This window comes from Pseudomonas sp. ICMP 10191 (assembly GCF_001467335.1).
GTDB lineage: Bacteria > Pseudomonadota > Gammaproteobacteria > Pseudomonadales > Pseudomonadaceae > Aquipseudomonas > Aquipseudomonas cerasi.
In genome coordinates, this window is sequence record NZ_LKGW01000157.1 from 1 (window position 1) to 112,797 (window position 112,797).

At 58.5% G+C, this 112,797-nt stretch carries 114 protein-coding genes, 1 tRNA gene and 2 pseudogenes (1 of these 117 only partly in view); 65 read left to right on the top strand and 52 right to left on the bottom strand.

Annotated features, from left to right (window positions below):
• Nucleotides 1-151: 151 nt before the first annotated feature.
• The 11 genes from queD to AO388_RS23200 all read right to left on the bottom strand — a co-directional run bounded on the left by queD (nucleotide 152) and on the right by AO388_RS23200 (nucleotide 6,808).
• A complete protein-coding gene (queD, locus tag AO388_RS23155; RefSeq protein WP_003317991.1) occupies nucleotides 152-508 on the bottom strand; it encodes a 6-carboxytetrahydropterin synthase QueD in 357 nt (118 codons plus the stop codon).
• A gap of 75 nt (nucleotides 509-583) precedes the next feature.
• On the bottom strand, nucleotides 584-826 hold the full coding sequence (locus tag AO388_RS28060) for a helix-turn-helix transcriptional regulator (RefSeq protein ID WP_306424329.1): 243 nt from the start codon (nucleotides 824-826) through the stop codon (nucleotides 584-586).
• On the bottom strand, nucleotides 823-1,281 hold the full coding sequence (locus tag AO388_RS23160; protein ID WP_058417239.1) for a hypothetical protein: 459 nt from the start codon (nucleotides 1,279-1,281) through the stop codon (nucleotides 823-825). Before AO388_RS23160 ends, AO388_RS28060 begins: the two co-directional genes overlap by 4 nt.
• Nucleotides 1,278-3,332 carry a DNA cytosine methyltransferase gene (locus AO388_RS23165; RefSeq protein ID WP_058417240.1) on the bottom strand — a complete coding sequence of 685 codons (2,055 nt, stop codon included), beginning with the start codon at nucleotides 3,330-3,332 and terminating at the stop codon, nucleotides 1,278-1,280. Before AO388_RS23165 ends, AO388_RS23160 begins: the two co-directional genes overlap by 4 nt.
• Complete coding sequence (locus tag AO388_RS23170) at nucleotides 3,329-3,820, bottom strand: hypothetical protein (RefSeq protein WP_058417241.1); 492 nt, start codon at nucleotides 3,818-3,820, stop codon at nucleotides 3,329-3,331. Before AO388_RS23170 ends, AO388_RS23165 begins: the two co-directional genes overlap by 4 nt.
• A gap of 100 nt (nucleotides 3,821-3,920) precedes the next feature.
• Nucleotides 3,921-4,163 (bottom strand): pyocin activator PrtN family protein, encoded by a 243-nt coding sequence (locus tag AO388_RS23175; protein WP_024659826.1) that lies wholly within the window; start codon nucleotides 4,161-4,163, stop codon nucleotides 3,921-3,923.
• Nucleotides 4,160-4,534, bottom strand: a complete 375-nt coding sequence (locus tag AO388_RS29810; RefSeq protein ID WP_024659827.1) for a hypothetical protein — start codon at nucleotides 4,532-4,534, stop codon at nucleotides 4,160-4,162. Before AO388_RS29810 ends, AO388_RS23175 begins: the two co-directional genes overlap by 4 nt.
• Complete coding sequence (locus AO388_RS23185) at nucleotides 4,531-4,767, bottom strand: hypothetical protein (protein ID WP_054986243.1); 237 nt, start codon at nucleotides 4,765-4,767, stop codon at nucleotides 4,531-4,533. Before AO388_RS23185 ends, AO388_RS29810 begins: the two co-directional genes overlap by 4 nt.
• A 49-nt stretch (nucleotides 4,768-4,816) precedes the next feature.
• Nucleotides 4,817-5,389 carry a deoxynucleotide monophosphate kinase family protein gene (locus tag AO388_RS23190; RefSeq protein WP_058417242.1) on the bottom strand — a complete coding sequence of 191 codons (573 nt, stop codon included), beginning with the start codon at nucleotides 5,387-5,389 and terminating at the stop codon, nucleotides 4,817-4,819.
• A 267-nt stretch (nucleotides 5,390-5,656) separates the two neighbouring features.
• Nucleotides 5,657-5,950 carry a DUF1654 domain-containing protein gene (locus tag AO388_RS23195; RefSeq protein ID WP_058417243.1) on the bottom strand — a complete coding sequence of 98 codons (294 nt, stop codon included), beginning with the start codon at nucleotides 5,948-5,950 and terminating at the stop codon, nucleotides 5,657-5,659.
• Between the two features lie 141 nt (nucleotides 5,951-6,091).
• Complete coding sequence (locus tag AO388_RS23200; RefSeq protein ID WP_057431178.1) at nucleotides 6,092-6,808, bottom strand: XRE family transcriptional regulator; 717 nt, start codon at nucleotides 6,806-6,808, stop codon at nucleotides 6,092-6,094.
• A 100-nt stretch (nucleotides 6,809-6,908) separates the two neighbouring features.
• On the opposite strand from AO388_RS23200, the gene AO388_RS23205 reads away from it, so the two are divergent.
• The 38 genes from AO388_RS23205 to AO388_RS28075 all read left to right on the top strand — a co-directional run bounded on the left by AO388_RS23205 (nucleotide 6,909) and on the right by AO388_RS28075 (nucleotide 37,876).
• On the top strand, nucleotides 6,909-7,136 hold the full coding sequence (locus AO388_RS23205) for a transcriptional regulator (protein WP_010201612.1): 228 nt from the start codon (nucleotides 6,909-6,911) through the stop codon (nucleotides 7,134-7,136).
• A gap of 227 nt (nucleotides 7,137-7,363) precedes the next feature.
• On the top strand, nucleotides 7,364-7,852 hold the full coding sequence (locus AO388_RS23210; RefSeq protein ID WP_024659833.1) for a phage regulatory CII family protein: 489 nt from the start codon (nucleotides 7,364-7,366) through the stop codon (nucleotides 7,850-7,852).
• Nucleotides 7,845-8,051: a TraR/DksA C4-type zinc finger protein gene (locus AO388_RS23215; RefSeq protein WP_004407080.1), complete on the top strand. Its 207-nt coding sequence runs from the start codon at nucleotides 7,845-7,847 to the stop codon at nucleotides 8,049-8,051. The genes AO388_RS23210 and AO388_RS23215 overlap by 8 nt, the downstream gene beginning before the upstream one ends.
• The gene (locus tag AO388_RS23220) at nucleotides 8,048-10,741 is read left to right on the top strand and encodes a bifunctional DNA primase/polymerase (protein ID WP_058417244.1); all 2,694 of its coding nucleotides are present in this window, start codon (nucleotides 8,048-8,050) and stop codon (nucleotides 10,739-10,741) included. Before AO388_RS23215 ends, AO388_RS23220 begins: the two co-directional genes overlap by 4 nt.
• A 328-nt stretch (nucleotides 10,742-11,069) precedes the next feature.
• Complete coding sequence (locus AO388_RS23225; RefSeq protein ID WP_004663052.1) at nucleotides 11,070-11,552, top strand: hypothetical protein; 483 nt, start codon at nucleotides 11,070-11,072, stop codon at nucleotides 11,550-11,552.
• Between the two features lie 252 nt (nucleotides 11,553-11,804).
• Nucleotides 11,805-12,128, top strand: a complete 324-nt coding sequence (locus AO388_RS23230) for a phage holin, lambda family (RefSeq protein WP_003377395.1) — start codon at nucleotides 11,805-11,807, stop codon at nucleotides 12,126-12,128.
• Nucleotides 12,125-12,511 (top strand): hypothetical protein, encoded by a 387-nt coding sequence (locus AO388_RS23235; protein WP_024692781.1) that lies wholly within the window; start codon nucleotides 12,125-12,127, stop codon nucleotides 12,509-12,511. The genes AO388_RS23230 and AO388_RS23235 overlap by 4 nt, the downstream gene beginning before the upstream one ends.
• Nucleotides 12,468-12,659, top strand: coding sequence for a hypothetical protein (locus tag AO388_RS29445; protein WP_054089136.1), 192 nt, complete (start codon nucleotides 12,468-12,470; stop codon nucleotides 12,657-12,659). The genes AO388_RS23235 and AO388_RS29445 overlap by 44 nt, the downstream gene beginning before the upstream one ends.
• Nucleotides 12,660-12,815: 156 nt before the next feature.
• Entirely contained in the window at nucleotides 12,816-13,337 is a 522-nt protein-coding gene (locus AO388_RS23240; protein WP_004663046.1) for a terminase small subunit, read from the top strand.
• A gap of 43 nt (nucleotides 13,338-13,380) precedes the next feature.
• A complete protein-coding gene (locus tag AO388_RS23245) occupies nucleotides 13,381-15,270 on the top strand; it encodes a phage terminase large subunit family protein (protein ID WP_054984103.1) in 1,890 nt (629 codons plus the stop codon).
• Nucleotides 15,271-15,280: 10 nt separating this feature from the next.
• Entirely contained in the window at nucleotides 15,281-15,496 is a 216-nt protein-coding gene (locus AO388_RS23250; RefSeq protein WP_004663043.1) for a hypothetical protein, read from the top strand.
• Between the two features lie 2 nt (nucleotides 15,497-15,498).
• Complete coding sequence (locus AO388_RS23255) at nucleotides 15,499-17,100, top strand: phage portal protein (RefSeq protein WP_058417245.1); 1,602 nt, start codon at nucleotides 15,499-15,501, stop codon at nucleotides 17,098-17,100.
• A 2-nt stretch (nucleotides 17,101-17,102) separates the two neighbouring features.
• The gene (locus AO388_RS23260; RefSeq protein WP_058417246.1) at nucleotides 17,103-18,335 is read left to right on the top strand and encodes a S49 family peptidase; all 1,233 of its coding nucleotides are present in this window, start codon (nucleotides 17,103-17,105) and stop codon (nucleotides 18,333-18,335) included.
• Nucleotides 18,336-18,348: 13 nt separating this feature from the next.
• Entirely contained in the window at nucleotides 18,349-18,699 is a 351-nt protein-coding gene (locus AO388_RS23265; protein ID WP_004663038.1) for a head decoration protein, read from the top strand.
• 12 nt (nucleotides 18,700-18,711) lie between these two features.
• Nucleotides 18,712-19,740 carry a major capsid protein gene (locus AO388_RS23270; protein WP_058417247.1) on the top strand — a complete coding sequence of 343 codons (1,029 nt, stop codon included), beginning with the start codon at nucleotides 18,712-18,714 and terminating at the stop codon, nucleotides 19,738-19,740.
• A 1-nt stretch (nucleotide 19,741) separates the two neighbouring features.
• Complete coding sequence (locus AO388_RS23275; RefSeq protein ID WP_058417248.1) at nucleotides 19,742-19,963, top strand: hypothetical protein; 222 nt, start codon at nucleotides 19,742-19,744, stop codon at nucleotides 19,961-19,963.
• A 2-nt stretch (nucleotides 19,964-19,965) separates the two neighbouring features.
• Nucleotides 19,966-20,280, top strand: a complete 315-nt coding sequence (locus AO388_RS23280; protein WP_058417249.1) for a head-tail joining protein — start codon at nucleotides 19,966-19,968, stop codon at nucleotides 20,278-20,280.
• The gene (locus tag AO388_RS23285) at nucleotides 20,277-20,933 is read left to right on the top strand and encodes a hypothetical protein (protein ID WP_058417250.1); all 657 of its coding nucleotides are present in this window, start codon (nucleotides 20,277-20,279) and stop codon (nucleotides 20,931-20,933) included. Before AO388_RS23280 ends, AO388_RS23285 begins: the two co-directional genes overlap by 4 nt.
• Nucleotides 20,926-21,477, top strand: coding sequence for a hypothetical protein (locus AO388_RS23290; RefSeq protein ID WP_058417251.1), 552 nt, complete (start codon nucleotides 20,926-20,928; stop codon nucleotides 21,475-21,477). Before AO388_RS23285 ends, AO388_RS23290 begins: the two co-directional genes overlap by 8 nt.
• The gene (locus AO388_RS23295; protein ID WP_058417252.1) at nucleotides 21,452-22,015 is read left to right on the top strand and encodes a phage baseplate assembly protein V; all 564 of its coding nucleotides are present in this window, start codon (nucleotides 21,452-21,454) and stop codon (nucleotides 22,013-22,015) included. Before AO388_RS23290 ends, AO388_RS23295 begins: the two co-directional genes overlap by 26 nt.
• A gap of 55 nt (nucleotides 22,016-22,070) precedes the next feature.
• Nucleotides 22,071-22,316 carry a hypothetical protein gene (locus tag AO388_RS23300; protein WP_058417253.1) on the top strand — a complete coding sequence of 82 codons (246 nt, stop codon included), beginning with the start codon at nucleotides 22,071-22,073 and terminating at the stop codon, nucleotides 22,314-22,316.
• A 5-nt stretch (nucleotides 22,317-22,321) separates the two neighbouring features.
• Nucleotides 22,322-22,648, top strand: coding sequence for a GPW/gp25 family protein (locus tag AO388_RS23305; RefSeq protein WP_058417254.1), 327 nt, complete (start codon nucleotides 22,322-22,324; stop codon nucleotides 22,646-22,648).
• Nucleotides 22,645-23,526, top strand: coding sequence for a baseplate assembly protein (locus AO388_RS23310; RefSeq protein ID WP_058417255.1), 882 nt, complete (start codon nucleotides 22,645-22,647; stop codon nucleotides 23,524-23,526). Before AO388_RS23305 ends, AO388_RS23310 begins: the two co-directional genes overlap by 4 nt.
• A 1-nt stretch (nucleotide 23,527) precedes the next feature.
• Nucleotides 23,528-24,133 (top strand): phage tail protein I, encoded by a 606-nt coding sequence (locus AO388_RS23315; RefSeq protein ID WP_046235080.1) that lies wholly within the window; start codon nucleotides 23,528-23,530, stop codon nucleotides 24,131-24,133.
• Nucleotides 24,130-27,255 (top strand): phage tail-collar fiber domain-containing protein, encoded by a 3,126-nt coding sequence (locus AO388_RS30115; RefSeq protein ID WP_058417256.1) that lies wholly within the window; start codon nucleotides 24,130-24,132, stop codon nucleotides 27,253-27,255. Before AO388_RS23315 ends, AO388_RS30115 begins: the two co-directional genes overlap by 4 nt.
• 3 nt (nucleotides 27,256-27,258) lie before the next feature.
• Nucleotides 27,259-27,834 carry a DUF4376 domain-containing protein gene (locus tag AO388_RS23325; protein ID WP_058417257.1) on the top strand — a complete coding sequence of 192 codons (576 nt, stop codon included), beginning with the start codon at nucleotides 27,259-27,261 and terminating at the stop codon, nucleotides 27,832-27,834.
• A gap of 119 nt (nucleotides 27,835-27,953) precedes the next feature.
• Complete coding sequence (locus AO388_RS23330; RefSeq protein ID WP_058417258.1) at nucleotides 27,954-29,126, top strand: phage tail sheath subtilisin-like domain-containing protein; 1,173 nt, start codon at nucleotides 27,954-27,956, stop codon at nucleotides 29,124-29,126.
• 12 nt (nucleotides 29,127-29,138) lie between these two features.
• Entirely contained in the window at nucleotides 29,139-29,642 is a 504-nt protein-coding gene (locus AO388_RS23335) for a phage major tail tube protein (protein ID WP_004663012.1), read from the top strand.
• A gap of 9 nt (nucleotides 29,643-29,651) precedes the next feature.
• On the top strand, nucleotides 29,652-29,972 hold the full coding sequence (locus tag AO388_RS23340) for a phage tail assembly protein (RefSeq protein ID WP_058417259.1): 321 nt from the start codon (nucleotides 29,652-29,654) through the stop codon (nucleotides 29,970-29,972).
• A complete protein-coding gene (locus AO388_RS29950) occupies nucleotides 29,962-30,084 on the top strand; it encodes a hypothetical protein (RefSeq protein WP_269085767.1) in 123 nt (40 codons plus the stop codon). The genes AO388_RS23340 and AO388_RS29950 overlap by 11 nt, the downstream gene beginning before the upstream one ends.
• A 27-nt stretch (nucleotides 30,085-30,111) precedes the next feature.
• Nucleotides 30,112-33,102, top strand: coding sequence for a phage tail tape measure protein (locus AO388_RS23345; RefSeq protein WP_058417260.1), 2,991 nt, complete (start codon nucleotides 30,112-30,114; stop codon nucleotides 33,100-33,102).
• An 8-nt stretch (nucleotides 33,103-33,110) separates the two neighbouring features.
• Nucleotides 33,111-33,956, top strand: a complete 846-nt coding sequence (locus AO388_RS23350) for a phage tail protein (RefSeq protein WP_058417261.1) — start codon at nucleotides 33,111-33,113, stop codon at nucleotides 33,954-33,956.
• Nucleotides 33,931-34,137 carry a tail protein X gene (locus AO388_RS23355; protein ID WP_058417262.1) on the top strand — a complete coding sequence of 69 codons (207 nt, stop codon included), beginning with the start codon at nucleotides 33,931-33,933 and terminating at the stop codon, nucleotides 34,135-34,137. Before AO388_RS23350 ends, AO388_RS23355 begins: the two co-directional genes overlap by 26 nt.
• 76 nt (nucleotides 34,138-34,213) lie before the next feature.
• Complete coding sequence (locus AO388_RS23360) at nucleotides 34,214-35,254, top strand: phage late control D family protein (RefSeq protein WP_058417263.1); 1,041 nt, start codon at nucleotides 34,214-34,216, stop codon at nucleotides 35,252-35,254.
• 44 nt (nucleotides 35,255-35,298) lie between these two features.
• Nucleotides 35,299-35,844: a glycoside hydrolase family 19 protein gene (locus AO388_RS23365; RefSeq protein WP_058417264.1), complete on the top strand. Its 546-nt coding sequence runs from the start codon at nucleotides 35,299-35,301 to the stop codon at nucleotides 35,842-35,844.
• 180 nt (nucleotides 35,845-36,024) lie between these two features.
• Nucleotides 36,025-36,819 carry a DNA adenine methylase gene (locus tag AO388_RS23370; protein ID WP_058417265.1) on the top strand — a complete coding sequence of 265 codons (795 nt, stop codon included), beginning with the start codon at nucleotides 36,025-36,027 and terminating at the stop codon, nucleotides 36,817-36,819.
• 89 nt (nucleotides 36,820-36,908) lie between these two features.
• Nucleotides 36,909-37,553 carry a hypothetical protein gene (locus AO388_RS23375; protein WP_058417266.1) on the top strand — a complete coding sequence of 215 codons (645 nt, stop codon included), beginning with the start codon at nucleotides 36,909-36,911 and terminating at the stop codon, nucleotides 37,551-37,553.
• Nucleotides 37,553-37,876, top strand: a complete 324-nt coding sequence (locus tag AO388_RS28075; RefSeq protein ID WP_080484270.1) for a hypothetical protein — start codon at nucleotides 37,553-37,555, stop codon at nucleotides 37,874-37,876. The genes AO388_RS23375 and AO388_RS28075 overlap by 1 nt, the downstream gene beginning before the upstream one ends.
• Before the next feature lie 73 nt (nucleotides 37,877-37,949).
• Here the strand turns inward: AO388_RS28075 and AO388_RS23380 are convergent, their stop codons facing one another.
• Complete coding sequence (locus AO388_RS23380) at nucleotides 37,950-38,444, bottom strand: Hcp family type VI secretion system effector (protein ID WP_058417267.1); 495 nt, start codon at nucleotides 38,442-38,444, stop codon at nucleotides 37,950-37,952.
• Nucleotides 38,445-39,554: 1,110 nt separating this feature from the next.
• Here AO388_RS23380 and AO388_RS23385 point away from each other — a divergent pair.
• A complete protein-coding gene (locus AO388_RS23385; RefSeq protein WP_058417268.1) occupies nucleotides 39,555-42,422 on the top strand; it encodes a DNA methyltransferase in 2,868 nt (955 codons plus the stop codon).
• A 474-nt stretch (nucleotides 42,423-42,896) separates the two neighbouring features.
• Nucleotides 42,897-43,127: pseudogene (locus AO388_RS23390) on the top strand (Y-family DNA polymerase); the annotation flags it as partial.
• Between the two features lie 79 nt (nucleotides 43,128-43,206).
• Here the strand turns inward: AO388_RS23390 and AO388_RS23395 are convergent.
• The gene (locus AO388_RS23395; protein ID WP_058417270.1) at nucleotides 43,207-44,391 is read right to left on the bottom strand and encodes a tyrosine-type recombinase/integrase; all 1,185 of its coding nucleotides are present in this window, start codon (nucleotides 44,389-44,391) and stop codon (nucleotides 43,207-43,209) included.
• A gap of 383 nt (nucleotides 44,392-44,774) precedes the next feature.
• Here AO388_RS23395 and AO388_RS23400 point away from each other — a divergent pair, with 383 nt between their 5' ends.
• From AO388_RS23400 to AO388_RS23425, 7 genes and pseudogenes are all read left to right on the top strand, one after another.
• Nucleotides 44,775-45,083, top strand: coding sequence for a PepSY domain-containing protein (locus AO388_RS23400; protein WP_003371699.1), 309 nt, complete (start codon nucleotides 44,775-44,777; stop codon nucleotides 45,081-45,083).
• Nucleotides 45,083-45,391, top strand: coding sequence for a PepSY domain-containing protein (locus tag AO388_RS23405; protein WP_003371701.1), 309 nt, complete (start codon nucleotides 45,083-45,085; stop codon nucleotides 45,389-45,391). Before AO388_RS23400 ends, AO388_RS23405 begins: the two co-directional genes overlap by 1 nt.
• Nucleotides 45,391-46,059, top strand: a complete 669-nt coding sequence (locus AO388_RS23410; protein ID WP_003349419.1) for a response regulator transcription factor — start codon at nucleotides 45,391-45,393, stop codon at nucleotides 46,057-46,059. The genes AO388_RS23405 and AO388_RS23410 overlap by 1 nt, the downstream gene beginning before the upstream one ends.
• Nucleotides 46,056-47,375, top strand: coding sequence for a sensor histidine kinase (locus tag AO388_RS23415; protein WP_058417271.1), 1,320 nt, complete (start codon nucleotides 46,056-46,058; stop codon nucleotides 47,373-47,375). Before AO388_RS23410 ends, AO388_RS23415 begins: the two co-directional genes overlap by 4 nt.
• Nucleotides 47,376-47,590: 215 nt before the next feature.
• Nucleotides 47,591-48,322 (top strand): annotated as a pseudogene (locus tag AO388_RS30440) (cache domain-containing protein); the annotation flags it as partial.
• Between the two features lie 102 nt (nucleotides 48,323-48,424).
• A complete protein-coding gene (locus tag AO388_RS30445; RefSeq protein ID WP_432711340.1) occupies nucleotides 48,425-49,180 on the top strand; it encodes a methyl-accepting chemotaxis protein in 756 nt (251 codons plus the stop codon).
• A gap of 149 nt (nucleotides 49,181-49,329) precedes the next feature.
• Complete coding sequence (locus tag AO388_RS23425; protein ID WP_003371712.1) at nucleotides 49,330-50,400, top strand: AI-2E family transporter; 1,071 nt, start codon at nucleotides 49,330-49,332, stop codon at nucleotides 50,398-50,400.
• A gap of 94 nt (nucleotides 50,401-50,494) precedes the next feature.
• Here the strand turns inward: AO388_RS23425 and AO388_RS23430 are convergent, their stop codons facing one another.
• A complete protein-coding gene (locus AO388_RS23430; RefSeq protein WP_054081092.1) occupies nucleotides 50,495-51,418 on the bottom strand; it encodes an alpha/beta fold hydrolase in 924 nt (307 codons plus the stop codon).
• Nucleotides 51,419-51,538: 120 nt separating this feature from the next.
• Between AO388_RS23430 and AO388_RS23435 the strand changes: the two genes are divergently transcribed.
• Complete coding sequence (locus AO388_RS23435; RefSeq protein ID WP_058417273.1) at nucleotides 51,539-52,495, top strand: AraC family transcriptional regulator; 957 nt, start codon at nucleotides 51,539-51,541, stop codon at nucleotides 52,493-52,495.
• Between the two features lie 68 nt (nucleotides 52,496-52,563).
• On the opposite strand, the gene nuoN is transcribed toward AO388_RS23435, so the two are convergent.
• The 22 genes from nuoN to AO388_RS23545 all read right to left on the bottom strand — a co-directional run bounded on the left by nuoN (nucleotide 52,564) and on the right by AO388_RS23545 (nucleotide 77,111).
• On the bottom strand, nucleotides 52,564-54,033 hold the full coding sequence (gene nuoN / locus AO388_RS23440; protein ID WP_058417274.1) for an NADH-quinone oxidoreductase subunit NuoN: 1,470 nt from the start codon (nucleotides 54,031-54,033) through the stop codon (nucleotides 52,564-52,566).
• 7 nt (nucleotides 54,034-54,040) lie between these two features.
• On the bottom strand, nucleotides 54,041-55,573 hold the full coding sequence (gene nuoM / locus AO388_RS23445) for an NADH-quinone oxidoreductase subunit M (RefSeq protein ID WP_002554022.1): 1,533 nt from the start codon (nucleotides 55,571-55,573) through the stop codon (nucleotides 54,041-54,043).
• A gap of 39 nt (nucleotides 55,574-55,612) precedes the next feature.
• Nucleotides 55,613-57,466 carry an NADH-quinone oxidoreductase subunit L gene (gene nuoL / locus AO388_RS23450; protein ID WP_024663375.1) on the bottom strand — a complete coding sequence of 618 codons (1,854 nt, stop codon included), beginning with the start codon at nucleotides 57,464-57,466 and terminating at the stop codon, nucleotides 55,613-55,615.
• Nucleotides 57,463-57,771, bottom strand: coding sequence for an NADH-quinone oxidoreductase subunit NuoK (gene nuoK, locus AO388_RS23455; RefSeq protein ID WP_003317980.1), 309 nt, complete (start codon nucleotides 57,769-57,771; stop codon nucleotides 57,463-57,465). The genes nuoL and nuoK overlap by 4 nt, the downstream gene beginning before the upstream one ends.
• On the bottom strand, nucleotides 57,768-58,277 hold the full coding sequence (nuoJ, locus tag AO388_RS23460) for an NADH-quinone oxidoreductase subunit J (RefSeq protein ID WP_003317979.1): 510 nt from the start codon (nucleotides 58,275-58,277) through the stop codon (nucleotides 57,768-57,770). Before nuoJ ends, nuoK begins: the two co-directional genes overlap by 4 nt.
• A gap of 10 nt (nucleotides 58,278-58,287) precedes the next feature.
• Nucleotides 58,288-58,836, bottom strand: coding sequence for an NADH-quinone oxidoreductase subunit NuoI (gene nuoI, locus AO388_RS23465; RefSeq protein WP_002554018.1), 549 nt, complete (start codon nucleotides 58,834-58,836; stop codon nucleotides 58,288-58,290).
• 11 nt (nucleotides 58,837-58,847) lie between these two features.
• Nucleotides 58,848-59,855, bottom strand: a complete 1,008-nt coding sequence (nuoH, locus tag AO388_RS23470; RefSeq protein ID WP_003371726.1) for an NADH-quinone oxidoreductase subunit NuoH — start codon at nucleotides 59,853-59,855, stop codon at nucleotides 58,848-58,850.
• Nucleotides 59,852-62,569 carry an NADH-quinone oxidoreductase subunit NuoG gene (gene nuoG / locus AO388_RS23475; RefSeq protein WP_058417275.1) on the bottom strand — a complete coding sequence of 906 codons (2,718 nt, stop codon included), beginning with the start codon at nucleotides 62,567-62,569 and terminating at the stop codon, nucleotides 59,852-59,854. Before nuoG ends, nuoH begins: the two co-directional genes overlap by 4 nt.
• 136 nt (nucleotides 62,570-62,705) lie before the next feature.
• On the bottom strand, nucleotides 62,706-64,064 hold the full coding sequence (gene nuoF / locus AO388_RS23480; protein ID WP_003436020.1) for an NADH-quinone oxidoreductase subunit NuoF: 1,359 nt from the start codon (nucleotides 64,062-64,064) through the stop codon (nucleotides 62,706-62,708).
• On the bottom strand, nucleotides 64,061-64,558 hold the full coding sequence (nuoE, locus tag AO388_RS23485) for an NADH-quinone oxidoreductase subunit NuoE (RefSeq protein WP_002554014.1): 498 nt from the start codon (nucleotides 64,556-64,558) through the stop codon (nucleotides 64,061-64,063). The genes nuoF and nuoE overlap by 4 nt, the downstream gene beginning before the upstream one ends.
• A 2-nt stretch (nucleotides 64,559-64,560) precedes the next feature.
• Complete coding sequence (gene nuoC / locus AO388_RS23490) at nucleotides 64,561-66,342, bottom strand: NADH-quinone oxidoreductase subunit C/D (protein WP_058417276.1); 1,782 nt, start codon at nucleotides 66,340-66,342, stop codon at nucleotides 64,561-64,563.
• 74 nt (nucleotides 66,343-66,416) lie between these two features.
• Nucleotides 66,417-67,091, bottom strand: coding sequence for a NuoB/complex I 20 kDa subunit family protein (locus tag AO388_RS23495; protein ID WP_002554012.1), 675 nt, complete (start codon nucleotides 67,089-67,091; stop codon nucleotides 66,417-66,419).
• A gap of 10 nt (nucleotides 67,092-67,101) precedes the next feature.
• Nucleotides 67,102-67,515, bottom strand: coding sequence for an NADH-quinone oxidoreductase subunit A (locus tag AO388_RS23500; protein ID WP_002554011.1), 414 nt, complete (start codon nucleotides 67,513-67,515; stop codon nucleotides 67,102-67,104).
• A 463-nt stretch (nucleotides 67,516-67,978) separates the two neighbouring features.
• Nucleotides 67,979-69,304, bottom strand: coding sequence for an isocitrate lyase (gene aceA / locus AO388_RS23505; protein WP_058396340.1), 1,326 nt, complete (start codon nucleotides 69,302-69,304; stop codon nucleotides 67,979-67,981).
• Nucleotides 69,305-69,832: 528 nt separating this feature from the next.
• Complete coding sequence (locus tag AO388_RS23510; RefSeq protein ID WP_058396339.1) at nucleotides 69,833-70,576, bottom strand: secretin N-terminal domain-containing protein; 744 nt, start codon at nucleotides 70,574-70,576, stop codon at nucleotides 69,833-69,835.
• A 185-nt stretch (nucleotides 70,577-70,761) separates the two neighbouring features.
• Nucleotides 70,762-71,184 (bottom strand): GNAT family N-acetyltransferase, encoded by a 423-nt coding sequence (locus tag AO388_RS23515; RefSeq protein WP_003371737.1) that lies wholly within the window; start codon nucleotides 71,182-71,184, stop codon nucleotides 70,762-70,764.
• A complete protein-coding gene (locus tag AO388_RS23520; RefSeq protein ID WP_058417277.1) occupies nucleotides 71,177-72,343 on the bottom strand; it encodes a ribosomal protein uL16 3-hydroxylase in 1,167 nt (388 codons plus the stop codon). Before AO388_RS23520 ends, AO388_RS23515 begins: the two co-directional genes overlap by 8 nt.
• A 60-nt stretch (nucleotides 72,344-72,403) precedes the next feature.
• Entirely contained in the window at nucleotides 72,404-73,774 is a 1,371-nt protein-coding gene (purB, locus tag AO388_RS23525; protein WP_003371741.1) for an adenylosuccinate lyase, read from the bottom strand.
• Nucleotides 73,775-73,905: 131 nt separating this feature from the next.
• Entirely contained in the window at nucleotides 73,906-74,526 is a 621-nt protein-coding gene (hflD, locus tag AO388_RS23530) for a high frequency lysogenization protein HflD (protein ID WP_003405097.1), read from the bottom strand.
• Nucleotides 74,526-75,656 (bottom strand): tRNA 2-thiouridine(34) synthase MnmA, encoded by a 1,131-nt coding sequence (gene mnmA / locus AO388_RS23535; RefSeq protein ID WP_011168961.1) that lies wholly within the window; start codon nucleotides 75,654-75,656, stop codon nucleotides 74,526-74,528. Before mnmA ends, hflD begins: the two co-directional genes overlap by 1 nt.
• Before the next feature lie 60 nt (nucleotides 75,657-75,716).
• Complete coding sequence (locus AO388_RS23540) at nucleotides 75,717-76,163, bottom strand: NUDIX hydrolase (protein ID WP_003350322.1); 447 nt, start codon at nucleotides 76,161-76,163, stop codon at nucleotides 75,717-75,719.
• A 42-nt stretch (nucleotides 76,164-76,205) separates the two neighbouring features.
• Nucleotides 76,206-77,111 carry a LysR family transcriptional regulator gene (locus AO388_RS23545; RefSeq protein WP_024663379.1) on the bottom strand — a complete coding sequence of 302 codons (906 nt, stop codon included), beginning with the start codon at nucleotides 77,109-77,111 and terminating at the stop codon, nucleotides 76,206-76,208.
• A 303-nt stretch (nucleotides 77,112-77,414) separates the two neighbouring features.
• On the opposite strand from AO388_RS23545, the gene AO388_RS23550 reads away from it, so the two are divergent.
• Entirely contained in the window at nucleotides 77,415-78,296 is an 882-nt protein-coding gene (locus AO388_RS23550; RefSeq protein ID WP_054081085.1) for an alpha/beta fold hydrolase, read from the top strand.
• 151 nt (nucleotides 78,297-78,447) lie between these two features.
• Here AO388_RS23550 and AO388_RS23555 read toward each other — a convergent pair whose 3' ends face one another.
• Nucleotides 78,448-80,670, bottom strand: coding sequence for an NADP-dependent isocitrate dehydrogenase (locus tag AO388_RS23555; RefSeq protein WP_044308824.1), 2,223 nt, complete (start codon nucleotides 80,668-80,670; stop codon nucleotides 78,448-78,450).
• Nucleotides 80,671-81,287: 617 nt separating this feature from the next.
• Complete coding sequence (locus AO388_RS23560) at nucleotides 81,288-81,572, bottom strand: cold shock domain-containing protein (protein WP_032609879.1); 285 nt, start codon at nucleotides 81,570-81,572, stop codon at nucleotides 81,288-81,290.
• Nucleotides 81,573-81,790: 218 nt separating this feature from the next.
• Here AO388_RS23560 and clpS point away from each other — a divergent pair, with 218 nt between their 5' ends.
• Entirely contained in the window at nucleotides 81,791-82,153 is a 363-nt protein-coding gene (gene clpS, locus AO388_RS23565) for an ATP-dependent Clp protease adapter ClpS (protein WP_003405085.1), read from the top strand.
• A gap of 30 nt (nucleotides 82,154-82,183) precedes the next feature.
• Nucleotides 82,184-84,457: an ATP-dependent Clp protease ATP-binding subunit ClpA gene (gene clpA, locus AO388_RS23570; protein WP_003371759.1), complete on the top strand. Its 2,274-nt coding sequence runs from the start codon at nucleotides 82,184-82,186 to the stop codon at nucleotides 84,455-84,457.
• A 98-nt stretch (nucleotides 84,458-84,555) separates the two neighbouring features.
• On the opposite strand, the gene infA is transcribed toward clpA, so the two are convergent.
• From infA to aat, 3 genes are all read right to left on the bottom strand, one after another.
• Nucleotides 84,556-84,774, bottom strand: coding sequence for a translation initiation factor IF-1 (infA, locus tag AO388_RS23575; protein WP_002553999.1), 219 nt, complete (start codon nucleotides 84,772-84,774; stop codon nucleotides 84,556-84,558).
• Between the two features lie 101 nt (nucleotides 84,775-84,875).
• A complete protein-coding gene (locus AO388_RS23580) occupies nucleotides 84,876-85,583 on the bottom strand; it encodes an arginyltransferase (RefSeq protein ID WP_003371761.1) in 708 nt (235 codons plus the stop codon).
• A 48-nt stretch (nucleotides 85,584-85,631) separates the two neighbouring features.
• Nucleotides 85,632-86,321, bottom strand: a complete 690-nt coding sequence (aat, locus tag AO388_RS23585; RefSeq protein WP_003371763.1) for a leucyl/phenylalanyl-tRNA--protein transferase — start codon at nucleotides 86,319-86,321, stop codon at nucleotides 85,632-85,634.
• Between the two features lie 468 nt (nucleotides 86,322-86,789).
• Here aat and ftsK point away from each other — a divergent pair, with 468 nt between their 5' ends.
• From ftsK to cysG, 6 genes are all read left to right on the top strand, one after another.
• Nucleotides 86,790-89,195: a DNA translocase FtsK gene (ftsK, locus tag AO388_RS23590; RefSeq protein ID WP_058417278.1), complete on the top strand. Its 2,406-nt coding sequence runs from the start codon at nucleotides 86,790-86,792 to the stop codon at nucleotides 89,193-89,195.
• Between the two features lie 76 nt (nucleotides 89,196-89,271).
• Nucleotides 89,272-89,895: an outer membrane lipoprotein chaperone LolA gene (gene lolA / locus AO388_RS23595; RefSeq protein ID WP_003371767.1), complete on the top strand. Its 624-nt coding sequence runs from the start codon at nucleotides 89,272-89,274 to the stop codon at nucleotides 89,893-89,895.
• Nucleotides 89,896-89,913: 18 nt separating this feature from the next.
• Nucleotides 89,914-91,236 (top strand): replication-associated recombination protein A, encoded by a 1,323-nt coding sequence (locus AO388_RS23600; RefSeq protein WP_003405078.1) that lies wholly within the window; start codon nucleotides 89,914-89,916, stop codon nucleotides 91,234-91,236.
• Nucleotides 91,236-91,610, top strand: a complete 375-nt coding sequence (gene crcB / locus AO388_RS23605) for a fluoride efflux transporter CrcB (RefSeq protein ID WP_003317947.1) — start codon at nucleotides 91,236-91,238, stop codon at nucleotides 91,608-91,610. The genes AO388_RS23600 and crcB overlap by 1 nt, the downstream gene beginning before the upstream one ends.
• 16 nt (nucleotides 91,611-91,626) lie before the next feature.
• Complete coding sequence (gene serS, locus AO388_RS23610) at nucleotides 91,627-92,907, top strand: serine--tRNA ligase (RefSeq protein WP_003436002.1); 1,281 nt, start codon at nucleotides 91,627-91,629, stop codon at nucleotides 92,905-92,907.
• A complete protein-coding gene (gene cysG, locus AO388_RS23615) occupies nucleotides 92,908-94,302 on the top strand; it encodes a siroheme synthase CysG (protein WP_058417279.1) in 1,395 nt (464 codons plus the stop codon).
• A 50-nt stretch (nucleotides 94,303-94,352) separates the two neighbouring features.
• On the opposite strand, the gene AO388_RS23620 is transcribed toward cysG, so the two are convergent.
• The 6 genes from AO388_RS23620 to tusD form a co-directional block, all read right to left on the bottom strand.
• Nucleotides 94,353-95,351, bottom strand: coding sequence for a glutathione S-transferase family protein (locus AO388_RS23620; protein WP_058417280.1), 999 nt, complete (start codon nucleotides 95,349-95,351; stop codon nucleotides 94,353-94,355).
• 96 nt (nucleotides 95,352-95,447) lie between these two features.
• On the bottom strand, nucleotides 95,448-96,449 hold the full coding sequence (locus AO388_RS23625) for a glycosyl transferase family protein (RefSeq protein ID WP_058417281.1): 1,002 nt from the start codon (nucleotides 96,447-96,449) through the stop codon (nucleotides 95,448-95,450).
• Nucleotides 96,446-96,781 carry a TusE/DsrC/DsvC family sulfur relay protein gene (locus AO388_RS23630; protein ID WP_003317943.1) on the bottom strand — a complete coding sequence of 112 codons (336 nt, stop codon included), beginning with the start codon at nucleotides 96,779-96,781 and terminating at the stop codon, nucleotides 96,446-96,448. The genes AO388_RS23625 and AO388_RS23630 overlap by 4 nt, the downstream gene beginning before the upstream one ends.
• Nucleotides 96,778-97,077, bottom strand: a complete 300-nt coding sequence (gene tusB, locus AO388_RS23635) for a sulfurtransferase complex subunit TusB (RefSeq protein ID WP_058417282.1) — start codon at nucleotides 97,075-97,077, stop codon at nucleotides 96,778-96,780. The genes AO388_RS23630 and tusB overlap by 4 nt, the downstream gene beginning before the upstream one ends.
• Nucleotides 97,077-97,439, bottom strand: coding sequence for a sulfurtransferase complex subunit TusC (tusC, locus tag AO388_RS23640; RefSeq protein WP_058417283.1), 363 nt, complete (start codon nucleotides 97,437-97,439; stop codon nucleotides 97,077-97,079). Before tusC ends, tusB begins: the two co-directional genes overlap by 1 nt.
• 1 nt (nucleotide 97,440) lies before the next feature.
• Nucleotides 97,441-97,833, bottom strand: a complete 393-nt coding sequence (tusD, locus tag AO388_RS23645) for a sulfurtransferase complex subunit TusD (RefSeq protein WP_003371788.1) — start codon at nucleotides 97,831-97,833, stop codon at nucleotides 97,441-97,443.
• 234 nt (nucleotides 97,834-98,067) lie between these two features.
• Here tusD and AO388_RS23650 point away from each other — a divergent pair, with 234 nt between their 5' ends.
• Together AO388_RS23650 and AO388_RS23655 are read left to right on the top strand one after the other, a co-directional pair.
• Nucleotides 98,068-99,369 (top strand): MFS transporter, encoded by a 1,302-nt coding sequence (locus AO388_RS23650; protein WP_003435999.1) that lies wholly within the window; start codon nucleotides 98,068-98,070, stop codon nucleotides 99,367-99,369.
• A 15-nt stretch (nucleotides 99,370-99,384) separates the two neighbouring features.
• Nucleotides 99,385-100,164 (top strand): substrate-binding domain-containing protein, encoded by a 780-nt coding sequence (locus AO388_RS23655; RefSeq protein ID WP_003371792.1) that lies wholly within the window; start codon nucleotides 99,385-99,387, stop codon nucleotides 100,162-100,164.
• Here the strand turns inward: AO388_RS23655 and AO388_RS23660 are convergent.
• Together AO388_RS23660 and AO388_RS23665 are read right to left on the bottom strand one after the other, a co-directional pair.
• Nucleotides 100,150-101,058, bottom strand: coding sequence for a LysR family transcriptional regulator (locus AO388_RS23660; protein WP_044308814.1), 909 nt, complete (start codon nucleotides 101,056-101,058; stop codon nucleotides 100,150-100,152). The two genes, AO388_RS23655 and AO388_RS23660, sit on opposite strands and share 15 nt — an antisense overlap.
• A gap of 143 nt (nucleotides 101,059-101,201) precedes the next feature.
• Nucleotides 101,202-101,289: transfer RNA gene (locus AO388_RS23665), tRNA-Ser, on the bottom strand.
• Between the two features lie 121 nt (nucleotides 101,290-101,410).
• Here AO388_RS23665 and AO388_RS23670 point away from each other — a divergent pair.
• The 6 genes from AO388_RS23670 to AO388_RS23695 all read left to right on the top strand — a co-directional run bounded on the left by AO388_RS23670 (nucleotide 101,411) and on the right by AO388_RS23695 (nucleotide 109,005).
• Nucleotides 101,411-102,082 (top strand): Bax inhibitor-1/YccA family protein, encoded by a 672-nt coding sequence (locus AO388_RS23670; protein WP_003317937.1) that lies wholly within the window; start codon nucleotides 101,411-101,413, stop codon nucleotides 102,080-102,082.
• Between the two features lie 479 nt (nucleotides 102,083-102,561).
• Nucleotides 102,562-103,992 carry a serralysin family metalloprotease gene (locus AO388_RS23675; RefSeq protein WP_058417284.1) on the top strand — a complete coding sequence of 477 codons (1,431 nt, stop codon included), beginning with the start codon at nucleotides 102,562-102,564 and terminating at the stop codon, nucleotides 103,990-103,992.
• A 58-nt stretch (nucleotides 103,993-104,050) separates the two neighbouring features.
• The gene (locus tag AO388_RS23680; RefSeq protein ID WP_096136707.1) at nucleotides 104,051-104,434 is read left to right on the top strand and encodes a protease inhibitor Inh/omp19 family protein; all 384 of its coding nucleotides are present in this window, start codon (nucleotides 104,051-104,053) and stop codon (nucleotides 104,432-104,434) included.
• Nucleotides 104,435-104,523: 89 nt separating this feature from the next.
• Nucleotides 104,524-106,320 carry a type I secretion system permease/ATPase gene (locus tag AO388_RS23685; RefSeq protein WP_058417285.1) on the top strand — a complete coding sequence of 599 codons (1,797 nt, stop codon included), beginning with the start codon at nucleotides 104,524-104,526 and terminating at the stop codon, nucleotides 106,318-106,320.
• On the top strand, nucleotides 106,317-107,654 hold the full coding sequence (locus AO388_RS23690) for an HlyD family type I secretion periplasmic adaptor subunit (protein WP_003435991.1): 1,338 nt from the start codon (nucleotides 106,317-106,319) through the stop codon (nucleotides 107,652-107,654). Before AO388_RS23685 ends, AO388_RS23690 begins: the two co-directional genes overlap by 4 nt.
• Nucleotide 107,655: 1 nt before the next feature.
• Nucleotides 107,656-109,005 (top strand): TolC family outer membrane protein, encoded by a 1,350-nt coding sequence (locus AO388_RS23695; protein WP_054081080.1) that lies wholly within the window; start codon nucleotides 107,656-107,658, stop codon nucleotides 109,003-109,005.
• Here the strand turns inward: AO388_RS23695 and solA are convergent, their stop codons facing one another.
• The 3 genes from solA to AO388_RS23710 form a co-directional block, all read right to left on the bottom strand.
• Entirely contained in the window at nucleotides 109,006-110,181 is a 1,176-nt protein-coding gene (gene solA, locus AO388_RS23700) for an N-methyl-L-tryptophan oxidase (protein WP_003435989.1), read from the bottom strand.
• Nucleotides 110,182-110,609: 428 nt separating this feature from the next.
• Nucleotides 110,610-112,193, bottom strand: coding sequence for an aldehyde dehydrogenase (NADP(+)) (locus AO388_RS23705; protein WP_058417286.1), 1,584 nt, complete (start codon nucleotides 112,191-112,193; stop codon nucleotides 110,610-110,612).
• A 262-nt stretch (nucleotides 112,194-112,455) separates the two neighbouring features.
• Nucleotides 112,456-112,797 carry the 3' end of a LysR family transcriptional regulator gene (locus AO388_RS23710; protein ID WP_058417287.1) on the bottom strand. 549 nt of this gene lie beyond the right edge of the window, so only the last 342 of its 891 coding nucleotides appear in the window; its start codon lies off the right edge, out of view — the gene reads right to left on this strand; its stop codon occupies nucleotides 112,456-112,458.

Sequence of the window (112,797 nt, forward strand, 5' to 3'; positions counted from 1 at the left end):
AATTCCAGAAACCCTCTTCGCTTACGCGTTGAGGGTTTTTGTTTGTCTGGTGCCTGTAAAAACCAGCGTGAGAGCACGTTATTCAACATGTACTTCCGATCGACAGGCACAAAAAAACCACCGGCAAGGTGGTTTTTTATTTTCAGGGCAATCAATCCCCGCGGTATTCACATCCGCTGGTGCACGTCTCGTGAATACGGACGGCCGACAGTTCCGGCAGCAGAGGCTTCAACTCATTCCAGATCCATTTCGCCAGGTTTTCGCTGGTTGGATTCTCCAGGCCCGGGATGTCATTCAGGTAGTTATGATCAAGGCGTTCATACAGCGGTTTGAAAATCGCCTTGATTTCCGAAAAGTCCCGGATCCAGCCGGTATGCGGGTCAACCTTTCCGGCCAGATGAATGCCGACACGAAACGAATGGCCGTGCAGACGTCCACACTTGTGCCCCTCTGGAACGTGGGGGAGGCGGTGTGCTGACTCGAAGGTAAATTCTTTGAAGATTTCCAATTTATGACCTGCAATTCTTGAATTACGCGGCCTCTAGGCTAGGCCGCGTTTTTAATGTACTAATCAATGTACTGGTTAGTCGTTGCTGGGTGACAGATCTGTGATCCATCGAGCGATTTCTGACTGCCGCCAGGCAACTGAGTTAGGGCCTATTCTAACCTGTTTCGGAAAGGTGCCTTCCCTGATTCTGCGATAGACGGTGTTCCGACCGAGGCCCGTAGTGTGAAGCACCTCTTCAAGGCGCAGAAGGCGATCTATGTTCTGGGCTGCTGCCATGATTTTTTCCTCTGGCGTTGCTGGGATGCGTTGGAGAGTCATTGATCTGGGCTCCGCTGAATTGCGTTGTAAGCCAGGGTCAGCTCATTGGGATGGGCACCTCGTTGATGCAGCATCATTGCGAAGTTGGCGATATCTTCAAAGTTGCCAGGGTTACCCTTTGGCAAGTGCTTAACCAACTGCTCTGCGAGCTCCTCATCTTTCACCCATGGCTTACCCCAACCGTCCCGTCCTTTGGCGCGCCCCTCGGCAAGTTTGGTTTTCATCGCAGTAGCAAACCGGTCGACGGCTAGATTGTCGGGGTGCTGGTTAGGTTGTGTGGGCAACGGACAACTGCAAAATGATTCGATCATTGCCAAGCACTCGGCAGCATCTGCAGACCGCGACCGCTTGAGCACCACCCGCGATTTGCTCAGTAGTGAGACGGCCTGAGTCAATACAGCCAGCGTCTCGGTCAGCTGTCTGCGCGCTCTGTCACGCGCTCCTGTGCGGCTCATGCTGCCTCCCTGCAGAGTTCGGTCTGCCGCCAAGGGTCGTTTGCTTTGGCAAGTGCGGCCATCGGTGGAGGGCTGACGCTGTTGCCACACATGTGCACCTGCTGGGTCTTGGTGAACGGCTTGCCGTCGGCGCCGTGGGTGATGACGTAGTCGGCCGGGAAGCCCTGGGCCTTGTACAGCTCGGACGGTTTGAGCATTCGAAGGCAGATGTCTACGATCACGTAGGGCGCACCCTTGACCATCACGGTGACCAGTGCCAAGCGATCCTTGGTCGTGATGGTGGGCGCTGGTTCGCCCGCGCTGCTGACGTTCTCGGTTCCGTAATAGCTGATCAGGAACGCGGCGACGCGCAGTGCGCCTTCCTCATGCTCTGGGGAGAGTCTGAGCGATACGACAGAGCTTTTACCTCCGCCTCCGGCCGTAACTGTAGGCGCAGGCTCGTCAAGCGACTGGCCGACGCTGGCACCGAACTGCCGCTCCATGAACGCAGTGACCAAGCCGGGGTGCTGGCCGTCGGCGCTGATGGTGTGCAGAGGATCGTTCACGCTCCGTGCATCGCAGTTGCCGCGTAGATGTACCAAGTTTGCGGCCACCAGTTGCTGCTGGCTTCCGGTGTTGGTGACCGTCGACATTGGCTCGTCGACGCCCTTGGCGTGCGTGGTGTTAAAGCCGCCGTTCATCTGAGCCATGAACACCGTGGACACGCCCATAGCGTGGGCTGCACCTGCAGGCCGCCTATAGTTGCCTCCACTGGTAACCGTTGGCAAAGGCTCATCCAGCGCTTTGCCCGCATCATTGAATCGAAATTTGACCAAGTGCGCTGCTGCAAGCGCGTGTTTGACGCCGCCAGCAACAACTGTGCCCAGCGGCTGATCGATTCCTGGCACGCGGCGCTGTTGGCCTTCGCGCTCGCCGTAACCAGACTGGATCAGGGTCGGGCTGATCAGCGTCAGCTCGCCACGGTTGGCGCAGGTGATCGTCGGCAATGGCTCCAGCGGATCATTGATGCGGTCGCTGCCTTGGTGGGTCGCTGGTGCGATGACCGGGCTGACCACCGTGAATGCGCCGCCCTTTGGATATGACGTCACCGTGCGCAGCGGCTCGTTGGCCGATTGCACCGTCTCGCCCGACCAGTTCGCAATCGGTACGATGAAGGGCGTCGGATTGTCGATGACGAACTTTTTCATGCCCTTCGCTACTCGGCGCAGGGTGGCTGGAGCCAGGTCTTTCTTGCGTTCGAAGATGCTTTTGCCGAGGTCGGAAAAATCAATGCACTCGGCGGCGGTCTTCAAAGGTTTCTGGCCTTTAGTAGGGCGCTTGGCGTGTGTCGGCTTTGGCCATACGATTGCCTGGCCGTCGCACCGGGCAATCATGAACAAACGTTCCCGGCTGGTAGGCGCGCCGAAGTCGCACGCTCGGATCACACGCCACTCGACGGCATAGCCCAAGCGCTCCAGCTCGGCCACGAACACCGCCCATGTCTGGCCGCGCCGGGCAGGGTCTGGCACCAGAAACTGCTGCTCGACCGGCACAATCTCACCTGGCGCTGCAACGCCACCGGCCAGCTTCACCACCCGCCCGGTAGACTTGCAACGCTTGGCCACCAGTGGTCCCCATTGCAGGATCTGCTTCACGTTCTCCAGGCTGATGACGCGGGGTTGCTTCTTGCCTGCCCACTTCAAACCGATCCAAGACAAATTACGGATCTCGCGTTTGCGTGGCTGCCCGCCAGCGGCCTGGCTGTGATGGGTGCAGTCTGGGCTCATATGGAACCAGCCTACCGCCTTGCCGCCGCATTCCGTATCCGGATCGCCGTCAAACACATCGGTGGTGAAGTGCTTCGCGCCTGGGTGGTTGACTGTGTGCATGCTGATTGCTGCCGCGCTGTGGTTCTTGGCTACGCTGACTTTTCGGCCGAGACCCATTTCCAGCCCCGTACCAGCGCCGCCACCGCCGCAGAAGAAATCGACAACAATCTCGTCGTCTTGCGCGTTGAAGCCCAGGCTGTATTGGGTTTTGAAATCGAATGGTGGGCGATTGAGTGAGGTCATGCCGCTTCCCCCACGTCAATCGGGCTTTCAGTCGGTTTGTTGCTGTCGCGAATCTCGCCAAGGATTCGGAGCACTATGGCGTTCAACTGCTGAAGTTGGGTTGTTGCCCGAGTGCGCCATGGCTCTGTGCCTTTGACGTGCACCCACGTTTTATGGGCCAGCCCCAGAGTGATGGCTGTGTCTGACATGACCTGAAGGTCGGCTTTAGTGAGGGAGTTGGTGTTGCCCGAGCTCAACTGCTCTTTGAGATGCTTGATAGCGAGGTCTTTGAGTTCAATGCTGAGCAGAAGGTGCTCGCGGTCGCTTTCGAGCATTGCTATAGCTGCATTCAATGTATCAATTCGCGCGCTGCTGTCGGCGATACCTGCGGATTTTCCCGCCAAGTACGACCTCCTTATTGCCCGCTTGATTGCTCTCACGATGAAGACGGTGAGGAGCAGAAAGCAGACCCCTATGCCTACCAGAATGATGATGTGCTGTGCTTGCATGTGCTGTGTCCTTGGGAATAAGCCCGTCGCCGGATCGGTGGTGAGAGGACGGCGACGGGCTGGTGCGTTGTGTCACTGGAAGGCAGTGACCACCTTTGAATCAGGCCGCTTTCAACTTGGCCTGTGCATCGAGATAGGTCGCTAGGTCGTGCAGATACACCACCGGCTGGCCCTTATTCGATCCGCCCAGCCGAGTAACCTTGAGGTCGATACGGCCCGCGTTGATCTTGCGAAGCAGGTAGCGGTCACTCGATATGTGCGAGAAGTACCGTTCCCGCACAGTGCCCAAGGTGGGGCAGGGCGTGGCGAACTCTTCCCGGAGCTGACTTAAAGTCTCACTCACGCAGCGTCCTCCCCGTGCCCCTCCTTTTGGGGCACCAACTGAAGGCGAATCAGCTCCGCGAGACCCTCTTTCGATTTGCCGGTTGCAGTCGCGCAAAGCCGTCCCTTTGCGTCCGCCACCACTGCGCCATATGGTCGCTCGGGGCATCGCGTGGGGGTCACATAAGCGACTTGGCCCTCAAGCAGTACAGCGTCCACAGCTCGAAATACTTCCGCCAATTCGGCAGTAACAGGCGGCAAGCCGTCCAGCATGCTGAGGGCCTCTGACGTTGCGCCGATCAACGTCGAGCGACTTACGATGGTTGGGTGGTTCAGGTGCAAAGGAACCAGTTTCAGCGCGCATACGGCGTGAGTAATTGCGTTCAGAGTCATGCTGCGGCGTCCTTCTTCGTGGTCGTGATGCCAAGCTGGTCCGAAAGCCAGGTAACACCTGCCTCCTTGACCATCACCACTGCATAGTGGCTGTAGGCGTGAATGTTCTTGTTCCAGCGGCTGCGCGAATCTACGTACAGGTAGCCTTGGTCGCGGTGCTTGGGTGCGAGCTCGCCTGCTTGGGTCAGCACGCCGATTTCTCGCAACTTCGCTCGAAATGTCCGTGGCTTCATGCCCAGAATCGTTGCTGTAGCGTCGAGGGTTCTGTTCATGACGAGTGCCTCAGGCCACGGCCAGCAAACCGCGTGAGCGGATGGCGCGATAAAGCTCGTCCAATGCGCCATACAGCTCTTGAAGGCCGCTATCGTTGGTTAGTACCAAGTCGTCCGGGTGGACTGACACACCGGCTTCGCTGATGTGGGGATTAACTTCGGCTGCGTCTGGTCGGTAGAGGTGAATGACCGTCCCGCCCCGTTTGCGGATGAAGTCAGCCTCGTTTTCGAAGCGGACATCGCTCACGACAAAGCCCGGCACGCCGTCGAACACCGCACTGAGGCAATCAAGGTTTTGTTCGGCGAGGTCGACCCACAAGTTGGCGCTGATCATGTGACGGCCCCACTCGGTGCCGAGAAGTTGCATCAACTGGCGAGGTGAGCGGCCCAGCCAGTCGATGGGCTGTTCCTTTTTGTCGCCTTCGAAATCGTCGGGACTGAGGTTGAATATGGCCATGATGCCCTCGCGCAACGGGTCGGCGAATGCGTAGCACTCAAACCCGTGATCGTGGGCCAGGTGACTGGCTGCGGTTGTTTTGCCGGAGCGGGCAGGACCGGTGAGGCCGATCAGGATCTGCTTCATGCCGCATCACCTCCCCATGGACCGAAGTCATCGACTGCCGGTGCAGGTGCTGCTTTCGGATCTCTGCTTTTTGGCGGGATGATCAACAGCAGGCCAGTTTGGCGCTGGATGGTGGCTATAGATTCGCGGTTGGAAGCCGCTGCTGGGTGGAGATACACCGGGCAGCGGGTGTGACGCTGAGTGGTTTGCATGGCTCGTACTCTGTGGTGAGAGGGGTACGAGTCAAATTAGCAAAAGCTAAATATCTATGCAATAGCAGATGCTAAATTAATGATCGGTTTTGCTACTGGGTCTGCCGCACTCAGGACGACGTAGGGCTTCGGGCAGATACCACGATATTCGTGCGGACCCGTCAGATTGAATCTTTACGTGAACACCTTCCGTATCGTCTATCGCTGCGATGATCTGATCCCAGTGCCGTTGATCTTCATCTGGTTTTTTGTAGATCACCGCATACCGATCTCCCTGAGCGGACTGGGAGCGAATAATGGTTTGAAGTCGAGCTGCAAGTGTCTGTACGGGAGACATCGTTGCTGCCAGCTTGTGCGCTACGCTAGCCATGGGGTCCTCCTTGGCTTTTTATGTATATGCATACAGTATTTTGCGAAGATCTTTTTCGCAACCCCGAAAAGAGTACATCTGTACTCCTTTGCCTTCAGGCACAAAAAAAACCGCAATTGCGGGCTTGGATGGGCACGAGGTTTACAGTTTCTTGGCATTCCACACAAGGAGGACTCGGGCCTGAATATGGACCTTTGTAAGGTCCGCACCTTCGATAATTATCGCAGGGTACAAAGGGTTATCCGAGATCATGCGCAACGCCCCGCCAGTCATGCGCTGCAGTCTTTTGATGTAAAGGTCGCCATCCAATGTGAAGACGTAAACTGCATCGGTTCTGATCTCGGTAATCCCGCGATCAACAAGCAGGGAGTCGCCGTCGCGAAATGTCCCGTCCATGCTGTCGCCATCGCCGGTGATGATCGCTAAGTTCTCGATCCTCGAGAAGGCTAAACCTTGTGTCTTGAGCCAATCAAGGTGGACCGTAATGTCCTTGATCACTTCAATTTGAGAGTCGGGCGGAACATTGCCAGACCCCATCGACGCCGCCACGTCGAGGTGGGGGATAGTAATGAATCCGAGCGACTGCATCACCGTTCGACTGTCAACGGGTGCAACAGCGGGCACTATGATTTCAGCCGTATCGGAGCCACTCAATAGCTCAGGATTCACCAGGCTCCCAGGATGCAGGTTGATCTTCTCTTCGAGGGTTGCAGCTGCTTTCTCGCCGAGTTTTCGATGACCATTTAAAAGCTGGGACAAATACGATGCGTCCAACCCATGTTGGTTTGCAAAGTCTTTTTGGCTCAGCCCCGCCATCGCGGCGCGCAGAGCGCTGATTCGCTGCTTATAGATATCCATGCCCCAATGATCGCTTTCCGTTAGCAAACAGTAAATTACGGTTTGCTATTGCTGTATCGATTAGCAATTGCTAATCTGCGCATCCTGAACGGAGGTGCATATGACCCTGCACGAATATTTGAAGGCTTTGAATAAACCGGACCTTGACGCGTTTGCCCGCCGTTGCGGGACTTCTGCCGGACAGCTCAGACAAGTTGCTTACTGTAATCGCCGGGCCAGTGCCGCCCTTGCAGTGAACATTGAGAGAGAGTCGAAAGGCACGGTTGTATGCGAGGTGCTGCGCCCAGATATCGATTGGGCCTACCTTCGCGGCTCTGAAGCTGCATAAAAGTCGCAGGGCCGGGGACCTCTCACCACAAGATTCCCCCGACCCAGCAACGGCAGTGCAAAACACTGCCAACTCCGCCGATCAGGTCCTCTCACCACAAGATTCACCTGGTTGGCTCGAACGATGAACCGTGCCGCACAGCACGTTTAGCACAGCACATCGGTCGTGGTCGTAGGATAGGGGGTGCCCCTGCCTGTGGCTACACCGTAAACGGGGATTTTACGGTTATGAGTCGCATGGATCTTTTGCCTGACGCTGGTCAGGTGCTTTCGTTGCGTCAGGCGCTTTACCGCGCGGGCCGCGACTACAAGGGCGGAGTTACCGCTCTTGCCCATGACATGGTGTTGGAAAACGACGCTCTTCAAAAAAAGCTGAAACTCGACGAGGAGCGGCGCTGGCTTAATCCGGATGAGCTGGAGGATGTCATTCGTCTTACCGGCAGCCCGCTTTTGCTCGACGCCTTGATGCGGCCAGCAGCAGCTGTTTGGTACCAGCCGGAGCCTGTCGCTGCTACTCAGGATGCGCTCAAGTCGGTAGGCAAGCTTCTAACGGAAACGGGCGAATTCGTTTCAGGCATGCATAACGGTGCTGCCGACGGTGTATGGGAGCTGCACGAAGTCGCTCTGCTGGAGAAGCAGGGCAACGACATCATTCGTGCGGTGCTGGGCATCATGGCCGGCGCTCGTCTGGCGATGGAGGATCGTGCCAATGGCTGACGATATCGACCGCGCTACGGAACAGGCTCAGTACCTGTTGGACGTCGCTTTGTTTAAGCATCGCCGAATCCCGACCAGTTTGGTCAGCTCACAGTTCTGTGAAGACTGCGACGATCCGATCCCGGAGCCACGCCGTGCTGCCATTGTTGGCTGCGAGACGTGTATTCACTGTCAGTCGCTGCGGGAGCAGCGTAGATGAGTGATCGTCCGATCCCGCTTTCTGCTTGGGCACGTCGTTACTGTGAGACATTCAATTTTGCGTTAGTACCGATTCAACCGGGCGAAAAAGGCCCGAAGGGAAGGGGATGGAACCAGCCCGGCAAGTACATCGTTGATCCGGCCCAGGCCGAGGCGTTCTGGACGAAAAATCCCAACCATAACCTCGGCGTTGTGCTGGGGCCGAGTCGGGTGTGTTCGTTGGACGTCGACGATGTCCAGTGGACGCGGTTCGTCCTGTACGAACTGTTGGGCGTTGATCTGGATGCGCTTGCACTGGCTTTCCCGACTGTCGTTGGTAACCCTCTGCGGTTCCGGGTTCTGTTTCAGGTCCCGGAAGGGCTGGAACTGACGCGGCACTCCCTGTCTTGGCCCAATGAAAACGACCCGGACGGGTCAAAGCACAAGTCAATCATGCTGAAGGCAAACGCTGCTCGGGAGGCAGGCGATACGGCCAGAGAGGCCTTGTATCGAGCAGATGCCGAGCAGTACAAGCGGTTCACAGTGTTTGAATTGCGTGCAGGATTGGTGCAGGACGTACTGCCTCCCTCCATTCATCCAGGCACCGGCCAGCCATACACCTGGCGCACGCCGCCTGATGCTTCGGGGCTTCCGGTTCTGATCAGCGATCTGCTGAATGTCTGGAACAACTGGGACGTCTTCAAGCGGGGCGCGGAGGCTGCGTGCCCATGGCTGCCGAAGGACGCCAAGCCTTCCGGCAAACAAAAGCCGAAACCGAAGCCAGCCCCTGCAGGTGGCAAGCGGCCTTCTGTCATCGACGAATTCAACAACTGCCACGACGTCGAAGAGATTCTGCGCAGCCACGGATATACCAAGCGCGGGGGGAAATGGCTGTATCCGCAAAGTAGTACCGGGCTGCCGGGAATCACCGTGGCTGAAGGCAAGGTGTATTCGCACCATGCGGCTGATCCGCTGGCCAACGGTCACCAAAACGATGCATTCGAAGTGTTCTGCTTACTGGAGCATGGCGGTGATCAGTCCAGGGCGGTGAAGGAAGCGGCGCGGATGCTCGGCATGCAATCAACCCGACCCAGCGCAAGCGATCTTCCCCCGGCCCCAACTGAGGGTAGCGACACGCCACATCCAGCAGCACCGGACGCGCCAAGCGAGGCGGCTCCTGCACCTGACGGGGGGGCGGGGGAGGAGCTGACTATTGATCAGGTGCTGCGGCGTTTTGCGTTGGTAGAAGGCACCACACATGTCTGGGACTTCGATAAGTCCCGGGTCATGAAGAAGTCGGCTTTCGAGGCGCGAGTCGGCAAGCCCATCGCAAAGCTCTGGCTTGACGCGACTGACAAAAAACTGATCGCTGATGATCAGGTAAAGGACATTGAGCAGGCCCGGAAAATGGCGGGCAAGAAGGGCGGTGCGCTGGGTATGCGTCCCACGGAACGTTACGTCTATATCGACGGCACCAAAGACGTTTGGGATCGAGAGAAGAAACGCCGTATTGCCGAGGGGGCCGTCAAGATGGCCTTGGGCGACACCTATGCGCTCTGGTTGAACAGCAGCGAGCGGCGGGTGGTGGACGTCGAACACATTGTCTTCGACCCGACGATGACGAAGGACCCCAGCATTTACATCAACACCTTTGACGGCCTGCCATTGGAGCCGGTCAACGACGACGCGGCATGCGCCAACCTGCGCTGGCTGATCTCATTCCTCTGCAACCATGATGAGGCTGCTGCACTGTGGCTGACTCGGTGGCTTGCATATCCGTTGCAACACCTCGGGGCCAAGATGGATACCGCGGTTCTGATGCACTCCACCATGGAAGGCTCGGGCAAAAGCCTGTTGTTCGCCGACACCTTCGGCGCGCTTTACGGCCAGTACGCCGCGACAGTTGGCCAGACCCAGCTGGAGAGCAACTTCAACGCCTGGCAAAGCAGGAAGATGTGGGCCGTGTTCGAAGAGGTGGTCAGCCGTGACCAGCGCTACAACCAAGTCGGCAAGATCAAGCACTTGGTCACCGGCAAGACCGTGCGCATGGAGTCGAAGTTCATCAACGGCTGGGAGGAGGCCAACCACATGAACGCGGTCTTCCTCAGCAACGAGATCTTGCCGTGGCCGATCAGCGACAGTGACCGGCGCATGTTGGTCATGTGGCCAATGGAAACCTTGCCGGTCGCCCGACAGAAAGCCATCGGCCGCGAGTTGGAGAATGGCGGTGTCGCCGCGCTCTACGGCTGGCTGCTGCGTGTGGATCTGGGGGACTTCAATGAACGCACCCGCCCGCCCAGCACTGCGTCACGCGAGCGGCTTGTTGCGCTCAGTCGGGCCGGGTGGCAAACGTTTCTGTACCTTTGGCGGTATGGCGAACTGGGTCGCGGGCTCTGGGGCGTATGTCTTTCAACGGACCTCTACGCCTTGTTCCTTGAGTGGTGTCAGCGCAACAAAGAGCACGTGATGAGCCAGACGAAGTTCTCGCTGTTCATCAGCTCGGAGGTGGAGAAGACCCGGTCAATACCCTGGACTGAACGCAATGATCGGCGCTTCGGCGCTTTCTTTGTGCCCGATGATCCTGAGGCTTCCCTTCCCCCATCAATGAGAGCGCCGGACTTGGGCGTTGCCGTCGATGCCTGGCGGGCCAAGGCGCGCCTTGCGGGGTGGAACGTCGACAGCTGGGACCACGTGAAGGCGGTCGCAGCATGAGTACCTCTCAAAGTGTGTCGGGTGTGTTGGGTATGTTTTGGGTCGGTTTTGGCAACCCGACACAGATCAAACGCCCATCTTTCGCGGGGTGCAGACGTGTGTGTTGGGTGTGTTGGGTTTGGCTTCGCGTGCGCGCATGCGTGACGTTATTAATGCCGCTTAAAGCGCAGTTGTTTTTTCTCCATGCGAGGACAGACAAACCCGACAAACCCAACACACCTAACACACTCTTTATTAATTCATTGTTTTTAAAAGGTTTTAAGTGTGTTGGGTCTGTGTTGGGTAGGGCGTTTTGTGTGTTGGGTTCAGATTTCGAGAGGAAAGGGCAGTGATCAAGGAAATCGAAGCGTTGATGGTGCATTGGGGCGAGCAGATGCGCGAGCGCGGCCAAGGCGGCGGCTTGGGCAGCCAGATGGGGGCCATTATCGAATGGGGCGGCGCGCCGCCGCGTGGCACGCCGGGTTCGCGGGTGCTTGGTGGTGCTGGGGGCGGGATTGATCACATTGCCAGTGAGGTTCAGGCAGCGGTGGCAGAGCTGGAACGGTCAGGCCGCGCACCACTGGCACGGTTGGCACGAGAGCGTTATTGCGCCATGACGACGGTCCGGGAGCAGATGAAAGCGGTCGGTATTGCCGAAGGCGCTGATCGGACTTATCGCAACTGGTTGGATCGCCTGCATCAGCAGGTGCTGTTGATTCTCACACTGCGCAGCGGCTCGACACGTGGCTACCCGGTCGGCCCCCAAACCAACCGTCACCTCAAGGTCGCAAGCGGTTCCTTTCCAAGCTCTTCAATCCCTCGGGCGCGCTGACCGTTCGTCCGGGCCAGTTGTCGCATTGTGGTCGTATCCTTGCTGTATTGCGGCCACATTTGGTCCAACCGTTAAACAGCCCTTTTCGGTTTTTCCGAACGCCGGTACAACGTGGGCACGATCTGCGATTTGCGCCTGAATCACAGTCAGAGCACCCGCTGTGCATGCTTCACCCAGCCATCCCCAAGGCTGTCACCAACCCCGCTTCGGCGGGGTTTTTCATTTCAGCTCCCCCGGAAGGGTGGCAACCGGATGCGCACCATGCCCGACAAACCAGATACGTGGGCCAGGATCGTGGCGGCCATTTCAAATCCACTGTGGCAGGGCATGATCATGGCCATCGTCGTTTCTCTACTGCGCATCCTCTACGACGCCAAAGAAACCAGTAAGCGCCGGATTTTGTTCGAAGCGCTGATCTGCGGTTCGTTGAGTCTGGTCGCGTCCAGCCTGATTGAGTGGATGACCTGGCCGCCCAGCTTATCGGTAGCGGCAGGTGGAACGATTGGCTTTCTTGGCGTTACGGCCATTCGCGAATTGGTGGCCCGCTTCATTGGCCGGAAGGTGGATTCCCTATGAAGGCTTTAGCCGCCGCAATCATCATCGCGCTGGTGGGCGTACTGCTCGTCGGCATTCAGCAGTACCGGGTCGTCGCTATCACCGGTGCCATGCAACTTGAGACAAAGAGCAAGAACGAAGCCATCGCGGCCAACAAAGAGAGCGAGGCGACCATCACCACGCTACGGGCAGAAGCCAAGCGTAATGCCGACTATCAGGCTGATCTGAGCAAGCGGCTCAAGGCCAGTGAAGGCAAAGCCAAACAGGCGAGGAAAGAATTTGAAGACCTCAAGCGCAACAGCAAGCCGGTTCGTGATTGGGCTTCTCAGCCTTTGCCTGACGGCCTGCGCGGCAAAGCCGGTGGTAGTCACAAAAACGTCAGCGGTTCGACTCGAACCCCCTGAGTTGATTCCTTGCGAACGCATCAACGCCGATGAGGCGGATCTTCGTTCAAACGGCGACGTCTGGGAGCTGAAGGATCAGGCCATCAAGCTGCTCGACACCTGCGCCGATCAGGTCGACGCCCAGATCCTGCGCAGCCAGAGCAAGTAGTCGAGGTCACTGGGCTTCATGCCCCATCGGGGGGCACACCAACCCCCTGTTTTTTGGGTCCTCCCTGAGGGGGGCTCCCTACACGGGTACGTGGACTCGCGGTTCTTGTGCAGCTGAGTTTTTTGCAGGGATGTCCGTCTTTCTAAAGGGTTGTGTATGGGCAGGAAAGTCAGCAAGGCCGACTTGAGTGAGATCGTTGGCCGGGACGAACGCACCCTGACCCGGTGGCAACACGACGGCATGCCGGTGGTTGAGTTTGGTCTGGGTCGTGGCAACGAAAATCAGTACGACACCGAAGCGGTGGTCCAGTGGCTGATGCAGCAGGCCTCGCTCAACGGCAAGAAAGAATCGTCCCGTGACAGGCTTGACCGGGTCCGGGCAAATCGTGAAGAGCTGGCGCTGGCCAAAGAGCTTGGAGAGGTGGTGATCGCCTCCGACATGATCCAGCGCTTCGAGGCCATGATCATGTCGGCCAAGGTCGAACTGCTCAATACATTCCCAGATGTGCTCGCCGCTGAGCTTTCAGCCCGGTATGGCATAGAGGTGGACGATCTACTGATTCGTGAGCCCATCGAGGCCATCCTGAGAAGGCTATCGGACTATGACAATGATGCTGACTCAGTTGGAGATTCTGACGAATCGCCATACCCGGAGGGCCTTGAGGAAGACGGCGAGTGAGTCCCTGCACAAGGCCTGTTTGAAGTGGGCTCCACCGCCGCGCATGAGCATCATCGAATGGGCAGACAAGTATCGCTGGCTGTCCGCCGAAGAGGCGGCTCGGCCGGGTAAATACCGGTTCGATGTGACCCCGCACCTGGTCTGGCCAGGTGGTCCGCTTGAGGCACTGGACGATCCAAACGTTACCGAAATAGTAGGGCGCAAGTCCGCGCAGGTGGCCTGGACATCGGGCGTGCTGGGTAACGCCCTAGGCAAGTGGATCGACATCGATCCGTCTCCGATCCTGGTGCTGTTTCCCAAAGCAGAAGCGGCCAAACAGTATGTGGGCGAGAAGCTTGAGCCGATGATTGAGGCGACGCCCAGGCTTCGCAAGAAGGTCGATCTACGCAGTCGCAAGCTGCAGCAACGCCAGGACTTCAAGCGTTTTCCGGGCGGTTTTCTGAAAATGGTGGGCTCCAACAGTCCGGCGAGTGTGAAGTCCACGCCGGTTCCGAGAGTCGCTGTCGAGGAGCCTGACGACTGCAACCTCAACCTGCGGGGGCAGGGGGACAGCATCAAGCTGGCCAAGGAACGCTTGAAGACGTTTCGTCGCTCGAAAATCATCATCGGCGGCACCCCAACCATTAAGGGCCTGTCGGCCATTGACGCGGAGCTGGAGATCTCGGACAAGCGCGAAGGGCTTGTGCCTTGCCACGAATGCGGACAGTCGCATGCGTTGAGCTTCGACAATCTGTTCTGTGCGGACGACCCCGACTATCACCACGAAGTGTATGGCAAGAAGCGGCCGGAACATGCGTATTACGCCTGCCCGCACTGCGGCTGTTCGTGGGATGACAACCAGAAAAACGCAAACCTCAAGCACGGCCGCTGGGTCGCGACGGCCGAGTTTAGGGGGATTGCCGGTTACATTCTCAACGAGCTGTACGCCACCTTCTGGGGATCGCGTTTCCAGGCGCTGATGGAGAAAAAGCTTCAGGCCGAGCACGCCGCGTCCCACGGCAACATCGGGCCGATGATCGCCTTCGTCAACAGCTCCAAGGGGGAGAGTTACGAATACAAAAGCGATGCACCCAAAACCGATGAACTGGAAAAGCGGGCCGAGCCTTACGCAGAGCTGACGGCACCCAACGGGGTGCTGCTGATTACGGTGGGCGTCGACGTTCAGGGGGACCGGCTGGCGCTGGTCGTCATCGGCTGGGGCCGAGGTGAAGAGTCGTGGCGACTTTACTGGGGCGAGTTGTACGGCAATCCCATCGATCCGCATGACGCCGTTTGGCAGGAGCTGGATCGGCTGATCGCCAAGCCGGTGGCGACAGAGGGCGGCGCGCAGCTGGTCATTTCTGCCGTGAGCATCGACAGCTCGGACGGCAACACAAGCGACGCGGTCTACGGCTACGTCCGGGACCGGCAGCGCTACAACATCATGGCGATCAAAGGTGCATCGATTGACAGCCGTGATAAGGAAATCTTTACCCGGCCGTCCCCGTCGGTTGACTCTTCCCAGGACAACACCAAAGCGTCGAAATATGGCTTGCGCGTCTACATCGTCGGAACCCACAAGGCAAAGACGCTGATCGACGGACGTCTTCGACTCACCGGCGCAGGGCCGGGCCGGATGCATTGGTACAGCGAGATCCGCTCGGACTACTACGAGCAGCTCACCAATGAAGTACTGGCCCCGCACGCGCGCAACCCCAGCAAGATGGTGTGGCAGAAGAAAGCGGGCCGCCGTAACGAAGCGCTGGACTGCGAAGTGTATGCACTGCATGCGGCCAGAAGCTTGAAGACCCATCTGTTACGCGAACATGAGTGGGATCAGCTGGAGCAACAACTGCTGCAACCCACTCTTTTCAACACCGAGCAGGCCGTCACTCCTGTGCCACGTAAAGCGAATGCTCGCGGTCGTGGTACGCGCAGCCGTGCAGGCTACTAGAGGTTCAATCATGACTGACGCACAAATGCGCCTGGAGCAAGTACGGGCGGCGATCTCTGACGTCCTAAAAAAGGGTCAGCGTCTGAAGCGAGCGGATCGCGAGATCTATCGGGCCGAGCTCGACAGCCTGCGGTTGCTTGAACAGCAATACGCCAAAGAGGTCGCCCTGGAACAAGCATCGCTGCAGGGCAGGGGGCGTAATCGCATCTCCTACATGGTGATTTGATTATGGGATTTTTCCGTAAAGACCCTGCCGAGTTGTTGATGCGAGAGGCACTCAAGCTCGCCAAGTCTGTGTCTGAAGGGTCGCCTGCCAAAGCGCAGGGTGGCGGTGGCGGGGTTGAAACCCGCTGGCGCGGTGCATCGCGTGTGCTGCGTAGCATGGCAGGCTGGATTCCGGGATTGGGCAGTGCCAGGCGCGACCTGCACCACAGCGAGCGTCGCATGCTGGTAGCCCGGTCGCGTGATGCCATGCGCAACCATCTGATCGCTCGGGCGGCTATCACCCGTCTGCGCACCAATGTGGTCGGCACCGGCCTTGTGTGCCGTGCCCAGATCGATCATGTCGCTGTCGGCATCGACGAGCAGCAGGCCGAGCAACTGAACGCCCAGCTGGACAGGATCTGGTCGCTGTACGCCGATGACCCTCACGAGTGTGACGCCGAAGCCACCCTCAATCACTACCAACTGCAGGCGCTGGTGCTTATCTCGGCTATGGTCTGCGGCGACGTCCTGATCGCCAGTCCTGACGATGAACGTCCAGGCTGCATCTTCAGCACCCGATTGCAGTTGATCGAATCGGATCGTGTCTGCAACCCGGACGGGGGCATGGACCGCGCAGACATGGTTGAAGGTGTGGAGTTTGACCGGTTGGGAGCCCCCTTGGCGTATCACGTCTGCAACGGTTATCCCAATGAGTATCTGGCAGGCCAGAACCTGGCATGGGAGCGCCTGCCTGCGTTCGGTGATGTGACCGGCAGACGTCGGGTCATGCATGTCATGTCCGACAAGGAAAGGCCGGGCCAGAAGCGAGGTGCTCCCTACTTGGCTCCGGTGCTGGAACCGCTGCAGAAGCTGGAGCGCTACAGCAGTGCCGAGTTGATGGCAGCGGTTATCTCGGCGATGTTCACGGTGTTCATCAAAAAGAACAACGACTTCAACGTCTCGAACTTGCCCATGTCCGCCATGGGTAACGAGGGCGCGGGCGGGGATACCACCGATGATGGTGAGCTGGCGTTAGGAGAGGGTGCCATTGTCGACCTGGGTATGGGCGAGGAGCCGGTGGTTGCCAATCCGGCTCGACCCAATGCCCAGTTCGACCCCTTCTTCACTGCGGTCGTGAAAGAGATCGGTGCGGCGCTGGAGCAACCGATGGAGGAGTTGCTGCTGCATTACAGCAGCAGTTACAGCGCGGCTCGCGCTGCAATGCTCCAAGCCTGGCGGTTCTATAGCGTTCGGCGCTGGTGGCTGGCCTGTGACTTCTGTCAGCCCAGCCGTGAATTGATCATCGATGAGGCGGTGGCCAGAGGGCTGATCCACCTGCCGGGTTACGCGGACCCTGCAAAGCGTAAAGCTTACTGTCAGGGGATCTGGATCGGCCCGGCGCGAGGCGCTATCGATGAGCTCAAAGAGGCCAATGCAGCAGGTAAGCGAATCGAAATCGGGGTCAGCAACGAAACCCTCGAAACGGCCGCGATGACGGGCGAGCCCTGGCAGCAAGTCTACCGCCAGCGTGTTCGCGAAGTTGAGCAGCGACGCTCAGACAACCTGCACATGTTGCCCAAAGGCGGCGTCATCGCTGACCCACCCACACAACCCAACGAGGAATAACCATGCCCCGCGCATTGGAGCTGGCTGCATCGCAGCCTTGGCTGATGCTGCCTGACGCCCTGGATAACCTGTTGACCATTGCCGACCGCATGGGCGATCCGGGTGCGTTGGAGAGCAAAACCGGTATTCGGCTGGAGAACAGCCGCACGGTCAGCGTTCGCAACGGCGTCGCCATTATCCCGGTGGTCGGTCCGGTTTTTCGCTACGCCAATCTGTTTACCGAGATCAGTGGCGCGACCAGCACTCAGGTGCTGGCCACCGACCTGCAATCGGCACTGGATGACCCAAGCATCAAGTCCATCATCCTCAACATCGACAGCCCTGGCGGAGTGGCGGCGGGCATCAACGAGCTGGCTGACCAGATCCATGCGGGGCGTGCGCGTAAGCGCATTGTGGCCTACGTCGGTGGAACGGGGGCCAGCGCTGCTTACTGGCTGGCGTCTGCGGCCAGCGAGATTGTCATCGATGAGACGGCGTTGCTCGGCAGCATTGGCGTTGTGGTGGAAGCCGTGGTCGAGGGTGAGGCCAGCAGCGGCCGCAAGCGTTACCAGATCGTCAGTCGCAACGCCCCTAATAAGCGGTTGGACATGGCCACCGAAGAGGGGCGTGCCAAGGTCGGTGAAACCGTCGATGCAATGTGCGAGGTCTTTGTGGCCAAGGTCGCCCGCAACCTTGGCGTGGACTCTGACGATGTTCCCGCAATGGGGGATTTTGGCGGCTTGCGGGTAGGTGCCGCCGCCGTTGAATCGGGCCTTGCTCACCGCCTGGGCTCGCTGGAAGGACTAATTACCGAACTGGCCAAACCGGCCGCGACACAACCGAGGACATTCACTATGACCACCGTCAACTCCACCGCTCAGCTGCGCGAAGCACTGGCCGCTGGCACCGACCCAAACACCATCGAAATTACCCAGGCCAGCCAGTCCGAACTGGAGACTGCACGTACGCAAGCCAGCACGCAGGCGGTCACCGCTGAGCGGGAGCGCATCAAGGGCATCAACGGCCTGGCCAGTAAGGGCTTTGAGGCCGAGATCACGGCGGCCATCGATTCCGGGGCCTCGGTTGAGGCAACCGCCTTGCAGTTGTTCAAGGCTGCCCAGGACCGTGGCATTTCGTTGAGCGCCATAAAGGCCGACAGCACCCGTGCGTCGACCTCTACACCCGCCGATGGCAACGCTCAGGGTGAGCGCAAAGCCGTAGTCGGAGCCATTGTCGCGGGCGCTTCGCGTCGCTGATCAGGAGAACATCATGAGTAATCCAACCCGTCAGACCTACGTCCCCAGTCATCTCTCGGCAGGTGCATTCCCTGTGGTGATTGAGACCGGAATCATTGCGGCAGGCCAGAAGCTCAAGCGTGGCGCGGTGCTCGGTCAGGTCGACGCTTCGGGCGAGTACGTGCTCAGCGCCGCCGCTGCCGACAACGGCTCTCAGGCACCCAAGGCTGTGCTCGACCAAGACGTAGACACCACCGGCGGTGCTTATCCAGCATCGATCCTTCTCACCGGCGAGGTGCTGGGCTCTGAGCTCATGTTGGGCGAAGGCCTGTCACTCGCCAAAGCAAAAGCAGCCCTGCGGCCGCTGTGCCTGTTCATTCGTTAACCGGAGCTTCTAATGGATATTTTTGACACCCGTACCATGCTTGAAGCCGTCGAGCAGATGCCCACGGCGCGACGCTTTCTGCTGAACACGTTCTTCAATGGCGGCAGCCCCGTGACTTTTCCCACCAAAACGGTGGACATTGATATCGTCAAAGGCCAGCGCAAAATGGCGCCGTTTGTTCATCCTCGCCTGCCCGGCAGCATTTCGTTGCGTGACGGTTACCGGACTGACTCCTACGCGCCGCCTTACATCCAGCCCAAGCGAGAAACCACTGCGGAACTGGTCCTCAAACGCTCGGCAGGAGATAACCCTTTCTCCAGCCGGACGCCATTGGAGCGGGCAGGCCAGATGCTGGGCAAGGATCTGCGCGATCTGGATGACGAGATCATTCGTCGCGAGGAGTGGATGTGTGCCCAGGCACTGACCACCGGCAAGGTCCGCGTGCTGGGCGACGGCGTTGATGACACCATCGATTTTCTCATGGCGAACGATCACAAGATAACGCTGGGCACCGGCCAGTGGGGCACTGACAACTCTGATCCGATTGGCAACCTGCGCACCTGGAAACGCAAGATTGCCAAAGACTCCGGCCGCACTGCCAACACTGCTGCGCTGGGCGGAGAGGCGCTTGATGCATTCCAGTCCAACCTGACGGTCATCAAGCAGCTGAACACTCGCCGCGTCGACATGGGCCTCATCAAGCCGGAAGAGCTGCCGGACGGCGTCACGTATCTCGGCTACCTGAACGATCCTGGCGTCGACCTTTACGGCTATGACGAGTGGTATCTGGATGACGAAGGCGATGAGCAACCCATGATCCCAGCGGGCGGCCTGATTCTGGGCGCGACGTCCACGCGTAACGCCATGCTTTACGGTGCGATTCAGGATCTGGAAGCCATCGAGAGCGGGCTGGTCGAGGCGGCGCGCTTCCCCAAGAGCTGGACGACCCAGGAGCCGAGCGCTCGCTGGTTGAAGCTTCAGAGCGCGGCACTCGCCGGTTTGCTGGAGCCGGACGCATTCATCTACGCCAAGGTGGTGTGAGATGGCCAAGAAGCCCGGCTATATCGTGGTGGACGGCTGCATTCAGGAGGGGCGCAATGTCATCCTCAGAGGCAGCCCATATAACCCGGCCAGCAAAGAGATGGAGGATGCGCTGGTTGCAGAAGGGCGTATCGCCTTGAGCACGGACCCTCGTGCGCAAGAGGCTATCCAGTCCCAGGCAGCAAGCCGTGACGAAGCTGCTGACGAAACCGACGGTGACTGAACATGAGCTTTCGAGAACTGGCTGAGGACATGGACTCCCAGATCCTTGAATCTCTGGGCGATATCGCAACCGTCGACGGACGCGATATCGCGGGATTTCTTTCAATCCCGTGGCTGCAACCTAAGCTCGGACGCATCAACACCGGCATCAGGGAACCGCACTTCACGATACGCGTTCATGACGCCACTCCGGTTGCGATTGGTCAGATCGTCTCCATCGACCTGCCTGAGCAGGACGGTGGCGGTCGGTATGACCTGGTCGGCCTGGAACCAGACGGTACAGGCTGGGTGTCTCTTATCCTGAGGCTAAAGCGATGACCATAGGCAGTTTCTACAAGCAGTCGGCCAAGGACGGCATGATCACCCTGCAGCCTTCTGCGGGGGATCTTGATGCCTTCAAGGACTTTGCGGCAGCGGTTCCCAAAGCGGCGGCAGCGGCCCAGCGGCGTGCCATCAACAAGACGCTTCGTTGGTTGCGCACGCATATCGCCAGGGCCATCGGCCGACAAGAGCGAATCGCTGTGACCGCAGTGCGTCAGCGTCTGCGTGCTTACCCGGTCACCGCTGGCGCGATGCGCGGAAAACTCTGGATGGGTTTAGACGCGATGTCGGCCAGCCGAATCGGCCGGGCACGGCAGAACCGTGCCGGTGTAACGGTCGCGGGTCGCCGGTATCAAGGCGCGTTTCTGAAGACGGTGTATGGCGGCAGTCCTGACGTATGGATCCGCACGGCGAGCAAGCATTTTGATGCGAGCGAGTACGAACAAACCCGTCAGGGAAAACGCCGGTCGGGTTTCATTGAAGAGAATGGCAGCCGCTTCCCACTCGCCAAGGCCAAGGTCTCGCTCGAAGGTGCGCGGCCGCATTTTGATGAGTGGGTCAAACGTGCCGACGCGCGTTTGATTGAGATCCTCAAGCAGGAATTCAACTTCGAACTGCAGAAGTATCTGAGAGGAACAGCCCGTGTCTGACGAAGCTTTCAGCCTCGATCAGCTCTATGTAGCGATTGAGCACCATATCCGCGACGCAATTGGCGGGCTGGAGTATGTCGGCACCATGCCCGACATGCTGCAACAAATAGCCGTGCCAGCAGTGCTGTTGGAAGTATCGGAGTTTGAGCCCGGTATCGATCAAGGCACCGGCGAATCATCATTCATCGCACGGTTTGAAGGCCGTGTTATTGTCGGGTCAGAGCGTGAGGAGTGCCAGAAGCAAGCCGCATTTGCCGCGACCCAGCTGGCAGTCTTGTTGCGCGGACAGACGTGGGGCTTGCCTGTCAACGAAGCTGAGTTTGTCCGGGCCGCTCAGGACTGGTCCCGCCCCGAATTGGATGGCTACGCGGTCTGGCTGATCGAGTGGACGCAGGGCATTTATTTGGGCGAGCAGCAGTGGCCGTGGGCCGATCAGCCGCCTGGCAATTTGGTCTGGGGTTTCAGCCCTGACATCGGGCCAGGCAATGAAGAGTTCTATCGATCTGCGGAGGAGCTGAATGAGCTACGCGAGCGCAGCGCATGACCGAATGATTGCGAGTCTGATCATGAACGTCTACGTGGTGGCGGTTGATCTGACATCTTCCCCGCCGATGTGCCGTGTTTCAGATGGCGATTGGGTCAGCGCGTGGATTCGTTGGCATAGCCTGGCTGCCGGAAAAGCCAGGCACTGGCGGGCACCAACGCTTGGCGAGCAGGGAGCGATACTGAGTCCAAGCGGCGATCCTGCACAAGGCACATTTATTCCCGGACTCTATGGCAATGCAGGCGCGCCGCCCGATAACCGAGACCACGTCGAAGTCTGGCGTTTCGACGATGGCGGTTCATTGGTTTACGACTGGCAGGCCAAGAGCTACACCGTCAACCTGCCGACGGGCACCGTCACCGTGAAGGTGGGCGCTTCAACGGTGGTCGTGACGGATGATTCCGCGACAGTTCAATCGGCCTCGATCAACCTCACGGGCAACGTGAAAATCGACGGAGCGCTGCTGGTCACCGGCAACGTAACAGGTATGGGGACGATCCTCGACACCCTGGGCAACAGCAATCACCACAAGCATTGATCCCATCGTTTGACCATCCCCGCGCTATGCGGGTTTTTTGCGTCTGGAGAAAAGCATGAGCAAAACCAAAACGGAGACCGCGTCCACGGATCTCGTTATCACCGTCGCTCCGCGTGCGTCGTCGCCTGCACCGGAATCTGCACAGATCGGCTTCCGGGACACGGTATTCACTTCCCGAACGTTGGTGCTGCCCAACGGCAGCCTGGTCGACGTAGCACAGGGCGTTACCTCGGTGGATTCCTCCGATGCCGACGCGCTGGCCTACCTGAACGCGCATGAAGAGTTTGAGCCACTGGAGTAATCACGATGATCGGAATGGACCGCGAGACGGGCTTGCCCTTGTCGGGCCTCGATCACCTGCGTCAGTCCATTGCGGACATTCTGACCACGCCAGAAGGGAGTCGCAGAATGCGGCCCGAGTACGGCAGCAAACTGGCCCGGTTCGTTGATTTGCCGGTGACGGCCGGTTGGCGCAGCGCGGTGCAAGCCGAGGTCAGCCGGGCCATCGGGCGTTGGGAACCACGGGTAAAGCTCGAATCCGTGAGGGCTATCTCGGTGATCGACGGGCAGGTCACGTTCGCTTTGAAAGGCACATATCAGGGCGATAGCTTCACGTTGGAGGTCACAGCATGAGTGCGGTGGATCTGTCGGCGCTGCCTGCGCCGCAAGTGCTGGAACCGTTGGACGTTGAAACCACCTATGAGGAAGCACTGGGCATTTTCCGGGACTGGATGGGTAACAACTGGAATGCTGCGCTTGAGAGCGATCCCGTCACGAAACTGATTGAACTGGGTGCTTACAACAAGCTCGGGAATCGCGCCCGTGTCAACGATGGTTGCAAAGCGTTGCTGCTGGCTTACGCCCGTAAATCTGACTTGGATCAGCTGGCGTTCAACGTCAACCTCAAACGCCTGGTGATCCAGGCCGAAGACCTGACGACCTTTCCCCCAACGGCTGAGGTGAAGGAAGAGGACGACGCGCTGCGCGAGCGTATCCAGCTGGTATACGAGGGACTGACTACTGCAGGCCCGCGTAACAGTTACATCCTGCATGCCCGGAACTCGTCGGGACTGGTTGCTGATGCCACGGCCGAAAGTCCGTCACCCTCTACGGTGGTCGTCACGGTGCTGGCTTTGAGTGAAACCGGCATCGCCCCCCAGTCATTGCTTGACGAGGTGCGCGACTACCTGAGTGACGAGAACATTCGTCCGCTGGGTGATCGGTTGATTGTGCAGAGCGCTGAAATCCTGCCTTACACCATCAACGCGGTGGTGCATATGGTGGGTACTGGCTCGGAGAACGAGACCATTCTGGCGCAGTGCGAAGCGCGCTTGAAGGCCTGGATCAATCCTCGGCGTCGTTTGGGTGTTGAAGTGGCACGCTCGGCTATCGACGCCCAGCTGCACATCGCAGGCGTTCGTCGCGTGGACCTGGCCGACTGGCTCGACATTCTTCCCAGCAAGTCACAGGCCGCCTATTGCAAGGGCTTCACGCTGGTCAAGGGTGACTGACATGAAAAGTCTATTACCCAACAACAGTACGCAGCTTGAGCGTGCCATTGAGGCTGCGATAGTCGATGCCACGCCCGTGCCCCTGCGCACACTTTACAACCCGGACACCTGTCCGGTGGAGTTGCTGCCGCACCTGGCCTCCTCATGGTCCGTCGACCGCTGGGACGAGAAATGGTCGGAGCCGGTCAAGCGTAATGCCGTCAAGGCCTCGTTCTATGTCCACGCGCACAAGGGCACCATCGGCGCGTTGCGTCGGGTGGTCGAGCCTTTGGGGTATCTGATCGACATCGTGGAATGGTGGCAGCTCAACCCGCTGGGCGAGCCCGGCACGTTCCAGCTGAAAGTAGGCGTGCTGGATACCGGCATCACGGAACAGATGTACGAAGAGCTGACGGCGCTGATCGATGACGCCAAGCCGGTCTCCCGTCATCTGATCGGCCTTGCCATCAGCCTTGAAACCACTGGCAGCACCTACCTGAGCGCCTCTGTGCAAGAGGGCGACATCATCGACGTTTACCCACCGCAATCGCGAGACATCGTCGTCTCGGGTGTGATCGGCCGTGGCGGACGTGAAGAAACTATCGACACCCTGGATGTGTATTCATGATCGATCAAAACTCGCAGTTTTACGCCATCCTGACCAATATCGGCGTCGCCAAACAAGCCAATGCCGACGCCTTGGGCATCGGCTGGAAGATTACCCAGATGGGTGTCGGGGACGCCAACGAAACCGATCCGAAGCCGGATGCCACACAAAAAACGCTGATCAATGAGTGGCGTCGAGCACCCCTGAATCAGCTTACGCAAGACCCTGCCAACCCGGCGATCATCATCGCTGAGCAGGTCATCCCGGCCGAGGTCGGTGGCAAATGGATTCGCGAGATAGGCCTGTACGATTCGGATGGCGATCTTGTGGCCGTTGCAAACTGCGCGCCGTCGTTCAAGCCATTGCTGGCGCAGGGTTCGGGACGCACGCAGGTCGTGCGGATGAACCTGATCGTCAGCAACTCGGCCAGTGTCGAACTGAAAATTGACCCTAGCGTGGTGCTGGCGACACGCGAGTTTGTGACCAGTGAGCTGGCGCGGCAGGACTTCAAAAATTCGGTTCTGGTGGCCACCACGGCGAACATCGCCCTGAGCGGCCTGCAGACCGTTGATGGTGTGGCGGTGCCAGCGGGCCGTCGTGTGTTGGTCATCAAGCAGACGGCTGCGCGTGAGAACGGCATTTATGTAACGGCTGCCGGTGTCTGGGCTCGGGCAGCTGATGCTGACACCGACCTGCGCGTCACGCCGGGTTTGCTGGTGCAGGTCGAGCAGGGGAGTGTCAACGGTGACAGCGGCTGGCAGTTGGTCACGGACGGGCCTATCTCTTTAGGTGTTACGGCCCTGAGCTTTGAGATGGTGTGGGGCCGAACAGGCGTCGAGCCAGGTGCGTATCGCAGTGTCACCGTCGACAAATATGGTCGTGTGGTGGCGGCAACCAACCCGACGACCGTTGCAGGCTATGGCCTGACGGATGTCTACACCAAAACGCAAGTCGATAGTGCGCTGGCGACCAAGGCGAACTTGGCAAGCCCGGTGCTGACAGGGACCCCGAAAGCGCCCACTCCAGCCGCGTCGTCCAACAACGAGCAGCTGGCTACAACCGCGTTTGTTCAGCAGTTGTTTACGGTCCTCGTAGGCGCTGCGCCGGAGACGCTGAACCAGATCAACGAGATTGCGGCCGCGCTGGGCAACGATGCCAATTTCTCGACCACGATGATGAACGCCCTGGCGTTAAGGGCCCCCATTGCCAGCCCGGTGTTTACGGGTGATCCAAGGGCTCCTACTCCCGCGCTGACCGACAACGACACCAGTATTTCAACCACCGCTTTCAGTCGTGGTTTGCTGGCGTTGTTTGGCATCGGAACTGATTCTGCACCGCTCGTGCTGGATGCAAACGACGCCCCTTTAAGCGGGATGTTCCGCATGGCTTCCACCGGCTTAAACATCCCGGCCACTGCCAATGCGACCTTGATTTGCGCGCGTTACAACAACGGCGGCGCACTGCAGATTTTTGCGGCCTTGGCAGGAGCGGGCGGCTACCCAAATCTGTTCTGGCGCACGCAGGCGGCCGGTGGCTGGACCACTTGGCGCGAGTTTGCCCCGACAGATTCACCAGCGCTGACCGGAGCACCTACGGCCCCCACGCCGTCGGTGGTCGACAGCAGTAACAGAATCGCCACGATGTCGGCGCTGTGGAATGTCCTCGGCACCTACAACATCGGCACGCTCGCGCCCGTGGCGCTGGTGCTTGCGTCAAACAGCGATTGGGCCAAGCCGGGCGGCTGGAGCGGCTATATCAACGTCGGCGCAAGCAAGCTCAATGGCGTTACGGTCCCGCTGGATTCGGGTGGTGGGTCGCCGGGTTATGGCATGTGGTGCATTACGGGGCGTCGGGATAACTCCAACGGCTACAGCGGTATTTTCACCGATTTCTCTACCGGCAAAACCTGGACTGCATCCGCTGCGGTGGGTGGTAACGGGCCAGTGTTCACCGAGCTGTTAACGGCGGACTCGCCTGTTTTCAAAGGCACGCCGAAAGGTCCTACGCCGGAAACGAATACGGCGGGCAATCAGCTGGTAACGCAAGATTTTGTGCGCAGCTGGGCGCGGAAGTTTATCGGTGTGGGTGTTGGGGTGTCGGCTTCTACCTATTCGGTTAGCCCAGCGCAAAACGGATGCTGGTTCAACATCACGTCGCCCAATGCCAATATCGCGCTCCCAGCGGCGACCACTGTGCCGGATGGCACCACGTTCCTGTTCCGAAACAACGCCGGGAACGCATCTATCACGCTGACCGTTCCGTCTGGAAATATCCTCACGGGCGTAAGCGGTCTGACGTTGGTGCTCGCGCCGTTTGAAATGATCGAACTGGCGTCCAGCGGGACTTCGTACTGGGCAGTCAATCGCTGTTCCATGATGCAACTGGCCCGCGTCGACAGCCCGGCGCTTATCGGGACTCCGACCGCTCCCACACCTGCGCCGGGCGATGTGTCCAAACAGATCGTAAATGCCGAGTTTCTGCGTTCGGAAATGAGCCGACTGAAATCGATAGTTCGCTTTACCGCAAACGGCAGTTGGACCTGCCCGGACGGCGTCACGATGGTTTGGGTGTCTGCGAGCGCTGGCGGTGGTGGGGGTGGCAGCGGTGGCGGGCTATCGCAGCAGGGGGCGGGAGGCGGCGGTGGTGGAAACGCCGGTCAGTTTGTGATTGCGGAACCGATCACTGTTGTGCCGGGAACTGTCTACGCGATCACAATCGGCGGGGGCGGTGCGGCGGGAGCGACGGCGGGAAGCGGCACGGCCGGGAAAAATGGTGGGGCCGGAGGGGTAACGCGTTTCGGCACCTTGCTGGCGCTCGCGGCTGGTGGCGGAGGGGCAGGTGGCGACATTACCACCGGCGCTGGTGGTTCTGCGGCCAGCTTGGGGGCTGGCGGTGGCTCTGACGGAACCGATGCCCGTGGGCAGTACCTGGGGGGTGACGGCGGCCCTGGTGGTCCTGGCCCGTTTGGTACGGCCGGTGGTCGCGGTCGCGCCGGTGCGGGTGCTGGTGGTACCGGTCGTACCGGTAGTGGTTTTGGCGGCGGTGGCGGTGGCGGTGGCGCAGGGTATGGCTCCGCAGGCAGCACGGCTAACGGTGGCGCTGGGAGTCCCGGACTCCCTGGCGTTCTGATTCTGGAGTATTAATCAATGCGTTACGCCTACTTCGACCCGATCACCCGCGAGGTGATCGGCTGGTTTGACACCGAGGCTCTGGATTGCATCCTGCCTGACGCGGATCTGTTGGTAACGCTCTCTCAGGACGAGTGGGAAGCCAGCGCGCACCAACCACGCTGGGTGGATGAAAACCATGTGCTGAGCAGCACCCTGCCTGTTGTGCCGGTCAATCTTGACCAAATCAAGGCCAGCAAGCTGGTCGAGATTAGCAGCGCATGCGCTGCTGCCATCGTCGGCGGTTTTATCAGCAGTGCGCTGGGCGAGCCTCACACCTATCCATCGCAAGCGACTGATCAGTCCAATTTGATGGCGGCCGTGCTGTCCTCGCTGTCGGCCCCGGCCGAAAGCTGGGAAACACCAGTCTGGTGCGTCGACGCAAAGGGTGCAGGGGATTACCGCATGCACACGGCATCACAAGTGCAGGCGGTGGGCAATGATTCGTTGAGTGCGCGCAATGCCGCACTGACGCGCAAAGCAGCGCTTGAGGAGCGCATTCGACAGGCTGTGATCGTCGAGCAGGTCCAGTCATCGAGCTGGCCAACCAAATAGGAGTCGGCGCTGTATCGCTGTCCTTCCTGAGCGCCCCATAACCGGGGCGTTTTCGTTCCCGTTCTATTTTCCCTTTGGCCTCGCTACGCGGGGCTTTTCCATATCTGGAGATTGGCTCTATGAGTTTCTTTCACGGCATCACCATGACGACCGTTGATACCGGGGCGCGCACCATCGCGCTGCCGTCGTCCTCGATCATCGGTTTGTGCGACGTCTTCACCCCGAGTACCGCGCCTGATGTCGCCCAGTTGGCAGCCGTCAACGAGCTGAAAATGATCACCAGTGAGCGCGAGGCCATTGCGGCCTGGGGCGCAGACGCTCCGATCACCAAGGCCTGCCAAGCGATCTTTACGCGTGCCAAGGCCGTTATCGTTGGATGTGGCGTGGCGGCAGGTTCGACCGCTGCGGAACTGACCTCTGCCGTCATCGGCGGTGTGCTCGCGTCTGGCAAGCGTACCGGCCTTCAAGCGCTGATCGACGGCAAGAGTCTTTTCAATGCCCAGCCGCGACTGCTGATCGCACCGAAGCATTCGGCCACGCTGGCCGTGGCCACCGCGATGGATGGTCTGGCTGCCAAGCTGCGCGCCATTGCTATTGTCGACGGGCCAGGCACGACCGATGAGGCGGCGATAGCCTATGCCAAAAACTTCGGCAGCAAGCGCATCTTCATGCCAGATCCGGGCGTTCAGTATTGGGACACCATAGCCAGCAAGACTATCGATGCCCCTGCGTCGGCCTGGGTCGCCGGGCTCTTTGCCTGGACTGACGCCGAGTACGGTTTTTGGGCGTCGCCGTCGAACAAGGAGTTTGTCGGCATCACCGGTACCACGCGTCCAGTCGAGTACCTGGCCGGTGATGCGACGTGCCGGGCCAACCTGCTGAACAACGCCAATATCGCGACGATCATTCGCGACGACGGCTATCGCCTCTGGGGCAACCGCACGTTGTCCAGTGATGCGAAGTGGGCGTTCGTGACGCGGGTCCGCACGCTCGACATCGTCATGGACGCGATTCAGGCGGGGCACAAGTGGGCGGTCGACCGCGCGATTACCAAAACCTACGTCAAGGACGTGACAGACGGCCTGGAAGCCTTCATGCGCGACCTGAAAAACCAAGGGGCGATCATCAATTTCGAGGTCTACGCAGACACCGAATTGAACACTGCCAGCCAGCTGGAGCAGGGCAAGGTGTACTGGAACATTCGCTTCACCGACGTGCCGCCTGCCGAAAACCCGAATTTCCGCGTTGAAGTCACCAATCAGTGGCTGACCGAAGTCCTCGAAGCCGCTTAAGGAGCGCTCTACATGATTCCGCAAACCCTCTCCAACACGAACCTGTTCGTCGACGGTATCAACTTCAGTGGTGACGTGCCGGGGCTGACGCTTCCCAAGATGACCCTCAAGACCGAGGAGTACCGCGGCGGCGGCATGGCCGGTCCGGTCGAGGTCGACATGGGCCTGGAAAAGATGGAAGCCAGCTTCACGACCAATGGCGTGCGCCGCGAGTCGCTGAAATTTTTCGGCCTGTCTGATCAGACCGCCTTCAACGGCACATTCAGAGGCTCTTTCAAGGGCCTGAAAGGCGTTGTCACACCGGTGGTTGCTACTTTGCGCGGCATGTTGAAAGAAGTCGATCCGGGCGAGTGGAAGCCCGCCACCGTGGCGGAGATCAAGCACAGCCTCGCCGTCTCCTACTACAAGCTGGAAGTCGACGGTCGTGTTGTTTACGAGATCGACATGGTGAACATGGTGCGCGTGATCGACGGCGTGGACCAGCTCGCAGCAGAACGCGCCGCCCTCGGCCTTTAAGGAACGAACATGACTCGAGTAACTGGCAACAACGAAACCACTCCGCTGCCGTCGTGGATCGTCCTGACGGATTCAGGCGCGATCATCACGCTGAAGTACCCGGTGGAAATCAACACCGTGAAAGTCGACAAGGTAACAATGCGCGCACCTTGCGTCAGGGATACCCGCGCTGCAGCGGCCGCTGCCAATGGCAGCCCCGAGGCCCACGAACTCCACTTGTTCTGCAGCCTGATCGAGGCAGGCAAGGACGATCTGGACCGTATGACCCAGCGCGATTATCGGCGCCTGCAGGAAGGCTATTTTCGCCTGGTCGAAGAGGATGAACTGTAATCCCCAGACCATGAAAATGGCGGCGCGCAAGGTAGCAGCGGAGACGGGTTTTTCCGCTGCCGATATCCTGACCATGCCGTTCAACGAACTGCTGTGGTGGATCACGGATTGATCCCCCTTTGAACGCCTCGGGTGGTCTATGAGTGAAAGTTTAAAGCTGGGCCTTGTCATCGGTGGCGCGGTCAGCGCGACCGTGGGCAAGGCCTTCAAGGACGTTGAGAGCCGTATCAAGGCGCTGGACGACAAGGGGGCCAAGGCTCGCGTCCTGCAAAGTACGATTGGCGAAACCATCAAGCTGCGCGAGGAATGGCGTAAAGCCCATGCCACGGGCCAGGCCGGTGCGACCGCGTTACTGTCACGCTTGAATTCAAACCTCGACAGCCTGAAAGCGCAGGGCGTCGAGGTCGGGCGGCTGAGCAAGGCTTACAAGGACATGGGCCGCACGGCTCGTTCTGCCGAGCTGCAGGCCAAGGGTCGGCGGCAGATGAGCGAGGGACGGGAGACCGTCAAAAGCTCGGTCGGTCAAGCCGTTGTAGCGGCGGGTGCCTTGGCGATCCCGACGAAAATCAGCGCGGACTTCGGGGCGGTTGTTCGTGACATTGCGATCAAGGCAGGCATAGCCAACAAACCGCAAGAAGCGGAGATGTCGCGGACCATCATCACGACTGCCCGTGATACCGGGATGGAGCGCAATCAGGTCGCCGACGTGGTCAACCAGCTGGTCGGTGCCGGTATGGAGCTGAGCAAGGCGCTGGAATATGCGCCGGTTGCTGCCAAATTCGTGGTCGGTCAGGGTTCCGAAGGGACCGACACAGCGAAGATGATCAATGCCCTGGGGCAGAACGCCAAGATCACCGACGCCAAGGAAATGCAGCAGGCTCTGGAAGCCATCGCGTACCAAGGGCAGGCGGGCAGCTTCGAAGCCTCCGACATGGCCAAGTGGTTTCCCGAACTGCTGGCCAACATGGGCAGTATCGGTATCACCGGCATGGACGCGGTGACGCAGCTCGGCGCAATGCTGCAAGTCCAGATGAAGACGGCGGGCAGCTCTGACGAGGCGGCCAACAACCTGAAAAACTGGATGGGCAAAATCGGTGCTTCGGATACGGTCGATGCCTACAAAAAGGCCGGTATCGATTACGAAGGCTCGATGCAAACCGGGCTGCAGAAAGGTATGTCCACGCTGGAGTCGAGCATGGCATTGGCCCAGCAGTACATCCAGAAGACGGACCCGAAAAAAGCCGAGGCAATGGCGGCCGCCACGGCCAAAATCAGCAAGGAAACAGACCCGGCCAAAGCCAAGGCCATGATGGAATCACTGTCGCAGGCTTTGAAAACCGGCGACATTTTTGCTGACATGCAGGTCAAGGCGGCGCTTACCGCGTACCTCCAGAACAAGCAGCTGTACAACGATTTGAAATCGCAGTCCCGCAACGCGGCGGGCATTCTCGACAAGAACCTGGCCGAGCGCCGGGAAGGCTCGTCGCAGAAGTGGGCCGAGCTTTCACAGGCCGCCAACGATGCCATGCGCAGCGTGGGCGATGCGATCAGACCGGCAACCGATGCCGTGGCGCAAGGTTTGACGACCGTGGCCCAAGGCATCACGACTGTTAGCGACAAGATGCCGAACCTGGCTATGGGACTAACGGGAGCCATCGGGGCTCTGCTGGTTGCCAAGTCAGCCTTCGGTGCATTCAAAATCGGCAAGGGCCTGATGAATCTTGCCAGAGGATCGGTCGGCGGCGGATCGGGGAAGGTCCAGCAGGTTTTTGTGACCAACGCAAAAGCTGCAGGTGTTGGCAGCACCGCAGCGACCGCGCCTGGTGCCGCAGCCTCTGGGCGCAAAGCGCGTGTCGCTGCGCTGCTGGGCTTTGGCCTGACAGTAGCGTCCAAGGCAGGTGCGAAGCTGGTCGACAAGGACAAGCCGGATGAAGCCAAAGGTGATGATGCCAAGGACGAGGAAGCCAAAGGCTCTGATGCAGACGGTGAGACTAAAAGGCCCAAAGGGTTGCTCGGGGTTGGGTTCACGGCGTTGGAGGCTTACCGCGAAACGCTGGAGGCCGGTGGCGATTCAGATGGCGGCTCCAATGGTTCTGGCGACGGGGACGGGCTGCAGCGCGTGTTCGTGGTCAACGCCTCTGAGATAGGAACCTCATCAGGTGTTCCGGGCCAGCGCGATACGCCGCGCAGAGGGCGTCGGGCAGCCCGTGCACGTCGTCGCGCAGGCTCTGCGTCTCGGCCGCCCGTAGTGTCACCGCGTCCAGCTGGTGAACCGCGCATTCGGCCAGTGCCACCCCGTCCGGCCGACGCCCTTCGGATTCGTCCGGCCCCGCGTCTATATATCCCCGTGCCGCCACTTCCGCCGTCTGCTGAGCGAGGCATTATGCCTTTGCTGGGCAAGATGGCAGGTAAGGCCAAAGTCTTGCCAGGCGAAGCGGTGATCAGTGCTGGCCTGAAAGCCGTCGAGCTGTATCAGTCGGATGACCCTGTCGAGAAGAAACTGGAAGGGGCTACTGAGGTCGCGGGCTCTGCGTTGGGCGGCTGGGGCGGTGCTGCGGCCGGAGCGGCGATTGGCACCATGATTTTGCCGGTCGTGGGCACGGCGATAGGCGCGGCCATTGGCGGTGCCCTGGGGTCTTGGGGCGGCGGTGAGGTCGGCGGCTTGTTGGGCAAAGAGCTGTTTGGCACGCCGGAGAAAGAGAACAAGCCGGTGTCGTTGCTGGCTGCGCCGTCGGTTCCGGCCGCGTTGCCTGGTCCGGCAGTGCCCACGCTGGGCGCGACGGCGAGGGCTTTCGATAACGACCGCGTGCCGCTGATGGCTCGGGGTCCAGTTCCAGCGCTGGCCCCGAGTGGGCCGTTGATGGGGGATGTAGGCCGGGCCATGACGGAAAAACCGGCAGCAAGTCCTGCCGCGCCGATTGTCATCAAGCCCGACGCGCCCAAGATGCCGACACCCAAGTACGAACAGCAGGTTTCGATTCATGCACCTATCCAACTGACCGTTCAAGGTGATGTGAAAGATCCGCAGCAACTGATGCGCGATCTGGAGCCGATGATTCAGCGGGCTATGCGCGATTCTGCACAGCAGTCGCAACGGTCGAATCTGTTTGATGCTCCGCATGTCGAGTAGGGGGATATATGGCTTACATGGAACAACTGCAGTCGGGAATGAAGTACCTGGTGGCGGCAGGCGAATCAGGCCGTCGCGATCTGGACGGCATGCTCTCGCCGGTCAATGGTGCGATCAGCGAAATCAGCGGTGCAGCCGCCGAGATTGAGGGCCTGCCCGGCGTGGGGCCCGCAATCGGGGCCAAGCTTCAACGCGTGATGCGGGGTGTCAACGCGGCCCAGACAAAGGTCGGGGCTGTCGTGTCGACCTACAGTCGTGCATCAAGGGCGGCAACGCAGATTGACGAGCGCTTGGGAGTGCTCAAGGAGCAGGCAGCAAAAGCCGGGACGGCCATCAATAAAGTGGCAGGCAGTATCAGCCCCGCGTTGGCCAACGTGGTGCCTAGCTCGTCATTTGCCGCGCAGAAAACCCCGGCCGCCGAGGCGGTCAAACCGTTTGAACATCTGCTGATCTTGCAACCGCTGAGCGCGAAGGCCGAGCCGTACTACTTCAATCTGGACACCGCTGCGTTCGACGAACTGAGCCGTTCCAGTGAGTTCCGCTGGGCATCGCAAGAGCGTCTCACGCGTCGACCGGCACAGCAGAACATCGGTATGGGTGATGAGTCACTGACGCTCAAGGGGGCGGTGTTCCCCAACGTCAAAGGCGGGATCAAACAGCTCGACACCTTGCGTGGCATCGCAGGTCTGGGCGTGCCTCTGGCGCTGACCACAGGGTATGGGGCAGTGCTGGGTAACTGGTGCTTGAAGAAAATTCAGGAAGATCAGAGCGCTCTGATGCAAGGGGGTATCCCTCGCAAGCAGGCGTTCACGCTGGAGTTCACACGCTATGGCGACGATATGCAGAACGTCTGACGGGGATATCCTCGATACCCTTTGTTTCAACCATTACGGCCATTTGAACGGCTCTGTGGAGGCCGTGCTTGATGCCAATCAGGGCCTGGCCGATGAGGTTCAACCCTTTCGGGTGGGGCTGATTATCACTCTGCCGGACCTTCCCGCATCCTCCGATGACACTGTGATGCTCTGGGGCTGAACTCGGCGTTACGCGTAACGAACCTTTCCTTTTGCCCAGCCCCGCCGAGTGCGGGGCTTTCTTTTGGTGTCTGCGCATGAAACCAACTTTCCGGATCGTTGCCGACGGCACCGACATTACGGCGCTCATCAACGACCGATTGATCCAGCTGCGTACCACTGACAAGCCCGACATGGACTCAGACGAATTCGAGCTGCGCATTGATGATCGCGACGGTGCAGTGGTATTGCCATCGAGGGGGGCAGATGTTGAGGTTTATCTGGGCTATGACGGCCAGAAGCTGACCAAGATCGGCCTGTACACCATTGATGAGATCGAGGTGTCTGGCCCCCCTGACACAATGGTCATCAAAGGCAAGGCCAGCAGCATGCGTGGAAGTGGTAAGACCACGCGCAGCGGTAGCTGGGAGGATGTGCCGTTGTCCAAGATTGTCAGCGACATTGCCGCACGCAATGGCTGGGCCTCAGCCTGCAACGTAGCGACAAAGGTCCCACGGGCTGACCAGCTCAACGAGTCGGATTACCACTTCATCACACGGCTGGCAAAAAAGTACGACTGCACTGCCAAGGTCGCCGACGGCAAGTTGCTCGTCATGCCCAGGCAAGAGGGAGTCAGCGCATCCGGAAAAGCGTTTGGCGTTCTGTCCATCACGCGCCAGGACGTCAGTCGATGGCAGTTCAGACTGGGTGATCGTTCGACACACAAAGCCGTGTCGACGAAGCATCAGGACAAGAAGACCGGGAAGCTCCAGATCGTGACCCTCAATAACGACACGGCTCCGGACGGTCTCCCGCCTGTTCATACCGACCGGCATATCTACCCCAACAAATCTGCAGCAGAGCAGGCCGCGAAAGCGCGTCTTGCGGCTTTCAATCGCAGCACTGCAGGCATCCGTCTTGAAATGGTCGGGCGTACTGACCTTTTCGCGGAGCGCATGATCAGCGTGCAGGGGTTCAAGGAGGGGCTTGATGGCGAGTACCTGACCGATTCGGTCGAACAGGTATTTACCCAAGCTGGCTGGTCCACCATGGCCGAGTGCAATGGTGGCAACAAGGGCAAGGCAAAAGCCAAAGGCAAAAAGAAAGCGAAAAAACCAGTCAAGGTCGTGCAGCTCTGACCATCACCTCCATCACAAACCATCTTTATTCAGGAGATGTCTGAATGTCGATTACTGTGCAGCAGTTGCTGCAGATCCTCCCCAACGCCAGCTCCCGAGCTGGCGTTTTTGTTCCTGTCTTAAACGTTGCGATGAGCAAATACGCCATCGTTACGAAGCTGCGTATCACTGCCTTCCTGGCGCAGGTGGGCCATGAGTCTGGCCAGCTTCGCTACGTGCGGGAATTGGGCAGTGATGCCTACCTCGAAAAATACGATACCGGGCGGCTCGCCGAACGCCTGGGCAACACGCCAGAGGACGACGGCGACGGTCAGTTATATCGGGGCAGGGGGCTTATTCAAATTACCGGGCGGGCGAACTACGCGGAGTGCGGTGAGGCATTGGGCCTGGATCTGCTACAGCAACCTGAACTCCTCGAGCGTCCGGAGCATGCCGCCATGTCAGCTGCTTGGTTCTGGCACCGTGCTGGGCTCAATACCTTCGCAGATAGAAGCGACTTCCTGACAATTACCAAACGGATCAACGGTGGCACAAATGGCCTTGCCGACCGTCAGGCGCTTTACGAGCGGGCCATGAAGGTACTGGTCTGATTGAGCTGAAGAAATAACGCAGCAGATTGAAAAAGAGCGACCAGTCGAGATGCGCCAACATCGCGACTGGTCACTGTTCCCGCAGATTACCCCTGCAAGTCCAGCCAAGGCTCCCGCTTCGTGCACAAAGCGGAGCGAGCCTAGCACCTGTTTATATATACAGTAAAGGTCTTGCTATTTATGTCCACACCCATCGTCCCTTGGATGGGCGGCAAACGCCGCCTGGCCGACCGCCTCATCCCGCTTTTCCCACTCCATGAATGCTACGTCGAAGTGTTCGCTGGCGGTGCGGCCCTCTACTTCATGCGCCCCCAGGCCGCCCCCGTTGAAGTCCTAAACGACATCAACGGAGACTTAGTGACGCTGTATCGCGTCGTCCAAAACCATCTTGAAGAGTTCGTCCGCCAGTTCAAATGGGCACTCAGCTCGCGCCAGGTGTTTGAGTGGCAGAAGATGACCCGCCCCGAAACCCTCACCGACATCCAGCGCGCCGCCCGGTTCTTTTACCTGCAGCACCACGCCTTCGCAGGCAAGGTCAGCGGGCAGACGTTTGGCACTGCCACGACCGGCCCGGCCATCAACCTACTGCGGATCGAGGAAAACCTTTCTGCGGCTTGGCAGCGGTTGTCAGGTACGTACGTGGAGAATCTGCCGTGGCTCGAATGTGCCGAGCGCTACGACCGGCCTCACACGTTCCACTACATGGACCCGCCGTACTGGCAGACGGCTGGGTACGGTGTGGATTTTCCGTTTGAGAATTACGAGCGGATGGCTGACTTCATGCGGCGGTGCAAGGGGAAGGTGATGGTGAGCATCAACGATCACCCTGACATACGGCGGGTGTTTGAAGGCTTCCATTTTGAAACGGTCAACATTCGCTACAGCACGGCCAACCAGAGACAGGGAAAGGCTGATGTCAGTGGTGAGCTGATTATCATGAATTGGGAGCCTGCGGCGCTGGGGGGGTTATTCTGATTTTTGTCCGAGGTTGGCCACTAGTGACTGCACTTACGGCAAAGGTTAATGCTAGAGTATGGTTTTGCAAGCTGGTCATGGATGAACGTATGGACGAATTTTGCACGCCCGAATCAAACAACAGTCCCACTTGGACCCTGCTTGATGTAATCATTTGGAAGGGATGGCCGGAGCGGTGGGGCGGTGGTCCCGGCTACTTGCGAAGATTTAAAGATGCTTGGCTGGTTCATAACAAATTATATATAAAGGCGGCGGCAGCCAAGTATTCGCTTCCTATTGAGTTGCTGGCAGGAGTATGTTGGATCGAAGTAGGTGGGGATCCAAATATTGTGGATAGGATTGGCTTCGAAGTCAGAACTTTTGACCGCTTGGGCAATGTGTCAAGCGTGCTGACTAATCCCCCAGCCAAGACCAGTTTTGGTTGGGTCAGCATCCAGCTTCGAACGGCAGCCATTACGTTAGGGATGAATCCCGATGAGATGGATTCCAGTCAGTTCCGGAGCTTGGCTAACTGTATTGAGATTGATGTTTATAATATTGATATTGCAGCAAAGCACATACGTATGCTCGCTGATTATGATCACTTTTCTACCATTGGAATAGAGGAGGTACGAATCATCGGTGCTAGGTATAATCGAGGAACGAGTTGGTCCTTGGATGAGATAAAAAAAGATATGAGTTATGGCAATTTCATCGTCAATTCCTGGCGTCATCTCAATCAGCTTATGATGTGATAAATATGAAAGCTAAAAGCGTATTGCTACGAGTGTTTTTATACGGTATTTATTTTTTCTGTTTGCTAATGTATGTGCTTTTTCAGGGTTCTGAATATGATTGGATGGACCCTAGTATGCTTGCGCCATCACCCGATCTCGCGCCATCACCTGATAATTTATCCTTCCCCATCCAAGATGAGTCTAATGATAGAGCGGTTTTTCGGGGCGTGGTCGCAACTATAGCTGTCGTTGTGCAGTTGGCTATTTTCTTTTTGCTTTCTCGAAAAGAAGCAATAGTTACAGTTATTCTACTTGGTGCTACTTTGCTTTTGTTTAGGTGATTCTAAAGTCCGCCCAGTTTTTGGGCGGACCTTTATTTGTTAAGCAATGCCATTGAGTCGATAATGCTTTTGATTACGCAAATGGTTTGTTTGCGGTCCTATCCCATCCCCCTGAAACGATACCAGCATTCCCTCCGTCGGCACGCCTTTGCTGAGAATATTCGAATTTTATGCGGCCATAATTGAGTGTAATCATTTCTACAGGAAAGCCAGCATGCTCCGCGCCATTGCCGCTAACGGTTGATATCAAAACTTCTTCAAGAACGATATCTAAATATTTAAATTTTTCGGTGCCTGCACGGTGTACGCGAATAGTTACTTTGTTAATGTGCGAACCTCGGCAGCAAAGTTCAAATAGTTTCGGTGTTGCTCTGTCTATATATTTACTCACTCTAAAGTCGCCCAGGGTCACGCCCCCTGCAGTCGCGCCGCCGCTAGAAGAAGCAGTTGTACTGATCGACTGAACCGCGTCGTAGTGATAGGACAGCAGCTCTACCCAGCCCTTGTGGCCGTCATCAAGAGATTCGCCCTCTACACCGTCCACCTGCATAAATGCGTCAAAAGACATATCAGCTTCCTGCTTTAAAAAAATTGAGAGCTTAGCGTAGCTTACGGAGCCCACCGTTTGCCAGCATGGTTACACCTGCTCCCGGAGAGCTAGCTGCAAATACTCCGTTTCATTTAGGCCGCGTCGCTGTAGGGGCGGATAAGATCCTGCCCTTGATTCCGCACATTGCCCACAGCCTTACCAACCGTGTACCACTCAAACTCGTCAACTGGCGTGCAGCACTCCCGCGCAATTACAGCATGCGCCGTCATGGAAAAGCATGAGCCGGTATTCGCGCTGATTGACTGCAATGCTTCCGAGGCTTTACTAACAGTTATATACGATTTTTCTAGAGAATACAGGCGCTTAGGCTGAGTAACTTTTTCACATTTTTTTATTTTTGAGGTGGTGTCGACCACGTTAATCGGACTTTGCCCATCCGCTATCCATGTGGTTCCAAGGATCAGGCATGGAGGGGCGTGGCAGTACACCGCGCGGCAATCGAGTTTCTGGCTGGGTGGTTGCTCAGACTTGCCCGCCCGTTTGCATTCGACCTGACCAGTCCTTTGGGCCGGATTCGACCAGCACGTTTCTTGATCATGACCGGCAGAAGACGATCCATTGGAGCCCTTCGTGTCGAGGGCAGTCAGCTAGGTGATGATCCTTCGACCGGAGTGATACGGACCTCAACTTGATTGATCGCCTGCAGATGGAAGCGGTGATCAAAGTCTGTCAGCCTTCGAGAAGTCAGGTGAATGCTGGGCGCAACCTCTTCAAACATTCACGCCAGGCGAAGGAAAATCCCAATAATGTCGACCGAATCTTAAAATTTTTGGTTCGGGTTGGCCCGGGCAGCGGTTATCTCAGGCCATAGCTGAGTAGAGATTTAAGCCTTGCCGTACCTCTGTGATCCGATTGAAGGTGGCTTCCGACCAAGATGGTTTGATCCTTCTTAAGCCTACATGGCATAGGCTTCTTAACGTCTGAGGTGTATTTTGAAGGGCGCTTCTAATTTTCAGCGGACGTATGTGGCCATCCGAGCTAGAATGATGGCTATTTGCTTTGCCGCAGATGCTCGGGCATATGAAGAGTAGTTTTATGTCACAACATCCATTACAGGACGTTATTGTTATGCAACAAAAAGAAATGCTATTAAAAAATTTTGTAGAGTGGTGCTCAAAGCACATCAAAGGGGATGAGAAAGGCGAGGCTCAAATATTTCTTGACCAGCTTTTCAGGGCGTTTGGACACGATGGCTTCAAGGAAGCAGGCGCTACATGCGAAATGCGAGTAAAAAACGAGAATAAAGGCACGAGCTTTGCTGACCTCGTTTGGAAGCCCGTAGTTCTGGTTGAAATGAAAAAACGTGGTGAGGACCTATCAAAGCATTACGCGCAGGCATTTACATATTGGACAAGGCTCGTTCCGAACCGACCGACGTATGTAGTGTTATGTAATTTTGATGAGTTTTGGGTTTATGATTTTAATTCTCAAATGGATAGCCCTGTAGATAAGGTGTATCTCACAGATCTTTCTGAAAGGTTTAGTCCTCTTGCCTTTCTATTTAAGAAGGAAGAGATTCCTTTATTCGGAAATCACCAGGAAACGGTTACTCGTGAAGCGGCGGACAAGCTAGTACAGCTGTTTCGTTCTTTAATTAAAGACAATGTCCCTCGACCGTTGGCTCAGCGCTTTACGCTACAAGTACTTATGGCGCTTTTTGCAGAGGATATTGGGCTTCTTGAAAAATACTTTTTTGCCCGACTCCTTGACGACTGCACCACGCCTGCGAAAGCACATGACTACATCGGCCAGCTGTTTACCGAAATGAATACCCCAGGGATTACAGCGGCAGGCCGATATAAGGGGGTGCCATATTTTAATGGTGGCTTATTTGCCATTCCAACAAGAATTGAGCTCTCAGAAGAGCAGGTCCTACTGCTTAGAGAGGCTGCTAAATTTAATTGGTCGCGGGTTCGCCCGGAGATTTTTGGGGCTATCTTCGAGCACAGTATGGATGCCGACGAACGTAGGGCATTCGGTGCGCATTATACTAGCCCTGCTGATATCATGAAGGTCGTCGGGCCTACTATTGTTGAACCTTGGCGAGCAAAAATCGAAACGGCGAAAACACTTAAAGAGCTTGACGTTCTTCTGAGAGATATTGAAAATTTCAAGGTTCTAGATCCAGCATGCGGTTCGGGAAACTTCTTGTATACCGCCTATAGAGAAATAAAAAGGCTTGAGGCGAGAATCTATGAGCGAATGGGGGAGTACAAGAGCATAGACGCTTCTCAGCGTACCCTAGGGTTTGTGACAAGTAGAAATTTCTTTGGTTTAGATATAAATCCTTTTGCGATCGAGTTGGCTAAAGTAACTATGATGCTTGCTCACAAGCTCGCAATCGACGAACTGCACGTCCATGAACAAGCTCTTCCATTGGATAACTTAGACTCGAATTTCTTGGCTGTAGATGCTTTGTTGACCGAGGATGACGAGCGAACTACTTGGCCTGAGGTTGATGTAATTATCGGAAACCCGCCATTTCTTGGGGCAAAACTGTTAAAGCCTAAACAAGGGAGTGCCTACGTTAAGAGATTGCGTAAGGCCTATCCGGAAATCCCCGGGATGGCTGATTTCTGTGTTTATTGGTTTAGTCGGTCTGAAGCGCACCTGACCAATTGTGAACGAAATAATTGGTATTCTGGTCGTGCAGGATTGGTCGGAACTCAAAATATCCGGAGTAATGCTAGTCGAGAGGGCGGTTTGGATGTTATCTGCTCCAGCGGTACAATTATTGAGGCTGTAGATAATCAACCATGGTCTGGAGAAGCAAATGTTAGCGTTTCGATTGCAAACTGGATCAAAACTCATGATACGTCGCTTATTCCTACCAAAAAGCGGCTTTGGTACAAATTAAAATCTAGCGGTTCAAAAACAAAAAAAGCTCGCGGAACAGGGCATGCAAGTAAAGACTTCGAGCTAGGCATTAAGGAGGTCGACTTTATCAACGCCTCACTTTCCGACAAGGTTGATTTAGGCGGCGCGCTGAAGCTTATATGCAATGATGATGTAGTTGTTTGCCAAGGTATCACTCCGGGGCATAAAGGGTTTCTCATGCGCGAAGCTCAAAGACAAAGCATACCAGCAGACGAACAACACTTATTAAGTCCCTATGTGATTGGGGATGATTTGCTCGCCGGGCGATCCGTGTACAGACATATTATCGACTTCGGAGATGCAGATATCACAACTGCGGCGAAATCAAAAAAACTATTTGGCCATTTGAAAGATACTGTACTTCCCGACATCCTTGGGAAAGCAGAGGATTCAGAGCGTTCCACATCAATAGACTACTGGTGGAGACACTGGCGTGCTCGAAAAGAGTTATTAACAAGCATCGCAGGAATCCCGAGATACTTAGCGTGTTCCCGTGTTACCAAACGCCCATTGTTCTTTTTTGTTAGCTCTGACCTACGCCCTGGCGACGCCTTGCAGGTGTTCGCACTAGCTGATGATTATAGCTTTGGCATTTTGCAATCAAGTGCGCATGCAGAGTGGTTTGTGGCGAAATGCTCTAATCTTACCGAGAGACTCCGTTACACTGCTGAATCTGTTTTTGAAACGTTTCCATGGCCCCAAGAGCCGAGTGCCAAAGATGTAGAAGCAGTGGCATCCGCCGGACGCGCCTTACGTGAAGTTCAACATAAGGCAGTTAACGGAGTGACTGGCGGGTTAAGGAAACTCTATAAAACTCTCGACCTTCCTGGTAAGAATCCGCTGAAGATAGCGCAGGAAGCTTTAGATGCCGCCGTTATTAAAGCTTACGGGTTCAAGTCGGGCGGGAATACTCTCGCTAACCTGTACGATTTGAATTTGGATGTATCACATCGGATCAGCTTGAGCCAAAACGTCACTGGGCCAGGCATCCCTAATAAGTACGTTAACCCTGAAAAATTGCTATCGGGGGATGCCTACGGTCTTGACGGCTTTGCCTAGGGAACCTGCGAACAAGTTTTTTTGCTCGATGAGCCAGCTGGAATCCCCCCTAAATTACAAGGGGCAGCGCACCTCAATATGACTTGTTCGGGGGGCCCTTCGCCGCGCTCAAACTTAACCCTGTTTAAGCACAGCGGCTTGTGGTGCAGATGATGCCGAATGTCCACTGCTGGCCGACTTTTCCGAGTGGGAAAGTCGGCTGTGGGCTGAGTTCTGATCAAGCCTTACCATTCAAAGGGTGCGGTTGTTAGTCCTAAGCATAGTTGTGCCTAATCGTGAGTTCCAATAAAGGTTGCTAGTGCACTGTCTGCGAAATAATTTACCCATGAGCTGCAGCCTAAGTTATTGATAAAATTTGAATTTTGCGTTAGGCAGTAGCTGGTTTTTTTCGAAAACAGTACACTAGTTGGGGAAATTCAAATGCAGATCCTGCGGTAACTGGGGTGTGAGGTTGATTTTCTATTCCACATAAATAGCGACATGAGCGAGCGCGTGATGTCGATCATCGAGTCCATGGTTATCGACGAAGCGTTCGCGGACTTGACCGGTGTCCCAGGGGATCTCAAAGCATTCGGTCGTCGCATACGGGCTTCCGTCCTCAAGTGTACGGGCATACCTGTCGGGGTCGAAATCGCTCCGACCAAAACCTCGGCTAAGCTTGCGAATCACACAGCCAAGCGTCTCCTGGCTCAGACAGGTGGTGTCGACGTCAGGGGTGTGGCATGATCCTGACCGCTTCTTTGTAGTTGTGTTCGTCAGCACTATGCAAAAAAGCAGAGACTGGTTACGTCCTGACAACATCATGAGTAAGCAAGTTGGCCCAATCCTGCATCATCTCCCTTCGCTGCTCTATATAGGTGGCATGGTTGTAGGTGTCTCGGATGGGGCTTGTATCTGCATGTGCTAGCTGCCGTTCTATCCAGTCACGGTTGTATCCACGCCCATTCATCTCCGTAGAGAACAGATGCCTAAATCCGTGGGGGGACTGAATTCCGGTCAACCCAGAAAGCTCGATTACATTGTTGGCATAGTTGGTGCTGACTGGCTTTGTCGGGTCACTGCGGTGCACAAAAATGTACTCAAGGTGGCCGGTTAGCGGCAGCATGGCCGTCAGCAGTTCAATCGCCTGCTTGGGCAGCGGTACGACGTGGTCGCGGCGCATCTTCATTTTGCCGGCCGGAATCGTCCAAGTGGCATTGTCGAAATCGATCTCCTTCCACATGGCGTGCCGCACCTCTCCTGGGCGGGATGCGCAGTAGATCATCATCATGAAGGCGGATTTGTACTGCTGGCCAGCAGAGCATCCCAAAATAGTGGAGATCGTTTTCGGCAACTCGTTAAACGGCAAGAACGGAAAGTGGCGCTGAAGGGTGATACGCTCTGTGACGGTATGCATTTCCAAGGTTGGATTGGTATCCACGATCCCTGTGGCGATCGCGTACCGGAATATCTGGCCCAACCGCTGCCGGGTCTTCACGGCCGTTGTGACAGAACCTCGTTTTTCAATTCGGCGAATTACGCTGACAATTTCTGAACGAGTGATGGAGCTCATCTGGCGATTACCGAAGGCAGGGAGCCAGTCAAGCTCCATTGAATTACTGATAATCCGCAGTGATCCAGGCTTCAAGTATCCTTTCCTGAATGCCAGCCATTCCTCGTAAACGCGGCGGAGGGTATGTCCCTGAGCGTTTATGAGCAGTGTCTTCTTTTCTTTCCTTGATTCGCGGGGGTCTATTCCAAGCGCTACCTCTTCGCGCGCTTCATCACGCCTCATCCTCGCTTCTTTCAAGCCGATTTCTGGGTATGTGCCCAACGAAATACGAACCTGTTTGCCCAGCCAAGTGAAGCGGAAATGCCAGCTCTTAATCGTGGTGGGTGCGACGTATAGGCTCAGCCCAAGGGAATCGGGCAACGTGTACGCCTTGTCTTTCGGCTTAGCTTGTCGTACAGCAGTGTCTGTCAGTGCCACCAGTACATCCTCAGACTGATCCTATGAAATGTACTGAATGATGTACTATTTCGTTTAGGCAGGGAAGGTTAACAGTGGTACAAGGTGGTACGCTAAAGCCTTATAAATAAGGGGGAATGACTGATTTTTGGGATGGGGTGGTCAGGAGCAGGAACTGGATGGGGAAATTTTGAAGATTTCCACTGTGTATTGGCCCCGGAAAAATGGCGATCGCTGACGCGATAAATGCAATCTGCGAGTTTAACAGCAATGGCCTGAAACTCCATGCAAGGGTGAACCTGTCAGAGTGTTTGATGGCACTCGGCCAGATCTATTCAGTTTGAGTTAAGTTGTACCGGTTAAGGTGGGCGCCATAGAAGCACCGATCGTTATGGATACCCTCTATGAAAACGCTGACTACCCTGCTGGCGGCCCTCACATTGGTTTTGACGTCCTGTTTCATTCAGGCGTACGGCGTCGACCCGCAGGAAGTGCTGCGCCTCAGTGATGCAGGTACGCTTCATTCGGCTGAGACACTAGATGCCAAAGCGCTGAGCAAACACCCCGATGCCAGTATTATCGGCACGCAGTTCAAGAACATATACGGCAGGTACGTTTACAATGTCGAGCTGCGTGACAAACAGGGTATTGAGTGGGTCCTCGAAATAGACGCCGCCACGGGCCAGGTCTACAGGAATCATCAGGATAACTAATGAATGTCGACAAGCGTCTCTGTGTCATCCTTGGTTTGAGCCTGACCTGCTCTTTTGTGTATGCCAGAGATCTGAATCAGGATGAAGCGCTCAGTTTGCGTCAGCGCGGGGTCATCCTGCCTCTCGAACAGTTCATCGAGCGCGCGATGGGCCTTCATCCGGGCTCTCGTCTGCTCGAGGCCGAGCTAGAGGAAAAGAATAATGTGTACGTGTATGAGTTTGAATTGCTGACCCCTGAGGGCGTTGTCCGCGAGCTCAAGTTCGATGCGCGTGATAGCCGATTGCTGAAAGACGAGGAAGATGACTGATGCGCCTGCTACTGGTTGAAGACCATGTTCCCCTTGCCGATGAGCTGCTCGCTGCGCTGGGGCGTCAAGGCTACGCGGTCGACTGGCTGGCCGACGGGCGCGATGCGGTTCATCAAGGCGCAAGCGAGCCGTATGACCTGATCGTTCTGGATCTGGGGCTGCCTGGCATGCCAGGGCTTGAGGTTCTCCAGCAATGGCGCAGCAAAGGTCTGGCGACCCCCGTGTTGATTCTGACCGCGCGCGGCTCCTGGTCAGAGCGCATAGAAGGCTTGAAGGCAGGTGCCGATGATTACCTGACCAAGCCTTTTCATCCTGAAGAACTGCAGTTGCGTATTCAGGCATTGCTGCGACGTTCGCACGGGCTGGCCAACCAGCCCACGCTGGAATCCGCCGGTCTTAATCTGGATGAAGGCCGTCAATGCGTCAGCCGGGACGGCGTGGATATCCAGCTCACCTCGGCAGAGTTTCGTCTGCTGCGTTATTTCATGTTGCACCCTGGACAGATTCTCTCGAAAAGCCATCTGTCAGAGCATTTGTACGATGGCGAAAACGAGCGTGATTCCAATGTCATCGAAGTCCATGTCAATCACCTGAGGCGCAAGTTGGGCCGCGCAGTCGTCGAGACACGCCGCGGTCAGGGCTATCTGTACGGCGGAGCCGGCGGTTGAAATCCATACAGCGACGTCTGAGTCTGGGGCTGATCGCCGTCATGGTCGTTGTCGGTCTGGTGATGGCGCAGACCAGTCTCTGGCTGTTCGAAGTGGGCCTGCAGCGCTACCTGGAGTCAGGTCTGCGCAACGAGAGTGAAAACCTGCTGGTAGCGCTGGTGCGAGGTCCTGCCGGCCTGCAACTGGATGACCATCGCTTGTCCGGTGCCTATCAGCGTCCACTGTCCGGCCATTACTTCCGGATGGACTTGCCGCAGGGGCACTGGCGCTCCCGTTCCCTGTGGGATTTCGAGTTGCCCCAGCCCGGGGTAGGTTTGCATGCCAATCTTGAGCTCGGCAAGACCGGGCAATCGCTGTTGATGCTGACCAGCGAATACCGCAAGTTCGGCAAAGAGGTTTCAATCACCGTCGCACAGGATTACACACCGGTCAGGGCGAGTTTTCGCCTCATGCAGCAGATCGGGCTGGGACTTGGGCTGGCCGCGCTGATCCTGGTGCTGGTATTGCAACGCATCACCGTGCGAAGAGCGCTTCGCCCGCTTGAAACCGTTCGCGAGCAGATTTTTCAGCTCCAGCAGGGCCAGCGTTCACAACTGGACAACCAGGTTCCCCTCGAACTCGAGCCGCTGGTGGCGCAGATCAACCACTTGCTTGCGCATACCGAGGACAGCCTGAAACGCTCACGTAACGCACTGGGTAATCTGGGACATGCCTTGAAGACACCGCTCGCGGTCTTGCTCAGCCTGGCCCTCAGCGGACAATTGGACGCCAACCCTGGATTGCGCAGGACCTTGCAGGAGCAGCTGGAAAATATCCGCCTGCGTCTGGAGCGCGAGCTCAATCGCGCACGTCTCTCCGGTGACGCTCTACCGGGAGCCCGCTTCGATTGTGACGCCGAACTGCCCGGGCTTTTCTCCACGCTGGGCATGATCCATGGTGCTCATCTCCAATTGATCAACGATGTGGAGGCGGGCACATATCTGCCGTGGGATCGGGAGGACATTCTCGAGCTGCTCGGCAACCTGCTGGACAATGCCTGCAAATGGGCCGACAGCGAGGTGCGTCTGGACATTCTCAGTCAGGATCAGGGCTTCTGCCTGTTGGTGGATGACGATGGACCCGGTATTCCGGAGGCGCAACGCGCAGAAGTGTTCAGCCGTGGCGCTCGTCTTGACGAGCAGATTACCGGCCACGGGCTGGGGCTGGGTATCGTGCGCGATATCGTCGAGGCATGGGGCGGTCAACTGCAACTGCAGGAGAGCCCGGCAGGTGGGCTTCGGGTACGCATCGACCTGCCCGAGCGGACTGCCCCCTAGGGCGTCAGCCAGTATCGTTCAGCGTCTTCATACAAAAGGCACGACAGGTCTTAATGTCCATCGGAGAGTGCCGATAACCTGATTGGGCACCTCTGACTTATAAAAATAACCATAAGGCCAATCCTATGCGTCTCAGTCTGAAAGCCAAGGTTCTGTCGCTGGCAGTCCTGCCGGTTCTGATGTTTGCGCTGGTGATCAGCGCTACGACCGTATTCATGCTGCATCGGCAGGCCGAGCGAGAGGTCAGCGATACGCGAGAGCGCTTACTCAACGAGGCCAAGGCAACGTTGCAAAACTACGTTGCTATCGCCATGACCGCCATCAAACCACTTTACGATGCCGCCGCGCCCGGCGACGACGCTGCGCGTGCCAACGCTATCAAGCTGCTTTCCTCGGTCAGTTACGGCAAGGATGGTTACATCTTTGGCTACGACTCTCAGGTGATCCGGATTTTCAGAAGCAACAGCCCTGACGGTGTGGGCAAAAGTTTTGCTGATGCCCGTGATGCGAACGGCGTCTATATCAATCGCGAGTTGGTGGCGGTCGGCAAGGCGGGCACCCACTATGTAATGTACTCGTCGGCCCTGCCTGGCAAGACTGAACCGGTCCCCAAGATCGGCTATACGGATTATCTGCCGAAATGGGATCTGGTCATCGGCTCTGCCGTCAATATCGATGGCATCGATGCTCAGGTCGCCGTGGTCAGGCAGGGTGTCGAGGCACGCTTGAAGGAGATGCTCTACAGCATTCTCGGCATTACTGTTCTGGTCTTGGTCATTATCGGCATCATCGGAATAGTGCTGACAGGCACTTTGCTGCGCCCGCTCGGCCTGATGAAAAACAGTCTGGATGACATCGCGGCAGGTGAAGGCGACCTGACTCGTCGGCTGGTGATTACCAGCAATGACGAGCTCGGTGATCTGGCAGGCTCGTTCAACAGGTTTGTCGACAAGATTCATGGCATGGTTCGTCAAATCAGTGAAATGACCGGGCAGCTCAATGGCCTGGTCGGCGAAGTCAGCTCGCAGGCACAGCGCTCGGAAACGGCCATGGACCGGCAGCGTCACGAAACCGATCAGGTGGCTACTGCAATCAATCAGATGTCGGCTGCTGCTCAAGACGTTGCCAAGAGCGCACAGGGTGCGTCCGTTGCTGCTCAGCAGACCGACGAGCAAGGGCGAGCCGCCAAGCGCGTGGTGGATGGCAGCATTCGGCAGATTCACGCGCTGGTCGATGACATCCGCAAAAGCGGCTCTTCACTGGACGTCTTGCAGAAGGATGTTTCTTCCATTGTCAGTGTGTTGGGCGTCATCCGCTCGATCGCCGAACAGACCAACCTGCTGGCACTCAATGCTGCCATCGAGGCCGCCAGGGCAGGGGAGGCAGGGCGCGGTTTTGCCGTGGTCGCCGACGAAGTACGGGCACTGGCCAGCCGGACACAGCAGAGCACGCAGGAGATCCAGGGCATGATCGACCGCTTGCAGCAGGGCACTCAGGAGGCGGTGACAGCCATGCGCCGTTCCAGCGAAGCAGGCGACGGCACCTCGGCGCAGGCCAACGAAGCCGGTACATCGCTGGTGAGCATCGGCGAGCTGATCGCGACCATCAATTCGATGAACGCGCAGATCGCCAGTGCCGCAGAAGAGCAGACGGCGGTTGCCGAGGAAATCAATCGCAGCGTCCATCAGATCGCGGGTGCAGTCGAGAATGTCGCCGATGAAACCCGGCAAAGCGCCCAGACATCACGCAGCCTGGCCGAACTCGGCGCACGCCTGGACGGTCTGGTCGGTCAGTTCCGGGTCTGATACCTCTCCGGCAGGAGTGTAAACCCCTGCCACAGCCTGTACCCGGCATCGCCGTCATATTGCCGTCATGGAAGATGGCACTCGTGCGCTCGTGTGCTGACTAAGCTCTAGACCGGGCGCGATGCGCGGTCTAATGACATGGACAGGACATGAACGAAACCACGCTGCAATACAAAACCCTCATTCTGCTACTGGTACTGGTGACCATTGCCTTCATATGGATTCTGCTGCCGTTTTATGGCGCAGTGTTCTGGGCGGTCATCCTCGGGATCATCTTCGCGCCTGTGCAGCGCAAGTTGCAGATCAAGTTCAACTGGTCACGCAATCTTACCTCCCTGTGCACCCTGACGATCTGTCTGGTCATCGCGATTCTGCCGGTGATCGTGATCAGCGCCTTGCTGGTTCAGGAGGGCACCACGCTGTACAAGAACGTCGAGACCGGGCAACTGGATATTGCCGGCTATCTGGCCGAGTTCAAGGACCTGCTGCCGCACTCCATTCAGGCGCTGCTTGATCGTCTGGGCATGGGCGACCTGGAAGGGTTGCGCGACAAGATCGCCAAGGGTGCGATGCAGGGCAGTCAGTACCTGGCGACGCAGGCATTCAGCTTCGGGCAGGGCACATTCGACTTTGTCGTCAGCGTCTTCATCATGCTCTACCTGCTGTACTTTTTCCTGCGCGACGGGCAGGAACTGGTGCGCAAGATCCGCACGGCCTTCCCGTTGGGCGAACAGCAGAAGCGTCGTCTGCAGCTCAAGTTCACCCGAGTGGTACGTGCCACGGTCAAAGGCAACGTGGTGGTCGCGGTGACGCAAGGTGCGCTGGGTGGCTTCATCTTCTGGGTGCTGGACATCCCGAGTGCGCTGCTGTGGGCGGTGATCATGGCGTTCCTGTCGCTGTTGCCTGCGGTAGGGGCCGGGATTGTCTGGGCGCCAGTGGCGGTCTACTTCCTGCTCAGTGGCATGATCTGGCAAGGTGTAGTGCTGGGCTTGTTTGGCGTCTTCGTGATCGGTCTGGTGGATAACGTACTGCGCCCGATCCTGGTGGGCAAAGACACCAAAATGCCGGACTACCTTATCCTTATTTCCACGCTTGGCGGCATGTCGGTCTTTGGTCTGAACGGCTTTGTGATCGGACCTCTGGTGGCTGCGCTGTTCATCTCCAGTTGGGGATTGTTCAGCGGCTCCGGCTCCAAGAAACCCGTGAGACTGCCAGGCTGACATTGGCAGGTCGCGTGGTCGACACAGACCCGCGCATGCTCCCTGCCATTTATCAGGCAGGGAGCATGCGCGGTTTTTTTCATGAGAGCAGGTCTCATTCTGAGCTTTTTGCCGCGATCGCAGCCGAGTCCATGAAGGCGGCCAGATCGGTATTGAAGCGCGATGCTTCTTCCAGAAATGGCGCGTGGCCTGAGTTTTCGTACACCTTCGATTGAATTCGAGGATTGAGCTGCCGAGCGCGTGCGATGCTGGGCTGAAGGTTGACCAGTTCATCCTTGCCGCCATACAGCATCAATACCGGCACCTTTGCCTTGGGCAGGCCTTTGGCTACATCGACAGTCATTGCAGGCGTAGCACGGGTCATCGCCCACGATGCCATCGCAGCACTCGACACCAGCCGCTCGAAAGTCGGTGCGTCCGGTTGTGTGTGGAAGCACAGTCCGAGAAAGGTACGTACTGCATCAAGGTGGGTTTTCAGGTCCTCTGAACTCAGGCCGGCATATAGATGAGGGTGGGCTGTAATCAGGGCCGCGTTAAGCTCGATGACACCATCAACATACACAACGCCGCCGATCTTCGCGTCACCATAGGCGGCGAGGTAGTTGGACATGACCACGCCGCCCAATGACCAGCCGACCAGTACCGGACGCTTGCTTGTGGTGGCTTCAAGTACCGCTGCCAGGTCGTCCGCATAGCGACGCCCGTTACGGTACGCCTCGACACTGTCGGGCTTGTCGGAAAGCCCGTGACCGCGCAGGTCATAGGTAATCATTCGGTAGCGCTGCAGTTGGGGACTGGCGATCTGCTTTTCCCAATTGAGGCGACTGCCCAGCAGACCGTGAATGAAAATCAGGGCCGGGCCGTTCGGATCACCTGATTCCTGCACAGCGAGTTTGACGCCGTCAGGGGCTGTGACGGTGTAGTGTTTGTCTACTGCCAAGGCCAGTGATGATAGTCCGGTCAGCAGCGCAGCAAGCAAGGTATTGCGCAGCAGGTGAACGAAGCGAATGTGATTCATGAGGCTATTTCCACGCGGTAGAAGTGATGGGCGCACTGTAGGTCGATGACGCAGGACGGTCTATGACGTAAGATCCTGATAAATTGATTGATCGTCCTGAACTTGAAGTGGCCTCTCTCCATGCAAGCCCCGTCAAATGACCCCATCAGCGAGCTGCTGCTCGGTATGCGTCTTTTCGGCGTTCAATTCCGCAGGCTGGAAGTTGTGCCGCCTCTGGGTGTTGGCTTCACTAACGCAATCGGACGAGCGCAGTTTCATTTCGTCGGGCGTGGGCCGGTCTGGCTACGCAGCGCTGAGAGCATTCTGTACAGGCTCGATACCGGCGACGCGGTTCTTATTCCGCGCGGTGGGCACCACGCTGTGTTGACGGCCGAAGACACGGCTGCAAGCGATGTACAGCTGTTTGATCCGTCTACCGGCATCAGCGATGGTGTTCACGATCGGGCTGATGCCGAGGAGGGCGGAGCGGTTGATCGGGCGATTATCTTCAGCTGTTGCATGGAGTTGGAACTGGGCGGCATGCAGCCGCTTGTTGCCGCCATGCCGGATGTCATGCAGGTCAGTACTCTGCTGGAAACGTGCCCCGAGCTGCGGCCCATGCTCGCGGCAATGGAGCGTGAAGCCTTGATGCTACAGGCCGGGCACGCAGGCATTCTGGCACGTCTTGCTGAAGTCGTGGCCGCGCTGCTGGTGCGTGGCTGGGTCGCGGGTGGCTGTGGGAATGCCACAGGCTGGCTCGGTGCTTTGCAAGACCCTCGGCTGAGTCGCGCCATCGTCATGATGCACCAGCGTCCAGGTAGACGCTGGACGGTGGCCACGCTTGCCCATGAGGCCAGGCATTCCCGCTCTGTGTTCGCACAGCGCTTTCTCGAGGCAACGGGTATGCCGCCATTGCAGTACCTGACGGAGCTGAGAATGCGCCTGGCGTTTCACCGCCTGAGCCGCGAACACTGTTCTCTGGAGGCTGTTGCCAGTCAACTGGGTTACGGTTCATTGGCCGCCTTCAGCCGTGCATTCAAAAGAACGGTGGGCCTATCCCCAGGCGCTGTTCGTGCCGCGAAAAGCGTTTCCGGGTAGCCGTTCCAACCTTTTTTGGAGACAAAAAAAAGCCCTGCTCAAGAGCAGGGCTTTGCGTTTGCGCAGGATCAGCCTGCTACGTGCAGACCGGCATTGACCACCAGATCGAGCAGCGGTTGCGGGTAAACACCCAGCACGAAGGTCAGGATCGCAACGGCCAGCAGCATCACACCACCTGTGCGCTGAGCCCAGTTGATGGCTGCGTCGTGGCGAGGAAGCTTGTTGTCGACCAGATACATGGTGACCATCACACGCAGGTAATAGAACACGCCGATGGCGCTACCGATGACCAACGCCCCGATCAGCCACCACAGCTGCGATTCGACACCGGTGGCGATGATATAGAACTTGCCGATGAAACCAGCGGTAAGCGGGATACCTGCCAGCGACAGCATCATCAGGGTCATGACTGCCGTCAGGTAAGGGCGACGCCAGAACAGACCGCGGTATTCGAACATCGCGTCGGCATCACGTCCGCTGTAAGGCGAAGACATCATGGTGATCACGCCGAAGCTGCCCAGCGAGGTCAGGACGTAAGTTGCCAGATAGACACCAATCGCCTCGACCGCCATGCCTTTGCTGGCCACCAGCGCAATCATCAGGTAACCGAAGTGAGCGATGGAGGAGTAGCCCAGCAGACGCTTGAGGTTGGTCTGAGTCAGCGCAAGCAGGTTGCCGACCAGGATCGACGCTACGGCGATGACTGCCAGTACGTCATGCAGGACACCGCTGCTGGCTGCCGGTGAAATCTGGAACAGACGCACCAGTACCGCAAATACCGCCACCTTGCTGGCGGTTGCCAGGAAGGCCGCGACCGGCGCAGGGGCGCCTTCGTAAACGTCCGGGGTCCACAGGTGGAAAGGTACCAGTGACAACTTGAAGGCCAGGCCGACGACCATCATACCCAGACCCAGGCTGGCAATCGGGCTCGGCATACCGGTCGCTGCGATAGCCTTGCCGATACCGTCGAAGCTCAGCGAACCTGCCTCTGCGTACAGCAGCGCCATACCGAAGAGCAGGAACGCGGACCCTGCGGCCGACAGGACCATGTACTTGATGCCGCCTTCCAGCGAGCGCTTGTTGAAGAAGGCATAAGCCACCAGCCCGTAGACCGGCACCGACAGCAGTTCCAGGCCGATGAACAGGCCCGCCAGATGCTGAGCGCTGACCAGAACCAGCCCACCGGCGGCTGCCAGCAGGATGAGCAGGTAAAGCTCTTCGCGATTGCCCGGATACCCGGCCTTGCCTTCACCCAGATAGGCGTGCGCCATGGTCACGCAAGCGAGGGTAGAGGCGAGGATGATCGCCATGTACAGGCAGGCAAAGTTGTCGATATGCAGCAGTGGCGTCACGACCAGAGGGGCAACTTTCAGTGCTGGATAGATCGACAGCAGGGCCAGGTTGAGGCCTGCTACCGAAAGCAGGAACGTTTGCGAGTGATTGCGGCGCCATGCGATCGCCAGCATCACCACGACAATGGTGAGGCTGGTGATCAGCAGTGGCGCAAGCGCAATAAAGTGTTGAATCGTCAGGTCCATAGCGCTCTTACCGGGCCGAAGCGAGTTGAGTGAAGGCAGTGCCTAGCCATTGCTGCACGCCGTGCATGGTCGCTGCCGAAGTGTCGAGGAACGGCTGCGGGAACACCCCGAGCACGACCAGCAACACGGCAAGGCCCAGCACCATGATCATTTCCCGTCCGTCCATGCCCTTCAGAACCTCGTCGGACTTCGACGGGCCGAAGTAGGCGCGGTGGATCATGATCAGCGAGTAGACAGAACCAAATACCAGACCGGAGGTGGCGATCGCCGTGATCCATGGTGAGCTGGCGAAGCTGCCCAGCAGAATCAGGAACTCGCCGACGAAGTTGCCAGTGCCCGGCAGACCCAGAGAGGCGGCGGCAAAGAACAGGCTGATGGCCGGGATGTAAGCGATGCGTGACCACAGGCCGCCCATCTCACGCATGTCGCGGGTGTGCAGGCGCTCGTACAGCTGACCACTGAGAATGAACAGTGCCGCAGCCGACAGACCGTGGGCGATCATCTGGATCAGTACGCCTTGCAGCGCTTGCTGGCTGCCCGAGTAGATACCGATCAGTACGAAGCCCATGTGCGAAACGCTGGAGAACGCGATCAGGCGCTTGATATCAGTCTGGGCAAATGCCAGGAATGCGCCGTAGAAGATACCGACCAGCCCCAGCGTCATGGCAATCGGTGCGAACTCGGCCGATGCGTTGGGGAACAGCGGCAGGGCAAAGCGCAGCAGGCCGTAAGCCGCCGTCTTCAGCAGGATACCCGCCAGGTCGACGGAGCCTGCAGTCGGTGCCTGGGCATGCGCATCCGGCAGCCAGGAGTGCAACGGCACCACCGGCAGCTTGACGGCGAAGGCAATGAAGAAGCCCAGCATCAGGATGTACTCGGTGCCCGGTGCCAGTTTGGTCTTCAGCAGGTCGGCGTAGGCAAAGGTGATCACGCCGGTCTGATTGAAGTGCACCAGCACCAGACCCAGGATCGCCACCAGCATGATCAGGCCGCTGGCCTGAGTGAAGATGAAGAACTTGGTGGCTGCGTAGATACGGGTTTTCTTCCCATCCGAAGAACTGTGACCCCAGAGCGCGATGAGGAAATACATCGGCACCAGCATCATTTCCCAGAAGAAGAAGAACATGAACAGGTCGATGGCCAGGAACACTCCGACGACACCGCCCAGGATCCACATCAGGTTAAGGTGGAAGAAACCGACCTTGCGCTGGATTTCCTTCCACGAGCACAGCACCGACAGCACACCCAGAAGGCCGGTCAGCAGGATCATCAGCAGCGACAGGCCATCGAGTGCCAGATGCACGTCGATGCCGAAGCGGGTGATCCACGGATGGTGGAATTCCAGGGTCCAGGTCGGATCGGCACCCGGCACCGGCGCGTAGCCGAAGTTGCCGGTAGCCCACAGCCAGAGGCCGAGAACCAGTTCCAGGGTCATTGTCAGCAACGCAATCCAGCGCGGCAGGGTAGAGCCGAAGCGCTCACCCAGCCAGCACAGCAGGCCGCCGATGAAGGGGATCAGGATTAGCCAGGGCAGAATCATGACGGGCTCAATTCCTTTCGCAAATTCGCAAGGTTCATATCAGATCGCAACCAGAACGACGGCACCGAGTACCAGAACGGCACCCACGGCGATCGAGGCAGCATACCAACGCAACTGGCCGGTCTCGGTGCGGCTCATGGTGTCATGACCGCCTTTGACCAGACGTGGGATCAAGCCGATGGTGCGGTCGAACGGATCACTACGCAGTACATGGCTGATTGCCAGATACGGCTTGACGAACAGCTTGTCGTAGATCCAGTCGAAGCCCCATGCCGCGAACCACCAGGCCGAGAGGAAACGGCCCGGAGCGCTGTTGGCGATAGCCGTCGCCAGGCGGCGCTTGCCGAGGAACAGCAATGCTGCCAGCAGGATACCGGCCAGCGCGATGGCGCCGGAGGCGATCTCCAGGCTGTGCTTGGCTTCGCCACCGGCATGGCCGACGCTCTGCGGCAGCACACCGGCCAGGGGCGGAGTGATCCACGCGCCGATGAACGTCGACAGTACGATCAGCACCGACAGTGGCAGCCAGTGAGCGATACCGTGACCTGCGTGTGCTTCGGTCTTGGCTTCACCGTGGAACGCGATGAAGATCAGACGGAAGGTGTACAGCGACGTCATGAACGCGCCCACCAGACCGGCATACAACAAGCCATTGTTACCGCTGGCAAATGCTTCCCAGAGAATTTCGTCCTTGGAGTAGAAGCCCGCCGTCAGCAGCGGCAGGGCGGAAAGAGCAGCGCCACCGACGATGAAGCTGGCGTAGGCCAATGGCAGTTTCTTCCACAGGCCGCCCATCTTGAAGATGTTCTGCTCGTGGTGGCAGGCAACGATCACCGCACCGGAAGCAAGGAACAGCAGCGCCTTGAAGAAGGCGTGGGTCATCAGGTGGAAGATCGCGCCTTCCCAGGCGCCAACGCCCAGTGCCAGGAACATGTAACCGATCTGGCTCATGGTCGAGTAGGCGAGGATACGCTTGATGTCGGTCTGCACCAGTGCGGCGAACCCCGCCAGAACCAGCGTGACGCCGCCGACAATGCCGACCAGATGCAGGATGTCAGGTGCCAGTGCGAACAGGCCATGAGTACGCGCAATCAGGTAGACGCCCGCCGTGACCATGGTCGCTGCGTGGATCAGCGCCGAAACCGGAGTAGGACCGGCCATCGCATCCGCCAGCCAGGTTTGCAGTGGCAGCTGTGCAGATTTACCGACCGCACCGCCCAACAGCATCAACGTCGCCAGCACGATCCAGAAATCGCCGACCTTGAAGTGTTCCGGCGCCCGGACCAGCAGTTCCTGCACATTAAGCGTGCCCAATTGCTGGAACAGGATGAACAAGCCGATAGCCATGAACACGTCACCGATACGGGTGACGATGAACGCTTTGAGGGCTGCGTTGCCATTGTTGCGGTTGCTGTAATAGAAACCGATCAACAGGTAGCTGCACAGGCCCACGCCTTCCCAACCGAAGTAGATGAACAGCAGGTTGTCGCCCAGGATCAGGAACAGCATGCTGGCAATGAACAGGTTGGTGTAGGAGAAGAAGCGCGAGTAGCCCGCTTCACCGCGCATGTACCAGGACGCGAACAGGTGGATCAGGAAGCCGACACCAACCACGACGCCCAGCATCGTGACGGACAGCCCGTCCAGATACAGCGCGAAGTTGGGCTGGAAGCCATCGACGTCCATCCAGCGCCACAGCACCTGCGTGTAGTGACCGCCTTCAGGTGGTGCCACGTTGAACTGCCAGATGACCCAGGCCGTGACGATGGCTGAAAGGCCGATGGAGCCGACACCGATCAGCGCAGCGAGGTTTTCCGAGATGCGTCCACGGGAGAACGACAGCAGCAGAAAGCCGATGAGGGGGAATACGAAAGTCAGAAAGAGAAGGTTCATCCGCGCATCTCGCTGGCAGCATCGATATCGAGAGTGTGGAAGCGGCGATACAGTTGCATCAGGATCGCCAGGCCGATACTGGCCTCGGCTGCCGCAAGGCTGATCACCAGGATGAACATCACCTGCCCGTCCGGTTGCCCCCAACGGCTGCCGGCCACAACGAACGCCAGTGCAGCGGCGTTCATCATGATTTCCAGGCTCATCAACACGAAGAGAATGTTACGGCGCACCATCAGGCCGACCAGACCCAGGCAGAACAGGACCCCGGCGACCGCCAGACCGTGCTCAAGAGGGATAGCATTCATTGGCTTGGCTCCTTGGCCTCGTTGCGGCCCAGATGGAAGGCCGTGATGGCTGCTGCAAGCAACAGCATCGAGGCGAGTTCCACCACCAGCAGATAGGGCCCGAACAGGCTGATGCCGACTGCCTTGGCGTCGACCGTGGTGTGACCAACACCAGCGCCGGTCGGGTTGGCGAACAGCACATACAGCAACTCGGCCAGCAACAGCGCGCCGAGAATGACCGGGCCGATCCAGATGCCGGGTTTGAGCCAGGCACGTTCCTGCTGAACCGAGGCCGGGCCGAGGTTCAGCATCATCACCACAAACACGAACAGGACCATGATTGCGCCCGCGTAGGCAATGACTTCCAGCACGCCGGCGAACGGAGCGCCGAGGCTGAAGAACGTCATTGCTACGGCGATCAGCGAGATGATCAGGTAGAGCAGGGCGTGCACCGGGTTCGTGTTGGTGATCACCCGCAGGGTGGACACAACAGCGATACCGGATGCGAAGTAGAAAGCGAATTCCATCTTTACTTCCTTAAGGCAGCAAGCTCTTGACGTTGATCGGCTCGGCTTCGTTCTGTGCGGAGCCCTTGGGCTTGCCGCCGATGGCCATACCGGCAACGCGATAGAAGTTGTAGTCAGGGTTCTTGCCGGGTCCGGAGATCAGCAGGTCTTCCTTCTCGTACACAAGGTCCTGACGCTTGAAGTCGGCCATCTCGAAGTCCGGCGTGAGCTGGATCGCGGTTGTCGGGCAGGCTTCTTCGCACAGGCCGCAGAAGATGCAGCGCGAAAAGTTGATGCGGAAGAAGTCGGGGTACCAGCGTCCGTCCTCTGTTTCGGCCTTCTGCAGCGAAATGCAGCCGACGGGGCAGGCTACTGCACACAGGTTGCATGCCACGCAGCGCTCTTCACCATCGGGGTCGCGGGTCAGGACGATGCGGCCGCGATAGCGGGGCGGAAGATAAACCTGCTCTTCGGGGTATTGCAGGGTGTCGCGCTTGCGAAAGCCGTGGCCGAAGACCATGACCAGGCTGCGCAACTGGGTACCCGTACCCTTAACGATGTCACCAATATATTTGAACATGGGTCAAATCCTCACTGAACCGAGCCTGCCGGTGTGTTCAACAACACAATCGCAGCAGTCACCAGCAAATTGATCAGGGTCAGCGGCAAACAGAACTTCCAGCTGAAATCCATGACCTGGTCATAACGCGGGCGCGGGATGGAGGCGCGCAGCAGGATGAACAGCATGATGAAAAACGCGGTTTTCAAGGCGAACCAGAAGAATGCCAGCGATGGCAGAATGTCGAACGGGCCGTGCCAGCCACCGAAGAACAGCGTCACCAGCAGCGCCGAGATCAAGATGATCCCGATGTATTCGCCCACGAAGAACATGCCCCATTTCATGCCGGCATATTCAATGTGGTAGCCGTCAGCCAGTTCCTGCTCGGCTTCCGGTTGGTCGAACGGGTGGCGGTGAGTGACCGCGACGCCTGCGATGAAGAACGTACAGAAGCCGAAGAACTGCGGAATGATGAACCACAGGTTCTGCGCCTGATATTCAACGATGTCGCGCATGTTGAACGAGCCGACCTGAACCACGATGCCCATCAGCGCAAGGCCCATGAACACTTCGTAGGACACGGTTTGTGCCGAAGCACGCAGGCTGCCCAGCAGGGCGAACTTGTTGTTGCTCGACCAGCCGGCGAACAGCACCGCATACACGGACAGACCGGCCATGGCGAAGAAGAACAACAGACCGATGTTCAGATCCGCGACGCCCCAGGTCGGGGTGATCGGGATGACCGCAAAGGCGATCAGCAGGGCACTCATGGCAACCACCGGCGCCAGGGTGAAGATCACCTTGTCGGCGAACGGTGGGGTCCAGTCTTCCTTGAAGAACATTTTCAGCATGTCGGCTGCGATCTGGAACATGCCGAACGGACCCACACGGTTCGGACCATAACGGTCCTGCCACCAACCCAGCAGACGACGTTCGATGAAGCTCAGCAGGGCACCACAAACCACGACCGCCAGCAACACCACGATGGCCTTGACCACTGCAATGATTGCGTCGATCACATCAGGGGTAAACCAGGTCATTGCGCTGCCTCCTGCAGACCGTCAACGGATTTGCCGAAGAGTGCTGGCGGAATGCCAGGCAGTCCTGCCGGCAATGCCACAAGGCCCGCGCCCAGTTCTTCGCTGATGCGCAACGGCAAGGTCAGCGTTTCACCGCCGATGCTCAAGGAGAGCAGGGCACCGTCGTTGACGCCGAGACGATCGGCTTCGGACTTGGCCACTGCGACATAGGCCTGCGGGATGCGTTCCTGAACCGGCGCGGCCAGAGACGAGGTTTCGTCGCTGCCAAACAGGTGGAAGAACGGCACGACCTGCCAGGTGCCGCGCTCTGGAGAGAACGCACGTGGCACGCTGGAGAACCACGACAGACCATCGCCCTGGCTTTCGATCAGGCGAGTGCCCGGGTCGCCGGCGCGCAAGTGACCGCCGACTTCGTCCTGAAACTTGTTCCAGGCCTGCGGCGAGTTCCAGCCCGGCGACCAGGCGAATGGCACCTGCTGACGAGGCTCGGCCGAGCCCGAGTAGCCTTCCATTGAGAAGGAGAACGCTGTGTCGATGTCTTGCGAGGTGCGCGGCTCATGCACGCTGATATTGGCTCGCATCGCGGTACGGCCGCTATAACGCAGCGGTTCGCGAGCCAGTTTCAGGCCCTTGATGCGGAACGACGCAGACGGCGCGGCGTTGACGATACCCGCCAGTTGCGGGGTGCTGCTGGCGCAGGCCTCGGTGACGTGGTCGAGTTGCGTCCAGTCAACCGGCTTGTTCAGCAAGGTGGCACGCAGGGCATGCAACCAGCGCCAGCCTTCGTGGACCAGAATGCTCGCATCCAGATAGGTCGGATCGAAGACCTGGAAGAAGCGTTGGGCACGGCCTTCCTGGCTGACCAGTGTGCCGTCGCCTTCAGCGAAGCTGGCAGCTGGCAGGACCAGGTGGGCGCGGTCGCTGGTCGGGGTTTTCTGATGGTCAGCGACGATCACGACCTTCGCAGCGCTCAGTGCGGCGTCGACGATCTTGGCGTCCACACGACGATACAAATCGTTTTCCAGCACCACGATGGCGTCGGCCTTGCCGGAGATCACCGCTTGCAGCGCGGCATCTACGGACTCGCCTCCGAACATCGCCAGGCCCATGCTGTTGGCTTCAGGCACGATCAGGCTGATGGAACCCTGCTTGTCGCGCAGCTTCAAGGCCTTGGCGATGTTGGCAGCAGCTTCGATCAGCGCTGTCGAACCCAGCGAACTGCCGGAAATGATCAGCGGTCGTTTGGCAGCCAGCAGCGCATCGGCAATGCGTTGCGCCAGTTCCAGCGCCTCGCTGTCCAGACCATCGACGGCAGGTGCGCTGGCGTCCAGGGCATGAGCCACGGCAAAACCGATACGCGCCAGATCATCGGGCGCTGCATGTACGCATTCTTCTGCAACATCGTCGAGACGGGTTTCGGCGAGGCTGGCGATGAACAGCGGATTGAGCTCGTGCTGGCCAATGTTCTTCACGGCCGCTTCGAGCCACGGCTGGACTTTCATCGCCGCAGCCATGTCTTCAGCCTTGCCTTTGACGGCTTGGCGCAAGCCCAGGGCCATACGTGCCGCCGTTTGGGTCAGGTCCTCGCCGAGGACGAAGATGGCATCGTGATCTTCGATGTCGCGCAGGGTCGGGATCGGCAGTGGGCTGTCGTTCAGGACCTTGAGGATGAGTCTGATACGCTCCAGCTCACCGGCTTCGATACCGCTGTAGAAATGCTCGGCCCCCACCAGCTCACGCAGCGCATAGTTGCTTTCGAGGCTGGCGCGAGGAGAGCCGATACCGACGATGTTACGGCCGCGCAGCAGATCCGCCGCCTTGTCCAGCGCCTCGTCCAGGCTCAGTTTGACCTGGCCGTCGACAAGCAATGGTTGGCGCGGGCGATCCTTGCGATTGACGTAGCCGTAGCCGAAACGTCCGCGGTCGCAGAGGAAGTACTGGTTGACCGAGCCGTTGTAACGGTTTTCGATGCGGCGCAATTCACCGTAGCGTTCACCCGGGCTGATGTTGCAGCCGCTGGAGCAACCGTGGCAGATGCTTGGTGAGAACTGCATGTCCCATTTGCGGTTGTAGCGCTCGGAGTGGGTCTTGTCCGTGAACACGCCGGTCGGGCAGACCTCGGTGAGGTTGCCGGAGAACTCGCTTTCCAGCGTGCCGTCTTCAACGCGACCGAAGTACACGTTGTCATGGGCACCGTAGACGCCCAGGTCGGTGCCGCCCGCATAGTCTTTATAAAAGCGTACACAGCGATAACAGGCGATGCAGCGGTTCATCTCGTGCGCGATGAAAGGCCCCAGCTCCTGATTCTGGTGGGTACGTTTGGTGAAGCGATAACGGCGCTCGTTGTGGCCGGTCATCACGGTCATGTCCTGCAGGTGGCAGTGACCGCCTTCCTCGCAGACCGGGCAGTCATGCGGGTGGTTGGTCATCAGCCATTCGACGACACTGGCCCGGAAGGCCTTGGACTCATCGTCTTCGATGGAAATCCAGGTGTTGTCGGTGGCTGGCGTCATGCAGGACATGACGATACGACCGCGTGTGTCGTTCTCGTCGGTGTACTGCTTGACCGCACACTGGCGACAGGCGCCAACGCTGCCAAGGGCAGGGTGCCAGCAGAAATAAGGGATATCGAGGCCCAGCGACAGACATGCCTGTAACAGGTTGTCTGCACCATCGACTTCGAGCGCTTTGCCGTCTACGTGAATAGTAGCCATGGTTCAAAGGTCTTCGTTGGCCCGTTGTCAGCGGGCGTGGCTAATGGAATCTCGGTAGTACCCGTATCGTTCAGCCCGGAGGGCGTCAGCAGGTACGAGGACGGCAGCCCGAACAGCCGCCGACCGTTGTGTCTTGTTATGCGCCGACCACTGTCGGACTTTTGCCCGGAACGAGCGTGGCTGCGCTGGCTGGCGCGATACCGGCTTCGAACTCTGAACGGAAATACTTGATCGCACTGCCCAAGGGTTCAACGGCGCCCGGTGCATGGGCACAGAAGGTCTTGCCAGGGCCGAGGAAATTGACCAGACCCAGCAGGGTTTCGATATCACCCGGCTGACCCTGACCGTTCTCGATGGCGCGAAGCATTTTCACGCTCCATGGCAAACCGTCGCGGCATGGCGTGCAGAAGCCACAGGACTCCTGAGCGAAAAACTCTTCCATGTTGCGCAGCAGCGAGACCATGTTGACCGAATCGTCGACCGCCATCGCCAGACCCGTACCCATCCGGGTGCCGACCTTGGCGATACCGCCTGCATACATCTGGGCGTCCAGATGCTCAGGCAGCAGGAACCCCGTACCGGCGCCTCCGGGTTGCCAGCACTTGAGCTTGAAGCCATCGCGCATGCCGCCGGCGTAGTCTTCGAACAGTTCGCGAGCCTGTACGCCGAAAGGCAGCTCCCACAAACCGGGGTTTTTGACCTTGCCGGAGAAGCCCATCAGCTTGGTGCCGTGGTCTTCACTGCCTTCGCGAGCCAGCGACTTGTACCAGTCGTTGCCGTTGTTGACGATGGCAGGCACGTTGCACAGGGTCTCGACGTTGTTCACACAGGTCGGCTTGCCCCAAACGCCTACTGCAGCGGGGAAGGGCGGCTTGGAGCGCGGGTTGGCGCGGCGGCCTTCCAGCGAGTTGATCAGTGCGGTTTCTTCACCGCAAATGTAGCGACCGGCACCGGTGTGCACGAACAGTTCGAAGTCGAACCCGGTGCCGAGAATGTTCTTGCCCAGCAAACCGGCGGCCTTGGCTTCCGCCACTGCGCGATTGAGGTGCTTGGCCGCAGTGACGTATTCGCCGCGCAGGAAGATATAGCCGCGATAGGCTTTCAGCGCGCGGGCACTGATCAGCATGCCCTCGACCAGCAGATGGGGCAGTTGCTCCATCAGCATGCGGTCTTTCCAGGTGTTGGGCTCCATCTCGTCCGCGTTGCACAGCAGGTAGCGGATGTTCATGGATTCGTCTTTGGGCATCAGGCCCCATTTCACACCGGTGGGGAAGCCTGCGCCACCGCGGCCCTTGAGGCCGGAATCCTTGACCGACTGGACGATATCGTCAGGCGCCTGTTGCGTCAGCGCCTTGCGCGCTGCGGCATAGCCGTCCTTGGCCTGGTACTCGTCGAGCCAGACCGGTTCGCCGTCGTCGCGCAGACGCCAGGTCAGCGGATGGGTTTCTGCCGTGCGCGCAATGCGGTTGGCAGGGCCGAAGGAAGTGATGGTCATAGGTAACCCTCCAGCATCTTGGCAACGCCAGCAGGCTGTACATCGCCGAAAGTGTCGTCGTCGACCATCACGGCCGGCGCCTTGTCACAGTTGCCGAGGCAGCAGACCGGCAGCAGTGTGAAACGACCGTCGGCGGTGGTCTGACCCAGGCCGATGCCCAGTGAGCTCTTGATCTCGTCGACCACGTTTTCGTGGCCGCCGATGAAGCACACCATGCTGTTGCAGACGCGAATGATGTGACGCCCGACCGGCTGGCGAAAGATCTGGCTGTAGAAGGTGGCAACGCCTTCGACGTCGCTGGCGGGAATGCCCAGCAGGTCGCCGATCGCGTAAATCGCGCCGTCGGGCACCCAGCCACGTTCCTTCTGAACAATTTTCAGGGCTTCGATGGACGCCGCGCGCGGGTCCTCGTAGTGATGCATCTCATGCTCGATGGCCGAGCGCTCGGTTTCGCTCAGCGCGAAACGGTCTGTCTGGATTAGCGGGCTATTCATGCTTAGCGGTCCACGTCGGCCATAACGAAATCGATACTACCCAGGTACGCGATCAAGTCCGCGACCATGCTGCCTTTGATCACCGAAGGGATCTGCTGCAGGTGCGGGTAACTCGGGGTGCGGATCCGGGTACGGTAGCTCATGGTGCCGCCGTCGCTCGTCAGGTAATAGCTGTTGATACCCTTGGTCGCTTCGATCATCTGGAAGGACTCGTTGGCCGGCATGACCGGGCCCCACGAAACCTGCAGGAAGTGCGTGATCAGGGTTTCGATGTGCTGCAGGGTGCGCTCTTTCGGCGGCGGCGTGGTCAGCGGGTGATCCGCCTTGTACGGGCCTTCCGGCATGTTGCGCATGCACTGGTCGATGATCTTGATGCTCTGGCGCATCTCTTCGACGCGGACCATGCAGCGGTCATAGGCATCGCCATTGGCGGCCAGGGGCACTTCGAATTCGAAGTTCTCGTAGCCCGAGTAAGGGCGCGCCTTGCGCAGGTCGAAATCGCAACCGGTGGAGCGCAGGCCGGCACCGGTGACGCCCCATTCGAGGGCTTCCTTGGTGTTGTAGGCGGCGACGCCGACGGTACGACCCTTGAGAATGCTGTTCTGCAGGGCAGCCTTGGTGTATTCGTCCAGGCGCTTGGGCAGCCAGTCGACGAAGTCCTTGACCAGTTTTTCCCAGCCACGCGGCAGGTCGTGAGCGACCCCGCCGATGCGGTACCAGGCAGGGTGCAGACGGAAGCCGGTAATCGCTTCGATCACGGTGTAGGCTTTCTGGCGGTCGGTGAACGTGAAGAACACCGGTGTCATGGCGCCCACGTCCTGAATGTAGGTACCCAGGAACAGCAGGTGACTGGTGATACGGAAGAACTCGGCCATCATGATGCGGATGACGTCGACCTTTTCCGGCACCTTGATGCCTGCCAGCTTCTCGACCGAGAGCACATAAGGCAGGTTGTTCATCACCCCGCCCAGGTAATCGATACGGTCGGTGTAGGGAATGAAGCTGTGCCAGGACTGGCGTTCGGCCATTTTCTCGGCACCACGGTGGTGGTAGCCGATGTCCGGAACGCAGTCGACGATCTCTTCGCCGTCCAGTTGCAGAATGATACGGAACGCGCCGTGAGCAGAAGGGTGGTTCGGCCCCAGGTTGAGGAACATGTAGTCCTCGTTGGCGCCAGAGCGTTTCATGCCCCAGTCTTCCGGACGGAAGCGTGCGGCTTCCTCTTCCAGTTGCTGTTTGGCGAGGGTCAGGCTGTACGGGTCGAATTCCGTTGCACGGGCAGGGAAGTCCTTGCGCAGCGGATGGCCTTCCCAGGTTGGCGGCATCATGATGCGGCTCAGGTGCGGGTGGCCTGGGAAGTCGATGCCGAACATGTCCCACACTTCACGCTCGTACCAGTTGGCGTTCGGCCAGATGCTGGTAATCGTCGGTACGCTCAGGTCGCGTTCGGAAAGCGCTACCTTGATCATCACGTCGCTGTTTCGCTCGATCGACAGCAGGTGATAGAACACGGTGAAGTCTGCACCGGGCAGACCACGACGGTTTGTGCGCAGACGCTCGTCCACGCCATGCAGGTCATAGAGCATGGAGTAGGGCTTGGGCACGTTGCGCAGGAACGTCAGAATTTCAAACAGCCGGGCGCGCTCGACCCACAGCACGGGCATGCCGGTGCGAGTCGGCTGGGCAGTGAAAGCCTCGGCACCAAAACGGTTGTTCAGTTCAACGACGACATCTTGGTCGTCAGCCTTGTAAGGCGGGATGTACAGAGCGTTGTCTGCAGTCATAGGTCTCAATCACTTCGGTCAACGTACAGAATCAACCCCGGTTCTTGTCTTTTTTATAAGAAGAACGGGCTGGATCAGACTTCGTCGGGGCTGCGCAGGTTGGTCACCTGAATACGCTGTTCGCGGCGCTGTTCCTTTTGCGATGGCATCTCGGCGCGATACACGCCTTGATCGCCAACGACCCAGGAAAGAGGGCGACGCTCCTTGCCGATGGATTCCTGCAACAGCATCAAGCCTTGCAGAAACGCTTCGGGGCGGGGCGGGCAGCCGGGCACGTAGACATCCACGGGAAGGAATTTGTCCACCCCCTGGACCACTGAGTAGATGTCGTACATGCCACCGGAGTTGGCACACGAACCCATGGAAATGACCCACTTGGGTTCGAGCATTTGCTCGTAGAGACGCTGGATGATCGGCGCCATCTTGATGAAGCAGGTACCGGCAATGACCATGAAATCCGCCTGTCGTGGCGACGCCCGGATGACTTCAGCGCCAAAGCGCGCGATGTCGTGGGGTGCCGTGAAGGCGGTGGTCATTTCCACATAGCAGCACGACAGGCCGAAGTTGTAGGGCCACAGGGAGTTTTTACGTCCCCAGTTGACCGCACCGTTCAGCACGTCTTCCAGCTTGCCCATGTAGATGTTTTTGTGGACTTGATCTTCTAACGGATCGGAAACGGTTTCCCGTTTGCCGATGGGGTACTGCTCGTTAGGAGCGTCCGGGTCGATCCTGGTGAGATTATATTGCATCGCCAAAGCCTCATTGTTTCAGCTTCGCTTGCCGATTACGGCGACCTTCAGGAGCCCAGTCAAGAGCACCAACCCGCCATAGGTAGACAAGACCTGCCAACAGAATTGCTATGAAAACGAGAGCTTCGACGAATCCGGTCCAGCCGCTTTCGCGGACGGACACAGACCAGGCAAAGAGAAAGAGGGCTTCAATGTCAAAGATCACGAAAAGCATCGCGACCAGATAGAATTTTGCGGAGAGACGCAGGCGCGCACTGCCGGTAGGCAGCATGCCGGATTCGAAAGGTTCGTTCTTGCTGCGGCCCCAGGCCTTGCTTCCGAGCAGGCTGGAGAGACCGAGCATGAAGGCGCAAAGGCCGACAACACCCAAAAGGAAAATGGCGAAGCCCCAGTTATGGGCAATCAGACCTGTCGATTCGGGCATGCTGTCAGTCCTTGTTAGAGAGCAAAGGTCTCTGTGCTTGATAAAGAGTCGAGGCAGTGACGAAATGTCGCAGTGCGGTCAACGGATTGATTTTATGTGCAAACAGTTGGCAAGTAAATTTTCTACATCAAATTTATTTACGGAATTAATTGCCCAAGGCCTTTCAGGGAGGCTGCAGGGCCTGCCGGGCGGGCATCAGCGGGGATTTCGTTAATTATGTTTCTTGACCGAGAAAAGCAGGAAAACGCAATTTGAATGATAATTAATATCATTTGAAGTGGTCTTGATAGTTCAGCGTTCGGTAGTCGGCGCATAGTGGGTAACGGTACTGATTATAAAGTACGCCTTTTGTAGCATTCGCCCGGCAACTGCATATTGTCCGAAATCAATACCGGCACCTTCTGACACAAAAGACAGACCGCCCTGACGGACGGCCTGTGTTTTCAACGCGTTGCGCGGTGTATCAGTGGAATTGCTCTTCTTCGGTCGAGCCGGTGAGTGCGGTTACCGACGATACGCCGCCCTGAATCACGGTCGTCATGTCGTCGAAATAGCCGGTACCCACTTCCTGCTGGTGAGCCACGAAGGTATAACCCTTGGCAGCGTCGGCGAATTCCTGTTCCTGCAGCTTCACGTAGGCGGTCATGTCGTTGCGGGCGTAGTCATGCGCCAGATTGAACATGCTGTGCCACATGTTGTGAATGCCTGCCAGGGTAATGAACTGGTGCTTGTACCCCATCGCCGACAGCTCGCGCTGAAATTTGGCAATGGTTGCGTCGTCGAGGTTTTTCTTCCAGTTGAAGGACGGCGAGCAGTTGTAGGACAGCAACTGATCCGGGTATTCCTTTTTGATCGCTTCGGCGAAGCGGCGTGCCTCGTCCAGATCCGGCCTGGCGGTTTCGCACCAGATCAGATCGGCGTAGGGCGCGTACGCCAGACCGCGTGCGATGGCCTGATCGAGGCCGGCGCGAACCTTGTAGAACCCCTCATGGGTACGTTCGCCGGTCACGAATGGCTTGTCGTACGGATCGCAATCGGATGTCAGCAAGTCGGCAGCGTTGGCATCAGTCCGGGCCAGAATGATGGTCGGTACACCGGCCACGTCGGCGGCCAGGCGTGCAGCGACCAGTTTCTGTATGGCTTCCTGAGTCGGGACCAGCACTTTGCCGCCCATGTGGCCACATTTCTTCACTGAAGCCAGTTGATCTTCGAAGTGCACCCCGGCGGCACCGGCCTCGATCATGTTTTTCATCAGCTCATAGGCATTGAGTACACCGCCGAATCCGGCTTCCGCGTCTGCCACGATCGGAGCGAAGTAGTCGATGTAGCCTTCGTCGCCCGGCGCCTTGCCGGCTTTCCACTGGATCTGATCGGCACGGCGGAACGAGTTGTTGATGCGCTTGACCACGGTAGGCACCGAGTCAACCGGGTACAGCGACTGATCCGGGTACATGGACTCGGCGGAGTTGTTGTCGGCGGCGACCTGCCAGCCGGAAAGGTAGATGGCCTGAATGCCAGCCTTGACCTGCTGCACAGCCTGGCCACCGGTGAGGGCGCCCATGCAATTGACGAAATCCTTGTCCGGCCGAAAGGACGGTTTGGCACCCTGGGTCACCAGGTTCCACAGCTTGTCCGCGCCCAGCCGTGCAAAGGTGTGTTCGGGTTGAACCGAGCCGCGCAGGCGGACCACATCTGCAGCGGAATAAGTACGGGTCACGTTTTTCCAGCGCGGATTTTCAGCCCAGTCTTTCTCGAGAGCCGCTATTTGTTGTTCGCGTGTCAGTGCCATGGTGATAAACCTCTAGAAGTAGGTCTCGTTGGAAAGTCCTGCTCCGCCAAAACGCCTCGTTTATCGAAGGCACGGTAGATGGCTGCTCGCTGATCCGGGGTTTTGCCTGAAGCCGCACGTTATGAGTGGCGCGACGGGTGAACGAGGTGCTCGAGGGGGGAGCGGGTGTCCGGACATGAGGCTGTCAGGTGGACAGTCGGGCCTGCAGTGGCGTTGTGCATCACCGTCGGCCTTGCCGGGTTACCGTTTACGCTTCCGTCCCTCGGGACAACTTCGTTCCAGTCGCAACCTCGTCAAACTGCCTTGTGGGCGATGCGGACACGAATCGGCTCTGCGGGTGTGTGAGAGCGGCGACTCGAAGGCTTTTTGCAAAGCCTCTGATTAGCGGGAGCGAGGCAATCATGCCTCGCACTTTAGGGGGGCGTCAAACGTTTTGTAGTGCTTTTTTTAAATCACTACATATTTGTGAAAAGTAGACCGGACAGTCATCAAAAGGCCCGTAAGTATTGGGTTTTCAGCCCGTGCAGGCTATTCGAGGGTTTCGACCTTTACACGCAAAATCATATCGTCACGACCCTGTGTGGAATAGCGTTGCGCCAGGCCACTTTGATCCGCGACGGATTCATTGCTGTTGCTCGCCAGTGTGATCCATTCTCCCAGCCGTCCGCTGACCTGGCTGTCAGTACTCTGCACCTTGATAGCGTCGGGTCGCTCCTGGCTTATGCGGTCATGATTGGTGCTGATACTCAGGTGAACCGTGTCGCCGGTTACGCTGGCCGTGACGTAAAAACCTTGGGTTACATTGCGGTACTCGGTGTCGCTTCGGGAATATCCGTAGGCGTCCGTGGATGAGGAGGTCAGCGGCACACTCTGGCCAACCTGTATGAGTGCAGGGGTGCCCTCGCTGGTCTGCACTTGTTGCACGCCGCCTTCACGGCTGGCGGTACCGTACTGAATAACCCGCGAGCCACTGCTGCTGCGGGTCGCGCTGTCGCTGGTGTCGACGCTGATCAGCAAGCGTTTCGGTGCCGTATCGAGCTGCGAGATCAAGGCGCGAAGTTCTTCGATCTTGCGTGACTCTGCATTCACGATCAGTTGATTGCCGTAGGCGCTGACGGTGCCTTCGTCCCCCAGAAAGGATTTGGCGACCGGCAACAGATCGGCACTGGTGCGGTAGTTGAGCGGGACGACTTCGGTCGCCGCGAAGACCTGAGCGCTGAAGACGATCAGCATCGAGGTGAGCGCTGCATTGAGCAAGTTGCGTACTGACATGTTCATTCTCCGCGGTGAGCGCGTAAAGCATGATTGTGCCACTGTGTCGGCTGCAGGCAATCAAGCTGAATGCTCAGGCATAAAAATGCCCTGCGGCTTTTCGGATCGACCTTGAGGGGGCGAGCGAAAAAGAGCAGGGCGATCATCATGTAGTGCCGCTGCAAGCGCCTACATAACTGCGTTGATCACGCTTCGCGGAGCATATCAACGTGTGGCAGGCCGGCTTCGAGAAACTCGTCGCTGATAACCGAAAAGCCGAAGCGCTGATAAAACTCGACGGCCTGCACCTGAGCGCTCAGCTTGAGCGGCTTGAGCCCACGCTGTTCGGCTTCATGGATCACTGCACCCAGCAGAGCCTCGCCGACCTTCAGGCCACGCCAGTCTCTCAGTACTGACAGGCGACCGATCTCGCCATCGGGCAGCAGTCGGGCAGTGCCCACCGCATATTCACCCTCGTACGCAAGAAAATGCACGGCACCTGCGTCTTCGGCATCCCACTCCAGTTCCGGCGGCACCGATTGTTCGGCAATGAATACCGAATCGCGTATGCGCCGGATATCGGCGTTGTTCTTCTGCCATTGGGCGACAGTTACAGTGACTTTATTCATCGGCAAATCCCAGGCTTCCTTGTTTTACGAGTTCGCAAAGCAAATTGCGCCCCTCGTCATCGGCCAACCATTGGCCAAGGTTTTCGCTGTGCAATGCATCGGCGGCACAGATCAGTTTGAGCAGGTCACGCAGGCTGCCCGGCAGCAGGCGGCTCTGGCCACTGGCAAACAGTAGCAGATCGTCATCGACTTCAGACCACGCCAGCCGTGCGCTCGGGTTACGAATCAGCACCGCCCCCTGCTCAAGGCTGTCGAGCAGGTCCTGTTCGTCGAGCTCTGGGCCGGTCACCAGTTCCGGGTAGCGCGGTTCGGTCATGAACTGGCCGAACCAGGTCAGCAGCAGGCGTTCGTCACTCATGTGCTCGGCCAGCAGCGTTTTCAGGCGATCAAGCGCTTCATGCTGGATCTGATGAGGATCGCTGACCGGCTGGGCGTCAGCATCGGTGTAGCGCTCTTCGTCCGGTATGAACTGGCTGAGGAAGTCAGTGAAGTGAGTCAGGACTTCGGCGGCGCTTGGTGCACGGAAACCGACCGAGTAGGTCAGGCAGTCGTCGACGGCGACGCCGCAGTGCGCCAGGCGCGGCGGTAGATAAAGCATGTCGCCCGGTTCCAGCGTCCACTCTTCGGTCTTCTCGAATTCGGCAAGGATGCGCAGGTCGGCATGCTGCAGCAGCGGGCTTTCCGCATCGCACATCTGGCCGATCTGCCAGTGGCGTTTGCCATGCCCCTGAAGCATGAACACATCATAGTTGTCGAAGTGCGGACCGACGCTGCCGCCAGGGGCTGCGTAGCTGATCATCACATCGTCAATCCGCCAGCTGGGCAGAAAGCGGAAGTTCTCCAGCAGCTCGCTGACTTCCGGAACGAATTGGTCCACGGCCTGGACCAGCAGCGTCCAGTCGCGCTCGGGCAGTTTGCTGAATTCGTCTTCAGCGAACGGGCCACGACGCAGCTCCCACGGGCGCTCGCCGTTTTCGATGACCAGGCGCGACTCCACTTCTTCTTCCAGGGCGAGGCCGGCAAGCTCGTCCGCGTCGATCGGGCTTTGAAAGTCCGGCAGAGCCTGGCGGATCAGCAGCGGTTTTTTCTGCCAGTAGTCACGCAGGAAAACGCGAGCAGTGATGCCGCCCAGAAGTTGTAGAGGAATATCAGGATTCATGTGTAAGCCCTTGAAATGAAAACGCCCGGCACAGCCGGGCGTGTGCAATTTTTTTGCGTGTCAGATGCGCTTGGCCTGAGCGGCTGCGTTACCGATGTAATTGGCAGGCGTGAGCTTCTTGAGCTCGGCCTTGGCTTCGGCAGGCATGTCCAGGCCATCGATGAAAGTCTGCAGCGCTTCAGGGCCGATGCCCTTGCCGCGTGTCAGCTCTTTCAGTTTTTCGTACGGGTTTTCGATGTTGTAACGACGCATGACGGTTTGAATCGGCTCTGCCAGAACTTCCCAGCAAGCGTCCAGATCGGCCGCAATGCGCTGCTCGTTCAGCTCCAGCTTGCTGATGCCCTTGAGGCTGGCTTCGTAGGCAATGACGCTATGGGCAAAGCCGACGCCCAGGTTGCGCAGTACGGTGGAGTCGGTCAGGTCTCGCTGCCAGCGGGACACAGGCAGCTTGCTCGCCAGATGCTGGAACAGTGCGTTGGCGATGCCCAGGTTGCCTTCGGAGTTTTCGAAGTCGATCGGGTTGACCTTGTGCGGCATGGTCGAGGAGCCGATTTCGCCAGCAATGGTGCGCTGCTTGAAATAGCCCAGCGAGATGTAGCCCCAGATGTCGCGGTCGAAGTCGATCAGGATGGTGTTGAAGCGGGCAATGGCGTCGAACAGCTCGGCAATGTAGTCGTGCGGTTCGATCTGCGTGGTGTAGGGGTTGAAACCCAGGCCCAGCTCGTCTTCGATGAAGGCCCGCGCATTGGCTTCCCAGTCGATGTCTGCATAGGCAGAGAGGTGGGCATTGTAGTTGCCGACTGCGCCGTTGATTTTGCCGAGCAACGGGACTGCTGCGATCTGACTGATCTGGCGCTCGAGGCGGTAAACGACGTTTGCCAACTCCTTGCCCAGTGTGGTCGGGGAGGCGGGCTGGCCGTGGGTGCGGGACAGCATCGGCACGTCTGCAAAGCGAATCGCCAGCTCGCGGATGGCGTCGGCGATCTGGCGCATCAGTGGCAGCACTACGGTGTCGCGACCCTCGCGCAGCATCAGTGCGTGAGACAGGTTGTTGATGTCTTCACTGGTGCAGGCGAAGTGGATGAACTCGCTGACCTTTTCCAGCTCTGGCAATTTGGCAGCCTGCTCCTTGAGCAGATACTCCACAGCCTTCACATCATGATTGGTGGTGCGCTCGATTTCCTTGACGCGCTCGGCATGTTCCACGGAGAAGTCTTCAGCCAGGGCATCCAGGATGGCATTGGCTTGCGCGGAGAAGGCCGGGACTTCGGTGATTTGCGGGTGAGCCGCAAGACGCTGGAGCCAGCGAACTTCAACCATCACGCGGAAACGGATCAGGCCGTATTCGCTGAAAATAGGGCGCAAGGCCTGGGTTTTGCCGGCGTAGCGGCCATCAACAGGGGAAACCGCAGTGAGCGAAGAAAGCTGCATGGGATGCTCTCGGACAGTCGGGCGACGAAAAGGGCGCATATCATACATGAAAAGTCAGTCGGACCGGAGCCCGCCGACCAGCGTAGACAGCGTCGTGCCTGGGGTGGTGAAGGTCATTGGCGCGCGGCGGGTCAGCCGTGCAGCAATGGGTAGAGTTCTTTCAACAACTTGCGGCGGCTGAACACCAGTTGCCAGCGATGACCGCCAACTTGCCGCCACAGGCGGGCAGAGCGAATACCGGCCAGCAGAATGCCGCGAATCTTCGAGGCGTTGTTCGGCTGCTGCAGGTTACGCATGTCGCCTTGTACCTGAATGCGCTGGCGCAAGGTACTCAGGGTGTCCTGGTACAGCGCGCCGGTCGCGGCAATCACGTTCTCATGGGCGATGCCAAAATGCTCGACCTGGGACTGAATCACCGGAATGCGTTTGCCGATCACTTCAAGCAGGTCGTCGCGCTTGGCCAGCTGGCGCTCGAGGCCGAGCATCGACAGGGCGTAGCGCAACGGTTCGCGTTGCAAGGTTGCCGGGTCACGTTCCAGGGCGCTGGCCATGGCGCGATAGCCTTCGTGCAGGTTGAGATCGTCGCCGCCGTAAACGTCCAGCGTATCCTTGGGGTCGACCACCAGCAGGCTGCCGAGCATGCAGCTCAGGGCTGCTTCGCTGATCTGACCGGTCTTGGCGATCCGGTCGACCAGCACGGCGGCCTGGAATACACCGCCCAGAGCGATCAGTTGTTCCTGAGTCGGGCTCATCAACGCTTGTCCTTGCTGGTCCAGGGTTCGGCAATTTCGATCACGCCGCCGCCCAGACAGATTTCGCCGTCGTAGAACACCACGGACTGGCCGGGGGTGACGGCGCGCTGCGGGTCATCGAATGTGGCGCGGTAACCGTCAGCGGTCTTTTCCAGCGTGCACGGCTGGTCGCCTTGACGATAACGGACCTTCGCGGTGAGCTTGCGCGGGCTGCTCAGGTCGATCGGGTTGACCCAATAGATTTCCGAAGAAACCAGCGCACGGGAAAACAGCCAGGGGTGATCATTGCCCTGACCGACAATCAGTTCATTGTTGTCCAGATCCTTGACCAGCACGTACCACGGATCATCACTGGCGTCCTTGAGGCCGCCGATGCCCAGGCCCTGGCGCTGGCCGATGGTGTGGTACATCAGGCCGCTGTGACGACCGATGACTTCACCCTCGGTGGTCTTGATTTCTCCGGGCTGGGCGGGCAGGTACTGGCGCAGAAAATCAGTGAAGCGGCGCTCGCCAATGAAGCAGATTCCGGTGGAATCCTTCTTCTTGGCAGTGGCCAGGCCGTGTTTTTCGGCAATGGCCCGGACTTCCGGTTTTTCCAGTTCGCCAACCGGGAACAGCGTCCGGGCGATCTGCTCGCCGCCAACGGCGTGCAGGAAGTAGCTCTGGTCCTTGTTCGGGTCCAGGCCCTTGAGCAGCTCGGTACGTCCATCGATATCACGGCGGCGCACGTAATGGCCTGTAGCGATAAGGTCAGCGCCCAGCATCAGTGCGTAGTCGAGAAACGCCTTGAACTTGATTTCGCGGTTACACAGGATGTCCGGGTTAGGGGTGCGCCCGGCCTTGTACTCTTCAAGGAAGTGCTCGAAGACGTTGTCCCAGTACTCGGCCGCGAAGTTGGCCGTGTGCAGCTTGATGCCGATCTTGTCGCACACGGCCTGGGCGTCCGCCAGGTCTTCGCGGGCGGTGCAGTATTCCGTTCCGTCGTCTTCTTCCCAGTTCTTCATGAACAAGCCTTCCACCTGATAACCCTGCTCCATGAGCAGTACGGCGGAAACGGAAGAGTCCACGCCGCCGGACATGCCGACTATGACGCGCTTCATTTCTGAGTTCGAGGGGGCTGGATCACGCATGGGGGTTCAACGGCTGACCTGTAAAAGGACGCGATTCTATCAGGCTGAGGGCGTCGAGTCTCACGCCTTGTCGCGCAGCAGGTCGAGACTGAAATGTTCGCCATCGAGGTAGTCGTCCAGACAACGCAATACCAGCTCGCTGCGCCAGCGCTCCTGTTGGGCCACTAGCTCATCGCGAGTCAGCCAGACTGCGCCGACGATGCCTTCATCGAGTTGATACTCCGGGTGGTGGCGCAGGCCCTTGGCGGCAAAGCAGATTCGCTGGTAGGTCACGCCATTGCTCGGCGCGGTGTACAGGTAGATGCCCACCACGCTGGTCAATTCGACGTCCCAGCCGGTTTCTTCCAGGGTTTCACGCACGGCGGCACGTTGCAGGCTTTCGTTCGGGTCCAGGTGTCCGGCGGGTTGGTTGAGTACGGCGCGTCCGCCTTTGATTTCCTCAACGAAAAGAAAGCGGCCTTGATCTTCGACGATGGTGGCGACGGTAACGTGGGCTTGCCAGGTCATGGTAATGGTCTCTTTGCAGGGGATTGGGTCAGCCGTAACAGCTTATTGGTGCTCGAACTGCAGGTCATGCCTCAGGGCGCTGACGCAGAAGTCCACAAAGGCTCGCACTTTGGATGAGCGACGACGGCCCTCCAGGTAAACAACGTGAACCGGTTCCGGCGTTATTTCGAACGTCTCCAGAACACACTTGAGCCTGCCTTCCTGCAGGTGATCGCGTATCTGATAGTACGGCACCTGGGTCAGCCCCCATCCTTGTAATGCTGCGCTGATCGCCGCCTGATAAGACGTCAGGCTGAGTCTCGAGGCGACATCGACCGAATAATTATTGTCATCGATCCGGAAAAGCCATTGAGGCGGGCGTTCGGCGGTGGTGGTTGAAACCGTCGAATGCTGTCGCAAATCGTCGGGATGCTGCGGAACTCCATGCTTTTCGAGATAGGCCGGGGATGCGCAAACCATGCGCCGCACGCTACCTGTCGGGATTGCGGTCAGAGACGAATCGGGCAGGGCACCGATCCTGACGGCCACGTCGACGCCCTCATCGAGCATGGACACTACTCGGTCGACCAGAATGGCACGGATGTCCACAGCCGGAAAACGCTCGAGAAAGCTCGTCATTACGGGCACGACATGCAGCGCGCCGAACATCTGGGGTGCGGTGATCGTCAGCAGGCCGCCTGGCACTGCATGCAAGCCGCCTGCCGCGCTTTCAGCCTCATCAAGGTCGGCAAGCAGTCGGCGGCAATCAGCGGCGAAGCGCTGGCCCGCCTCGGTGAGCCGCATGTTGCGAGTGGTGCGCACCACCAGCAGGATGCCCAGGCGGCTCTCCAGACTCGCGACAGCCCGGGTTACCGTGGCGGTCGACAGGCCAAAATGGCGGGCTACCCCGGCAAAACTGGTTTGCTCGGCAAGTCCGGCAAAAAGCGTCATTTCCTGAATACGGTCCATAGGCAGCCTGCTTGCCACGAAAGATGCGAAATCGTATCAGCATTTCAGAAATTGAAAGGGTGAATTGATTTTTTCGGTAATTCTGCAGTCCAGTTGCAATGACTAGGATGGCGACTCATTCATCCAGCCCGGTCAGACTCTGCTATGAAAAATTCCGGTTCAGTCGACGCTGAAAATGCCGCATCCGGTGTCAGTCGGCGCAAGGTTTTACAGGCGTCAGCGTTAGGCGCTGCTTCTGCTCTCGGGGCGTCGTTGGTGAGCGCCGCTTCTGCAAGCAATAAACCTCTATCCAGGGAAAGTGCAATGAGCATTGATGATGCCTTCCGCGTGACGTTTCACACTCAGCAGGTAGGGGACGTCAATGTGTTCTATCGCGAAATCGGAGCCAAGGACGCCCCTGTGCTGCTGTTGCTTCATGGTTTCCCGAGTGCCAGTCACATGTTTCGTGACCTGATGCCATTGTTGGCGAGTCAGTACCGCCTGATCGCTCCCGATCTGCCCGGATTCGGTAATACCAAAGCACCACCGCGCGGGCAGTTCGATTACACATTCGAAAACCTTTACAAGGTAATCGAGGGCTTCACCGAGGCGCTGGGCCTGAAGAAGTATGCGTTATACATATTCGACTATGGCGCACCGACAGGTTTGCGGCTCGCAGCGGCGAACTCGGAGAAGGTCACCGCAATCATCAGTCAGAACGGCAATGCCTACCTGGAGGGATTCAGCGATCAATGGGGCCCGTGGCAAGCCTATTGGCGCGAGCCTTCGGCAGCCAATCGTGAAGCCTGTCGCGCCTCGCTGTCACCGCAAGTCATCCGGGACTGGCAATACGGTACGGGAGCCGATCCTGAAAAGCTTTCTCCCGATGGCTGCAACCTCGACATTCTGTATATGGCGCGGCCGGGCGCAGAAGAGATCCAGCTTGATCTGATTCTCGACTACCGCAGTAACGTAGCGGCTTACCCCTCGTTTCAGGAATACCTGCGCAAATATCAGCCACCCTTGCTGGCGGTCTGGGGCAAGCATGATCCTGCGTTCATACCTCCGGGCGCGCATGCTTTTCGCAAGGACGTCCCGGCGGCTGAAGTGCATCTGCTGGATGCAGGCCACTTTGCATTGGAAACGCACGCGCCGGAGGTCGCTGAATACATTCGCGACTTTCTTTCGCGCGCGCTGAAAAGCTGAAGGGGGCAATCATGTTCTTGAGCAGGGATCTCCCAGGCTTGCGAGATCAAACCTGTAACTGAAATTTTTCATGGGTAAAAAAATCCCCGGCAACAGGCCGGGGATTTTTTTGCGAGGCGGTGCATTTTTATGCACCGCCTCGGATTGCCTCTTACAGCGCGGCGATAGCCGCGTTGAGCGTGGCGCTCGGGCGCATGGCCTTGCTGGTGACTTCCGGGTTAGGGAAGTAGTAGCCGCCAATGTCTACCGGCTTGCCCTGAACCGCGTTCAGCTCGGCAACGATTTTTTCTTCGTTGTCGGTCAGGGTTTTCGCCAGAGGTGCGAACTGCGCCTTGAGGTCTGCATCGTCGTTCTGAGCAGCCAGTGCCTGAGCCCAGAACAGGGTCAGGTAGAAGTGGCTGCCGCGGTTATCGATACCGCCGACCTTGCGCGAAGGCGACTTGTTACGGTCCAGGAACTCGCCAGTGGCCTGGTCGAGGGTCTTGGACAGAACCAGTGCTTTCGGATTGTTGTAGGCATGGCCCAGATGCTCGAGGGACGCTGCCAGAGCCAGGAATTCACCCAGCGAATCCCAGCGCAGGAAGTTTTCCTCGACGAACTGTTGCACGTGCTTCGGAGCCGAACCACCTGCGCCGGTTTCGAACAGGCCGCCGCCGTTCATCAGCGGAACGATCGACAGCATCTTCGCGCTGGTGCCCAGTTCCATGATCGGGAACAGGTCGGTCAGGTAGTCGCGCAGTACGTTACCGGTGACCGAAATGGTGTCCTTGCCTGCGCGAGTGCGTTCCAGGGTCAGCTTCATCGCGTCGACAGGTGACAGGATCTGGATATCCAGGCCCGACGTGTCGTGGTCGCCCAGGTACTTGCGCACTTTTTCGATCATCACGCTGTCATGGGCGCGGGACGAATCCAGCCAGAAGATAGCCGGGGTATTGCTGGCGCGGGCACGATTGACGGCCAGTTTCACCCAGTCCTGAATCGGTGCGTCCTTGGCCTGGCACATGCGCCAGATATCGCCCGCTTCGACCTTCTGTTCCATCAGCAGGTTGCCCTGGCTGTCAGTTACACGAACAACGCCGTTGGTCTGAATGTGGAACGTCTTGTCGTGGGAGCCATACTCTTCGGCCTTCTGAGCCATCAGGCCGACGTTCGGTACGCTGCCCATGGTGGTCGGGTCGAATGCGCCATTTTTCTTGCAGTCTTCGATGACTGCCTGATAGATGGTGGCGTAGCAGCGATCCGGAATCACGGCCTTGGCATCGTGCAACTGACCGTCTGTGCCCCACATCTTGCCGGAGTCACGAATCATTGCCGGCATTGAGGCGTCGACGATGACGTCGCTCGGCACGTGCAGGTTGGTGATGCCCTTGTCGGAATTGACCATCGCCAGCTGTGGGCGAACGGCGTAGACCGCTTCGATATCAGCCTTGATTTCTGCCTGCTTGTCAGCGGGCAGGCTAGTGATGCGCTCGTACAGGTCGCCGATGCCGTTGTTCAGGCTGAAGCCGATCTGCTTGAGCGTATCAGCGTGCTTGGTCAGCGCATCCTTGTAGAACTCGTCGACGATCTGGCCGAACATGATCGGGTCGGAGATCTTCATCATGGTCGCTTTCAAGTGCACCGAAAACAGCACGCCCTGCTTGCGGGCGTCTTCGATTTCGGCAGCAATGAAGCTGCGCAGGGCCTTGGCGCTCATGACCGAGCAGTCGACGACTTCGCCAGCCTTGACGGCGGTTTTTTCCTTCAGGACGGTGGTGGTGCCGTCCTGAGCGACGAGTTCGATCTTGACGGTATTGTCGGCCGCGATCTCGGCGGCTTTTTCGCTGCCGTAGAAGTCGCCGTTGCTCATGTGTGCAACGTGAGCCTTGGAGTCAGCTGACCAGGCGCCCATCTTGTGCGGGTGCTTGCGCGCGTAGTTCTTGACCGACAGCGGGGCGCGGCGATCGGAGTTGCCTTCGCGCAGAACCGGGTTCACGGCGCTGCCCTTGGTCTTGTCGTAGCGTGCGCGGGTTTCTTTTTCCGCGTCAGTGGCAGGATTTTCAGGGTAGTCAGGGATGTTGTAGCCCTGATTCTGAAGCTCCTTGATGGTCGCCTTCAATTGCGGGACCGAGGCGCTGATGTTAGGCAGCTTGATGATATTGGCTTCTGGCGTGGTAGCCAGTTTGCCCAGCTCGGCGAGATGATCCGGCACTTTTTTGTCGGCAAGCAATTCCGGGAAGCTGGAAAGAACACGGCCCGCCAGAGAAATGTCGCGTGTTTCCACGTCGATATCGGAGGTCGCTGTGAACGCTTCGATAATAGGCAGCAGGGAGTAGGTGGCGAGGGCCGGAGCTTCGTCGGTGAAGGTGTAGATGATCTTCGAGCGGTTGGACATTCGTATTAACTCTCTTTTGCTGAGCATGCACAAAATCTCGATACGCGCATTCTAAGCGCGCTTGCCCACGGTTCGGCCATGAGCCAGGTCGAGGTTTATTCGCGGTGATGTTGGGTGCATCAGTCGAGCGTCAAGCTGTCGGGTCAGGTAGCAGCCCGACGCATAAGGAAGGCCGAGGGTCAGAATTCGGACGGGTCGGCCTTGATGACTCTGCGGTCACGGCGCGAGTATATCAAACCATTGGCACCAAGCATTAATGCTATGCGAGCTATCGAAAAATGAATATCCGCCGTTGGTCGAACGTGCGGTTTGCCAGACAGGCACTCGGAGTGGCTGGCGCATCGGCCCCAGCAGGCCTGAAGGTAGGACGAATTCGATGGGAGAGGGGCGAACTTCCATTGTACGGGCTGGGCTGCGCAGGCCATATGAACGTCCTGGAGTCTGGGCATCCGCGGTGCAACAACCGCTAATTCGATACCCTGTGGAGCGCGACGGGTATAAAGCAGACCAACATAGCTGTCTCTTTATGTGTCCGGCAAAGCTCATTGCGTGCTTCTGGCAGTTCGGCTGCTCTGATGGCTGCCGTTATACATCAACTGACTTTTTCAACACGAGCATCAGGCGTCCGCGTGAGCGTGGTCCTGCTGAAGCAGCGGCTGCGTGTCCTTTGCCGGATCCAGCTTTTTCTCTTCCGAGCTGTTGATTTTTATTGCCTGCAGCCCTTTAGGGCCGTGGGCGACTTCAAATCTGACTTTCTGGCCAGCCTTGAGGGTTTTGTAACCTTCCATTTCGATAGCCGAGAAATGAACGAACAGGTCCTCGTCACTCTTGCCTTCAGCGTTTATGAACCCAAACCCTTTTGCATTGTTGAACCACTTGACTTTTCCTTCAATCATCACCATCTCCCTCTGCAAAGGACTCCGTCAGGAGTATCATCCACTTCAATCCGCTACCCACCTAAAAAATTTTGGTTGACTGTGCGGACCCTTTTTACCCAATGTGGGCTCTATTGGTTGTAACACCGTTTAGCTGATAGTCAAGGTCATGTGGCAGCCCATTTAAAAACCGTCCAGACTGCGACTAAATTGCTCAATCCGCCCTCAAACGAACATTTCTTTCCATGCATGCATTCAGCAAGATTCGACTAACATTCAATCAGGATGATCCGCAGTCGCACGAGGACGACTCGGCGGGCATTGCGGTGCAGGACGCCAAGCCGACCCTGCAGGCGCCACCGATGTACAAGGTGGTTTTATTCAACGATGACTACACCCCGATGGATTTCGTCGTAGAAGTGCTCGAGGTGTTTTTTAACCTGAATCGTGAGCTGGCTACCAAAGTCATGCTGGCCGTCCATACAGAGGGACGGGCAGTCTGCGGATTGTTTACCCGCGACATCGCCGAGACCAAGGCAATGCAGGTCAATCAATACGCCAGGGAGAGCCAGCATCCGCTACTCTGTGAGATCGAGAAGGACGGTTAAACGCCGACCACTTGGGTATGAGGTGAAGCTATGTTAAACCGTGAGCTCGAAGTCACCCTCAATCTTGCCTTCAAGGAGGCACGTTCGAAGCGTCATGAGTTCATGACGGTCGAGCATCTCCTGCTGGCTCTATTGGACAATGAGGCTGCAGCCACTGTACTGCGTGCCTGCGGCGCAAACCTCGATAAACTCAAGCATGATCTGCAGGAGTTCATCGACTCCACCACTCCGCTGATCCCCGTTCATGACGAGGACCGCGAGACACAACCGACGCTCGGGTTTCAGCGCGTGCTGCAACGGGCAGTCTTCCACGTGCAGAGCTCCGGCAAGCGCGAAGTGACCGGCGCCAACGTGCTGGTTGCGATTTTCAGTGAGCAGGAAAGCCAGGCCGTATTTCTGCTCAAGCAGCAGAGCGTGGCCCGGATTGATGTCGTCAACTATATCGCCCACGGTATCTCCAAGGTTCCAGGGCATGGCGAACACTCTTCTGAAGGTGAACAGGATATGCAGGACGACGAGGGCGGTGAAGCATCTTCCTCAGGCAATCCTCTGGATGCCTATGCCAGCAATCTGAACGAGTTGGCGCGTCAGGGGCGCATCGATCCACTGGTCGGCCGCGAAAGCGAAGTCGAGCGGGTGGCACAGATTCTGGCTCGTCGCCGCAAGAACAATCCTTTGCTGGTCGGTGAAGCGGGTGTCGGTAAAACGGCCATCGCCGAAGGTCTGGCCAAGCGCATCGTCGACAATCAGGTGCCTGACCTGCTTGCCAACAGCGTCGTCTACTCGCTCGATCTGGGCGCGTTGCTGGCCGGGACGAAATACCGCGGCGATTTCGAGAAGCGCTTCAAGGCGTTGCTCAATGAACTGCGCAAGCGTCCTCAGGCGATCCTGTTCATTGACGAGATCCACACGATCATCGGTGCTGGCGCAGCGTCCGGCGGGGTAATGGATGCTTCCAACCTGCTCAAGCCGCTGCTGTCTTCCGGCGAGATCCGTTGCATCGGTTCGACGACCTTTCAGGAATTTCGCGGGATTTTCGAGAAGGATCGTGCCTTGGCGCGTCGCTTCCAGAAAGTCGATGTTTCCGAGCCTTCGGTCGAGGACACCATCGGCATCCTGCGCGGCCTGAAAAGCCGTTTCGAGCAGCATCACAGCATCGAATACAGCGACGAAGCCCTGCGCGCCGCCGCCGAGCTCGCCTCGCGCTACATCAATGATCGTCATATGCCTGACAAGGCCATTGACGTGATCGATGAGGCGGGTGCCTATCAGCGTCTGCAGCCTGTCGAGCAGCGCGTCAAGCGCATCGATGTGCCTCAGGTCGAAGACATTGTCGCCAAGATCGCGCGCATTCCGCCAAAACACGTCAACAGCTCCGACAAGGAACTGCTGCGTAACCTGGAGCGCGATCTCAAGCTCACTGTCTTCGGGCAGGATGCGGCCATCGATTCGTTGTCGACTGCGATCAAGCTGTCCCGTGCAGGCCTCAAGTCGCCTGACAAGCCGGTCGGTTCGTTCCTGTTCGCCGGTCCTACGGGCGTCGGCAAGACCGAGGCGGCGCGTCAGTTGGCCAAGGCACTGGGCGTCGAGTTGATCCGGTTCGACATGTCCGAGTACATGGAGCGGCATACTGTTTCCCGTCTGATCGGTGCGCCTCCGGGTTACGTCGGTTTCGACCAGGGCGGTCTGCTGACCGAGGCCATTACCCGCCAGCCACATTGTGTGCTGTTGCTCGATGAAATCGAAAAGGCTCACCCGGAAGTCTTCAATCTGCTTCTGCAGGTGATGGACCACGGTACGCTGACCGACAACAACGGGCGCAAGGCGGACTTCCGCAATGTGATCGTGATCATGACCACCAACGCCGGGGCTGAGTCTGCTGCGCGCGCTTCGATCGGTTTCACGCATCAGGACCACTCGTCCGATGCGATGGAAGTGATCAAGAAGAGCTTCACGCCAGAGTTCCGCAACCGTCTGGATACCATCATTCAGTTCGGTCGCCTCAGCCACGAAGTCATCAAGAGCGTGGTTGACAAGTTCCTCACCGAGCTTCAGGCCCAGCTGGAAGACAAGCGCGTACTGCTCGAAGTGTCCGAGGCGGCGAGAAGCTGGCTGGCGCAGGGTGGTTACGATGCGGCAATGGGTGCCAGACCGATGGCTCGCCTGATTCAGGACAAGATCAAACGGCCTCTCGCCGAAGAGATCCTGTTCGGCGAACTGTCAGAACATGGCGGCGTGGTTCACATCGATATCAAGGATGGCGAGATCACCTTCGATTTCGAAACCACGGCAGAAATGGCCTGATAGCCGACGCCTCGCCCCGCATCATTGACGGATGCGGGGCACGTCGAGGACATCGATTGTAAANCCGGCTTATGCCGGGCGTTTTCGTTAATGCCTGTTTAGCGAGCGCGGTAGGTGATGCGCCCTTTGCTCAGGTCGTAGGGCGTCAGCTCTACACGCACTTTGTCACCGGTCAGAATACGGATGTAATTCTTGCGCATCTTGCCGGAGATATGCGCGGTTACGACGTGCCCGTTTTCCAACTCCACGCGAAACATGGTGTTGGGCAGGGTGTCGACGACAGTGCCTTCCATTTCGAAGCTGTCTTCTTTCGACATGCAGTAAAGCCCTCGGTATACAAATGAGTGGCCCGGTGCAAGTGGCGCCAGGCAAAAGCGGCGTGCATTGTGCCCGAAAAAACCAGTTTAAGCCAAGGGGTTCAATACAGAGTGACCCATCTTTGATTGGTGAGCAGCTCGATGGGGCGATATTGAGTCTTGTAATTCATCTTTTTGCAGTTCTTGATCCAGTAGCCGAGGTACACCGCCTGCAGTTGCAGCCTGGCCGCTTCGGCGATCTGCCACAAAATGGCGTAACGGCCCAGACTGCGGCGTTCTTCATCGGGTTCGTAGAACGTATAGACTGCCGAAAGCCCGTTGGGCAGCAGGTCGGTGACGGCAACTGCCAGCAGACGTTGATCGACACGAAATTCGTAAAAGCGCGAGAAAGGCAGGTCGCGAACCAGAAATGTCGAAAATTGCTCCCGGCTCGGCGGGAACATGTCGCCGTCAGCGTGCCGTTGTTCAATATAACGCTGATAAAGATCGAAGTATTCCTGAGTGAAAACAGGTTTGGCGCTTTGCACCTGAATGTCGGCATTGCGTTTCAGAATACGTTTTTGCTGACGGTCGGGAACGAAGAGGCTTACCGGAATGCGTGCGGGTACACACGCGCTGCAGTTCTGGCAGTGCGGGCGATAAAGGTGATCACCGCTGCGGCGAAAACCCATGTCAGACAGGTCGGCATAGACCTGTACATCCATCGGCTGGCTGGGGTCCAGAAACAGGGTCGTCGCCTGCTCTTCGGGCAGGTAACTGCAGGTGTGCGGTTGAGTGGCATAAAACTTCAGCCTCGCCAGCTCTGTCATGGTCGTCGCCTAATGGTGAATCCTTACCCATGAGTGTATGCCAGCCTGTCAAACTCGCCTAGCTGACCAGTCAGCGTCGGTCGGCTGATCAAGATGGCGGGACAGGTAATCGGCGAAAGTCTGCCGAGGAATGGCGCGCGCGCCGAAGCTGTGCAGATGCTGAGTGGGCATCTGGCAGTCGATCAACACAAATCCCCATTCAGTCAAATGCTCTACCAGGGTGGCAAAGCCGACCTTGGAGGCGTTATCTGCCCGGCTGAACATCGATTCGCCGAAAAACAGCTGGCCCATTGCCAAGCCATAAAGCCCACCGACCAGCTCATCCTGATCCCAGACCTCGACGCTGTGCGCATGTCCACGGCGGTGCAGCTCGATATAGGCCTCCTGCATCGAGCCGGTTATCCAGGTTTCGTTGGCATAACTGCGAGGGGCGGCGCAGGCCGTGATCACGCTGGCGAAGTCCTGATCGAAGGTCACCCGATAGCGCAACTGGCGCAGAACCTTGCCAAGACTTCGCGAGACGTGCAGTTCTTCGGGAAATAACACAGTGCGCGGATCGGGGGACCACCAGAGAATCGGCTGACCGTCCTGAAACCAGGGAAAGCAGCCGTGTCGATAGGCGCTGATCAGGCGATCGGCCGACAAGTCTCCGCCTGCGGCAAGCAAGCCGTTGGGTTCGCGGAGGGCTTTTTCCAGTGGCGGAAAATCGAGGCTGTTGCGGTTCAACCAGGTCAGCATGGCATCACAACTTTGCGGAAGGGGAGGGCGCACCTGTCTGTAAGTGCAACTCTGTGCGACAGGCGTGGTCACAAGCGGTTGTCATTATGGCGCGTACCTTGTGCATGCGGTAGGGCGCGAGCCTCGCAGCGGTCGTATGGTCGTTCAAGTTGCGGGCCGTTGATAGAAACACGCCATAAGCCTTTGTCACAAAACGTAATGCATGCTCAAATTGAACATCATCAGTGAAGGTGAAAGCATGTTGTGTCTTGCGTGACCGTCTGAAGTGGAGATGGTGTGTTTTCGTACAGACTCAAGTGGCTGTAAAGCCGTACAATGCCTGTTTTGGGCGTTATCATTCAAGCGTCTGTCGACAGGCTTTCCCGCTGTCTGCGCTCCCTGTCCATTCGGGAGCCGTCAGTGCCGTCCGACAGCCGTTTCTGGTCAATCAACGAGATGTTCGCGCTACCGCGCAGGAAATAAAGCGTTTTGAAGAAATCCACCCCCGCACCCAGCGCTGTCCCGCTTTGGCGGCAGCAATTGCACTACCGGCTCAAGGAAGGGGCCCTGATCGCCTTTGGCGCACTGTGCCTGTATCTGATGATGGCCTTGCTGACCTACGATCAGAGCGATCCCGGCTGGAGCCACACCAGCAGCAATGCGGCGCAGGTTCAGAATGCCGCAGGGCGTGCAGGTGCGTTCTGTGCCGATATTCTGTTCATGGTTCTGGGCTACTTCGCCTACATCTTCCCACTGTTGCTGGCGATCAAGGCCTGGCAGGTGTTTCGCCATCGCCATGAGCCTTGGCAATGGAGCGGCTGGCTGTTTTCCTGGCGTCTGATCGGACTGGTGTTTCTGATCCTCGCGGGTGCTGCGCTGGCGCATATTCACTTCCATTTTTCGGCCGGTTTCCCCGGTTCGGCAGGCGGTGTGCTGGGCGAAGTGCTCGGCGATCTGGCCAAGAAAGCCCTGAATATTCAAGGCAGCACCTTGCTGTTCATTGCCCTGTTTCTGTTCGGCCTGACGGTGTTTACCGACCTGTCCTGGTTCAAGGTGATGGATGTCACCGGCAAGATCACCCTCGATCTGTTCGAACTGTTTCAAGGCGCTGCGAACCGCTGGTGGACCGCCCGTGCCGAGCGCAAGCAGATGGTTGCGCAGTTGCGTGAGGTGGACATGCGTGTCAACGATGTGGTGGCGCCTGTGGCGCCCGATCGTCGCGAGCAGGCCAAGGCCAGAGAGCGCCTGGTGGAGCGTGAAGCGTCGTTGAGCAAACACATGACCGAGCGCGAAAAGCACGTGCCTGCGGTCATCGCGCCAGCGCCTTCGAAGCCTGTAGAGCCCAGCAAGCGCGTCATGAAGGAAAAGCAGGCCCCGCTGTTCGTGGACAGCGCAGTGGAAGGCACGCTGCCTCCGATTTCCATCCTCGACCCGGCAGAGAAGAAGCAGCTCAACTATTCCCCGGAGTCTCTGGCGGCCGTCGGTCATTTGCTGGAAATCAAGCTCAAGGAATTCGGTGTGGAGGTGTCGGTAGACTCCATCCATCCCGGTCCGGTAATTACTCGCTACGAGATCCAGCCAGCTGCCGGCGTCAAGGTCAGCCGCATTTCCAACCTCGCCAAGGACCTTGCGCGCTCGCTCGCCGTGACCAGCGTTCGTGTGGTCGAGGTGATTCCGGGCAAGACCACCGTCGGTATCGAGATCCCTAACGAAGACCGCCAGATCGTGCGTTTCTCCGAGGTGTTGTCCACACCCGAATACGATAACGCCAAGTCGCCCGTCACCCTGGCGCTGGGCCACGATATCGGTGGCAAGCCGGTGATTACCGATCTGGCGAAGATGCCCCACCTGCTGGTGGCCGGTACGACCGGTTCCGGTAAATCGGTGGGTGTGAACGCCATGATCCTGTCGATCCTGTTCAAGTCCGGCCCGGAAGACGCCAAGCTGATCATGATCGACCCGAAAATGCTCGAGCTGTCCATCTACGAAGGTATTCCGCACCTGTTGTGTCCGGTGGTCACTGACATGAAGGACGCCGCCAACGCCTTGCGCTGGAGCGTTGCCGAGATGGAGCGCCGCTACAAGCTGATGGCGAAGATGGGCGTACGTAACCTGTCCGGCTTCAATCAGAAGGTCAAGGAAGCTCAGGATGCCGGCGAGCCGCTTGCCGATCCGCTGTACAAGCGCGAAAGCATTCATGACGAAGCGCCGCTGCTGAGCAAGCTGCCGACCATCGTAGTGGTGGTGGACGAGTTCGCCGACATGATGATGATCGTCGGCAAGAAGGTCGAAGAGCTGATCGCGCGTATCGCCCAGAAGGCGCGTGCGGCGGGGATTCACCTGATCCTCGCGACCCAGCGTCCGTCGGTGGATGTGATCACCGGTCTGATCAAGGCCAACATTCCGACGCGTATGGCGTTCCAGGTGTCGAGCAAGATCGATTCGCGGACCATCATCGACCAGGGTGGCGCCGAACAACTGTTGGGCCACGGTGACATGCTGTACATGCCGCCGGGCACCAGCCTGCCGATCCGTGTGCATGGCGCGTTCGTTTCCGATGAAGAAGTGCATCGTGTGGTAGAAGCCTGGAAGCTGCGAGGTTCCCCGGACTACAACGACGATATTCTCGCTGGCGTCGAAGAGCCCGGCAGCGGCTTTGATGGCGGTGGCGGCGAAGGCAGTGAAGACAGCGAAAGCGACGCGCTTTACGATGAGGCCGTCAAGTTCGTGCTGGAAAGCCGTCGCGCCTCGATTTCTGCCGTACAGCGCAAGTTGAAAATCGGCTATAACCGCGCAGCGCGCATGATCGAAGCGATGGAAATGGCAGGGGTCGTGACCTCCATGAATACCAACGGTTCGCGCGAAGTCCTGGCCCCCGGGCCGGTGCGCGACTGATTTTTATCACCCCGTATTGCGGCGACGGCGTGCATGTCACGCTGTCGCATCATCATCGACTTCAAAGAGGAATCCAATGCGCCTTATCCGCATGCTGTTGGCCACCGCACTGACCTTCTCCATGATCCCCGCCCATGCCGACAGCAAAGACGTGGCGCGCCTGACTCAGTTGCTGGAGAAATCCCAGACCCTGACCGCTCGTTTCTCGCAACTGACGCTGGACGGTGGCGGTACCCAGTTGCAGGAAACCACCGGCGAAATGGCGCTGCAACGCCCAGGCCTGTTCAACTGGCATACCGATGCGCCACAGGAACAGTTGATGGTCTCGGACGGCAAGAAAGTCTCGCTGTGGGACCCTGATCTGGAGCAGGTCACGATCAAGAAGCTCGACCAGCGCCTGACCCAGACTCCAGCCTTGCTGTTGTCCGGTGATGTGTCGAAGATCAGCGAAAGCTTCGACATCACCGCGAAAGAGGCGGGTGGCGTGATCGATTTCGTGCTCAAGCCCAAGACCAAGGACACGCTGTTCGACAGCCTGCGCCTGTCGTTTCGCAACGGTATCATCAACGACATGCAGTTGATCGATAGTGTGGGTCAGCGCACCAATATCCTGTTCACCGGGGTCAAGGCCAACGAGTCGATCGCAGCCAGCAAGTTTCAGTTTCAGATTCCCAAGGGCGCTGATGTCATTCAAGAATAAAAGGGCCGATTTCTGACCATGGATCTGTTCAGCCGCGAACCGATAGCTCAGCCTCTGGCTGCACGTTTGCGTGCTACCAACCTGGATGAATATGTCGGTCAGGAACATGTGCTTGCCCACGGCAAGCCGCTGCGTGAGGCGCTGGAGCAGGGCGCACTGCACTCGATGATTTTCTGGGGCCCGCCCGGCGTCGGTAAGACCACCCTGGCGAAGCTGCTGGCCAAAGTGTCGGACGCGCACTTCGAGACGGTTTCGGCAGTGCTCGCCGGGGTCAAGGAAATCCGCCAGGCCGTCGAAGTCGCCCGTCAACAGGCCGGACAGTACGGCAAGCGCACTATCCTGTTCGTCGACGAAGTGCACCGCTTCAACAAGTCACAGCAGGATGCCTTCCTGCCTTACGTCGAGGACGGCACGCTGATCTTTATCGGCGCAACCACCGAAAACCCGTCGTTCGAACTCAACAACGCCCTGTTGTCCCGGGCGCGTGTCTACGTGCTCAAAAGCCTGGACGAGGCGGCGCTGCGCAAGCTGGTCAACCGTGCCCTGACCGAAGAGCGCGGGCTGGGCAAGCGGCAGCTGACCCTGAGCGATGAGGGGTTTGCGATTCTGATGTCCGCCGCCGATGGCGACGGTCGGCGCATGCTCAACCTGCTGGAGAACGCCTCGGATCTGGCCGAAGACGGCAGCGAAATCGATGTCGGGCTGCTGCAGAGCCTGTTGGGTGACAGTCGACGCCGCTTCGACAAGGGCGGCGAGGCGTTCTACGACCAGATATCGGCGCTGCACAAGTCGATTCGCGGTTCCAATCCCGATGCGGCTCTGTACTGGTTTGCGCGGATGATCGACGGCGGCTGTGATCCGCTGTATCTGGCGCGCCGCGTGGTGCGCATGGCCAGTGAAGACATCGGTAATGCCGATCCTCGTGCGCTGCCGTTGTGCATGTCCGCCTGGGATGTACAGGAACGCCTCGGCAGTCCCGAGGGTGAACTGGCGGTCGCGCAGGCCATTGTCTATCTCGCCTGCGCGCCGAAAAGCAACGCGGTCTACATGGCGTTCAAGGCGGCCATGCGTGAAGCGGGCGAGCACGGTTCGCTGGAGGTTCCGCTGCACTTGCGCAATGCGCCTACCAAGCTGATGAAGCAGCTCGGTTACGGTGAAGAATATCGCTATGCCCATGACGAGCCCGATGCTTATGCGGCTGGCGAAGACTACTTTCCAGACGAGCTGGAGCCGCGGCAGTATTACCAGCCCGTACCTCGCGGTCTGGAACTCAAGATCGGCGAAAAGCTCAGGCATCTGAACGCATTGGACGATGCCAGCCCTCGTAAGCGGAGAAAGTGATGATTCAGACTATTCTTGCGGTGTCGATTGCCGGGATCGCTGGTACATTATTGCGCTTTGCGACTGGCACCTGGGTCAGCGCCAACTGGCCACGTTATTTTTACGCGGCGACGCTGGCGGTCAACATCGTCGGGTGTCTGATCATCGGTGTACTGTACGGACTGTTTCTGCTGCGTCCGGAAGTGCCCATCGAAATTCGTGCCGGCTTGCTTGTCGGCTTTGTAGGCGGTCTGACGACCTTTTCATCCTTTTCACTGGATACGCTGCGCCTGCTGGAAAGCGGGCAGGTACCGCTGGCCCTCGGCTATGCCGGTATCAGCGTATTCGGCGGGCTGCTCGCAACCTGGGCTGGCCTGTCCCTGACCAGACTTTGATAGACGAGAGAACGATATGCTCGATTCCAAACTGTTACGTACTCAACTTCAGGACGTAGCGGATCGCCTGGCTTCCCGTGGTTTCACACTGGATGTGGCGCGCATTGAATCGCTGGAAGCCCAGCGCAAGGTGGTGCAGACCCGCACCGAACAGCTGCAGGCCGAGCGCAATGCACGTTCCAAATCCATTGGTCAGGCCAAGCAGCGCGGCGAAGATATTGCGCCGTTGATGGCTGATGTCGAGCGCATGGGCAACGAGCTGAGCGAAGGCAAGGTCGAGCTGGACGGCATTCAGGCCGAGCTGGATGCGCTGGTGCTGAGCATCCCGAACCTGCCTCACGAATCCGTGCCGGTCGGTGCCGACGAAGAGGGCAACGTCGAAGTGCGTCGCTGGGGTACGCCGACGCATTTCGATTTCGAGGTCAAGGATCACGTTGCGCTGGGCGAGAAGTTCGGCTGGCTGGATTTCGAGACTGCCGCCAAGCTGTCCGGCGCGCGCTTTGCGCTGCTGCGTGGCCCGATCGCGCGTCTGCACCGTGCCCTGGCACAGTTCATGATCAATCTGCACATCAACGAGCACGGCTATGAAGAGACCTACACGCCGTATCTGGTGCAGGCTCCAGCGTTGCAGGGCACAGGTCAGTTGCCCAAGTTCGAGGAAGACCTGTTCAAGATCTCCCGCGAAGGCGAAGCCGATCTGTACCTGATCCCGACTGCCGAAGTATCGCTGACCAATATCGTGTCGGGTGAAATTCTCGATGCCAAACAGCTGCCTCTCAAGTTTGTTGCCCACACCCCTTGCTTCCGTAGTGAAGCGGGCGCGTCCGGGCGTGATACCCGCGGCATGATTCGCCAGCACCAGTTCGACAAGGTCGAGATGGTCCAGATCGTTGCGCCTGACGACTCCATGGCCGCGCTCGAGTCGCTGACCGGCAACGCCGAACGTGTGCTGCAACTGCTTGAACTGCCTTATCGCACGCTGGCGCTGTGCACCGGCGATATGGGTTTCAGTGCGGTGAAGACCTACGACCTGGAAGTCTGGATTCCGAGCCAGGACAAATATCGCGAAATCTCTTCCTGCTCCAACTGCGGTGATTTCCAGGCGCGGCGCATGCAGGCTCGCTGGCGCAACCCGGAAACCGGCAAGCCGGAGCTGGTCCATACCCTCAACGGGTCGGGCCTGGCGGTAGGTCGCACACTGGTGGCAGTGCTGGAGAACTATCAGCAGGCGGACGGTTCGATTCGTGTGCCTGAGGTGCTCAAGCCGTACATGGGCGGCCTTGAGGTCATCGGTTAAATGGAATTTCTGCCGCTGTTCCATAACCTGCGTGGCAGCCGGGTGCTGGTGGTTGGCGGCGGTGAAATTGCCCTGCGCAAATCACGCCTGATTGCCGACGCCGGTGCAGTGCTGCGCGTGGTTGCGCCGGAAGTCGAGGCACAACTGAGCCAACTGGTTGTCCAGAGCGGCGGTGAGATGATCCTGCGCGGATACAGCGAATGCGACCTCGATGGTTGCGTGCTGATCATTGCGGCGACGGACGATGAGCCGCTCAATGCTCAGGTGTCCCGCGATGCCCGCTTGCGTTGCGTTCCGGTCAACGTAGTCGACGCCCCGGCGTTGTGTACGGTGATCTTCCCGGCCATCGTCGACCGCTCGCCGCTGGTGATCGCCGTGTCCAGTGGCGGCGATGCGCCGGTGCTGGCACGTTTGATTCGCGCCAAGCTGGAAACCTGGATTCCCTCCAGCTATGGGCAGCTCGCCGGACTGGCTGCGCGCTTTCGCAATCAGGTCAAAGGCCTGTTTCCGAATGTGCAGCAGCGCCGAGCGTTCTGGGAGGATGTTTTTCAGGGCGCCATTGCCGACCGCCAGCTGGCCGGGCAGGGTGCTGAAGCCGAACGTATGCTGATCGCCAAGATTGCCGGCGAGCCGCCTTCTGAGACCGGTGAGGTCTATCTGGTGGGTGCGGGTCCCGGTGATCCGGATTTGCTGACTTTTCGCGCCTTGCGCCTGATGCAGCAGGCGGATGTGGTGCTGTATGACCGCCTGGTCGCGCCAACGATTCTTGACCTGTGCCGTCGTGATGCCGAGCGTGTTTACGTTGGCAAACGCCGTGCGGAGCATGCCGTTCCGCAGGAGCAGATCAACCAGCAACTCGTGGCACTGGCAAAACAGGGCAAGCGAGTGGTGCGTCTGAAGGGCGGGGATCCGTTTATCTTCGGCCGTGGCGGCGAGGAAATCGAAGAGCTGGCGGCGCATGGCATTCCGTTTCAGGTGGTGCCTGGCATCACCGCTGCCAGCGGTTGCGCGGCGTATGCGGGTATACCGTTGACGCACCGTGATCATGCGCAATCGGTGCGCTTCATCACCGGGCACTTGAAAAACGGTACGACAGATCTGCCCTGGTCAGACCTGGTAGCGCCTGCGCAAACACTGGTGTTTTACATGGGGCTGATCGGTTTGCCGGTTATCTGTGAGCAATTGATCCGGCACGGTCGCTCTGCCGACACGCCTGCTGCGCTGGTTGAGCAGGGCACCACCGTCAATCAGCGTGTGTTCACGGGTACCTTGGCAAACTTGCCGCAACTGGTCGCCGAGCATGATGTTCATGCGCCGACGCTGGTGATCATTGGTGAGGTGGTCAAATTGCGTGAAAAGCTGGCGTGGTTCGAGGGCGCTCAGGCGACTCTCTGATGCCATTGGTGGGTAGCCCGTCCGGGCTATCCACCACTTCTCCGGATACTTCAGTTGCTCCATACACCTTCACCGGAAAGTCGCTCACGATCGTGATCTGCCTGCAGATCGAGTGCTGGCCCCTTCGGTATGATGCCGGTCGGGTTGATGGTGCGATGGCTCCCGTAGTAATGCCCTTTGATGTGCTCGAAACTCACTGTCTCTGCGATTCCCGGCCACTGATACAGCTCGCGTAGCCAGTTGCTGAGATTGGGGTAGTCCGCGATGCGCCGCAGGTTGCATTTGAAGTGGCTGTAATACACCGAATCGAAGCGCACGATGGTGGTGAACAGGCGTATGTCGGCTTCAGTGAGGTGTTTGCCTGTCAGGTAGCGCTTTTCGCCGAGCAGGTTTTCCAGCACGTCCAGTTCAGCGAACACATCGTCGAACGCCTCCTCATACGCGCCCTGCGAGGTGGCGAAACCAGCCCGGTACACGCCGTTGTTGACCTTCGGGTAGATCTGCTCGTTGAGCTCGTCAATGCTCGCGCGTAACGCTTGCGGGTAGAAATCCAGCGTATTGCCGGTCAGCTCGTCGAATGCGGAGTTGAACATGCGGATGATTTCCGCAGATTCGTTGCTGACGATGCATTGCTGCTGCTTGTCCCACAGCACCGGAACGGTGACGCGGCCGGTGTATCGAGGGTCGTCGGCGGTGTAGCGCTGGTGAAGGAACTGCAGGTCATCCAGTGCATCGCCGCTGGAGCCTTTCTGCTGATCGAAGGTCCAGCCGTTTTCCAGCATCAGCCAACTGACCACCGAAACATCGATCAGGCTTTCCAGGCCCTTGAGCTTGCGCAAAATAAGCGTGCGGTGTGCCCACGGGCAAGCCAGAGACACGTACAGGTGATAGCGGCCCGCCTGCGCAGCAAACCCGCCTGCACCTGACGGTCCCGGCTGTCCATCGGGGGTGACCCAACTGCGTCGCTGAGCATTTTCGCGCTGAAATGCGCCATCTTTGCTGCTTTCGTACCACTGGTCTTGCCAGTGTCCTTCGACCAGAAGGCCCATGTCTGACTCCCATTTCCAGGTGATAGAGCTTGGAGGTCAGCGCAGGTGCATCGGTTCGACTGGATTATGGCCTTTCATCGTCGAAAGGCCGATGGGTCATAGATTCGTGTCGCGGCGATCCCAGAACACCTGCGCTTTGGCGAAGGCTTCGTCACGATCAGCGCCCAGGCCGCGCAAGGCGAGCGCCATGGTCGATATCAATGCCAATTGCGGGTAACTGTCTTCGATCTCTCCTCGCCACAAGGCCAGCAGTTGCTGCGGGTCGAGCGTCGCCGGTTTTACGTGGCGGCGCGGTGAGAGCGCTGGCCATTCTTCATCCCACGGCTGACCGCCGGTGGTGCCGTACAGGTGGCTGATGGTGTCAGGGTTGATCTCGATTTCGCCGCCATCACCTTTGACCACGATGGCGTTGTCGCCGAGCAGGCTGCTGGCATCGCGATGCACGCTTTGATAGCCTGGGTGAAAAATGCTTTGCAGGCCGCAGCGCGCTTGCAGCGGATTAAGAATGCGTGCGAGCGAATGAATGGGCGAGCGTAGCCCCAGCGTGTTGCGCAGATCGATCATGCGTTGCAACTGCGGTGCCCAGTCGGCGAGCGGAATGAACGCCAGATGTTCTTGCTCAAGCGAGGTCTTGACCGCTGACCAGTTGCGGCACAGCGGGATCTTCAGCAGGTCCAGCAACTGCTCGGTGTACAGACGCCCTGCGGTATGCGCGCCGCCGCCGTGCAGGAGGATCCTGACGCCGTTTTGCGCCAGGCATTTGGCTGCCAGCAGATACCAGGGCAGATGACGTTTTTTCCCGGCGTAGGTCGGCCAGTCGATGTCGACCTGCATGGCGGGAGCGTTGAGACGTTCACGCACCGCTTCGGTAAACCCCGCCAGCTCCTCGGGGCTTTCTTCCTTATGGCGCAGCAGCATCAGAAAAGCCCCGAGCTGGGTGTCCTCGACTTTTTCATCGAGCAGCATGCCCATGGCTTCCCGTGCTTCCTCGCGAGTCAGGTTGCGCGCGCCACGTTTGCCTTTGCCCAAAATGCGAACGAAGGTCGCAAAAGGATGTTCTTCAGGTGTTTCAGTGACAAGCGCAGCGTAATCATTCATATGCAATTGGTCGGTTTTGGCAGGCCCGCCAGCTTGGCGGCGAGTTTGGCGGGAGTGCCGTTGAACAGGCGGTTGAGGTGCATGCTGTTGCCTTTTTCCGCACCCAGCTTCAGCGCGGTGTATTTGATCAGCGGCCGCGTCGCGGGCGAAAGCTGGAACTCGGCGTAAAAGCCGCGCAGCAGTTCGAGGATTTCAAGGTGCTCTGCACTTAGCTCGATACCTTCCTCGGCGGACAGGGCGTGGGCGACGTCCAGCGACCAGTCGCTGAGGTCTTGCAGAAAACCATCCTTGTCCAGTTCGATGCTGCGCCCGTCAATGTTCAACTGTTTCATAACCAGGTATTGACCTTGTCGAAGCGCAACGACAGTTCCACGAACGCCGGGTAATCGATGCTGTTGACTCCGGCGGGGAGGGGTAGATTGCGTGCGCTAATGTCTTCGTCGAGGGCGAACAGTTGCGATGAGTCGACCAACGACTGAAGGTCTTTGAGCTGCGCACTGGATGGCATCAGCGCATAGGTGGCATCGCCACAGAGCAGTACGCCATCATCCTTGCCCAGCAAGCGCAGGCAACTGTCCAGCCGGGTGTCGGCAAACGGCGAGTGAGAGAGAACGTGCAAAGTAGCCATCAGATTGTGATCACCTCGTCGTACCGGTCAAAAAGCGCTGACAATTCCGCGCGCGTAGTCAATTGGCTCATCTCTTCGCTCAATACGCCAGGAGAGATGCCGCGCTCGGCCAGGCTCTGTCCGCAGACGTAAAGGTCTTCGACACCGAACATCGGCAGGGCTTTCAGGTTTGCGGTCAGGTCTTTCTGTTGCAGGGCGTCGGGCGACTGCTGTGGCGACAACTGAAAAACCCCGTCGTCCAGAAACAGCAGGCCTACCGACAGATCGAATGCCCCGCCCGCCAGTACGATATCCAGTGCTTCGCGGGCACCTGGACCGGACCACGGCGACTGACGGCTGACAACCAATAGTGACCTGGGCATCTCATGGCCCTCCGAAGCAGATCAGGCGATCAGCCGATTGCACGGCATCGTGCAACTGGCCCAGCCCGGACAATTCCCATGGCTCGCGCAGGTTTGCCGCCGGCCGCTGATAACGCTCGGCCTCTTGCGTGTCGAGCACACCGCGACGCAACGCGGCGGCAATGCACACCACGCCGTCCAGCTTGTGCTCGACGATGAAGTCACGCCACTGCAGTGCCATATCCTGCTCGTCCTGCGGCGTTACGACGTTGGCCGACGCGCTGTGTACGCCGTCTTGGTAGAAGAACAACCGGACAATTTCATGCCCGCCTGCCAGCACCGCCCTGGCGAACTGCAAGGCTCGCCGAGAGGAGGGCGCGTGGGCGGCGGAAAAAAGGGAGATGGCGAATTTCATGATCGGCTCTGCCAACAAAACATGCGCAATGATAAAGAATTCAAGGGCTGGCGTGTGAGTTTGGCGCGTGTTGACCTGCAAGCGCTGGGCCGGGATGCAACGGTTTGCGCCTGGATTGATGCCCACTAGGCATCAATCGATGAAAACATAGCACTTATCGTTTCAAAGTGTGTCCGGCAGACTCCTTCCTCACAAGCGCTTACAACACTCTAATAAGATCGCTGGAGAACACTGATGCACGGCTCATCCTCATTACGAAAAGAATCCTCCCGGTCGAAGGCAGGCGCGGTATTTCGGGTTACCTCCGGTAATTTCCTCGAGCAATTCGACTTCTTCCTGTTCGGCTTCTACGCCACCCAGATCGCCTCCGCCTTTTTTCCGGCCAGCAGTGAGTTTGCTTCGCTGATGATGACCTTCGCGGTCTTTGGTGCGGGCTTCCTGATGCGTCCGTTGGGTGCCGTGATTCTGGGCGCTTACATCGATGACGTCGGCCGGCGCAAAGGCTTGATTGTGACGCTGTCGATCATGGCCAGTGGCACGCTGCTGATCGTTCTGGTGCCCGGTTACGCGAGCATCGGCCTGTGGGCGCCTGCCCTGGTATTGGTCGGCCGCTTGCTGCAGGGCTTCTCTGCCGGTGCCGAGTTGGGTGGCGTTTCAGTGTATCTGGCAGAGATGGCGACACCCGGCCGCAAGGGCTTCTATACCAGCTGGCAGTCAGGTAGCCAGCAGGTGGCTATTGTTGTCGCCGCTGCACTGGGTTACGGCTTGAACCAATGGATGGCACCTGCTGCTGTCGCTGACTGGGGCTGGAGAATTCCGTTCGCCATCGGCTGCCTGATCATCCCGTTCATTTTCCTGCTGCGCCGCAGCCTGCAGGAAACCGAAGAGTTCGCCACGCGCGCTCACCGTCCGACCATGCGACAGGTGTTCGCGACGCTGCTGCAAAACTGGCGCGTGGTGATTGCCGGAATGCTGATGGTGGCGATGACCACCACCACATTTTACCTGATCACCATCTATGCACCGACATTCGGCAAAACCGTACTCAATCTGAGTACCTCCGATGCGCTGCTGGTGACGTTGCTGGTCGGTGTCTCCAATTTTATCTGGCTGCCGGTCGGCGGCATGTTGAGCGACCGTTTCGGGCGCAAGCCACTGTTGGTCGCGATGACGCTGCTGACCATCATCAGTGCTTACCCGGCGCTGTCTTTCCTCGCCCTGGCGCCCAGCTTCGCTCATATGCTGGAAGTGCTGTTGTGGTTCTCGTTCCTCTACGGGTTGTATAACGGCGCGATGATTCCAGCGTTGACGGAAATCATGCCGGTAGAGGTGCGTGTTGCCGGTTTTTCTCTGGCCTACAGCCTGGCGACGGCGGTTTTCGGTGGTTTCACTCCGGCGATCTCGACCTGGTTGATCCACCTCACCGGCGACAAGGCTGCACCTGCTTACTGGATGACGTTCGCTGCAGCCTGTGCGCTGGGTGCCACACTGGTGCTCTACCGGCACATCTCGACCCGCCCGCAACTGGCTGTTTAATCAAGGAAAATCACTATGAAATCGTTATACAAAACTCAATTGGCCGCGCTGTTTCTCGGCTGTATCGCGGTCAGTGCGGCGGCGCAGGCTGAACAGCTCAAGGTCATGACCTCCGGCGGCTTTACGGCTGCGTACAAACTGCTCGGACCGCAATACGCGGCGTCTTCCGGGGACTCGCTGGACACCATTCTCGGCCCATCGATGGGCAAGGCGCCCGAGGCCATTCCGAATCGTCTGGCCCGTGGCGAGCACGCCGATGTGGTGATCATGGTCGGCTATGCGCTGGATGATCTGATCAAGCAAGGCAAGGTAGACCCGGCATCGCGGGTCGAACTGGCTGACTCGCGGATCGGAATGGTGGTGAAAGAGGGCGCGGCCAAGCCTGCGATTGGCACCGACAGTGAGCTCAAGGCGACCTTGCTCAAGGCCAAGTCGGTGGCTTACTCCGACAGCGCCAGTGGCGTGTACATCGAAAAAGAGCTTTTCAAAAAGCTCGGTATCGAGAAGGAACTCGCGCCGAAGGGCAAGATGATCGAGCGCATCCCGGTTGCTTCGGTGGTTGCCAAGGGCGACTACGAAGTGGGCTTTCAACAGGTTGCCGAGCTGCTGCCGATTCCCGGCGTGACGTTCGTGGCGAAGATCCCGGAAGACGTTCAGTCGGTCACCCGTTATGCCGCGGGCATCCCGGTCAATGCCGAGCACCCGAAGGAGGCGAAGGCCTTGCTGGATTACCTGGCCTCCCCGAAAGTCCAGGCCACGGTGCAGTCTACCGGGCTGGATTCAGTTCCCCGCTGAGCGTGACGGCATTTTCCTGACCAGCTGTTCCAGCTCGAGGGCTGCCGGTGTCAAGGTCCTGCCACGACGCTTGAGCAGCCCCACATTGCGCATCACCTCGGGCGCAACCAATGGCACGCTCACCAGAAACGGGTGAGCGGTCATCGGCATGGCAATCGACGGCACCGCAGCCACGCCAAGCCCGGCCTCCACCAGGCCGATCATGGTCGTGACATGGCGGGTTTCGCAGATGCTTTCCTTATGCGGGCGCGACGGTGCCAGCGCCTGATCCAGCACCAGACGATTACCTGAAGTGATGTCCAGGGCGATGTAATCGTGGCGGTACATCTCCTCCCAACTGACGCTTTCGCACATTGCCAGCGGGTGATCCCGTCTGCAGGCCATCACGTAGCGTTCCTGCAGCAGCAGTTCGAAATCCACTTCCGGCGCCAGATTGCCGCTGAAACTCACCCCGAAATCGGCTTCGCCCAAGGCAACCGCACTGTTGACCTCATTGGCGCTGGCGTCCATGACCCGAATTCTGATTTTCGGAAACAGCTGGTGGAAGGCGCTGATCACCTGAGGCATGAAGTAATAGGCGGCTGAAGGCACGCAGGCAATCGTCACGCTGCCCATTCGCGTGGAGCCGACGCCGTCGATGGTCATCAATGCGCTGTCCAGATCGTCCAGAATGCGCTCGACCTGAGGCAGAAATGCGCGGCCAACCGTGGTCAGGCTGACCCTGCGGGTGGTCCGCTCGAACAGCTTCACATTCAGCGCAGATTCGAGCTTTTCTATCCGCCGACTGAGCGCAGGCTGGGTGATCTGTACGGTTTCAGCGGCCTTGCGGAAGCTGCCATTCTCGACCACGGCACGAAATGCCTGGAGGTCGTTGAGGTCGAAATTGATGGGCATTGCGTAACCAGGATGATTGATTCGGTCTGGACATCAATATATCAGGTTGCGCACGTCAGCTCGCAAGGCGGGGAGGCGGGAGGGTTTCGTTGGCACCAGAAACGACAAAGCCCTGAATAATCAGGGCTTTGCGCTGCCAAATATGGCGGAGGCATAGAGATTCGAACTCTAGGACCTGTTACAGTCGGCAGTTTTCAAGACTGCTGCCTTAAACCACTCGGCCATACCTCCACTTCGTTGCGGGCGCCATAATACCGGAATGAAACAAGCTGTCAAACTCTGTGACTAGCCAGTTGCAGCGCCTCTGTTATGATCTTTGCAACTCAACATTTCAACAGCAAGGAGTTTCGCCATGCGCGAACAGGATTACAGCCTTAAAACCGGCATGCAGGCCGACCAGCTCGAGGTTAGTCGTGTCCTGCGCAATACTTACGGTCTTCTCGCCCTGACACTGGCTTTCAGTGGTGTCATGGCATTCGTCGCTCAGCAGATGCGCGTCGGCTACCCGAACATTTTTGTGGTGCTGATCGGCTTCTACGGTCTGTTCTTCCTGACCAACAAGCTGCGTGATTCGGTCTGGGGCCTGGTGTCGACCTTCGCCCTGACAGGTTTCATGGGCTTCCTGCTGGGCCCGATCCTCAACCGTTACCTGGGCATGGCCGGTGGTGCTGAAGTGGTCAGCTCCGCCTTTGCGATGACGGCTCTGGTATTCGGCGGCCTGTCAGCCTACGTACTGATTACCCGCAAGGACATGAGTTTCCTGGGTGGTTTCATCACCGCAGGTTTCTTCGTTCTGCTGGGTGCGGTAGTGGCCGGCATGTTCTTCCAGATCAGCGGTCTGCAGCTGGCTATCAGCGCGGGCTTCGTACTGTTCTCGTCGGTGTGCATTCTGTTCCAGACCAGCGCGATCATTCAGGGTGGTGAGCGTAACTACATCATGGCGACGGTCAGCCTGTATGTATCGATCTACAACCTGTTCATCAGCCTGCTGCAGATCTTCGGCATCATGAGCCGCGACGACTGATCAACAAGGCCTGACTACTAAGGCCGCTCTGCTTGAAAAAAGCCCCGACTCGTCGGGGCTTTTTGCGTTTCTGAGGTACGCAAAAGTGTCAGCCTTGGCCAATGATAATGCTGGCGAAAGTGCCGTTCCCTGCAATTGGCTGGCGAGGGTAACGACCCCATGGCATTCGTGCTCCGTCAGCACCGTAAAATCCTGACCTATCAGTCATATTTATCAACCTTGTTACAGTCTACTCAGGCGTTTATCGGCTATCTCGTCATCACAAAAAATAATATCAGGCGATTCCCCAATGGCTGTAGGTGCTTGCCCATTTGGGGCCACTTGACATCATCGAACAGCGCTGGACACAAGATTTCAAGATGTGTCAGTTTTGTTACGCAACGCGATTTTACGCTTCGCAAAGCGAGTGACTGGACTCTCTCGCTACAGGGGAGAGTCCTGTCGTACCTAACCTGTCACACAGCAAACAAGGAAGTGTCATGACGAAAGTCAAAGAAAATGCTGCAATCCAACTTTCCGCTGCTACCAGCACCTCTTTCGACCAGATCAATGCGTTCGCGCACCAGTATGACCGTGGCGGCAACCTCACGATCAATGGCAAGCCCTCGTATTCGGTCGATCAGGCCGCTGATTATATTCTTCGCGACAACGCCGCCTGGACGGATCGCGATGGCAACGGCACCATCAACCTCACTTACACGTTCCTGACGGCCAAGCCTGCCGGGTTCGACAATTCGCTGGGGACTTTCAGTGCGTTCAACGCGCAGCAGAAAGCACAGGCGGTATTGTCGATGCAATCCTGGGCAGACGTCGCCAAGGTCAGCTTTACCCAGGCGGCTTCCGGCGGCGACGGGCATATGACCTTCGGTAACTACAGCAACGGCAGCGCGGGCGGGGCAGCCTTTGCCTACCTGCCCAGCGGCAACAGCCGCACTGACGGCCAGTCCTGGTACCTTGTCGATAACAGTTACAAGGTCAACACCACCCCGGACAATGGCAACTACGGCCGTCAGACCCTTACTCATGAAATCGGCCATACCCTGGGCCTGTCTCACCCGGGTGACTACAACGCGGGCGAGGGCAATCCGAGCTACAAGGACGCCACTTACGCAGAAGACACCCGTGGCTACAGCGTCATGAGTTACTGGAGTGAGTCCAACACTGACCAGAACTTCGTCAAGGGCGGCGCTCCGTCGTACTCTTCGGCACCGTTGCTGGATGACATCACTGCCGTTCAGCAGCTCTATGGCGCGAACATGAGCACCCGTGCCGGTGATACGGTCTATGGGTTCAACTCCACTGCCGGGCGCGATTTCTACAGCGCCACGTCTGCCTCTTCCAAGGTGGTGTTCTCGGTGTGGGATGGCGGGGGCAAGGATACCCTCGACTTCTCCGGCTTCACCCAGAACCAGAAGATCAACCTCAATGCCGCGTCGTTCTCGGATGTTGGTGGCATGGTGGGCAACGTTTCGATCGCCAAGGGTGTGGTGGTTGAAAACGCGGTGGGCGGTTCGGGCAATGACCTGTTGATCGGCAATGCTGCCGCCAACGACCTCAAGGGTGGTGCCGGCAACGACATCATCTACGGTGGTGGCGGCGCCGACAGCCTGACCGGTGGTGCGGGTGCCGACATCTTCGTGTTTGGCGCCAGCTCCGACTCCAACCGTGCGGGCCAGGATACGATTCGTGATTTCGTCAGCGGTCAGGACAAGATCGACGTATCGGCCATCTCCACGCTGAGCGCGCTGCAGTTCGTCAACGCATTCAGCGGCCACGCTGGCGAGGCGATCCTCAACTATAACCAGAGCAGCAATCTGGGCAGTCTGGCGATCGACTTCACCGGACAGGGCATCGGCGATTTCCTGGTCGGTACCGTCGGTCAGGCAGTCGCTGCTGACATCATCGTTTAACCGGTAAAAATCATGGGCGAGTCGATCGGTCCGCCCATGATCTGGAACGTTCGTCCTTATGAAGCTCAACCGTTTTTTTCAATTCGCTCCAGCCGCTCTTGCGCTGCTGGTGAGCCTTTCTGGAGCATGCATGGCCATGAGTCTGAAACTGCCAAGCCCCGCTGAACTCAGCGGCAGGTGGCACCTTTTTATTCATTCGCAAACCGATCGAGCCTGCGAATTGCAGCTGAATCCCGAGGCGCCCCAACTGGGCGGCGATACCGCCTGCGCCACCAAATGGCTGAACGAAGCACCAGTCGGTTGGTTCCCGACGCCTGACGGTCTCGCCTTGACCGACAAAGAGGGCAATCGACTGATTCATTTCAACCATATGGGAGAGCAGCGCTATGAGGCGAGCCTGCCGAGCGGTCAGGTTCTGAGGCTGGAGCGCGTAGCCGAATAAAGGGCGCCGTCCGTGCACCGAAAAAATGTCCGAAATGAATATCCCCAAGGATGTCGCCCGGCCGCCCACGCGGCTTTCAAGGAAGAACCATGAGTATGTCCTCCCAAGGCAACCCTGCGCCGTTGTACAAAGCACTGGCGGATTACAAGAGCGCCCTGATCGGGGTTGGTTGCTTCACTGCCCTGATTAACATATTGATGCTCGCCCCATCGATTTACATGCTGCAAGTCTATGACCGCGTACTGACGTCGCAGAACCAGACCACCCTGGCCATGCTGACGCTGATGGTAGTCGGGTTCTTTGCGTTTATCGGCTTGCTGGAGATGATCCGCAGCTTTGTGGTGATCCGCATCGGCAGCGAGCTGGAAAAGCGTTTCAATCTGCGCGTCTATCAGGCCGCGTTCGAGAGCAATCTGCACGCCGGGCAGCGTCAGGCCGGACAGGCGCTGGGTGACCTGACCTTCATCCGCCAGTTTCTCACCGGGCCGGCGTTGTTCGCGTTCTTCGACGCCCCTTGGTTCCCCATCTACCTGGCGGTGATCTTCCTTTTCGATCCCTGGCTTGGCGTGCTCGCCAGCGTGGGCACGGTGTTGCTGGTCGGACTGGCCTGCCTCAACGAATGGCTGACCCGCAAACCGCTGGCCGAAGCCAGCGGTTACTCGCAGCAGTCCGCACAATTGGCGACCCGACACCTGCAACAGGCCGAGGCGATCCAGGCGATGGGCATGCTCGAAGTGTTGCGGCGCCGCTGGTTCCATGTGCATGGGCGCTTTCTGGCCCTGCAAAACCGGGCCAGTGACACTGGCGCGGTGATCAGTTCGATCAGCAAGGCCCTGCGTCTGTGTCTGCAGTCGCTGGTGCTGGGCTTGGGCGCATTGCTGGTGATAAACGGAGACATGACCGCCGGCATGATGATCGCCGGTTCGATCCTCATGGGGCGGGTCCTCAGCCCCATCGATCAATTGATCGCCGTCTGGAAACAATGGAGTTCTGCACGCCTGGCTTACGGGCGCCTCGACCAGTTGCTCAAGACCTACGCCGAGCCCGCGCCGCGCATGCCACTGCCGGCACCGCGCGGTCAGATCAGCGCGGAACAGGTCAGTGCTGCGCCTCCCGGCAAAACGTCGCCGACCATTCAACAAGTGAGCTTCCAGTTGCAGGCCGGTGAAGTGCTCGGTGTGCTGGGCGCATCCGGCTCCGGCAAATCGACCCTGGCACGCGTGTTGGTCGGTGTCTGGCCAGTGCTGGGCGGAACGGTACGTCTTGATGGTGCTGACATGCATCGCTGGGACCGAGAGGCGCTGGGCCCCTACATCGGTTATCTGCCGCAGGACATCGAGCTGTTCGGCGGCAGCGTGGCAGAAAACATCGCGCGTTTTCGCGAGGGTGATGCGAGCGCTGTGGTTGCTGCCGCGCAACTGGCGGGCGTACACGAATTGATTTTGCGCCTGCCGCAGGGCTATGACACGCGGCTGGGCGATGATGGCGCTGGCTTGTCCGGAGGTCAGAAACAGCGCGTCGCGCTGGCCCGCGCGTTGTATGGCGATCCACGACTGGTGGTGCTCGATGAGCCCAATTCCAATCTGGATGCCGCAGGTGAAGCGGCGCTGACTCAGGCGATTGCTGAACTCAAGACCCGCGGCTGCACCGTTGTGCTCGTCACCCACCGCACACAGTCTCTGAACCAGACCGATCGTCTGCTGGTGCTGAGCGAAGGTCGCATGCAGGCATTCGGCGCCACGGCTCAGGTGTTGCAGGCCTTGTCCGGGCAGACCTCACCCGCGCAAGCACCGCAAGCACACCCCCAATCGCAATCTCGCCCGGCACCTGCCGGGCTTTCCATGAGCCGTCAGTACGGCACGCAGAACAGGCAGTCCGACGTATGAACAGCCCTATCGACAGTCATTACGCCGTGCCGGGCAAGGAGCGCGGCGTGCAGTTCTTCGTTCGCGCGGGCTGGATTCTCATGCTGGCAGGGGCGGGCAGCTTCTTTTTGTGGGCCAGTCTCGCTCCTCTGGATCAGGGTATTGCCGTGCAGGGGACGGTAGTTGTTTCTGGCAAGCGCAAGGCCGTGCAGTCGCTGGATGGCGGTGTGGTCAGCAAAATTCTGGTCAGTGAAGGCCAATTGGTGAAAGAGGGCGAGCCGCTGTTTCGCCTTGATCAGACTCAGGTCGAAGCCGACGTGCAATCGCTGCGAGCCCAGTATCGAATGGCCTGGGCCAGCCTGGCGCGCTGGCAAAGCGAGCGCGACAACCTTGACGAGGTGCGCTTTCCTGCAGAACTGATTGCCGCCGGGCAGGGGCAAGATCCCGACCCACGGCTGGCGCTGGTGCTTGAAGGGCAGCGGCAGTTGTTCAGCAGCCGACGCCAGGCCCTGGCGCGCGAGCAATCCGGCTTGCAGGCGAGTATCGAGGGTGCCGGACTGCAGCTCGCCGGCATGCGCCGTGCCCGCTCGGACTTGCTGGCTCAGGCTGATTCGCTACGCAAGCAACTGAGTAACCTGGAGCCGCTGGCGCAGAACGGGTTCATTCCCGGCAATCGCTTGCTGGAGTTCCAGCGTCAGCTTTCTCAGGTGCAACAGAGCCTGGCGCAAAACGCAGGCGAAACCGGACGTATAGAGCAAGGTATCGTCGAGTCGCGCCTGCGCCTTCAGCAGCAGCGCGAGGAGTACCAGAAAGAGGTGCGCAGCCAATGGGCCGATGCCCAGGTCAAGGCGCTTACCCTTGAGCAGCAACTGGCCTCGGCCGGTTTCAGTCTGCAACACAGCGCAATCCTTGCGCCGGCTGATGGCATCGCCGTCAATCTGGGCGTGCACACCGAAGGTGCTGTGGTGCGTGCCGGTGAAACCCTGCTGGAAATCGTCCCGCAGGGTACACGTCTGGAAGTCGAAGGGCGGCTGCCGGTGCAACTGATCGACAAGGTCGCCAGCCATCTGCCGGTCGACATCCTCTTTACTGCATTCAATCAAAGCCGCACTCCACGGGTTTCCGGCGAAGTGAGCCTGATTTCCGCCGACCAGATGCAGGATGAAAAAACCGGCCAGCCGTATTACGTGCTGCGCACCTCGGTGGGCGACGCGGCGCTGGAAAAACTCAACGGGCTGGTGATCAAACCCGGTATGCCCGCTGAAATGTTCGTGCGCACGGGTGAACGCTCGCTGCTCAATTATCTGTTCAAACCTTTGCTGGACCGTGCCGGCTCCGCGTTGACGGAGGAATAGGATGTTTCGCCATCCCCTTAAAGCCGCTTTGCTGACGGCCATCCTGCTGGGCATTGCACCTTTGAGCCAGGCCATGGGCCCGTTTCAGGTCTATGAACTGGCGCTTCGCAATGACCCGGTTTATCTGGGCGCACTCAAGGAGCGCGACGCAGGCCTGGAAAACCGGGTGATCGGTCGTGCCGGCTTGTTGCCTCGCGTTTCATACAGCTACAACAAGGGTCGCAACGATTCCAAGGCGACCCTCAAAGGCAGCGCTCAAGACACCACTGACCATCGCCACTACAACAGTTTTGGTTCGAGCCTGACGGTTCAGCAGCCATTGATCGATTACGAGGCGTACGCCAATTACCGCAAGGGGCTGGCCCAGGCGCTGTTTGCCGACGAGACCTTTCGCAGCAAGAGCCAGGAATTACTGGTGCGGGTGTTGACCCTCTACACCCAGGCACTCTTCGCCCAGGACCAGATCAATATCGCGCGTGCCAAGCAGCAGGCGTTCGAACGCCAGTTCGCGCAGAACCGACAGATGTTCGAGCAGGGAGAGGGCACGCGCACCGATATTCTCGAAGCCGAATCGCGCAACGAACTGGCGATTGCCGAGCAGATCGAAGCCAGCGATGAGCAGGACGCGGCCTTGCGCGAGCTTGCCGCGTTGCTGGGCGAGCCGAGTATCGATGTTACGCAACTGGACCCGTTGAGGGACAGCTTTCAGGCGTTGGTCCTGGCGCCGTCCAGCTTTACCGAGTGGCATGCGCTGGCGATGGCCAACAGCCCGATTCTGGCTTCGCAACGTCAGTCCCTGGAAGTGGCGCGATACGAGGTGGAGCGCAATCGCGCGGGGCATCTGCCGACGGTGAATGCTTACGCAAGTATCCGTCAGAATGAATCGGACAGCGGCAACACCTACAATCAGCGTTACGACACCAACACGATAGGCATCGAGCTCAGTCTTCCGCTGTACGCCGGAGGTGGCACCAGTGCCTCGGTGCGCCAGGCCAACAGCAAGCGCGAGCAGGCTGAATACGAGCTGGAGGGCAAGACCCGCGAAACCCTGATCGAGCTGCGTCGCCAGTTCAACGCCTGTGCGTCAGGGGTGGGCAAGTTGCGCGCCTACCAGAAGGCGCTGATCTCGGCGCAGGCACTGGTCGAGTCGACCCGCCAGAGCATTCTGGGTGGCGAGCGCATCAGCCTGGATGCCCTCAACGCCGAGCAGCAGCTCTACAGTACCCGTCGCGATCTGGCAAAAGCCCGTTACGACTATTTGATGGCCTGGATCAAACTGCATTACTACGCGGGCACCTTGCGTGACACCGATCTGGCGCGCATCGACGAGGCGTTCGTGGTGGCGCGCTGATCAAGCCTGCCTGGCGAAGCGTTGTAATGAAAAGGCCGAGAGATCCATATCGCTCTCGCCATCAATACAGCGCTGCGCCAGCGCCAGTCCGAGCCCGGCCGAATGCTTGAAGCCGTGGCCGGAACAGGCCGAGACCACCGTCACATTTTTCAGGTGCGGATGTTCATCGATGATGAAGTGGCAGTCCGGCGTGACCGTGTAAGCGCACACCGAAGACTTGACCACCTTTGGCGTCAGTCCCGCTATCCTGCCCTGCACCTGGGTGCGGAACATTTCCTGTTCTTCCCGCGCGGAGATGGTACGGTCCAGCTGGTCCGCCGCTGACGTCTCGCTGTATTGCTCGGTGGCGACCTTCATGCTGTTTTCACCGGGCAGCGGCGGGAAGCCGTAGTTGACATCGGCGTCGCCCGGCCCGTGACTCAGGATGAAGCTTGGCGACCGCGCAGCAAAGGCAGCCTCGTGCTGCAACTCGAACCAGAACAGCTTTTGCCGGCACACCCGCAGCAGGTCGCTGAACGGTGCGCCGAGCAGCCCGGATGACCACATGCCCGCGCTGACCACGACCTTGTCGGCGATGATCGAGCCCTTGTCGGTGGTGATTCGTACCTGATCGCCATGCGCCTGTAAGTGCGTGACCGTTTCATGGGTCAGCAAACGCGCGCCATGTTGCCTTGCCAGCTTGAGCTGTACGGCGATGCAGCGCTCGGGCCGAACGAATCCGCCTTCGGGTTCGAAATAGCCGATAGCGCTGTCCAGTACAGGAGCGAACTGAGGGAAGCGCTCGCGAATCGCTGCGGCCGCCAGTACCTCGTGCTTCACCCCATAAGTACGGGCCAGCGCGATGGTCTGATGGGTGAAGTCGTTGACGTCCTCGGGATCGTAGGCCGGGCTTGAGGTCATCACCAGCACACCGCATTGCTCGAACAGCGATTCGCCGCTCAATGCTTCAAGTTCGCGCCAGATGCGCTGCGAGCTGCGTACCAAGGGCAGGTATTGCGGACCTTCACCGGCCGACAGCCGCGTGATGCGTGTATCGCCGTGACTGGAGCCTTGTGTGTGCGGAGGGTCGTAGCGGTCGATGCCAATCACATCGACTCCGGCCTTTGCCAGCTGATAGGCAGTGGCTGCACCCATGGCACCCAGGCCGAGTACGGCCACTTTACAACGCTGTTGCATAGGGGAGCCTCGATAAATGGTCTATCTCACTATGGACAGCCTGTCGAATCAACCGCCAAACGTGCATAAGGTTATGTCAGGCGACCTCGTGGGCCATTACAGATGCCATCACACCGGGATTGCAGGCACCCGTCAAAAATTTACGCTTGCACTGCTCAGGGTTTTTAAGGTCCGAAATCGATGAAAAGTTGTCCACGGAAATCGTGGGTATGTCTGTGGGTAACTTTTTGAAACCCTTGTTACACGTGGCTTACAGCTGTGTGGTTATTTTATGAACAGCCCATGTTTTGCACTTCTATGGTGCTGTCGTCCGGGTACAAAACCGGTCCGCTGTAAGCGAATTCGGGCACAAAAAAGAAATATTTTCCAAAAAAAAGCGCGACCCTGATCAGGTCGCGCTGCTTTGCTGCGGGTTCAACCGGCGGCTATCAAGCGACAGGTTGATCGCTCCATTCGCCATTGACCAGACGACGCAGGCCCAGCGGGTTGGCGTTCTGCAACGCGGGTGGCAACTGGCTGTCCGCCAGGTTCTGATAGCAGACCGGGCGCAGGAAACGGTCGATGGCGAGGGTGCCCACCGAAGTACCGCGCGCGTCCGAAGTTGCCGGATACGGACCGCCGTGAACCATGGCTTCACAGACCTCGACACCGGTCGGGTAGCCGTTGAACAGAATGCGCCCGACTTTCTCTTCGAGAATCGGTTGCAGCCAGCTGTACTGGCTCAAGTCCGCAGGCTCGCCGATCACCGTCGCAGTCAGCTGACCACGCAAGGCTTGCAGCGCGTCCTTCAACTGCGCATCGTCAGCGACTTCGATCAGCAGCGTGGTCGGGCCGAAGACTTCCTCTTGCAATAACTGATCGCCGTCCAGCAGCAGGCTGACGTCAGCCTTGAACAACTGCGCCTGAGCCTGCTTGCCTTCCTGAGGCTTGCCGGCCAGATGTGTCACGCCAGGATGCGCCAGAAGATGTTCCACACCCTTGCTATAGCTGCGCAGGCCACCCGCGTTGAGCATGGTCTGCGGAGCCTGACTGCCCATCTGCTCGGTCAGTTGCTCGATGAATGTCGAGAACGCCGGAGAACGCAAGCCGATGACCACGCCGGGATTGGTGCAGAACTGGCCGGCACCCATGACCACCGAGCCGGCAAGCTCCTTGGCCACGGTTTCACCACGTGCCTGCAAGGCGCCTGGCAGCAGCACGACCGGGTTGATACTGGACATTTCGGCAAACACCGGAATGGGTTGTGGACGCTCGGCGGCCATTTTGCACAGGGCGTTACCGCCGTTCAGCGAGCCGGTGAAACCGACCGCCTGGATGGCCGGGTGCTTGACCAGACCTTCGCCGACGCCGTTGCCGAAGATCATGTTGAACACGCCTTTCGGCATCTGCGTACGCTCGGCAGCGCGAATGATGGCGCTGGCCACCAGATCGGCAGTCGCCATGTGACCGCTGTGCGCCTTGAACACCACCGGGCAACCGGCGGCCAGTGCCGCTGCGGTATCACCGCCCGCAGTGGAAAACGCCAGCGGGAAGTTGCTCGCCCCGAACACGGCAACCGGGCCCACGCCGATGCGGTACTGGCGCAGGTCGACGCGTGGCAGCGGCTTGCGATCCGGCAGCGCCAGGTCGATACGGGCACCGACGAAATCACCGCGACGCAGAACCTTGGAAAACAGACGCATCTGGCCACTGGTACGACCGCGCTCACCCTGAATACGCGCCTGGGGCAGGGCGGTTTCCTGGCAGACGATGGCGACGAAGTCATCGCCCAAGCCGTCAAGCTCATCAGCAATGGCGTCGAGGAAATCGGCGCGACGGGCCGGGCTCAACTGACGAAATTCCGGGAATGCAGCCTTGGCAGCCAGTGCCGCAGCGTCGATTTCGCCGTCGGTGGCCTGATGAAAGCTGTAAGGCAGCTCTTCGCCGGTGGTGGCATCCAGGCTTTTTTGCAGGCTCTGGCCCAAAGCGCTGCGGCCGCCAGCGATGAAGTTCTGGCCGAGAATGTTAGGCATCGGTATCTCCTGTTGTTTTGAGGTTGGAGGTCGGCAGGGAAGGTATCCGGACCGGCGCTCCTTATGGGTTGCCGAGTTGCTTTACAGATTGTCAGTGATGGGGCGTCTAAAAGCAGGCCAGCCATCATGTTTTCAGTTATCAGTGGGCAGTCATCGTACAACCTGATTCGCTGCCTGTGCAACTGTCGACCTTATTTGCCAGGCCGAGTGCCTTTGCTCTTTATAGTGCATGGGCGCAGTCAGGTCCTATCGTGGCGCGCGTTCATGACCTTTTAAGGTCTTGCAATGCATCCAGCACCTGACGCAGGGCCTTGCTGACCGGTTTGTCCTGGCGCAAGGCAATTCCCAACGTGCGACTCAGCGCTGTGGCCAGGGGCAGCATCTGCAAGCCGCGGCGATGGTGCAGCGCAGCAACGGCCATTCGCGGCACGATGCTGTAGCCCAGGCCTGCAGCGACCATTTCCTTGATCGCTTCGATGCTGCCCAGTTCCATGACCGGTTTTACCCGGATCCCGGCGTGCAGGAACCATTCATCGATCAGCAGGCGCGTGCTGCTGCCTGCTTCGAATACGACCAGCGGCTGTGTGCTGAGGTGCTCCGGAGT

Coding starts and splice junctions, on each gene's coding strand:
- AO388_RS23200 (WP_057431178.1), bottom strand. CDS start 6,808: ATGGATATCTATAAGCAGCGAATCAGCGCTCTGCGCGCCGCGATGGCG.
- AO388_RS30115 (WP_058417256.1), top strand. CDS start 24,130: ATGATCGATCAAAACTCGCAGTTTTACGCCATCCTGACCAATATCGGC.
- AO388_RS23265 (WP_004663038.1), top strand. CDS start 18,349: ATGAGTAATCCAACCCGTCAGACCTACGTCCCCAGTCATCTCTCGGCA.
- AO388_RS23245 (WP_054984103.1), top strand. CDS start 13,381: ATGAGCATCATCGAATGGGCAGACAAGTATCGCTGGCTGTCCGCCGAA.
- AO388_RS23660 (WP_044308814.1), bottom strand. CDS start 101,058: ATGCCCATCAATTTCGACCTCAACGACCTCCAGGCATTTCGTGCCGTG.
- purB (WP_003371741.1), bottom strand. CDS start 73,774: ATGCAGCTTTCTTCGCTCACTGCGGTTTCCCCTGTTGATGGCCGCTAC.
- AO388_RS23360 (WP_058417263.1), top strand. CDS start 34,214: ATGAAACCAACTTTCCGGATCGTTGCCGACGGCACCGACATTACGGCG.
- AO388_RS23300 (WP_058417253.1), top strand. CDS start 22,071: ATGAGCAAAACCAAAACGGAGACCGCGTCCACGGATCTCGTTATCACC.
- nuoI (WP_002554018.1), bottom strand. CDS start 58,836: ATGTTCAAATATATTGGTGACATCGTTAAGGGTACGGGTACCCAGTTG.
- AO388_RS23510 (WP_058396339.1), bottom strand. CDS start 70,576: ATGTCAGTACGCAACTTGCTCAATGCAGCGCTCACCTCGATGCTGATC.
- infA (WP_002553999.1), bottom strand. CDS start 84,774: ATGTCGAAAGAAGACAGCTTCGAAATGGAAGGCACTGTCGTCGACACC.
- AO388_RS23400 (WP_003371699.1), top strand. CDS start 44,775: ATGAAAACGCTGACTACCCTGCTGGCGGCCCTCACATTGGTTTTGACG.
- AO388_RS23250 (WP_004663043.1), top strand. CDS start 15,281: ATGACTGACGCACAAATGCGCCTGGAGCAAGTACGGGCGGCGATCTCT.
- AO388_RS23550 (WP_054081085.1), top strand. CDS start 77,415: ATGAGCATTGATGATGCCTTCCGCGTGACGTTTCACACTCAGCAGGTA.
- nuoG (WP_058417275.1), bottom strand. CDS start 62,569: ATGGCTACTATTCACGTAGACGGCAAAGCGCTCGAAGTCGATGGTGCA.
- AO388_RS23625 (WP_058417281.1), bottom strand. CDS start 96,449: ATGAATGATTACGCTGCGCTTGTCACTGAAACACCTGAAGAACATCCT.
- tusC (WP_058417283.1), bottom strand. CDS start 97,439: ATGCCCAGGTCACTATTGGTTGTCAGCCGTCAGTCGCCGTGGTCCGGT.
- AO388_RS23205 (WP_010201612.1), top strand. CDS start 6,909: ATGACCCTGCACGAATATTTGAAGGCTTTGAATAAACCGGACCTTGAC.
- AO388_RS23515 (WP_003371737.1), bottom strand. CDS start 71,184: ATGAATAAAGTCACTGTAACTGTCGCCCAATGGCAGAAGAACAACGCC.
- AO388_RS23430 (WP_054081092.1), bottom strand. CDS start 51,418: ATGAATCACATTCGCTTCGTTCACCTGCTGCGCAATACCTTGCTTGCT.
- AO388_RS23385 (WP_058417268.1), top strand. CDS start 39,555: ATGCAACAAAAAGAAATGCTATTAAAAAATTTTGTAGAGTGGTGCTCA.
- AO388_RS23295 (WP_058417252.1), top strand. CDS start 21,452: ATGAGCTACGCGAGCGCAGCGCATGACCGAATGATTGCGAGTCTGATC.
- AO388_RS23655 (WP_003371792.1), top strand. CDS start 99,385: ATGAAATCGTTATACAAAACTCAATTGGCCGCGCTGTTTCTCGGCTGT.
- AO388_RS23620 (WP_058417280.1), bottom strand. CDS start 95,351: ATGGGCCTTCTGGTCGAAGGACACTGGCAAGACCAGTGGTACGAAAGC.
- AO388_RS23215 (WP_004407080.1), top strand. CDS start 7,845: ATGGCTGACGATATCGACCGCGCTACGGAACAGGCTCAGTACCTGTTG.
- solA (WP_003435989.1), bottom strand. CDS start 110,181: ATGCAACAGCGTTGTAAAGTGGCCGTACTCGGCCTGGGTGCCATGGGT.
- AO388_RS23280 (WP_058417249.1), top strand. CDS start 19,966: ATGAGCTTTCGAGAACTGGCTGAGGACATGGACTCCCAGATCCTTGAA.
- AO388_RS23305 (WP_058417254.1), top strand. CDS start 22,322: ATGATCGGAATGGACCGCGAGACGGGCTTGCCCTTGTCGGGCCTCGAT.
- AO388_RS23260 (WP_058417246.1), top strand. CDS start 17,103: ATGCCCCGCGCATTGGAGCTGGCTGCATCGCAGCCTTGGCTGATGCTG.
- hflD (WP_003405097.1), bottom strand. CDS start 74,526: ATGAGCCCGACTCAGGAACAACTGATCGCTCTGGGCGGTGTATTCCAG.
- AO388_RS23650 (WP_003435999.1), top strand. CDS start 98,068: ATGCACGGCTCATCCTCATTACGAAAAGAATCCTCCCGGTCGAAGGCA.
- AO388_RS23210 (WP_024659833.1), top strand. CDS start 7,364: ATGAGTCGCATGGATCTTTTGCCTGACGCTGGTCAGGTGCTTTCGTTG.
- AO388_RS23315 (WP_046235080.1), top strand. CDS start 23,528: ATGAAAAGTCTATTACCCAACAACAGTACGCAGCTTGAGCGTGCCATT.
- AO388_RS23675 (WP_058417284.1), top strand. CDS start 102,562: ATGACGAAAGTCAAAGAAAATGCTGCAATCCAACTTTCCGCTGCTACC.
- AO388_RS23435 (WP_058417273.1), top strand. CDS start 51,539: ATGCAAGCCCCGTCAAATGACCCCATCAGCGAGCTGCTGCTCGGTATG.
- AO388_RS23685 (WP_058417285.1), top strand. CDS start 104,524: ATGAGTATGTCCTCCCAAGGCAACCCTGCGCCGTTGTACAAAGCACTG.
- AO388_RS23275 (WP_058417248.1), top strand. CDS start 19,742: ATGGCCAAGAAGCCCGGCTATATCGTGGTGGACGGCTGCATTCAGGAG.
- AO388_RS23555 (WP_044308824.1), bottom strand. CDS start 80,670: ATGTCCAACCGCTCGAAGATCATCTACACCTTCACCGACGAAGCTCCG.
- AO388_RS23545 (WP_024663379.1), bottom strand. CDS start 77,111: ATGGACCGTATTCAGGAAATGACGCTTTTTGCCGGACTTGCCGAGCAA.
- AO388_RS23240 (WP_004663046.1), top strand. CDS start 12,816: ATGGGCAGGAAAGTCAGCAAGGCCGACTTGAGTGAGATCGTTGGCCGG.
- AO388_RS23165 (WP_058417240.1), bottom strand. CDS start 3,332: ATGACCTCACTCAATCGCCCACCATTCGATTTCAAAACCCAATACAGC.
- nuoE (WP_002554014.1), bottom strand. CDS start 64,558: ATGAATAGCCCGCTAATCCAGACAGACCGTTTCGCGCTGAGCGAAACC.
- AO388_RS23230 (WP_003377395.1), top strand. CDS start 11,805: ATGCGCACCATGCCCGACAAACCAGATACGTGGGCCAGGATCGTGGCG.
- AO388_RS23690 (WP_003435991.1), top strand. CDS start 106,317: ATGAACAGCCCTATCGACAGTCATTACGCCGTGCCGGGCAAGGAGCGC.
- AO388_RS23520 (WP_058417277.1), bottom strand. CDS start 72,343: ATGAATCCTGATATTCCTCTACAACTTCTGGGCGGCATCACTGCTCGC.
- AO388_RS23370 (WP_058417265.1), top strand. CDS start 36,025: ATGTCCACACCCATCGTCCCTTGGATGGGCGGCAAACGCCGCCTGGCC.
- AO388_RS23630 (WP_003317943.1), bottom strand. CDS start 96,781: ATGAAACAGTTGAACATTGACGGGCGCAGCATCGAACTGGACAAGGAT.
- AO388_RS23185 (WP_054986243.1), bottom strand. CDS start 4,767: ATGAAGCCACGGACATTTCGAGCGAAGTTGCGAGAAATCGGCGTGCTG.
- lolA (WP_003371767.1), top strand. CDS start 89,272: ATGCGCCTTATCCGCATGCTGTTGGCCACCGCACTGACCTTCTCCATG.
- aceA (WP_058396340.1), bottom strand. CDS start 69,304: ATGGCACTGACACGCGAACAACAAATAGCGGCTCTCGAGAAAGACTGG.
- AO388_RS28060 (WP_306424329.1), bottom strand. CDS start 826: ATGACTCTCCAACGCATCCCAGCAACGCCAGAGGAAAAAATCATGGCA.
- AO388_RS23365 (WP_058417264.1), top strand. CDS start 35,299: ATGTCGATTACTGTGCAGCAGTTGCTGCAGATCCTCCCCAACGCCAGC.
- tusD (WP_003371788.1), bottom strand. CDS start 97,833: ATGAAATTCGCCATCTCCCTTTTTTCCGCCGCCCACGCGCCCTCCTCT.
- nuoK (WP_003317980.1), bottom strand. CDS start 57,771: ATGAATGCTATCCCTCTTGAGCACGGTCTGGCGGTCGCCGGGGTCCTG.
- AO388_RS23285 (WP_058417250.1), top strand. CDS start 20,277: ATGACCATAGGCAGTTTCTACAAGCAGTCGGCCAAGGACGGCATGATC.
- AO388_RS23345 (WP_058417260.1), top strand. CDS start 30,112: ATGAGTGAAAGTTTAAAGCTGGGCCTTGTCATCGGTGGCGCGGTCAGC.
- AO388_RS23670 (WP_003317937.1), top strand. CDS start 101,411: ATGCGCGAACAGGATTACAGCCTTAAAACCGGCATGCAGGCCGACCAG.
- AO388_RS23270 (WP_058417247.1), top strand. CDS start 18,712: ATGGATATTTTTGACACCCGTACCATGCTTGAAGCCGTCGAGCAGATG.
- nuoF (WP_003436020.1), bottom strand. CDS start 64,064: ATGACCATCACTTCCTTCGGCCCTGCCAACCGCATTGCGCGCACGGCA.
- AO388_RS23410 (WP_003349419.1), top strand. CDS start 45,391: ATGCGCCTGCTACTGGTTGAAGACCATGTTCCCCTTGCCGATGAGCTG.
- AO388_RS23170 (WP_058417241.1), bottom strand. CDS start 3,820: ATGCAAGCACAGCACATCATCATTCTGGTAGGCATAGGGGTCTGCTTT.
- AO388_RS30445 (WP_432711340.1), top strand. CDS start 48,425: ATGGACCGGCAGCGTCACGAAACCGATCAGGTGGCTACTGCAATCAAT.
- AO388_RS23600 (WP_003405078.1), top strand. CDS start 89,914: ATGGATCTGTTCAGCCGCGAACCGATAGCTCAGCCTCTGGCTGCACGT.
- AO388_RS23425 (WP_003371712.1), top strand. CDS start 49,330: ATGAACGAAACCACGCTGCAATACAAAACCCTCATTCTGCTACTGGTA.
- AO388_RS23220 (WP_058417244.1), top strand. CDS start 8,048: ATGAGTGATCGTCCGATCCCGCTTTCTGCTTGGGCACGTCGTTACTGT.
- AO388_RS29950 (WP_269085767.1), top strand. CDS start 29,962: ATGAACTGTAATCCCCAGACCATGAAAATGGCGGCGCGCAAGGTAGCA.
- AO388_RS23705 (WP_058417286.1), bottom strand. CDS start 112,193: ATGCCTAACATTCTCGGCCAGAACTTCATCGCTGGCGGCCGCAGCGCT.
- AO388_RS23340 (WP_058417259.1), top strand. CDS start 29,652: ATGACTCGAGTAACTGGCAACAACGAAACCACTCCGCTGCCGTCGTGG.
- AO388_RS23580 (WP_003371761.1), bottom strand. CDS start 85,583: ATGACAGAGCTGGCGAGGCTGAAGTTTTATGCCACTCAACCGCACACC.
- AO388_RS23310 (WP_058417255.1), top strand. CDS start 22,645: ATGAGTGCGGTGGATCTGTCGGCGCTGCCTGCGCCGCAAGTGCTGGAA.
- nuoH (WP_003371726.1), bottom strand. CDS start 59,855: ATGACCTGGTTTACCCCTGATGTGATCGACGCAATCATTGCAGTGGTC.
- AO388_RS23195 (WP_058417243.1), bottom strand. CDS start 5,950: ATGGCTAGCGTAGCGCACAAGCTGGCAGCAACGATGTCTCCCGTACAG.
- AO388_RS23335 (WP_004663012.1), top strand. CDS start 29,139: ATGATTCCGCAAACCCTCTCCAACACGAACCTGTTCGTCGACGGTATC.
- AO388_RS23190 (WP_058417242.1), bottom strand. CDS start 5,389: ATGAAGCAGATCCTGATCGGCCTCACCGGTCCTGCCCGCTCCGGCAAA.
- AO388_RS23495 (WP_002554012.1), bottom strand. CDS start 67,091: ATGCAATATAATCTCACCAGGATCGACCCGGACGCTCCTAACGAGCAG.
- nuoN (WP_058417274.1), bottom strand. CDS start 54,033: ATGGACCTGACGATTCAACACTTTATTGCGCTTGCGCCACTGCTGATC.
- AO388_RS23255 (WP_058417245.1), top strand. CDS start 15,499: ATGGGATTTTTCCGTAAAGACCCTGCCGAGTTGTTGATGCGAGAGGCA.
- clpA (WP_003371759.1), top strand. CDS start 82,184: ATGTTAAACCGTGAGCTCGAAGTCACCCTCAATCTTGCCTTCAAGGAG.
- AO388_RS23560 (WP_032609879.1), bottom strand. CDS start 81,572: ATGGTGATGATTGAAGGAAAAGTCAAGTGGTTCAACAATGCAAAAGGG.
- serS (WP_003436002.1), top strand. CDS start 91,627: ATGCTCGATTCCAAACTGTTACGTACTCAACTTCAGGACGTAGCGGAT.
- AO388_RS23330 (WP_058417258.1), top strand. CDS start 27,954: ATGAGTTTCTTTCACGGCATCACCATGACGACCGTTGATACCGGGGCG.
- AO388_RS23325 (WP_058417257.1), top strand. CDS start 27,259: ATGCGTTACGCCTACTTCGACCCGATCACCCGCGAGGTGATCGGCTGG.
- AO388_RS23375 (WP_058417266.1), top strand. CDS start 36,909: ATGGACGAATTTTGCACGCCCGAATCAAACAACAGTCCCACTTGGACC.
- AO388_RS23350 (WP_058417261.1), top strand. CDS start 33,111: ATGGCTTACATGGAACAACTGCAGTCGGGAATGAAGTACCTGGTGGCG.
- nuoL (WP_024663375.1), bottom strand. CDS start 57,466: ATGAACCTTCTCTTTCTGACTTTCGTATTCCCCCTCATCGGCTTTCTG.
- tusB (WP_058417282.1), bottom strand. CDS start 97,077: ATGGCTACTTTGCACGTTCTCTCTCACTCGCCGTTTGCCGACACCCGG.
- AO388_RS23380 (WP_058417267.1), bottom strand. CDS start 38,444: ATGTCTTTTGACGCATTTATGCAGGTGGACGGTGTAGAGGGCGAATCT.
- nuoC (WP_058417276.1), bottom strand. CDS start 66,342: ATGACTGCAGACAACGCTCTGTACATCCCGCCTTACAAGGCTGACGAC.
- AO388_RS23500 (WP_002554011.1), bottom strand. CDS start 67,515: ATGCCCGAATCGACAGGTCTGATTGCCCATAACTGGGGCTTCGCCATT.
- nuoM (WP_002554022.1), bottom strand. CDS start 55,573: ATGATTCTGCCCTGGCTAATCCTGATCCCCTTCATCGGCGGCCTGCTG.
- AO388_RS23695 (WP_054081080.1), top strand. CDS start 107,656: ATGTTTCGCCATCCCCTTAAAGCCGCTTTGCTGACGGCCATCCTGCTG.
- AO388_RS23355 (WP_058417262.1), top strand. CDS start 33,931: ATGGCGACGATATGCAGAACGTCTGACGGGGATATCCTCGATACCCTT.
- AO388_RS23405 (WP_003371701.1), top strand. CDS start 45,083: ATGAATGTCGACAAGCGTCTCTGTGTCATCCTTGGTTTGAGCCTGACC.
- AO388_RS23540 (WP_003350322.1), bottom strand. CDS start 76,163: ATGACCTGGCAAGCCCACGTTACCGTCGCCACCATCGTCGAAGATCAA.
- crcB (WP_003317947.1), top strand. CDS start 91,236: ATGATTCAGACTATTCTTGCGGTGTCGATTGCCGGGATCGCTGGTACA.
- AO388_RS23680 (WP_096136707.1), top strand. CDS start 104,051: ATGAAGCTCAACCGTTTTTTTCAATTCGCTCCAGCCGCTCTTGCGCTG.
- AO388_RS23160 (WP_058417239.1), bottom strand. CDS start 1,281: ATGAGCCGCACAGGAGCGCGTGACAGAGCGCGCAGACAGCTGACCGAG.
- nuoJ (WP_003317979.1), bottom strand. CDS start 58,277: ATGGAATTCGCTTTCTACTTCGCATCCGGTATCGCTGTTGTGTCCACC.
- aat (WP_003371763.1), bottom strand. CDS start 86,321: ATGCTGACCTGGTTGAACCGCAACAGCCTCGATTTTCCGCCACTGGAA.
- cysG (WP_058417279.1), top strand. CDS start 92,908: ATGGAATTTCTGCCGCTGTTCCATAACCTGCGTGGCAGCCGGGTGCTG.
- mnmA (WP_011168961.1), bottom strand. CDS start 75,656: ATGCGTGATCCAGCCCCCTCGAACTCAGAAATGAAGCGCGTCATAGTC.
- AO388_RS29810 (WP_024659827.1), bottom strand. CDS start 4,534: ATGACTCTGAACGCAATTACTCACGCCGTATGCGCGCTGAAACTGGTT.
- clpS (WP_003405085.1), top strand. CDS start 81,791: ATGCATGCATTCAGCAAGATTCGACTAACATTCAATCAGGATGATCCG.
- AO388_RS23235 (WP_024692781.1), top strand. CDS start 12,125: ATGAAGGCTTTAGCCGCCGCAATCATCATCGCGCTGGTGGGCGTACTG.